We start from the raw sequence: 111,700 nt of genomic DNA, 5'->3' as shown, positions 1-111,700 counted from the left end.
AGGAACCGGGCAACCGGCGCGAGCGAGGGGACCGTGGCAATCGTGGACAAGAACATCGGCATGCGTACCGACGAGGTCGCCGAGGAGCGGGACCTGGTCGGCGTCTACCTGCACGAGATCTCCCGGACGCCGCTGCTCGACGCCGCCCGGGAGGTCGACCTCTCCAAGGCGATCGAGGCGGGCCTCTACGCCGAGCACCTGCTCGACGAAGACCGGATCCCCGAGGGCGTCGACCGGGAGGACCTGGAGCGGCTGGTCGTCGAGGGTGAGCGCGCGAAGGACCTGTTCATCCGCGCGAACCTGCGACTGGTCGTGTCCATCGCCCGGCGCTACGTGCGCTCCGGGATGCCCATGCTGGACCTGATCCAGGAGGGCAACACCGGCCTGGTCCGGGCGGTCGAGAAGTTCGACTACGAGCGGGGTTTCAAGTTCTCCACCTACGCGACCTGGTGGATCCGCCAGGCCATCAGCCGGGCGATCGCCCAGCAGGAGCGGACCGTACGGCTGCCCGTGCACCTGGTGGAGGACGTCAACCGGATGCGCAACGTGGCCCGGCAGCTCACCCGTGAGCTGGGCAGCGACCCGGAGCCGGAGCAGATCGCGACCGCCCTCGGCGTGACCGTCGAGCGGGTCAACGAGCTGGTCCGCTGGTCGCAGGACACCGTCTCGCTGGACACCCCGGTGGGCGACGACGGCGACACCAACCTCGGTGACCTGGTCGCCGACAGCGACGCGCCGTCGCCCGAGGAGATCGTGCTCACCGGCCTGGAGCGGCAGCGGATCGAGGGTCTGCTCAACCACCTCGACGACCGGTCCGCCGGCATCATGCGGGCCCGGTACGGCCTGGAGGACGGTCGCGAGCACTCGCTGACCGAGGTCGCGTCGCGGTTCTCGCTCTCCCGGGAGCGGATCCGCCAGCTGGAGATCCAGGCCCTCGGCCGGCTGCGTGAGCTGGCTCGCGCGGAGGGGCTGCAGGCGGCCTGACCTGGTAGTAATTGAGACAACGAACGGCCGGCGTCCGACAGGGGGACGCCGGCCGTTCGCCGTCCGCGTCGATCAGACCCGGCCGTAGCCGGCGATCGACATGATGTTCATACCGCGTTTGCTGACGTTGCGTCCGGCGCTGGGCGCGTCGATGATCTGGCCGTTGCCGACGTAGAGCGCGACGTGCCCGAGCCCGGAGTAGAACACCAGGTCACCCGGTTGCAGCTGGCTGCGGCTGATCCGCGTGGTGGCGTTCCACTGCCGTGCCGCGCTGTGCGGCAGCGACTTCCCGGCGGCCCGCCACGCGGCGAGCGTCAGACCGGAGCAGTCGTAGCTGCCCGGGCCGTCCTGGGCATAGCCGTAGGGCTTGCCGACCGCGCCGTAGGCGTACCGCACGGCCTTGCCGGCGTCGCCGGAGACGGCCGGGGGCTTGCCCGCCGAGCCGGCGTTGCCGGGCGCCTCGGTGGCCCGCCCGTACGCCCTGCGCCGCATCTCGTAGAGGTCGGCCAGGTCTCCCTCGATCCGCGTCTTCGCGGACTTGAGCTGCTTGGCCTGCGCCGCCTCCCGGGCGAGCGTGGCGTCCAGCCGGGTCTTCTGGTCGATCAGCCGCTGCTGGTCGGCGGTGAAGCTGGAGAGGGTGCGCTGGCGCTGGCGGGTGAGCTGGTCCAGTGTGCCCAGCCGCTCCGGCAGCGTGGCCTGGCCACCCGGGTCCAGCAGGGCCGCCGCGGTACGCATGCCGCCGGTCTTGTACGCCGTCGCCGCCAGCACGCCCACCTCGGCGCGGCTGCGCTCGGCCTGTTCCTGCAGCGGCCCGATCCGGGCCTCCAACGTGGCCGCCGTGGCCTTGTTGGCCTTGATGTCCTCGTTGAGCTTGTTGTAGGACTCGACGATTCGCTCCAGCTCAGTCGAGGACTTCTCGATCTGCTTCGTCAGCTCTGCGGGTGTGGGCTCGGCCCGGGCCACCTGCGCCGGGGCGAGCAGCGCGGCCGAGAGGCCGGCCACCGCGAGCGAGCGGAGCAGCATCCGTAAGGACGACAAGAGCGGAAAGCTCCTCTCCCACCGGTCGCCGGGCGCGTTCGCGACCCGGCGACACCGGCCCGGGGCCATCCGGGTGGATGGCTGTCGACCGGGCCGACCTGCACAACCTAACCCGTGATCGGAGTGGTCGGGAGTTCAAGCAGGGGCGAAAGTTGGCAAAGTGGCGGAAAGTGACGATGGTGCAGCATGGTGTGGCTCGCCCGATTGGTCGTTCTGGGCGGATGTCGTCAGCCACCGCCACGCAAAGTCATGACAAAGACTGAAATCGCTTCCTCTTTCCGGCGGGCCACCCGGGGCAGAACCGGCGGCCGATCGCCGAAAACCCGAGGTCAGGTGGCGGGCCCGCAACACAATGAAGCCCGGAACCGGGATTCCCGCACGGGATCCGCGTCCCCGGGAGGCCGCCGTGCAGACCGAACGCTCCGCCACCCAGCCGCCCCGACCCACCTCGCCCAAACTGCTCTACGCCCGCCCCGGCATCGTCGTCACCGCCGAGCGCTTCACCGTCGGCCGCAACAGCTGGCCGGTGGCCGAGATCACCCAGGTGCGGACCGATCGCGGCCCGCACGACCGGCTCGCGATCCGCGCCGTCGCCGTGTCCGCCGCGATGATCGCCGCGGTCGGGCTGCTGCTCGGCTTCACCGGCGGCCTGCACCGGCTCACCGCCGAGGCGTACCTCCTGCTCGGCGCGGTCGGGCTGGTGCCGCTGCTGCTCGTGCTGATCGGCGACCGCTGGCGGCCCCCGGCGCACGAGCTGTGGGGCCGGGTGCGGGGCACCGAGGTGCTGCTGTTCAGCAGCGACGACGAACGACAGTTCGGTCAGGTCAGCCGGGCGCTGCGCCGCGCCCGCGAGGCGGCGCGCATGGGCGGCTGGGCCGACCCGCCGGCGGCCGAGCCGTGGCGACCGGCGCGGTGAGCGGCGCTCAGCCCGCGACCGGCTCCGGGGTACGCGGCTGCTGCTCGGCAGCCACCCACTGGCTCACCCGCCGCTCGGCGTAGAACGAGACGAACGGCACGGTCCCGGCGAGCATCACCAGCAGCATCCGCTTCAGCGGCCAGTTCGCCCGGCGGGACAGGTCGAACGTGAGCGCCAGATAGAGCATGTACAGCCAGCCGTGCGCCACGCCGACCACGCCCACCACGCTCGGGTTGTCGAAGCCGTACTTCAGCGGCATGCCGATCAGGACCAGCACCACGAGCGCCACGCCCACGATCCAGGCGATCACGCGGTACCGGGTAAGGGCTCCGCCCACCGTCGTCCGTCCTTCCGCACCGGCCTCAGCCGGGATAGTCGCCGGGCCGGGCGCCCGGATTGGCGTTCAACCAGGATAGATAGCGGTTGTACGCGGCCAGCTCGGCGTCGTCCGCCCCGTCGGCCGGGGCGGACGGCGTCCGCACGACGCGCACCGGGCGGCGTACCGCCGGGGTGGTGACGACCGGCTCGGCGCCGGCAGCCGCCGACGGCGCCGGATCGGCCGTCGGCTGCGCGTCGCCCGGCGGCGTCGCCCGCAGCGTCTGGCGGACCTCCCGCCACCAGACGAAGATCACGAAACCGGCGAACACCGGCCACTCGATCGCGTAACCGAAGCTGATCGCGTTGCCCCCGGCGGCGCGGGTGACCTGCCACCAGCCCATCCCGAGGCAACCCGCCACCAGCACGACCATGGCCACGTGGCGGACGATCCACGCCGGTGTCCAGAGCCGTTCCATGCCCACGAGAGTACCGGGACTCCCCGGGCGTCTCCGACACGGCGTCGTAGTCCGGGCGGTGGTTTGGTGGCACGCCCGCTGGGCATCCGAACAGGTGCCAACCCGAACGAGACGAGGGGGCGACGATGACCGAATCGGTACGCCGGGACGCGAGCCCGGAACAGCGGGTCGCGGAGTGGGACGGCGATCACGCCCGCACCGTCGACGGCGAGCAGCTCGGGGTGGACCCGGTGGAGCTGGGCGACGAGGACCTGGTCCGGGAGATGCAGAGCCTGCACCGCACCCGGCTGGACACGCTGCGCCACGCCACCGACTCGGCGCTCGCCAACCACCTGCGGCGCACCGCCGAACTGGAGACGGAGTACCTGGCCCGGCACCCCGGCCGGGAGGTCGACCCGAGCCGGCTGCGGGACGCCTGATGGGCAGCCACGCCGAGCGCGGCATGTCCGCGCCCCCGGAGGTGGTGTTCAACACCGCCACTGATCCGGACCGCTCCTCGGCCTGGCTGCCCGAGCGGCTGCGCAACTCCGGCACCTGCCGGGTCGAGGTCGTCGACGCCGACGACATGCGCGCCCGGTGGAGCGCCGCGGACTGGTCCGCCGAGATCGACGTGGAACCGGCCGACGCGGGCGGCGCCCGGGTCCGGCTCGACCTGGCCGGCCCGGACCACGACCTGGCCGACGAGATCCTGGCCAACCTCGACCGCGAGGTGGCCGACAACCTGACCGCCGGCTGAGCCCGGGCGCACGACGAGCACGAGGAGGCCGGCTTGACCGGGAGTGGCCTGAAGCAGAAGGTGGCGCGCCTGCGCCAGGCGTACGCGCCGCACGAGCACCGGCCGCTGGAGGGCTACCTGAAGGCGATGGGCACGTACGCGGGCGTGACCGCCGCGCTCGTCGGCCTGGTCCGGGCGACCGGACGGCCGGTGCCCGAGCGGCCCACGCCGGCGGACGTGGTGCTGCTCTCGATCGCCACGCACAAGCTCAGCCGGCTGCTGTCCAAGGACGCGATCACCAGCCCGCTGCGGGCGCCGTTCACCCGCTACGACCACCCGATCGGCAGCGGCGAGGTGATGGAGCAGGTCCGCGACGAGGGCAGCCCCACCCGGCACGCGCTCGGCGAACTGGTCAGCTGCCCGTTCTGCCTGGCGGTCTGGGTCGCCACCGGGCTCACCGGCGGGCTGGTGCTGGCGCCCCGGCTGACCCGGCTGGTCGCCACCGCGCTGACCGCGGTGGCCGCCTCCGACTTCCTCCAGATGGGGTACGCGGTCGCCCAGCAGGCGGCCGAGGGCGGTCACCACGAGGCGTGAGGGATGCGGACACGAAAAGGGGGCCGGTGTGCGCCGGCCCCCTTTTCGCGCGTCTCCCACGGTCAGGTGGGGGTGGTGCCGTGGTCCTCGCCGGCCCAGCCGCGCGACGCCTCCGGCTCCCGCTCCTCCTCGTCCTCCCCGGTGACGATGTCCCGGTCCACAGCGGTGCGCTCGTGCTCGTTGGCGAAGTCCGGCTCCGGCAGCGTGTCGACGCCCTCCGGGGGCTGGCCGAGCGCCGCCAGGTGCTCGTGCTCGGGGTTGCGGTCGGTCATGTCGCGTCCTCTCGTCTTCCGGGTGCTCAGGCGACCGTGCCGCCCAGCAGATCGGCCGCCTCGTCCGCCGCGTACTCGCCCTGGGGGAGCGCGGCGATCCGGGTGAGCAGCTCCGCGGGGAGTTCGGCGGCCACCGCCCGGCGGTAGATGTCCGCCTGGGTGATCCGCTCCTGGCCGTGGTAGATGTCGTCGAGCAGGTCGTCGAGCGGCCGCGTGTCGGGCTGCTCGGTCACGGGCGCGTCATCGGTCACGCCGACCACCTACCCGGCGCCGAACCGGTCAAACTCGCCCCAACCCCGCTCAGGCCGGCGCCGGCAGCGTGGCCCGGCGGGCCCGGACGGCCTGGGCCAGGTGCTCCAGGACCTCGGCCGTGCTGTCCCATCCGATGCAGGCGTCGGTGACCGACTGGCCGTACGCCAGCTCCCGGGTCGGGTCCAGGTCCTGCCGGCCGGGCACCAGGAAGCTCTCCAGCATGATGCCGACGATCCCGCGCTGACCGGCGGCGAGCTGGGCCGCCACGTCGGCGGCGACCAGCGGCTGGTTGCGGTGGTCCTTGCCGCTGTTGGCGTGGCTGGCGTCGACCACCACCCGCTCCGGCAGGCCCGCAGCGCGCAGCAGCTCCAGCGCCCCGGCCACCGACTCCGCGTCGTAGTTCGGCCGGCCGCCCCCGCCGCGCAGCACCAGGTGCCCGTCCGCGTTGCCCCGGGTGTGCATGATCGCCGGGGTGCCGGAGACGTCGATGCCGGGGAAGACGTGCGGCACCCCGGCCGCCCGGATCGCGTCCACGGCGGTGGCGATGCTGCCGTCGGGGCGGTTCTTCATGCCGATCGGCATGGACAGCCCGGAGGCGAGCTGCCGGTGCACCTGGCTCTCCACCGTCCGCGCGCCGATCGCGCCCCAGGCCACCGTGTCCGCGATGTACTGCGGGGTGATCGGGTCGAGGAACTCGCAGCCCACCGGCAGGCCCAGCCGCAGCACGTCGAGCAGGAGCGCCCGCGCGGTACGCAGACCGGTGTTCACGTCGCCGGACCCGTCCAGCGCCGGGTCGTTGATCAGGCCCTTCCAGCCCACCGTCGAGCGCGGCTTCTCGAAGTAGACGCGCATCACCACGAGCAGGTCGTCGGCGACCCGGGCGGCGGCCTCGCGCAGCCGGCCCGCGTACTCCAGGGCGGCGGCCGGGTCGTGCACGGAGCAGGGGCCGACGACGACGAGCAGCCGGTCGTCGTCGCGGTCCAGCACCCGGCCGACGGCACGGCGGCCCGCCACGACGGCCTCGGCCAGCGGGGTCTCGAGCGGCAGGTGGTGGTGCAGCAGGGCCGGGGTGGTCAGCGGCACCACACGGTCGATGCGCTGGTCGATGACCCGATGGGCGTCCTGGGACGTGGTCACGGTGGGGATTCCTTCCGCCGACCGTGCCCCCGTGCCGGGTCCGGGGGATCGAGCCGGCTGCTCGCATACGAAAGGGCAGGGAAAAGAATCCCTGCCCGGCCGGCTCGAAGAGGTAAGTGACGTCAGCTCATGGTCGAGTCACCGGCTCCTCCAGCCGGCTGCCTAAACCATCGATACGACCGCGTCACATCAGCCAGCGTACCCGACGCGCGCCGGAAAGCCCGCTGTCGTTCCGAAGTGCGGAACACGGGGTATGTGATCGCCATGACCACCAGCCATGACCCCAGTGACCAGGAACGGATCGAGTCCCGGGCGCATCTGCTGCCGGAGGAGGCGGCGGCGGGCAGCGACGACGCCGAGGCGCAGGCCGACGCGATCCTCACCGAGTCCGACATCCGCGAGGCGGACCAGAACGCCGCCCCCAACACGGTGCTTGAGCACCGCACCTCCGAGCAGACCGTCACCCCCGTCGAGCCGCCCGACTGAGCGTCGCGCCCCGGGCCCGGCGGGAACCCCGGTAACTGTCGTCCCGCAACCGGGCCAGCGGGCCGGCCAGGCGCAACCCCGGCGGCACGTTGCCGATCGGATCGAAGGCGAGCGCGGCGTCCTCGGCGGCGCCGCGCTCGCCGTCGAGGCGTACCTCGCCGAACGGCCGCCACCGGCCTGCCGCCGAGGCCACCGCCAGCACCAGCCGGGGCTCGTCGGCGGCCACCGCCGCGCCCGCCTCGGCCAGGCCGCGACCCAGGTCGGGTGACTCCGGGTCGGCCAGCACGGCCAGGAACAGCCGTCGCCCGCCGGCCCGGAACGGCATGATCGACGTGTACGTCCCGGTGAAGCGCCGCCGGGGCAGCGGCAGGTTCCGCAGCACCGGCGCTGCGCCGCTGGAACTGAACAGCAGGTCCACCGGCGGCTCCGGGTCGCGGCGCAGCCGTACCGCCACGCCCAGCACGTCCGGCCAGGCGCCCGGCGTCGGCACGCCCTTGGAGAGGCGGATCGTGGCCGGCCACCGGCCCGGCAGGTCGAGCAGCGGCACCCCGGTCGGCGGTCCCGGCGTACCCCAGATCCGGACCTCGCCGCCGAACGTGCGCCCCGCCGGGTGCAGCAGGCGGGCGTGCCGGAGCCGGGCCAGCGCGGCGGCGGCGCGCTCGACGGCGGACGGTGAGGTGGCGGCCATGCCCGCACGGGTACCCCGGCGCGCACCGACGATGCTCCGGCGCGCGTGTCACCTTTCCGCCTCCGGGATCGGATAGCGTCGTCTCATGCCCGACAGCGGTTTCCCCTGGCCGATCGAGACGACCCGACTGGACAACGGCCTGCGTGTGGTGGTGAGCGAGGACCGCACCGCCCCGGCCGTGGCGGTCAACCTCTGGTACGACGTGGGCTCCCGCCACGAGCCGGCCGGACAGACCGGCTTCGCGCACCTCTTCGAGCACCTCATGTTCGAGGGTTCGGTGAACGTGGCGAAGACCGAGCACATGAAGCTGATCCAGGGCGCGGGCGGCTCGCTCAACGCGACCACCAACCCGGACCGCACCAACTACTTCGAGACCGTCCCGGCCGAGCACCTGGAGCTGGCGCTCTGGCTGGAGGCCGACCGGATGGGCGGGCTGGTGCCGGCGCTGACCCAGGAGACGCTGGACAACCAGCGCGACGTGGTGAAGAACGAACGGCGGCAGCGCTACGAGAACGTGCCGTACGGCGACGCCTGGCTGCGCCTGCTGCCGCTGCTCTACCCGCCGGGGCACCCGTACCACCACGCGACGATCGGGTCGATGGCCGACCTGAACGCCGCCGACCTGGCCACCTTCCAGGAGTTCCACAGCACCTACTACGCGCCGAACAACGCCGTCCTCACCGTGGTCGGCGACACCACCGCCGCCGAGGTGTTCGGGCTCGCCGACAAGTACTTCGGCGGCCTCGCCGCGCGCGCCGACATCCCGGCCGCGCCGGACGGCCGTACCGTGCCGGCCACCGGCCACCCGGCGGTGGAGACGGTCACCGCCGACGTGCCCGCCCCCCGCGTCTACGTCGCGCACCGCACCCACCCGTTCGGCACCCCGGGGTACGACGTGACCACGGTGCTGGCCACCGTGCTCGGCAGCGGCCGGGGCAGCCGCCTCTACCAGCGCCTGGCCGACGGCGAGCGGATCGCCCAGCCGGACCTCGTCGGCGCGTACGGGGTGGACCTGGCACACGCGCCCGCCCCGCTGATCGCCACCGCCACGGCCCGCCCCGGAGTGAGCGCCGAGCGGCTGCGCGACGGGCTGGCCGAGGTGGTCGACGAGCTGGCCACGGTGCCGGTGACCGCCGCCGAGCTGGACCGCGCCAAGGCGCTGCTGAGCACCATGTGGTGGCGGCAGATGTCCACTGTCGACGGGCGGGCCGACACGCTCGGCCGGTACGCCACCCAGTTCGGCGACCCGGCCCGCGCGGCCGACCGGCTGCCGGCCTGGCTCGCGGTGACCGCCGAGCAGATCGCCGAGCAGGCCGCCGAGCTGCTCGGCGCCGCCGACCGGGTGATCCTGACCTACCTGCCCGAGGAGAAGTGATGTCGCTGATCGCCACCCGTCCCGGCCCCGGCGCCGCCCGCGCCTACCGGTTCCCGCAGGTGGTCCGGCGGACGGCGGCCGGCGGCCAGGTGGTCGCCGCGCACCTGCCCGGGCAGAACCTCGCCGTCGCGTTGCTGCTTCTCGACGGCGGCGCGGGCCGGGAGCCGGTCGGCAAGGAAGGGCTCGGCGCGGTGCTGGCCAAGGCGCTGGAGGAGGGCACCGCGCAGCGGGACGCCACCGCGTACGCGCTGGCCATCGAGGCGCTCGGCACCGAGCTGTCGACCGGGCTGGACTGGGACTCGTTCCAGGTGAGCGTGCAGGTGCCGGTGGACCGGCTGACCGCCGCCGTGGAGCTGCTCGCCGAGGCGGTCCGTACGCCCCGGCTCGACCCGGCCGACGTGCGCCGGGTCCGTGACGACGAGGCGACGGCGCTGCGGATGGACTGGGCCAACCCGGGCCCGCGCGCCGACGCGGTGCTGCGGGCCGAGCTGTTCGGCGCGCAGCACCGGTGGGGCCGCCCGCTCTACGGCGACCCGGACAGCGTGGCCGCGCTGGAGGTGGACGACGTCACCGTCTTCCACTCCGAGTGGTTCATCCGCCCCGGCACCCTGATCGTCGCCGGTGACCTGGAGCGGATCGACCTGGACGCGCTCGCCGCGACGGCGTTCGCCGGCGCCGGCGGCGGCCCGGTGGAACGCGGCGGCCCGATCGACGTGCCGCTGACCGGGCAGCGCCGGATCATTCTGGTGGACCGGCCCGGCTCGGTGCAGTCCACGCTGCGGCTGGGCCACCCGTCCCCGCACCGCGCCCACCCGGACCACGTGCCGATGACGCTCGCCGGCACCGTGCTCGGCGGCGCGTTCACGTCCCGGCTCAACCACCTGATCCGCGAGGTACGCGGCTACACGTACGGGATCCGGGGCGACTTCGCCTCGTCCCGGCGGTTCGGGCGGTTCGCGGTCAGCTCCGGCGTGCAGACCGCGGTGACCGCCCCGGCGCTCGTCGAGTCGGTGGGCGAGATCTCGCGTACCCAGCTGACCGGGGTCACCGAGGACGAGCTGGAGGTGGCGCGCTCCTGGCGGGCCGGCCAGCTCTCGGTCGAGCTGCAGAGCCCGCGCGCGATCGCCGCGGCCCTGACCACGCTGGTCGTGCACGACCTGCCGGACGACTACCACGCGCGGCTGCGGGAGCAACTGCTCGCGGCGACCGTCGAGGACGTTTCCGCCGCCGCGGCGACCTACCTGCACCCCGAGTCGCTGACCATGGTGATCGAGGGGGACGCGGCGGTCATCCGGGACGAGCTGGTCGCCAGCGGTCTCGGCGAGGTGCTCGACCACACGTGACCGGACGGAGCGGCGGGCCTGTGATTCCCGTCGCCCCGCATCCGCGCGGTGGGAAACGTTTCCCACCCGCACCGCCCGGCTGGGTAGCCTCGCGGGCATGAGGATCGGCATTGTGGGAGCCACCGGTCAGGTCGGTGGCGTCATGCGGCAGGTGCTGGCGGAGCGCGAGTTCCCGGCGGAGCAGGTGCGCCTGTTCGCCTCGGCCCGGTCGGCCGGGCGCACGCTGCCCTGGCGCGACGGCGAGGTCACCGTCGAGGACGCGGCCACCGCGGACTACCGCGGCCTGGACATCGTGCTCTTCTCGGCGGGCAAGGCCACCTCGAAGGAGCTGGCTCCCCGGGTCGCCGAGGCCGGCGCCGTGGTGATCGACAACTCCTCGGCGTTCCGGATGGACCCGCAGGTGCCGCTGGTGGTCGCCGAGGTCAACCCGCACGCGATCGCCGACCGCCCGAAGGGCATCGTGGCGAACCCCAACTGCACCACGATGGCCGCCATGCCGGTGCTGCGTCCGCTGCACGACGAGGCCGGGCTGGTCAGCCTCGTCGTCGCCACCTACCAGGCGGTCTCCGGCGCCGGCCTGGCCGGCGTGGCGGAACTGGACGAGCAGGTCCGCAAGGTGGCCGGGGACGCCGCCGGGCTGGCCTTCGACGGCGGTGCGGTGGAGTTCCCGGCGCCGCGCTCGTTCGCCCGCCCGATCGCCTTCAACGTGCTCCCGCTCGCCGGCTCGATCGTCGACGACGGCTCGTTCGAGACCGACGAGGAGCAGAAGCTGCGCAACGAGAGCCGCAAGATCCTGGAGATCCCCGGGCTGAAGGTCTCCGGCACGTGTGTGCGCGTCCCGGTCTTCACCGGCCACTCGTTGCAGATCAACGCCCGGTTCGCCCGCCCGATCGACCCGGCCCGGGCCCGCGAGCTGCTCGACGGCGCGCCCGGCGTGGCGCTGCGCGACGTGCCCACGCCGCTGGAGGCGGCCGGCCAGGACCCGACGTACGTCGGCCGGATCCGGGCCGACGAGACCGTCGAGCACGGGCTCGCGCTGTTCTGCGCCAACGACAACCTGCGCAAGGGCGCGGCGCTGAACGCCGTGCAGCTCGCCGAACTGGTCGCCGCCGAGCGCTGACCCTGCGGGCGTCCGTGCCGGGCCACCCGGCACGGACATCCGCTCAGCGGGTATGCCCGCCGGGTCGCCGGCCGCCCCGCGCGCCGGCAGGGCGGAGGTGCCGATGACGGCCGAAGGGGACACCGAGGCCGCCGGGATGCGTTCGGACACGGGCCGGGCGATCGGGTTCAGCGACGCGGTCTTCGCCATCGTCATCACGCTGCTGGTCCTCGACCTGCGGGTGCCCGAGACGGCGCCGGGCGGAATGCTGCGCGCGCTGCTCGACCAGTGGCCGGTCTACCTCGCCTACGTCACGTCCTACCTGTACGTGGCGGTCAACTGGCTGAACCACAAGGGGACGTTCCACCGGGTCCGCTGCGCCGACCGGGGACTGCACTGGGCCAACCTCGGCGTGCTGTTCAGCGTGGCGCTGCTGCCGTTCGTCACCGCGCTCGTCTCCCGCGCCGTGGAGGAGGGCGACGTCTTCGACGAGCGGGTCGCGGTGTCCGCGTACGGGCTGGTCGGCGTGATCCTGTCGATCACCTGGCTGTGGCTCTACCACTACCTGAGCCGGCACCCGGAACTGCTGGAGCCGCACGTCCCCGCCCGTTTCTTCGAGGCCGAACGCGTCCGTGCGCTGCTCGGCGTCCTCGCGTACGCGATCGCCGGTCTGGTGGCCGTGTTCCTGAGCGTGCCGGTGGCGCTCGTGGTGCTCCTGCTGCTGCCGATCTTCTACGGGCTGTCCAGCAACGGCTTCTACGACCTGCGCCGGCGCCTGCGCCACCGGCGGTGACGCCCCGCGTTACCCCGCCTCGGGCGGCGGGTAGACCGCCGTGCCGACACCGAGAGGGGAGCACCATGACAACGGTCGGAGAGTTCATGACGACCCGGTTGGTGACGATGGACGGCAACGACACGCTCACCGCCGCGGCGCAGGAGATGCGCGACAGCGCCATCGGCGACGTGGTGGTGACCGACGGCGACAACGTGGTCGGTATCGTCACGGACCGGGACATCACGGTGCGGGGCGTGGCCGAGGACATGGATCCCACCTCCACCCGGCTCAACCAGATCACCAGCAAGGACGTGGTGACGGTGAGCCAGTACGACGACGCGGTGGCCGCCGCCGACCTGATGCGCACGTACGCGGTCCGCCGGCTCCCGGTGGTCGAGGACGGCCGGCTGATCGGCCTCATCTCCATGGGTGACCTGGCGGTCGAGCGGGAACCCCAGTCGGTGCTCGCGGACATCAGCGCCGACGACCCCAACAACTGACCTGACCGACGCGGTGACGCCGGCTCCCGGTTCGGGGGCCGGCGTTCCGCGTCACGCAGGCGACGCGGCGGTCACCCGGATCGGGCGAGGTTGACCGCGGAACGGGTGGGGACACCGCATCCCGGACGGAAGACCGCGGAACGCGGGAGGAGTCGCCCGGATGGTGGACATGGCCACAAGATTCTTCGAGGACCTGGACCGGCGGGGGTTCGAGCCCCTGTTGGTCAAGACATCCGGAACGCTGCGCTTCGACCTGCACGAGGGCCCGCACACCACGCACTGGCTGCTGGAGATAGAACGGGGCAACCTGCGGGTCCGGCAGGAGGACGGCGAGGCGGACACCGTGGTCGGCACCGAGCCGCGCCTCTTCGCCGAGCTGGTCGGCGGTGAGGAGAACGCCATCGCGGCGCTGCTGCGCGGCGACATGACTGTCGTCGGCGACCTCCGGCTGGTGTTGCAGGTCGAGCGGGTCTTCCCCGGTCCGCCGGACTCCCGGGGACCACGTCACACGTTCGGTGGGAGGGGCGCCTGATGCCCGGGCAGAACACCGTCCGCATCCTGGACGGCAACACGTTCGTGGTCAGCGAGGACAGCGGCGACATCGAGGCCACCCCGAACGAGCCGACGGGTCTCTTCTCGCTCGACACGCGCTACCTGTCGAAGTGGGTGCTCACCGTCAACGGCGAGCGGCTCAACGTCCTGTCCTACGACGACCTGCAGTACTACGAGGCCCGGTTCTTCCTGGTGCCCGGCATGGCCACGCACTACATCGACGCGAAGCTGTCGGTGATCCGGGAACGGGCGGTGGGCGGCAGCTTCCGGGAGACGCTGACCATCCTCAACCATGACGAGAAGGCGGTCGACCTGGAGGTCCGGATGGACGCCGGGTCCGACTTCGCCGACCTCTTCCAGATCAAGGACGAGATCCTGAACAAGAAGGGCGAGCTGTACGCCGAGGCCGAGTCGGACCGGCTGCGCCTGGGCTACCGGCGGGGCAACTTCCGGCGCGAGACCGTCGTCTCCGCCAACCAGCCGGCCCGCTACGACCAGCGCGGCTTCGCCTGGAGTCTGCGGCTGGAACCCAACGAGCAGTGGGACGCCGTCATCGACGTGCAGACGTTCGCCATCGGTCCCGGCGGCCGGGACCTGCGGATCGGGCTGCGCGCCCACGGCGTCGAGCGGCTCGCGCTCCAGCACGACCTGGAGGAGTGGATCAGCCGGGCCCCGAAACTGAACAGCGAGCACGAAGATCTCGCCGCGACCTACCGGCGGAGCCTGGTCGACCTCGCTGCGCTGCGCTTCTCGCCGCTGTCGCTCGGCGGGCAGACGCTGCCCGCGGCCGGCCTGCCCTGGTTCATGACCATGTTCGGCCGGGACAGCATCCTCACCTGCCTGCAGGTGCTGCCGTTCGCGCCGGAGATGTCGAAGACCACGCTGCGGATCCTCGCCGCGCTGCAGGGCACCCGGTTCGACGACTTCCGGGACGAGGACCCGGGCCGGATCCTGCACGAGATGCGCTACGGCGAGACCGCCGCGTTCGAGGAGCAGCCGCACTCGCCGTACTACGGCTCGGTGGACGCCACCCCGCTGTTCGTGGTGCTGCTCGACGAGTACGAGCGGTGGACCGGCGACGGGGCGCTGGTCAAGGAGCTGGAACTGGAGTGCCGGGCCGCGCTGAGGTGGATCGACAAGTACGCCGACCTGATCGGCAACGGCTACATCTGGTACGAGCGGCGCAACACCGACACCGGCCTGGAGAACCAGTGCTGGAAGGACTCGTGGGACTCCATCTCGTACGCCGACGGCACGCTGCCGCCGTTTCCCCGGGCCACCTGTGAGGTGCAGGGCTACGCGTACGACGCGAAGATGCGCGCGGCCCGGCTGGCCCGGGTGTTCTGGGGCGACCACACGTACGCCGACCAGCTCGAACGCGAGGCCGCGGAGCTGAAGCGGCGCTTCAACCAGGACTGGTGGGTCGCCGACCGCGGCTTCTACGCGCTCGCGCTGGACCCGGACGGGCGCCAGTGCGACGTGCTCAGCTCCAACATCGGCCACCTGCTGTGGAGCGGGATCGTGGACGAGGAACGGGCGTCGAGTGTCGCCGAGCACCTGGTGGGGCCCCGGCTCTGGTCCGGCTGGGGGGTGCGGACGCTGGCCGAGGGCGAGGTCCGCTACAACCCGATCGGCTACCACAACGGCACGATCTGGCCGTTCGACAACTCGTTCGTCGCCTGGGGCCTGCGCCGGTACGGCTTCAACGAGGAGGCGGCCACCGTGGCCAACGGCATCCTCGACGCGGCCGCCTACTTCGACGGCCGACTGCCCGAGGCATTCGGCGGCTACCAGCGGGAGCTGACGAAGTTCCCGGTGGAGTACCCGACCGCGTGCAGTCCGCAGGCGTGGTCCACCGGCGCGCCGCTGCTGCTGATCCGCACCATGCTGGGCCTTGAGCCGCACGAGGGGCACCTGGCGGTGGACCCGCGCCTGCCGATGGGCATGGGACGCATCGAGGTGCTGGACATCCCGGGCCGCTGGGGCCGGGTGGACGCGTTCGCCCGGGGCCGGCTCGACCTCGACGAGCTGGCCGAATGAGTCAGTGCCCGGGCGGACGCGCGGTGTGCGCCTCGTCCGGCGGCAGCAGGCAGAACTCGTTGCCCTCCGGGTCGGCCAGCACGGTCCAGCGCGGCAGCTCGCGTACCACTGTCGCGCCCGCCTCCAGCACGGCGGCCCGCTCCTCGGCGTCGCCGACCAGGTCGAGGTGGATCCGACCGGGCGCGGGCAGCTCGGCGGCGGGGCTGATCCACAGGTCCGGCCGCCGCCCGTGCGGGTCGCGCAGCAGCACCGCCTCGGCCGGGGCGAGCGTGCCCTCGGCGAGCTTCACCCGGTCCTCCTCGACCACCGGCAGCCCGGTGACCGCGCTCCAGAACGGCGCGAGCAGGTACGGGTCGCGGCAGTGGATGACGATCGCGGCGAGGTCGGGCATGCCTCGAACCTAGTCGCCCGCGACGGCGGGCAGGACGTTGTCCAGGAACGCGGCGGACACCGCCCCCGGTACGCGGGCCCGGTCTGCCGAGGGCAGTCGGCCCTACGGTCGCGTAACCTACCCGGGGTAAAGTTTCGCCATGTCGGAACTCGTGTACCCACCCGTGATCACCGCCGCGAAGACGATGTTCCGGCTTCTCGACCTGCGCCTCGACGTGTCCGGCAGCGAGCACGTGCCGCCCACCGGCGGCGCCGTGCTCGCATCCAACCACGTGAGCTACCTCGACTTCATCTTCTGCGGCTACGGCGCGCACCCGGCCAAGCGGCTGGTCCGCTTCATGGCCAAGGACAGCGTCTTCCGGCACCGCGTCTCCGGGCCGCTCATGCGCGGCATGAAGCACATCCCGGTCAACCGGGCCGCCGGCGCCGGCTCGTACGCCGCCGCGGTGAGCGCGCTGCGCCGCGGCGAGGTGGTCGGCGTCTTCCCGGAGGCGACGATCAGCCGCTCCTTCGTCGTCAAGGACCTCAAGAACGGCGCGGCCCGGATGTCGCAGGAAGCCGGCGTGCCGCTGCTGCCGGTCGCGCTCTGGGGCACCCAGCGCCTGTGGACCAAGGGCCGCCCGCGCACGCTCACCCGCCGGCACACGCCGATCACCATCATCGTCGGCGATCCGATGGACCCGGCCGCCTACCCGGACGCCACAGTCATGACCGCCGACCTGCGTACCCGGCTGTCGGCGCTCGTCGACCGGGCCCAGCGGGAGTACCCGGACCAGCCGTCCGGCCCGGACGACACCTGGTGGCAGCCGGCCCACCTGGGCGGCAGCGCGCCCACGCCGGAGGAGGCGGTCGAACTGGACCGGTCCGAGCGCCGCACCCGCAGCGCCTCCTGACCCCCGCGGTCCGCAGCTCGGCTCGGCTCGGCTCGGCTCGGTAGATCTTGGTACGAAAAGGCCCCCATGAGGGCCCTTTCGTACCAAGATCTACACAGATCTCATGACGTAGTACGTTCGTCTCATCTGGTGGTGTGCCCTCCAGGAGTGCGGTGCGCGCCCGGCCGAACTGAGCGAGTGGAGTCTCACGCAACGCCCCTCCGTTGCCGAGATCTTCGGCCGCCCACCACGCACATACGAGGAAAGGGCCGCCGAGAACGCTCACCTGTTCCGCCGACTGAGGACAGCCGCACCGCGCAAGGATGCACCTCCATGCCGCAGAGGATGCGCGCTCGGGGGAGGGTCAGCAGGCGGAACCGGGCTGGTCGCGGGCCGGGACGTCGGACAGCGCCCACGGCGACGCCTCGGCCACCGGCGGACGGTAGTAGTCGTCGCGGGACAGGAACTCCACCGGCAGCGAGCCCGGCAGCGTCACCGTGCCGAGCATCGGGCCGGGGGAGGCGGCGACCCGGGTGGCGAGCACGTCCCGCTCCGGCGGTGAGAGGTCGACCAGATCGGGGTTGGCCAGACGGTATCCGGCCACCGCGCGGCGGACCTGCCGGGCCAGCCCGGCGACCGGCCCGACCGGGCCGGTCAGTGCCAGCGCCGGCTGCCGGATGGTGCGCAGTGCGTCGCAGACCACGCGCAGCTCGGCTGTGCCGTCGCCGTGATCGACCAGTTCCAGCCGGGACGGCCACTGCCAGCGGATCTGACCGCTGACCAGGCGGGACAGCCGGACCGGGCGCCGGTGCCGGGCACCCGTCCGGCTGTCCCGCCCGGGGACCACTGACAACTCGGAACCGCTGCAGACGTACGCCAGCCGGCGGTCGGTCACGGTGATCGTCGCCGGCGCGGGCAGCGCCCAGCAGCGGACGTCCTCGGTGGGGCCCAGCAGGTGACCGGCGACCCGCAGCAACTGATGCCCGAGTATGCGCTCACCCGGCTCGGGCACCAGCGCGTAACGCCGGTCCAGCACGGGACGGGTGGGGTCGGCGTCGGCGTCGAACCGATGCGGTCCGACGAAGAAGGGTGCGGCGTCCTCCGGCACGGTACGACCTCCCGGTGACGGTTGGCGGTATCAGGAAGCCTGCCGGATTCGTAGGGTGATTGTCATGACACCTGTTAGGGGGTCGGCCGGTCGGCCGACGCCTGCGACCGGTAGATGCCGATATCTTCCGGTCGGACGAGTCCGTCCTCGATCGCGCGGGCGAGCAGGGCCGCCTTCGTGGCAGCCGGACGCCCCGCTCGGGTGTACTTGATCCGCGCTCGGTCGACGTACTGCTTCACTGTGTGCTCGCTGATCTGCATCCGGCGCGCCACCGACGCCTTCGACATCGACTGGAACCACAACAGCAGCGCCTCGCGCTCCTTGTCCGACAGGGCCGGACGATCCGGCCGGGCGTCGCCGACCATCGCGCCGGCCAGCGCGGGCGGCACGTACGGCCGGTCCTGCGCCGCCGCCAGCACGGTGCCCACACAGTGCTCGCGTCCCTCGTGCTTGGCCAGGAACGCCACCGCGCCCGCGTCCAGAGCGGCCAGCATGGTCGGCGGGTCGCTGTGCTCGGAGTAGACCACCACCCGGCGCCCGGCCGCGCTCAGCTCGGCCAGCTTGTCCAGCACCATCCGGCCGTGCAGGCGCAGGTCGAGCAGCACCACCTCGGCGTCGGGCGCAGCCCGTAGCACCTCGTCCGGGTCGTCGCCGGTGGCCACCACCCGCAACCGCGGCTCGCCGGCCAGCCAGGCCCGCACCCCGTCGATCACCACCGGATGGTCGTCCACGATCGCCACCCCGATCGGCCACCCGGCGTTCACGTCCGCCGCCAGCGGGTCTGCGTCCATCTGATCTCCCCGTCCCGCTCGTGCAGGTGTTCCACCGGTCCGCCCCCACCGGTCGTCGTCTCGTCCGGGCCGTCGTGGTCCGGTGTCACCAGGCTGACCACCACCTCGTCCGGTCCCGCGACCACTGTCAGCCGCGCCCAGCCCTCGGCCGCGGCGAGCCCTGCCGTGAGCGGGTCGGCCAGCCCGCGCCGGATCTCCACCGGCAGCTCCGGTGGCGTGCCGACCGCCACCAGGTCGATCGGCAGTCCGTTGCGTTCGGCCAGGTCGGCCGCCGCGCGCAGCTCGTGCAGCAGCGCGTCGGGCACGTCGTCGGACTCGGCGATGAGCCGGCGCAGCCGGGCCGCGGCCAGCACCGCCCGCCGCCGCACCGCCGGGTCGGCCGGGTCGGCGTCGCCCGCCGCCAGCTCGGCCAGCACCTCCTCGGCGGTGCCGCTGACCAGAGCGAGCCGTTCCTGGCGCTCGGTGCGGGCCCGCTCGGCCGCCTCCCGCTCCGCCGCCACGGCCAGCGCCGCCGCCGCGGTGGCGGCCCGGGCCCGGGCCTGCGCGGTGAGCGCCGCCGCGCCGACGAAGACCGCCACCGGCAGGGTGGAGGTGCCGTAAACGTACATCGTGGCCCGGCTCAGATCGGCCGACGCGGTCGCGCCGTACAGCACCACCGCGGTCACCGCGATCGCGCCGTGCGCGGCGAGCATGACCAGCAGCCAGCGCACCGGCCGCCGCCAGAGCGCCAGCAGGAAGAACCACGCCAGACCGCCCCACACCCAGTTGGCGGTGCTGAACAGGAAGCGCTCGCCGGCGCCCGCGACGACCGCCGCGTCGACCACCAGCAGCGCCGCGGCCAGGCTCCGGGCCGGGGGCAGTTCGCCGCGCAGCAGTAGTACGCCGGCCCAGACCCCGATCAGCGCGGTCACCAGCCAGCCCACCGCCACCACGGCGGGGAAGGCCATTCCCGGTCCCGCCCGCAACACGGCCGGCAGCGCGATCGCCAGGTGCCAGGCCGCCGCGATGACGATGGCGGCGATCCGCGCGCCCCCGTCGGAGGCGTCGGCCACCGCGTGCGCCTCCGGCGGTGCGGTGGCCGGTCCGGGGCGCGTCGCCACCCGCGGCCGGGGAAGGGGACGCAGCACGGAGTCGGCGGTCACCGCCGCACCCGACTCAGTCGGCATCGGACCACTCCAGCCGAATCCGGGTGCCCGCGCCAGGGGCGGAGGTCACCAGCGCGCGTCCACCCACAGTGGTCATCCGCCCGTGGATCGACTCGCGCAGCCCGTACCGGTGGGCCGGGACCGTGGCGGGGTCGAAGCCCGGACCGTCGTCGACCACCTCGACCACGACGGCGCCGCCCTCGCGGGCCAGGCGCAGCGACGCGGTCGCGCCGGGTGCGTGCCGCGCCACGTTCGCGAGCGCGGCGGCGGCGCTGTCGGCGAGCGCCGTGGCGACCTCCGCCGGCAGCCGGCAGGGCGCGAGCGTCGCGGTCACCGCCGGCCCGGGCGTTCCGGCGAGCACCTGGCGCAGCCGTTCGTCCAGGTCGGCCTCGCCGGCCGCGGTCGCGGACTGCGCGCCCGCCAGGGCGGTCAGGGTACGCAGATCGTGCGCGCACCGCTCGCGCAACGTCGCCGAGTCGGGTACCGCGCCGAGGCCGACCATGGTGAGCGTGCCCAGCACGGTGTCGTGCAGGTCGCGGTTCTGCCGCCGTTCGTCCTCGCGGGCGGCGCGCGCGACCACCGCCTCGTGGGACAGCCGCTGGTAGTCGGCGAACGCGGCGTCGGCGCGGGCGATCCGGCGGCGCATCACCGCTGTCATCACCGCCGCGCTTCCGGTCTGCACCAGCAGCGTCCCGGCGTGCGCCCGCGCCTCGACCGGGTTGCCGGCCAGCGTGGTGCCGGTGACGTACGCGGCGGTGACCAGCAGCCCGGCCGGCACCGACCAGCGGGCCGGCGCGGTGGCCTGCGTGTTGATCACCGTCGAGCTGGCCAGCACCGCGATCCAGCTCGCCTCGCCCGGCAGCACCTCCGGCGCGACCAGCCACGGGACGGCGAGCGCGGCGGCGGTGGTGAGCGCGACGTCGCCGGCCACCAGCGGCCCGTCGATGCCGTGCCGGAACGCCCGCCAGGCGTACCAGACCGACCAGACGGTGAGGACGACGACAGCGGGGATCAGCAGCGCCACCCGCACCGGCGGTGTCCGCACCGACAGCGCGACCACCGCGCCGACCAGACCGCAGGTGAGTCGCAGAAGCGCGGGAAGCGTCGTGAAGATCAGCGTGAACGCCTCAGCCGCCGGCCGGGCCTGGGTGGACCCGGGCAGAGACGTGGCGGCAGCGACCGGCATCGGGGGGATGTCCTTCCGGCAGCGACCCGGCCGGGTCCGCGCGGCATAGATTGACGCCGGAGAATAACACGGTTTGTGGGTACTGGTCACCCTTGGTGCTTGACGAGTTTCGCTCCGGCGTAAAGCAGCCGAGGCTCAGCGCCCGCCGAGAAGCGGAGCCGCGGCCTCCGATTTACGGTTGCCGGCGTCTCCTACCCTGCGGGGTATGGCATACCAGCCGGCCATGGTGCCGCCGAAGAAGTCCAAGCGAACCCTGTTCATCGTGCTCGGCGTGGTGCTGGCGATCTGTTGCTCCGGCGGTGTGCTCGGCGGCTTCTTCCTCTTCCGGGTCGTGCAGGAAGCCACCGGTCCGGCCCGGTCCACAGCGCAGACCTACGCCGAGGCGATCGTCGACCGCGACTACCCCGCCGCGTACCGGCAGCTCTGCACCCGCGTACGCGACCGGGTCAGCGAGGCGGACTTCACCCGGCAGCAGTCCTCCCAGCCGGAGTTCACCGGCTACGAGATCACCGGGCTCAACGTGTCGAACAACAACGGCCGGGTGAGCGGGTCGACGACCATCCGGTTCACCCCGGCGGTCGGGACCAACGTGACGCAGTCGTTCCCCATGGTCAAGGAGGACGGGGAGTGGCGGATCTGCGAGTGAGCCGGTGGCGCTCCTCCGCGCGCACCTGATCCACTTGTCGCATGGCCCCATCTCCCACCGCACCGGTTCCGCCGGCCGTCGAGGACCGGCTCGCCCGTGAACGCAACGTCTGGCTCTGCACGCTGCGCCGGGACGGCTCACCGCACATGACGCCGGTGTGGTTCGTGTACGCCGACGGCGTCTGGTGGATCGGCTGCGAGGGCCGCAGCGTCAAGGCCCGCAACGTGGCGGCCGACCCCCGCGTCTCGCTCGCCCTGGAGGACGGCGTCCACCCGGTCGTCGCGGAGGGCGTCGCCCGACTGCACCGTGCCGGCTTCCCGCCCGCGATCGTGGCGGCCTTCGCCGAGAAGTACGGCGGCTGGGACATCCGGCAGCCGGTCACACCGGACAGTGAACGGGTGCTGCTGGAGGTGCCCGTCCGGCGGTGGCTGCTCGCCGGCCGGGCACGCTAGTCCCCGGAGAACCCCCAGAAGTAGATCTCGCTCGGGACGCCCGCCTCGTCGTGCAGCACGGCGTACCGGCCGAACCAGCGCTGCTCGGCCAGCGGCGCGAGCGCCTCGACGTGCGCGCGGGTCGGCCTGGCGACGCCCACACGTGCGAGCGCTTCGGCCTCGGTCACCCGCTGGAACGTCCCGAAGCCGGGCTCCTCGCCGTCGGTCAGCACCCGCGACATGTCCAGGATGGAGTGGGTGCCGGACTCCTGTACCCGCTCGTCCGCCCACAGTTCCTCCTCGCTGCGGGGACGGTCCGGGAAGTCGGCGGCGGACGCACCGAACTCGCCCGGCGCCGCCCACCAGTAGTCGCCGGTCTCGAAGACCTGCCGGCGCAGTTCGTCAAGCGCGGCCTGGGCATCCGGCTGGTACGCCACGAAGTAGGTCCATCCCGATGCGCCCACGCTGCCTCCCGGTGATCCCGCTCGTCGATCGCCGTCGTGCGGCGGCGCACGCGATCATGCCCGACACCACCGACGAAACCGGCGGGTCGACGCGACCAGGATTCCTGTGCCACTCTCCGCCATGCGTCTGTCGTCGGACCTGCGCGGGCGATCGCGCCTACGGGTGCGAATCGGTGATCGCGATGACCTCGTCGAGGCGGTCCAGGGCGGCCCGGAGATCGTCGACCCTGGCCTGGATGCGCTCGCGCTCGGCGCGCAGCATGGCCCGCTGCCCGGGGTCGGTGTGCCCTGAGTCCCAGCACGGCAGGAGTTCGGCGATCCGGCTGCTGGTCAGGCCCGCCGCGTACATCTGCTGGATGAACCGGACCAGCGTGACCGTGTCCGGCCGGTAGAGGCGCTGGCCGGACGGGCTGCGCCTGGGGACGAGAAGGCCCTGCTCCTCGTAGTAGCGCACGGCCCGTACCGAGACACCGGCGCCGCGCGCCACCTCGCCGATGCGGATCAGCGGCTCGGGCATGTGGCTCCTCTCACCCCGGTTTCGACGATCAACACTTGCCTCTGACGTCAACGTCAGGTTTTAGCGTACCGGGCATGGACATCAACGACTCGGTAGCCCTCGTCACCGGCGCCAACCGCGGCCTGGGTCGCGCCTTCGCCCAGCGCCTGCTCGAACGCGGCGCCCGCAAGGTCTACGCGACCGCCCGCCGGCCGGAGACCGTCGACCTGCCCGGCGTCGAGGCGCTGCCGCTCGACATCACCAGCCCCGCATCCGTACGGGCCGTCGCCGCTGCCGCCCCGGACGTCACGCTGCTCGTCAACAACGCCGGCATCCAGACCGGAACCGACCTGGTGACCGGTTCGCTGGCTGCGGTACGACACGAGGTGGACACCAACGTGCTCGGCCACCTGGAGATGATCCGCGCGTTCGCGCCGGCCCTCGCCCGCAACGGCGGAGGCACGATCGTGAACGTGCTCTCCGCCATGTCGTGGTTCGGGACCAGGGGTGCCGGCGCGTACCACCTGACCAAGGCCGCCGCCTGGGCCATGACCAACGGCGTACGCCTGGAACTCGCCGACCAGGGCACGCTCGTGACGGCGGTGCACCTCGGCCTGGCCGACACCGACATGTCAGCCGGCTGGCCCGTCGACAAGATCGCGCCGTCCGATCTGGCCGACGCGGCGCTCGACGGCGTCGAGGCGGGCGCCGCCGAGGTTCTCGCCGACCAGTGGAGCCGGGACGTCAAGTCCCGGCTGACGCTGACGCCGGAGGAGTTCAACGCCGCGATGGACCGCGCCCTGGCGGCGCTGGCGGCCTGACCGGGCCTGGCGGTACGTGCCGGTCGTGGCCGCGTTCGCGGAGGCGCCACATCGCCGACCGGTTGCAGCGCCTTGACGGTGACCCGGAGGGTGTCGTGGCGCTTCCGATCACCCTGATGCAGGATGCAGCGGGTGACCTCGATCTATCGAACCGCTGCGGGCCGGGACAGGATCCGCCGGTGGTGCGAGGAACAGTTGACTGCATGGTGGTCGCCGCCGACCTTCCAGGCCAGCCAGGGCTGAGCTCCGACGAAGCGGGCACCGCCGGTGGCCGGCTCACGTGGTACGGCTCATGGCTGGGAGAGGTCATCGAGAAGACCACCGCCGGGCCGGTCGTGGTGCTCGGGCATTCGTTCGGCGGCGCTGTCACGCTCGCCGCGGATCATCCGCGGATTCGGGGAAAGGTCGCCGTGTCTCCAGGCGGGTTGTGCCGGCTCCGGATCACACCCCGTGTCCTGCTGGCGTTCCTGGCCTGGCTGGTGCGGCCACGAGCTGATTCGAGCCGTCGACTGCTACGCATCCTGTCTGCTCCCGGCCAGGAGCCCCGCGCCGAACTGGTGGAATGGATGACGCTGGTCGCCCGGCACGCCCGTCCGGTGAGTTCCGACGACCTCGTACCGGCGGCCGCTCACACGATGCCGGTCGTGGTCGCGAGCGGACACCACGACGTGTTCCTGCCCCCGGAACGACTGCGCGCAGGAGCACGACAGCGGATCCATGTGGACGCCGACATCGTTCCCGCCGCCGGCCATCTCGTCACCGACCAGCACCCCGACCTGATCGCCGCGCTGGTTGCCCGGCTGGAGGATCAGTGGCACTGAACAAGCGGGGCAGTCGGCCCATCGTCGTCGACAGCAACCGCTACTGCTGGCTCGTCCGCCGGAAGCCGACGTACAGCCAGGGTCTGACCTGGTCACCGTTGAGCTTCGCCGTTGAGCGGTCGGACCTGGCCGGCTGCGCCACCCTCGTCGTCCGACTCGCGTCACCGCGACCGGACAACTGGATGAATGCCGTGGCCTCTCCGGTGCTCCCTTCGCTGGTCGCAAGTGCCATCCGGCAAGGGCTTGAGCGGGGCTGGCAGCCCGAGCGCCCCGGCTCCCCGTTCATGATGGACCTTGGCGCTGACGAGCAGGGCTAGGGCCGGCTCGACGCTGGCGTCGCACCGTGCGAAGGCTGGAAACGCGGTTCTCCGAATGGCGTTTCGCTCCGTAGGATCTCCGGCGATCAAGGGGGATTAACGGTGGGCGATTTCCAGCAGTTCGTGACGGACGTGACTTCACGTCTGTCCACCATGTCCAAAGGTGAGTTGTACCTCGTCGGCGACGGCCTCGACCGGGACTCACTCTGGCTCACCTTCCTCGAATCCTTCCCCGCCGGCACCAATCCGCGGTTCCGTGAGCGATCCGAGTACGACTGCTCGACCTGCCGCGGTTTCATCAAGCACTTCGGCAACGTCGTCGAGATCAACGCCGGGCGCGTCCGTACCGTCTGGTCCGGGGTCTCGGCCTCCGACCCGGTCTTCTCCGTCGTCGCCGCCGCTCTGGACGAGTTCGTCCTCTCGCTGCCGTTGGCCACCGTCTTCCGGTCCACTCAGGAGCAGTACGGCACGAAGACCACCCGATCGCTGCGCGACGGCCAGGTCGAGGTGTGGCACCACCTGCACGGCCGGGTGGAGAAGCGGCATCGCACCGACGACGTCGGCGCGGCACAGAGCGACTTCAACGCCGCGGTGCAGGTCTTCCAGCGGGGCCTGGCCGAGCTGACCCCGCACGCTCTGGACACCGTCGTCGACCTCATCGACGACAACGCCCTCTACCGCGGCACGGAGCATCGTCGGGCGGTGACCGAGTTCCGGTCGCTGCAGAACCGGTGGACGAAGGCGACCGACGGACGGGCCTTCGTCTTCGCCAACGCCATGAACCCGGCGGCACGCTTGCGCAACACGGTGATCGGCACCCTCGTCCAGGCTCTCTCCGCGGGCGTCGACCTGGAGCAGGCGGTCCGGTCGTTCGAGACGAAGGTGGCGCCGCAGAACTACCAGCGCCCCACGGCGCTGATCACCCCGGCCATGGTCAAGGCTGCCATGAAGACCATCGACGAGTTGGGCATCGAGGAGTCGTTGCAGCGACGGTTCGCCCGGCTGTCCGATGTGTCGGTCAACAACGTGCTGTGGGTCGACAATGACACCCAGCCGCAGATGAAGGACGGCATCGAAGGGCTGCTCATGCAGGCGGCCACCACGACGTCGACAGGTGCGCGCCTTCGTGACGCGAAGCCGGAGGAGATCCCCGTGGTCTCCTTCCTGAAGGACATCCTGCCCGGCGCCAGCTCCATCGACCTGTGGGCCGCCAACACCCACGAGCCGCACTTCGTCAGTCTCACGACCGGCCGGCACCCGGCCGCTCCGCGGTTGTTCAGGTGGGACAACGACTTCGGCTGGTCGTACGGCGGCAACGTCGCCGACTCGATCCGGGAGAAGGTCAAGCGGGCCGGCGGCAACGTCACCGGCAAGCTGCGGGTGAGCCTGTCCTGGTTCAACCACGACGACCTCGACCTGCACGTGTTCGAGCCAAACGGCGACCACATCTGGTACCAGGAGAAGCGCGACAAGCTGGACGTCGACATGAACGCCAGCGGGCCGTTCTCCCGCGAGCCGGTGGAGAACGTCACCTGGACCGACCACGTCCCCGACGGTGAGTACCGGATCGAGGTGAACCAGTACCGCAAGCGGGACAGCGCCCAGGTCGGCTTCGTGATCGAGACCGAGAGCGACGGGAAGATCGAGCATTACCGCCACGAGCGCGCGGTCGGCCACAAGGAGACCGTCGAGGTCGGCCGGATGACGGTCACCGGCGGCGTGATCACCGCTTTCCGGTCGGGTAAGGACGTGCAGCGGGGCAGTGCGGGCAAGGAACTGTGGGGGATCACCACCGAACAGTTCGTACCGGTGTCCACGATCATGTACTCGCCGAACTACTTCGACGACAACGAGGTCGGCAACCGGCACTACTTCTTCATCCTGAAGGGGTGCGTGAACGACCAGCCGACGCGGGGGATCTACAACGAGTTCCTCCGCGCCGACCTGCAACCGCATCGCAAGGTGTTCGAGGTTCTCGGCGACCGCACCAAGTGCGAGCCCTCTCCGGATCAGCTCTCCGGCCTCGGCTTCAGCTCCACGATCCGCAACTCCGTGGTCGCCAAGGTGACCATGACCGGCGGCCGGCGCCGCCTCCTCAGCATCCAGTTCTGATCCCCTACCCAGAAAACGGAGAGAGGTCGTCGTGACCATTTTTGAGAAGGCCACGCGGGAGAAGTTCCGCTATCCGTCGGCCAAGGGACTGCTGACCACGGAGCAGCTGTGGGAGCTTCCGCTGACCGCCAAGTCCGGCTTCAGCCTCGACGACGTGGCCAAGGCGGTCAACGCCGAACTCAAGGCCGTCGACACCGAGTCGTTCGTGGCCACCGAGGCCAATCCGGCCAAGGCGACCCTGGAGACCAAGTTGGAGGTCGTCAAGCACGTCATCGCCGTCCGCCTCGCGGAGGACCAGGCGGCGAAGGCGGCGGCGGCCAAGAAGCTGGAGAAGGAGAAGCTGCTGGCCGTCCTGGGGCGGAAGCAGGACGCGGTCCTGGAGAACCTGACCGAGGCGGAGCTGCTGGCCCGGATCAACAACCTGTAGCCCGCTGACGATCTGGCCTGCGGTGGGGATGGTGCGCCCGGCAGGATTCGAACCTGCGGCCTTGGGATTAGAAGTCCCCTGCTCTATCCGCTGAGCTACGGGCGCGCGCCGACGGTCGTCGCGCCAAGAGGGTACCGCCGCTCCCCGTCCGCCCGGGGGTACGGGTCGGCGCGTCCGTTCCGCCCCTCAGCGTCCCATGCCGGGGCCCGGAACGGCACCACAGTTCCGGCGGGTCCCGCGTGGGCCGGGCGGAACGCGATCCGTACCCTCGTCGGATGCTGCTCGACCAGGAAACCGAGAACGAGATCGTCTTCGAGCTGTGTCAGCTCCTCGGACGGGCCATCCTGCCCGTCACCGGCTCGGACGGCCCGGGCACACCGCCCGGCGTCCTCGGCACCGCCTTCTTCTACAGCGAACTGGTCGGCGCCACAGACGACGGCGAGGTCGCGCACGAGTGGCTGCTCACCGCCGACGCGCTGACCGAGCGGGCGTACGGCGAGATCGGGTTGCGGCCCAGCGTCACGGACCCGGCCGAGGGGGCGGACGAGCCGATCGACCTGCCCGGCTTCGCCGACCACTGGCTGCACCTGCCGGAACTGGGGCTCGCCGCGATGCCGACCGGCGGTCTGCACGGCTGGGCCGACGACCGGGGCTGGCGCTGGCGTACCCAGCAGGTCACCGAGGCGGTGGCCGCGCCGGCCGACTCGGTCGCCCGGATCGGCGCGGCGCCCGCCTCGGCGTTCGTGCTGGCCCTGGGCGCGGGTGAGGACGGGTCGCGGCCGCTGGAAGCGGTGGTCGAGCGGGTCGCCCGGGACGGCGGCGAGGTGCGGGTCACCACGGAGCTGCCCGCCGGGTACGTGGGCGCGCCGGTGTTCGCGGTCGAGGCCGGACCGGACGGCGGGCCGGCGTTGCGCTGCCTGGGTGTGGTGCTGCCGCCGCAGGCAGGCGGGCACCCGATCGCCACGTTCGACCGGATCCGCGCCGCGCTCGCGGCGGTCGTCGCCGACTGAGCCGGCGGCGAGGCCGGCCCGGCCTCAGCCCTCGGCGGTCGCGTCGGCCGGCCGCCGAGGTGACGGCGGCGTCGTGGGCTCCGGTTCGGTCGGTCCGGCGCGGAGGAACCCCTCCGCCCACCGTCCGACCTCCGCGAAGACCTTCTCGCGTACGCCGGGACTGGACAGCGTGAGGTCGTGCAGCCCGCCGTCGAAGCGGGCCAGCGTGACGTGCCGGCCGAGGCGGGGCGCCCAGCGCACCATGTGCTCGACGTCGAGCACGGCGTCGGCGCCGGTGGCGCTGTCGTGCCACTTGGTGCCCCGGAAACTGCGCGTCGAACAGGCGAGCAGCACCGGCACCGGGATGTCCAGCCCGGCCCGCAGGCGACGCTGACCGGTACGGATCGCATTGAGCCAGCCGGCCCGGACCGGGAACCCGGCGAGCGGCTTCCAGGCCAGGTCGTACCGCCACTCGCCCCGGTGGTCGGCGTGCAGGCTCTCGCCGTACACGGTGCCCAGGCCGAACGGCAGGACACGCTGCGGCGCCTTGCGGCCCAGGCGGGAGACGGCGGCCGCGAGGGGTCGACGGACCATCCAGGGCGCGTTGATGTCGAAGAAGGGGCTGTTGAGCACGATGCCGTCGACCAGTCCGGCGTCGCGGCGGTCGTGCGCCCAGAGCGAGATGATCAGGCCGCCGGTCGAGTGGCCCATGGCGAGCAGGGTGTCGTGGCCCTCCTCGGCACGGATGATCTCCGCGGCGGCGTCCAGCTCGGGGAAGTAGTCGCTCAGGTCGCGGCAGAAGTTCGGAGTCTGGTGCGCCAGCAGGCTGCGGCCGTACTTGCGCAGGTCGAGCGCGTAGAAGTCCCAGCCGCGCTCGGCGAAGAAGTCGGCTACGTGGGTCTGGAAGAAGTAGTCGACGAACCCGTGCACGTAGAGCACGGCGCGACCGGTCGGGCGGTCGGCCCGCCGTCGCACCAGGGTCGCGACGACCGGCCCCTCGTCGTCGGTGCCCAGGTCGATCGTCCGCCGCTCGTAGGGGGTGCCCAGCACGTCCGGTTCCACGACCGCGACGGTACGCCGCCGCGCTACCCGGCGGTAGGGGTGCTGGGCTGTAAGGAGGGGGCCCTTGTTAACGCATCCGGTAGAGGAAGGGCCCCTTCTTAACAACGCCTCGGCGCGGGGACGGCCCGCCCGCCGGCACCGAGCGGGCGGGCCGTGCCGGGATTCAGACGGTTTCGGCGTCCTCGCGTGCGGCGTCCTGCAACGGGACGCCCTCGGGCTGGTCGACGGCGCGTAGGTGCTTGTTGTTGCGCGGCTCCTGCCGGGTCTTCGCGTCGTTGAGCTTGCGGCGCAGGTCGTCCCGGACGTCGTTGAGCGCGGCGTGCAGATCCTCCTCGGTCGAGGTGGTGACGATCTTCTGCCGGCCGGCGATCCAGCACTCCAGGGTCACCTTCTGACCCCGGGCCTCACGATCCTTGACGGACACCTCCAGCTCGGTGGCGTCGGCGTGGAAGCCGGCGAGCCGGGTGTCCAGGGTCGCGAACTGCTCGGCGATCCAGTTGCGGTCGCCCTGGGAGAACCCGGCGCCGACCCGCAGGCACTCGGCCACGGTCGCGGGGTTCGCCACGGCGCTCATCGCGCTGCCTCGCGGACGTCTCGGAGAAGCATCGGAGCTCCCTTTCTCTCGGTTGATCAAGTACTTACCCAACCGGCGTGATTCCGGAACGCCTGCTTGCCGGCTCCACTCGATCGTGCGTCGCCGCAGGTCAGGCGCGTAGGGCCGGTTGACCTAGCAGATCGGGACCTTGATCAGGGGGTTGTCCACAGGGCGGTCCGTCGTCCACAGGTACGGGCCGGACGGGTGGTCCGGGCGAGGCGGCAGGCCGACGCTTCCGGGGACAAGTCGATCCCTGGGAGGGGCGATGTTCGATACGTACGTCACGATCGTCGGCAATGTGCTGACCGCGCCGGAGTGGCGCCGGACCACCCAGAGCGGAACGCTGGTGGCCAACTTCAAGGTCGCCTCGACCGCCCGCCGGCTCGACCGCGACAGCGGCCGCTGGGTCGACGGCAACAGCCTTCGGGTACGCGTCAACTGCTGGCGCCGCCTGGCCGAGGGAGTCGCGTCCTCGGTGGCGGTCGGCGACCCGGTGATCGTCGCCGGCCGTCTCTACACCCGGGACTGGACCGACGAGTCCGGCACCCACCGCACGCTCTACGAACTGGAGGCGGTCGCGGTCGGGCACGACCTGTCCCGCGGCCGGGCCCGGTTCCTGCGTAACCAGCCCCGCGCGGCCACCAGCACGGTCGAGGACGCGGAGGCCGAGCAGCGGGTGCACGGCGAGACGACCGAGCCGGTGCCCGACGGGCAGGCCCCGGCCACCTTCGACGACCGGCCCTTCGACGACGACTTCCCGCCCTCGGAGTACGGCGGCGGCCGGGTCGGGCTCGTCGGCACCGTGGAGCGGGTGGGTGAGCCCGACCCGTTCGACGCCCGGTCCGTCGATGCCCGGTCCGTCGACGCCCGGCCCGGTGCGCGGCAGGCCGCCGGCTTCGAACCCGGTTCGGGTGGCCCGGCGGGGGAGGAGGACGAGCTGGGCGACGTGGCCGACGACGGGCCGGCCACGGCCGAGGACGACGAACTGGGCGAGGTCGCACCGCCGGAGGTCGGCGGACCGGGTGGTTCCGGGCCGGGTGAGGGCGAGCCGGGCGGCGCGAGCCCGGGCGGGACCGCGTCGGGGCGCCGGAGCAGGCGACGGACCCCGGTGCCCGCCTGACAGTCGTCCGACGGGGGCGCGGGGTGGTGACATCGGCGTCTCCACCCCGCGTACGACTAGGCTGGCCGGCCGGAGGTGGTGACGGGTGCGGCAGGCGACCGCCATGGCGAACGCGACCGGACTGGTGGCGGGCTACGCGCTCGACGCGCTGCTCGGTGACCCCCGCCGGTGGCATCCGGTGGCCGGCTTCGGCCGGGCGGCCGGCGCCCTGGAACAGCGGCTCTACCGTCCCGACCGGTCGGCCGGTGCCGCGTTCACGGCGCTCGCGGTCGGCGCGCCGGTCCTGCTCGGCGCCGCCGCCGCGCTGGCCACCCGCCGTCATCCAGTGGCCCGGGCCGCGCTGGTCGCCGCCGGCACCTGGACGGTGCTGGGTGGGCGCACGCTGCGGCACGAGTCCCGGGTGATGGCACGGGCGCTGGGCCGGGCCGACCTGCCCGCCGCCCGGGCCCGCCTCGGCAACCTCTGCGGGCGGGACCCGTCCGCCCTCGACGAGTCCGAACTCGCCCGCGCCACGGTCGAGTCGGTCGCCGAGAACACCTCGGACGCGGTGGTCGCCCCGCTGGTCTGGGGCGCGGTCGCGGGCCTGCCCGGTCTGCTCGGCTACCGGGCGGCAAACACGCTCGACGCGATGGTCGGTCACCGCTCGCCCCGGTACGCCCGCTTCGGCACCCCGGCGGCCCGGCTGGACGACGTGCTGAACCTGGTGCCGTCCCGGCTGACCGGGTTGCTCACGGTCGCGGTTGCGCCGGCGGCGCACGGGGACCGTGCCGTCGCCTGGCGGGTGTGGCGGCGGGACCGGGCCGACCACCCGAGCCCCAACGCCGGTCAGTGCGAGGCGGCGATGGCGGGCGCGCTCGGTGTCCGGCTCGGCGGGCGCAACGTCTACTTCGGCCGCGCCGAGACCCGGCCGTTCCTCGGTGACGGGCCCCGCCCCGAGGCGCGGCACCTGAAGCGGGCCGCCCGGATCTCCGGCGCGGTCGGCGCGGCCGCGCTCGGCCTGGCCGCGCTCTACCCGGTGACCGTCGGGCGCGTGGCCGGAGCCGCCGGACGGGCCGCGCTGGGCGTCCTCATGCGGGCAGCCCGCCGGGGGAGCGGGCGGTGAGCGGCGGGCTGCTGGTCGCCGGCACCACCTCCGACGCCGGCAAGAGCGTGCTCACCGCCGGTATCTGCCGCTGGCTGCGCCGCCGGGGCGTCCGGGTCGCGCCGTTCAAGGCGCAGAACATGTCGAACAACTCCGCTGTGGTGGTCGGGCCGGACGGGCGCGGCGGGGAGCTGGGCCGAGCCCAGGCCATGCAGGCCGCCGCCTGCGGGCTCGACGCCGACCTGCGGTTCAACCCGGTGCTGCTCAAGCCGGGCAGCGACCACGCCAGCCAGGTGGTGCTGCTCGGCGAGGCGGTCGACACGGTCACCGCCGGCAACTACCACGAGGTGCGGTCCCGGCTCGCCACCACCGCGTACGCGGCGCTGACCGAGCTGCGCGAGGAGTACGAGGTGGTGATCTGCGAGGGCGCGGGCAGCCCCGCCGAGATCAACCTGCGTGACGGCGACTACGTCAACATGGGGCTGGCGCGTGCGGCCGGGCTGCCGACGATCGTGGTCGGCGACATCGACCGGGGCGGCGTGTTCGCCTCGATGTTCGGCACCGTCGCCCTGCTCGACGCGGCCGACCAGGCGCTGGTCGCCGGGTTCGTGGTGAACAAGTTCCGGGGCGACCGGGGGCTGCTCCAGCCGGGGCTGGACATGCTGCGCCGGGTCACCGGCCGTCCCACGTACGGGGTGGTGCCCTGGGCGCTGGACCTGTGGCTGGACGCGGAGGACTCGCTCGCGTACGGGCGGGTGCTCGGCCGGCCGCCCGCGCCCCGGGGCACCGACTGGCTCGACGTGGCAGTGGTGCGGCTACCCCGGATCAGCAACGCCACCGACGTCGAGGCCCTCGCCACCGAGCCGGGTGTGCGGGTACGCCTCACCGTCGAACCGGCCGAACTGGCCGCCGCCGACCTGGTGGTGCTCCCCGGCACCAAGTCGACTGTCGCCGACCTGGCCTGGCTGCGGGAGACCGGCCTGGCCGACGCGGTACTGGCGCACGCCGCCGCCGGACGGCCGCTGCTCGGCATCTGCGGCGGCTTCCAGATGCTGGGCCGGGTGATCCACGACCCGGTGGAGAGCCGCCGGGGCACCGTGCCCGGCCTCGGGCTGCTGCCCGTCGAGATCACGTTCGAGCCGGTCAAGACGGTGCGCCGGGCCGAGGGCAGCGCCGCCGGGGACGTGCCGGTGAGCGGCTACGAGATCCACCACGGCCGGGTGTCGACGGCCGACCCGGGGCTCGCGCCGCTGTTGCGTCACACCGACGGCACCGGCGAGGGCGCGCGCCTCGGCAACGTGTACGGCACCCACTGGCACGGCACGTTCTCCTCCGACGAGTTCCGCCGCCGCTTCCTGACCGAGGTCGCGGCGGCGGCCGGGCGCACCGGCTTCAAGGTCGCGCCGGACACGTCCTTCGCGGCGGCCCGGGAGCGGACGCTGGACCTGCTCGGCGACCTGGTGGAGGAACACCTCGACACGGACGCGCTGTGGCGGCTGATCGAGTCCGGTCCGCCGCCGGGACTGCCGTTCGTGCCACCCGGCGCGCCGCCGGCACAGAGCGACGTCCGGCGGCCCGCCGTCGACCGCGCGGTTCAGTAGCGCACGTCGGCGGGGCGGTCGGACATCGGCAGCCCGGCCTCCCGCCAGCCCTGCACCCCGCCGATCATGTCGGTGGCCTGCCGCAGCCCCAGCGTCTGGAGGCTGGCGGCGGCCAGGCTGGAGCTGTACCCCTCCCGGCACACCACGACTATCTCGCGGTCGTACCCGGTGGCCTCGGGGATGCGCCAGGCGCTGGCCGGGTCGAGCCGCCACTCCAGCACGGTGCGGTCGATGACGATCGCGCCGGGCAGCTCACCCTCCTCGCGGCGCTGCGCCTCGGTACGCGTGTCGATCAGCAGCGCGCCGCCTCGGACCGCCTCGACGGTCTCGTGCGGAGTGAGCCGGCGGAGACCGGCGCGGGCCTGTTCCAGGAGGGCGTCGACGCCCGGACACATCACGTCATGGAGCACCCCCCGATGATGCCCAGCCGCCCACGTCACCGCTCGCCGAAACGGTCCGCCCGGGTCGCAGGTTCCAGCGGACGGGGGAACGTTAGCGTCGGTCGGGTGAACGTCGCCGTGATCGAGGCGTACGCCGGGTTGGCCCGCCGCGTGCTGGCCGGTCCGGCGCGGTTGGGGCGTACCCGGCTGGTGGCCGTCGACGGGCCCAGCGGCGCGGGCAAGAGCGTGTTCGCGACGCGCCTCGCGGACGCGCTCGCGGAGCGGGCGGGCGGCGTGCGCCCGCCGTTGGTGCACACCGACGACCTGCTCGACGGCTGGGACGACCAGCTCACGTTCTGGACCCGGCTGGAGGAGCAGGTGCTCGGCCCGGTGCGGGCCGGCCGGGCGGGCGGCTACCGCCGCTACAGCTGGGTGCGACGCCGGTTCCTGGACCGGGTGGTGCCGGTGCCGGCCGGTCCGGCGCTGATCGTCGAGGGGGTGAGCGCCGCCCGCGCCGCGGTACGCCCCGAGCTGACGCTGTCGGTGCTCGTCACCGCGCCGGCCGAGCTGCGGTTGCGCCGGGCGCTCGCCCGCGACGGTGAGCAGATCCTGCCGGAGTTGCGCCGCTGGCACGCGGGGGAGCGGGCGCACTTCACCGCCGACGGCACCGCGGCGGCGGTGGACCTGGTCGTCGACGGCGCCCCGGACCTGCCGCACGACGCGGACCGCTACTACGTCCGGGTGGGCGGCCGGCGATCAGGCTCGGCCGACGTGGCGGGGTAAGGCCAGCATACGATTCCGGTCATGACCACTCCGATCCTCTCCGAGTCCGAGGTGCGGGCCGCCGTCGAGCGGGAACTGCCCGGCGTCCGTGCCGACCTCGAGCGACTCGTCCGCATCCCGGGCATCGCCTTCGAGGGCTTCGACCACTCGCACGTGGAGCGTTCCGCCGAGGCGGTGGCGGAGCTGCTGCGCGGCTGCGGCCTCGACACGCGGATCGTCCGGTCCGGCGGCCAGCCCGCGGTGATCGGCACGAAGGCGGCCCCGCCCGGCGCGCCCACCGTGCTCATGTACGCGCACCACGACGTGCAGCCGGTCGGCGACCTGTCGCTGTGGGAGTCGGACCCGTTCGAGCCGGTGGAGCGTGACGGCCGCCTCTACGGCCGGGGCGCCGCCGACGACAAGGCCGGCATCATGGCGCACGTCGCCGCGCTGCGCGCGTTCGGCGACCGGCTCCCGGTCGGCGTGGTGCTGTTCATCGAGGGCGAGGAGGAGTACGGCTCGGACTCGCTGGAGCGGCTGCTCGCCGAGCACCGTGACGATCTGGCCTCCGACGTCATCGTGATCGCCGACTCCACCAACTGGGACGTCGGCGTGCCCGCGCTGACCACCTCGCTGCGCGGCATCGTCAACTGCTTCGTGGAGGTGCGCACGCTCGACCACGCGGTGCACAGCGGCATGTTCGGCGGCGCGGTGCCGGACGCGCTCACCGCGCTGGTGAAGCTGCTCGGCACGCTGCACGACGAGGCCGGTGACGTCGCGGTGGACGGACTGGTCGGCCGCGAGGGCGCCAGCGTCGACTACCCGGAGGACCGGTTCCGCGCCGAGGCCGGCCTGGTCGACGGCGCGGAACTGTTCGGCACCGGCCGGATCACCGACCGGCTCTGGACCAAGCCGGCGCTGGCGATCCTCGGCGTGGACGCGCCGGCCACCGGCGAGGCGCCGAACGCGCTGGTGCCGTCCGCGAAGGCGAAGCTGAGCGTACGGCTCGCGCCGGGCGATGACCCGAAGAAGGCGTACGCGGCGCTGACCGCGCACCTGGAGCGGCACGCGCCGTGGGGCGCGCAGGTGTCGGTGACGTTCGAGCACGACGGCGCGCCCTGCGTCATCGACGCCTCCGGGCCGATGTTCGACGCGGCGCGGTCGGCGTTCCGGGCGGCCTGGGACGGCACCGACCCGGTGGACATCGGGGTGGGCGGGTCGATCCCGTTCATCGCCACGTTCCAGGAGATGTTCCCGCAGGCCGCGATCCTGGTGACCGGGGTGGAGGACCCGCACGCGCGGGCCCACGGGCCGAACGAGAGCCTGCACCTGGGCGAGTTCGCGCGGGTGTGCCTGGCCGAGGCGCTGCTGCTGGCCCGGGTGGCGGAGGCCGGAAACCGCGGCTGAGGTGTCGAAACCGTAACTTCGGGGCCGATGTCGGAGTTTGTGGTGTGTCGGCGGGCGGGGTGTTATAGCCTTTCGAACATGCGTACGAACGACGAGATGGAGCGGCTTCAGGCCGCCGTCCGTGCTCTGGGGGACGTCGACGTCTCCGCGTGGTCCGAGGACACGCTCAACGAACAGATCGGCGAGCTCTCCGCCGCGCTGGTCACGCTCGACGCGCTGCTCACCCGGGTCGCCGAGGGCGTGCGCGGGCGCGGCCTGCGGATCGAGGAACCGGTCTCGGCCTGACCGGTTGCCGGTGACCCGGCCACCCGTGTGGTGTGCCGGGTCGCCGGATCGGCCCCGGTGTCGCAGGTGACTGGCAGGATATGGGCGTGCGTTTCGTGGAGCTGGCGGCCACCTCGGCCGCGGTCGGCGCCACCAGCGGCAGACGAGCCAAGGTGGAGCTGCTGGCCGCTGCGCTGCGCGGGCTGGAGCCGGGCGAGATCCCGGCCGGCGCCGGCTATCTCGCCGGTGAGCTGCGCCAGCGTCAGACCGGTGTCGGCTGGGCGGGCCTGCGTGACCTGCCGCCGCCGGCCGCCGAGCCGACGCTCACCGTCGCCGCCGTCGACGCGGCGATCGAGGAGATCTCCCGCGTCGCCGGCTCCGGTTCGCAGGCCCGGCGGCGGGATCTCGTCGGCCGTCTCTTCGCCGCCGCGACCGCCGACGAGCAGCGCCTGCTGACCGGCCTGTTCCGGGGCGAGCTGCGGCAGGGCGCGCAGGCCGGGCTGCTGACCGACGCGGTCGCGCGCGCCGCCGACGTACCGGTCGCGGCCGTCCGGCGTGCCCTGCTGCTCGCCGGTGACCTGCGCGCGGTGGCGGTCGCGGCGCTCACCGGCGGCGCCCCGGCGCTGGCCGGGTTCGGCCTCCAGGTGGGCCGCCCGCTCGCGCCGATGCTGGCGCAGAGCGCGCCTTCCGTCGACGAGGCGCTCACCGCCACCGGCGTGCCGGCGATGGTCGACGTGAAGCTCGACGGCATCCGCATCCAGGTGCACCGTTCCGGCTCGGACATCGCCGTGTTCACCCGCAGCCTGGACGAGATCACCGGCCGGCTGCCCCAGGTGGTGGCGGCCGTACGCGCGCTGCCCGCCCGCGAGCTGGTGCTCGACGGTGAGGCGATCGGGCTGGACGCGGCCGGCCGGCCGCTGCCGTTCCAGGAGACGTCCAGCCGGGCGGCCCGGCGCACCACGCCCAGCACCACCGGGCCGACGCAGGTCGCGCCCGCTGTGCTGGCCGCCGCCGAGCGCACCGGCGAGCCGGTGCTCACGCCGTACTTCTTCGACCTGCTGCACCTCGACGGCGCCGACCTGATCGACGCGCCCGGGCGGGAGCGGTGGGCGGCCCTGGCCCGCGCGGTCGACGCCTCGCTGCTCGTCGACCGGATCGAGGTGGACGACGCGGAGCAGGCGGCCACGGCGTTCGCCGCGGCGGTCGACGCCGGGCAGGAAGGCGTGGTCGTGAAGGACCCGGCCGCGCCCTACGACGCCGGCCGGCGCGGCTCGGCCTGGGTCAAGGTCAAGCCGCGGCACACGCTCGACCTGGTGGTGCTCGCGGTCGAGTGGGGCAGCGGCCGGCGCGAGGGATGGCTGTCGAACCTGCACCTCGGCGCCCGCGACCCGCGAACCGGCGAGTTCGTCATGCTCGGCAAGACCTTCAAGGGGCTCACCGACGAGATGCTGCGCTGGCAGACCGAGCGGTTCCTGTCGCTCGCAGTGGAGAAGGGCGACTGGGAGGTGCGGGTCCGGCCGGTGCAGGTGGTCGAGATCGCCTTCGACGGGGTGCAGACCAGTAGCCGCTACCCGGGTGGCATGGCCCTGCGCTTCGCCCGCGTGCTGCGTTACCGCCACGACAAGACGGCCGCCGAGGCGGACACGATCGACGCGGTCCGCGCCATCCACGCCGGCCGGCTCACCGGCTGACCGGTCCGGCTCAGGCGGAGGTGGGGGCGGCCGGCTCGGCGGCCCGGTCCACCGGCTCGCCCGGCTTGTCCAGTCCGGCGAGGCGCCGGGCCTCGCGGCGCGCCACCCAGCCGTAGCCGAACAGGCTCATCACCGCGAAGATCCACCACTGCCACACGTAGCCGAAGTTCTGCCAGTTGTTCGTGTGCCCGATCTGCACCGCCCGGAACGCCGGGTCGGCGGCCGGCGTCTGCCCGTCGAGCAGCACGTAGCCGCCGGTCACCGGATAGGGGAGCTGCTCGGCCAGGCGGGGGATGTCGATGCGCCGGGCCTCCAGCTTCCCGTCGCGCCGGCTGACCCCGCCCCCGCCGCTCTCGCTGGCGACCACCCGGCCGGTCACTGTCACCTCGCCGCCCGGCGCCGCCGGCACCTGCGGCTGGACCGTCGCGCCGGCCCCCGGGGCGGGCGGGATCCAGCCCCGGTCGACGAGCACCGCGCTGCCGTCGGCGAGCACCAGCGGGGTGAGCACCTCGAAGCCGACCGTCCGGTCGACGGTCCGGCCGCGGATCAGGATGGTGTTCGCGCTGTCGTACCGGCCGGTGGCGGTGACCCGGCTCCAGGTCAGCTCCTCGGCCGGAGCGGGACCGACGGCACCCGCGCCGCCGGTGGGCGCGGGCAGCGCGTCGCGCAGCGGCGCGGGCGTCATGGTGGCCCCGGCGTCGATCCGGTCGTTGATCGCCGTCCGGCCCCGGTAGCGGTCCAGCTGCCAGTTGCCCAGGAACACCATCACCGTCGCGGCGACGAGCGTCAGCGCGAGGTAGCCGAGCCAGCGCGGGGTCAGCAGGAACCGGTACACGTTGGCCAAGGCTACCCGTATGAGCGATGCCACTCGCCGTCGCCGGGCAGAAACGGCGGTACGCGCGGACGTCGCGGGCCGGGCCGGACGGGTATGGTCACGCGGGCGGAAACCACCCACATCAGGAGTCGATGATGACCGACGTGCCGCGCGTCGTGCTGAGTGCGCCCTCCTCGGGTCACGGCACCGGCGCCGTCTCTCTCGGCCTGCTGGCGGCCCTCGCCGACCGGGATCTCCCGGTGGCCGGCTTCAAGGTCGGGCCGGACCAGGTGGACGCGGCGTACCTCGGGCTCGCCGCCGGCCGTCCCGGGCGCACGCTCGATCCGAGGCTGGTCGGTCCGGAGCGGATCGTCCCGCTCTTCGCGCACGGCGCGGCCGGGACCGGGTTCGCCCTGGTCCAGGGGACGATGGGCCTCTACGACTCGGTCGCCGGGCGGCCGGAGAGCGAGTCCACGGCGGCGGTGGCCACGGCGCTGCGTAGCCCGGTGGTGCTCGTGGTGGACGTGGCCGCGATGGGCCAGTCGGTGGCCGCGCTGGTGCACGGCTTCCGGGCGTACGACGACGAGCTCTGGCTGGGCGGCGTGATCCTCAACCGGGTGGCCTCGCCCCGGCACGAGGCGCTGCTGCGCGAGGCGCTCGACGACGTCGGCGTGCCGGTCTACGGGGCGCTGCGCCGGCACGAGCTGCCGCCGGTGCTGCCCGCCCGCCGGTACGGCACCGGTCCCGTGGTGCGCGGCGACGCCGACGCCGAACGTGGCGTACGCCGGCTCGGGGAGGCGGTGGCCGCCACCGTCGACCTCGACCGGCTGCTGGTGCTGGCCCGGTCCGCCCCGGCGCTTACCGTTCAGGCGTGGTCGCCGGAGCCGGCCGACGCCCCGGCGGCGTCGGCGGAGCGCCCGGTGGTCGCGCTGGCCGGCGGCCCGGCCGGCGCCTACAGCCACCCGGAGGTCGCCGAGCTGCTGCGCGCCGCCGGCGCCGAGGTGGTCACGCTCGATCCGCTGCGCGACGAGGCGCTGCCCGCCGGGGCGCGGGCGCTCGTCGTCGGCGGCGGGTTGCCCGAGACGTACGCGGAGCAGCTCTCCGCCAACCGCCGCCTCTGCATCGCGGTGGCCGAGCTGGCCCGCTCGGGCCGTCCGGTGATCGCCGAGGGGGCCGGCCTGCTCTGGCTGGCCCGGGAGCTGGACGGCCTGCCGATGTGCGGCGTGCTCGACGCGGTCGGCACGGTCCGGGACGGCCTGGTGGTCGGCTACCGCACGGCCACGGCGGTCACGGACAGCGTGGTGGCCCCGGCCGGTACGACGGTGACCGGGCACAAGCAGCACGCGGCAGTGCTCACGCCGCGCGCCGGTGAGCGGCCGGCCTGGCGCTGGGAGGGCGGCAACCCGGAGGGCTTCGTCCGGCAGGCCGTGCACGCCTCGCAGCTCGTGCCGCACTGGGCCGCGCACCCGGACGTCGCGGCCCGGTTGGTGGCCGCCGCGCTGGCGCCCGTGCCGGCGCCCGCCTGACCGCAAGGTGACGGAAACGTCGATCAAGGAGCTCGCGTCGGCGGATCAGGCGATCCGGACGCAAACTCCTTGATCGACTACCCGGGCGCACCCCCGGGCGGATCGGGGCGGGTCAGCCGACTATCTGGTCCGAGGGTGGGGTGAACTGGCGGGTCGGCTGACCCTTCAGGGAATCCCGCAGGGTCTGCGCCACCGCGTTCACCGGGATCTGCGACTGCCCGTCACCCACCGCGTTGAACGGATTGTCCGGGTCGGCGATGAAACTCGCCGCCGCCAGCTCCGGCGTGTAGCCGACGAACCACGCCGACCGGGTGCTGTCCGTCGTACCCGTCTTGCCGGCGACCGGCCGGCCCACGGTGCCGCGGACGCTGTCGGCCGTCGACCAGCCGCCGCAGCTCCCCTTCGCCGGGGTGTCGCCGGTCGGGCAGCGCGCCGCGTCCGTGGCGGCCCGGGCCGCGTCCGCGTTCACCACCTGGCGGCACCGGGGCTTGGCGACCTCCCGCTGCACCCCGCCCGGCGTGCTGTACGTGGCCGGTGTGCCGTCCCGGTTCATGATCGCGTTGACCGGGATCGCCTCGCAGTAGCGCCCGTCGGCGGCGATGGCGGCGTACGCGTTCGCCATCTCCAGCGGGGTGGCGTCGGAGACGCCGAGCGTGAACGCGCCCCACTTCTTCGCCTTGCCCGGCGACGCCTGTTCCTTGTCCACGTCGGTACGCCAGCGCAGCCCCAGTTGCTCGGCCAGCCGCACCCCGGCGTCCGCGCCGATCTTCTCCTCCAGCTGGACGAAGTAGGTGTTCACCGACTTGCCGAACCCGGACCACATGGTCTGCCGCCCGGTCATCGCGCCGCTGGCGTTCGACGGGGCCCACCCGTCGTAGACGGCCGACTTGTACGTGTACGGCGAGTCGTACGCGGTGGACAGCGGCATCCCGGCGTTGAGCGCGGCGAGCATCGGGAACATCTTGAACGTCGAACCGGCCTGGTAGCCCGGGAGCGTCCCGCCGCCGAGCAGCGGCGCCACCGTGTTCGGGTAGTTCGCCTTGACCTTCGGTCCGGCCTCCGGGTTCGAGCTGTTCGGGTTCTCGGCCAGGTCCAGCGAGTAGTTCCGGTTCACCGCCATCGCCTTGATCCGCCCGGTGCCGGGCTCGGCGACCACGATGCCGTTGGCGAACGGGCTGCCGGTGTTGTCCTTGGCGCCCACGTTCTTCTCCGCCGCCGCCTGCGTCTTCGGATCGAGCGCGAGCACGATCCGGTAGCCGCCGCGGCGCAGCTTGTCCATCCGTTCCAGCCGGTTCTCGCCGAACGCGGGCTGGGCGCTCCACCAGTTCTTCAGGTAGTCGCAGTAGAAGCCCCAGCTGCGGTGCCCGCCGTCGATCGCGGCGCAGTCGTTCGGCGGGTCGGTCAGCTTCAGCTTGATCGGCTGGCCCTTGGCCGCCGCGGCGGCGTCGGGTGACAGGTAACCGAGGCGGGCCATGTTGTCCAGCACGTAGTTGCGCCGGCCGGTGGCCTCCTTCTGGTCGGAGGTGATCGGGTCGTACTCCGACGGCGACTTCACCAGCCCGGCCAGCGTGGCCGCCTCGACCGGGGTGAGCGTGGCCGGCGTCTTGGAGAAGAAGATCTGCGAGGCGGCGTAGATCCCGTACGCGCGGTGACCGAAGTAGGCCGAGTTGAGGTAGCGCTCCAGGATCTGTTCCTTGGTCAGGTGCTTCTCGATGTCCAGCGCCATGCGCATCTCCTTGACCTTGCGCAGGCTGGTCTGCTGGGTCGCCTCCTGGACCTCCTTGGGCGTGGTCGCGCTGTCCCGCAGCGCCATCCGCACGTACTGCATGGTGATCGTCGAGGCGCCCTGGGAGACGCCGCCGGATCGGGCGTTGGAGACGAAAGCTCGCGCCACGCCCTTCGGGTCGACGCCGTGGTGCTGGTAGAAGCGGTTGTCCTCGGCGGCGACGATCGCCTGCTGGATGTTCGGCGACATGTTCTCGATCTTGGTGTACTGCCGGTACTCCTCGTAGAACATCGTCAGCACCGTCTTGCCGTCCGGCGCGTAGACGTACGAGGTCTCGGCCGGCAGCGCGGTCTTGAGGATGCTCGTCTTCTGTTCGATCGCGTGCGCGGTGGCCTTGGCCCCGATGCCGGTGACGGCGACCAGCGGATACAGGGCGGCGGCGACCACGATGCCGGCGATCAGCCCGGCGCGGAGAAGAGGAACGAGACGGCCAGCGGAAGCAAGGGGACGACTGCTCACGGGGTCAAGCTATGACATTTCCGATTCGGAAATGAGAAGAACTCATAAACCGGCGGACCGTGACGCGACCCACGCCGGGATGCGCTGTCCCGGGCGGCGGCTACCCGGCAGGATCGCGGACATGCCCGCACCATCGACCGGGAGCGCCGCCGCGCTCGACGAGCCCGACCTGGGCCACCACGGGGACGCCGAGGCCACGCCCGGCCTGGTCGACCTGGCGGTCAACGTGCGCCGCGCCCCGATGCCGGACTGGCTGGCCGACCCGGTCACCGCCGCGCTGGGCGACCTGGCCGCGTACCCGGACCCGGCGCCGGCCCGCGCCGCCGTCGCTCACCGGCACGGGCGACCCCCGGAAGAGGTACTCCTCACCGCCGGCGCCGCCGAGGGTTTCGTCCTGATCGCCCGCGCGTTGTCCGGCGTCCGCCACCCCGTCGTGGTGCACCCCCAGTTCACCGAGCCGGAAGCCGCGCTGCGGGCCGCCGGGCACCGGGTGGACCGGGTGCTGCTCGACCCGGCCGACGGCTTCCGCCTGGACCCGGCGAGCGTCCCGGAAGACGCCGACCTGGTCATGATCGGCAACCCCACGAACCCGACCTCCGTGCTGCACCCGGTGGAGGCGATCGCCACGCTGGCCCGCCCCGGACGGGTGCTCGTGGTCGACGAGGCCTTCGCCGACACCACCACCGCGCCGGGCGTCGACGGCGAGCCCGAGTCCCTGGCCGCGCGTCGCGACCTGCCCGGCCTCGTGGTCGTGCGCAGCCTCACCAAGACCTGGGGCCTGGCCGGGCTGCGGATCGGCTACCTGCTCGGCGACCCCGCGCTGCTGGCCCGGTTCGCCGCCGCGCAGCCGCTCTGGGCGGTCTCCACCCCCGCGCTCGCCGCCGCCACCGCCTGCGCCGCGCCGGCCGCCGTCGCCGCCGAACGCGCCATCGCCGCCGAACTCGCCGCCGACCGCGACCACCTGGTGGCCGGCCTGTCCGGCCTGCCCGGGGTACGCGTGGCGGGCCGCCCCGCCGCCGCCTTCGTCCTGATCCACGTGGCCGGCGCCGCCGACGTGCGGGAGCGGCTGCGCGCGCACGGCTGGGCGGTACGCCGGGGCGACACGTTCCCCGGGCTCGGCCCGGACTGGCTCCGGATCGCCGTACGCGACAGGGGCACCACAGACGCGTTCATCGAGACGCTGGCACGGATCCTGGAGGCATGATGCTGGAGTCCACAGTCGCGGCGATCCGGCCGCTGGACGAGGCCGCCATGGCGGCGGCCCGCGAGTTGCAGGGGCGGCTGACCAAGCCCGCGGGCTCGCTCGGCGCCCTGGAGCCGCTCTCGGTACGCCTCGCCGGGCTGGCGGACGCCTGCCCGCCGCCGCTGCCCGAGCCGGCCGCGGTGGCGATCTTCGCCGGTGACCACGGCGTGCACGCCCAGGGCGTGACCCCGTGGCCGCAGGAGGTCACCGCCCAGATGATCGCCAACTTCCTGGCCGGCGGCGCCGTGGTGAACGCGTTCGCCCGCCAGGCCGGCGCCTCGGTCACGGTGGTGGACGTCGGCCTGGCCACCCCGATCCCCGGCGCCGAGTCCGCCGACCCGGCCGGGCCGCGTCTGGTGTCCGCGAACGTCCGCGCCGGCACCCGCGACATGACGGTCACCGCCGCGCTCACCCGGGACGAGGCCCGCACGGCCGTCGAGACCGGTATCCGGGTCGCGGGCGAGCTGATCGACGCCGGGGCGGGCATCCTGCTCACCGGCGACATGGGCATCGGCAACACCACCCCGTCCGCCACGCTCATCGCCGCGTTCTCCGGCGTCGACGCCGAGGCGGCCACCGGCCGGGGCACCGGGGTCGACGACGAGACGTACGCCCGCAAGGTGGCGGTGGTGCGGGCCGCGCTGGCCCGGCACGAGCCCGACCCGGCCGACCCGCTGGGCGTCCTCGCGGCGGTCGGCGGGCTGGAGCACGCCGCGCTGACCGGCCTGATCCTCGGCGCCGCCGCGCGCCGGGTCCCGGTGCTGCTCGACGGCGTGATCGCGGTGAGCGCCGCGGTCGCCGCCGCCGCGTTCGCGCCGGACGCGGTGGGCGCCATGGTGGCCGGGCACCGCAGCGCCGAGCCGGGCGCCACGGCGGCGCTGCGGCACCTCGGACTGGAGCCGCTGATCGACCTGGGGCTGCGGCTCGGCGAGGGCACCGGGGCGCTGCTCGCCCTGCCGGTGGTCACCGGCGCGGTCCGGGTACTGCACGAGGTGGCGACGTTCGACTCCGCCGGGGTGGCGGAGAAGTGACCGGACCGACGTCGCCCAGCCCGTACCCCCTGGGGTTGCGGCTGGACGGGCGGCGCGTGGTCGTCGTGGGCGGGGGAGCGGTCGCCACCCGGCGGGTGCCGGCGCTGCTCGACGCCGGCGCGGACGTCCTGCTGGTCTCGCCCGAACTGACGCCGGCGCTGCGTGCCCACGTCGACGCCGGGCGGCTGCACTGGGAGCCGCGCCGGTTCGCCCCCGGTGACCTGGACGGCGCGTGGCTGGTCCAGGTGGCGGTGGACGACCGGACCGCCGCCGCCGCGGTCAGCGCCGCCGCGGCCGAGCGGCGGATCTTCTGCGTACGCGCCGACGACCGGACGGCGGCGAGCGCGTGGACGCCGGCGGTGACCCGGCACGGCCCGGTGACGGTTGCGGTCCTCGGCGGCGGCGACCCCCGCCGCGCGATGGCAGTCCGCGACGCCGTCCGGGAGTTGCTCGGAAGGAAGGGCCCCCCGTTAACGCCTGCGGTAGAGGAAGGGACCCCTGTTAACACCGGCGGCCGCGTCGCGCTCGTCGGATCCGGTCCGGGCGACCCGGAGCTGATCACCGTGAAGGGATGGCGGCTGCTCACCGAGGCCGAGGTGGTCGTCGCCGACCGGCTCGTGCCCGGACTGCTCCTGGACGAGATGCGCCCCGACGTCGAGCTGGTCGACGCCTCCAAGATCCCGTACGGGCCGTCGCGCGCCCAGGAGGAGATCAACCGGATCCTGGTGGACCGGGCCCGGGCCGGCAAGGTCGTGGTACGGCTCAAGGGCGGCGACCCGTACGTCTTCGGCCGGGGCGGCGAGGAACTGCTGGCCTGCGCCGAGGCGGGCGTACCGGTGACTGTGGTACCCGGCGTGACCAGCGCGATCGCGGTGCCCGAGGTGGCCGGCGTGCCGGTGACGCACCGGGGAGTGGCGCACGAGTTCACAGTGGTCTCCGGGCACCTCGCGCCCGACGCGCCCGCGTCGCTGGTGCGTTGGGACGCCCTGGCCGGGCTGCGCGGCACGCTGGTGATCCTGATGGGGCTGAAGAACCTCGCCGCGATCAGCGCCACCCTGATCGCGCACGGCAAGCCGGCGGACACCCCGGCCGCGGTGATCCAGGAGGGCACCACGTCGGCCCAGCGCACGCTGCGCTCCACGCTCGGCGCGGTCGCCGCCGACGTCGAGGCCGCCGCCCTGCGCCCACCCGCGATCGTGGTGGTAGGCGACGTGGTGCACGCCCTGACCCCCGACTGACCCTCCGCCCTCGTACGGCGTTACTGCTTGAGCATGTTGTCCAGCAGCAGGGCGCAGCGGATCAGGCCCAGGTGGCTGTACGCCTGCGGGTGGTTGCCCAGCCCGCGCTCGGCCAGCGGGTCGTACTGCTCCGGCAGCAGCCCGGTCGGCCCGGCCGTGTCGACCATCTGGGTGAACAGCTCCTCCGCGTCGCTCCGGCGGCCGGTGCGCAGGTACGCCTCGATCAGCCACGACGTGCAGATGTGGAAGCCGCCCTCCCGGCCGGGCAGGCCGTCGTCCCAGTGGTACCGGTAGACGACCGGCCCGCTGCGCAGCTCCGCCTCGATCTTGAGCACGGTGGAGAGGAAGCGCGGGTCGTCACCGGCGAGCAGCCCGGAGATGCCGATCCACAGCGACGAGGCGTCCATCTCCTCGTAGCCGTAGGCGACGCTGTACGCCTCGGCCTCCGGGTGCCAGCCGTGCTCCAGCACGTTCGAGGCGATCCGGTCGCGCAGCTCGACCCACTCGGGCCGGTCCTCGCCGCCGTGCCGCCGTACGACGTGCAGCGCCCGGTCCACAGTCATCCAGAGCATGACCTTGGAGAAGACGTGGTGCCGCGGGGGGAGGCGGGCCTCCCAGATGCCGTGGTCGGGCTCGTGCCAGCGGCGGCGTACCGCCTCGACCATGTTCTCCAGCACCCGCCACTCGTCGTCCCGGATCGAGCCCCGGGCGTCGGCGACGGCCGCGATCAGGTCCGCGACCGGGCCGAACACGTCGAGCTGGAGCTGGTGGTTGGCGAGGTTGCCGACCCGTACCGGCCGGGAGCCGGCGTAGCCGGGCAGCGTGTCGATGACCGCCTCGGCGCCCAGCTCGAAGCCGTCCACCGTGTAGAGCGGGTGCAGCCGCTCCGGGTGCCCGCCGGTGCGCTCGACCACGCCGTCGATCCAGCGCAGCAGACCTTCGGCCTCCTCGGTGGAGCCGAGGTCGACCAGCGCGCGGGCGGTCATCGCGGCGTCCCGGAGCCAGCAGTAGCGGTAGTCCCAGTTGCGGACACCGCCCAGCTCCTCGGGCAGCGACGTGGTGGCCGCGGCGAGGATCGAGCCGGTGGGCTCGTGGCAGAGCCCGCGCAGCGTCAGCGCGCTGCGGGCGACCAGGTCCCGGGCGGTGGCGGGCAGCCGCAGCGAGGCCACCCAGTCCTTCCAGGGCTGCTCGGCGGCGGCCTGCCGTTCGTGCACCGGCAGCCGGTGCGGCTCCAGGCTCTGGGTGCCGAAGCGCAGCTCCAGCACCACCTGGCCGCCGGCCGCCGACAGGTCGACCACCGCCTTCGCGGTCTCGTACCCGGCGTCGTTGGTGACCTCCCACTCGACGCCGGGGGAGTGCAGCGCGACCGGCTCGTTGGAGCCGAGCACCAGCAGGCCGTCGTCGAGCGGCTGGAGCTGCACCGCGACCTGGCCGAACTCGGGCCTCGGCGCGAACTCGACGCGGGCCCGCCCGGTGCCGCTGAGCACCCGGACCAGTGTGGAGTCGCCGCTGACCACGGCCGGGTCGTCCGGCGTGGTCTGCCGTACCGGTAGGTCGAGCCAGTCGGTCACGGTCAGGCCGGACCAGCGGGTCTCGACGGTCATCGTGTTGCTGCGGTAGCGCTGGCCGAGCGGGATGCCGCCGCGCTCCGGGCCGACCGTGAAGTGCCCGGCCGGGCTGCCGCCGACCAGGTCGGCGAAGATCGCCGCCGAGTCCGGCTTCGGGTGACACAGCCAGGTGATCTTCGCTTCCGGCGTGACGAGCGCGACGGTACGGCCGTTGGCGAGCATCGAGTGCCGCTCGATCGGCACCGCCCGCTCGCCGAACAGCCAGTGCCGCCGCGTCTCCAGCAGCAGCCCCAGTGCGCGGGCCGCCTCGATCGGCTCGGACACCCGGTAGTCGGCGCGGGTCTCGCCGGGGCCGATCTTGATGCCGACGTCCGGCCCGGTCAGGTTGCCGAACGCGTTCTCGTCGGTGACGTCGTCGCCGATGAACAGCACCGCGCTGGCGGCGAGCTGGGTCCGGAGCTGGTCGATCGCGGTGCCCTTGTTGGTGACCACCACCGACAGCTCGATGACTTCCTTGCCCTGGGTGACCGTCACGCCGTCCCAGGTCGCCGGCCCGTTGCGGACCGCCTCTACGGCCCGGGCGGCGGTGTGCGGGTCGACGCCGCGGGTGTGCACGGCGACGCTGGCGGGCTTGCGTTCCAGGCGGATGCCCGGATGCTCGGCGGCGATCTCCCGCAGCGCCTCGCGGAGCCGGTGCCGGACCGCGATCAGCTCGGGGGTGAGGCGCTCGACGAAGCCGATGTCGAACTCCGAGCCGTGGCTGCCGACGAGGTGCACCTCGCTGGGCAGCCGGGAGAGCGTGGCCAGGTCGCGCAGCGCGCGGCCGGAGACCACCGCGACGCTGGTCTGCGGCAGCGAGGCCAGAGCGCGTACCGCGGCCACCGACTCCGGCAGCGGAACGGCCTTGCTCGGGTCCTCGACGATCGGCGCGAGCGTGCCGTCGTAGTCGCAGGCGACCAGAAGCTGCGGAACCCGGGCGATGCGGCCGATCGCGGCACGCAGTTCGGGATCCAGCACGCCGCCGTGTGCGGCGGCGAGGGCGGGCGAGGTCACGCAGCCTCCGTATCTCCGACGCCGAGCTCGCTGAGGAACGACTTGGCCCAGTGGCCCACGTCGTGGCTGCGCAGATGGCGTTGCATGACGCGCATCCGGCGGCGGGCTTCGGGCTTTTCGACATGCACGGCCCGCAGCAACGCGTCCTTCACCGCGTCCGGGTCGTGCGGATTACACAGGAACGCCTGGCGCAGCTCGGTGGCAGCGCCGGCGAACTCACTGAGCACGAGCGCGCCGCCCTGGTCGGCGCGCGATGCGACGTACTCCTTGGCCACCAGATTCATTCCGTCTCGCAGCGGGGTCACCATCATGACGTCGGCCGCGACGTACATCGCGGCCAGTTCGGAGCGACTGTACGACTGATGCAGATAATGCACTGCAGGCACGCCGACCCGGCCGAATTCACCATTGATCCGGCCAACCTCGCGTTCCACCTTCACCCGAAGTGCCTGGTAGTGCTCCACACGCTCGCGGCTGGGCGTGGCGACCTGCACCATAACCGCGTCCGGAACTGTCAACTTTCCGTCAGCGAGGAGTTCGCGGAAGGCCTTCAGGCGGAGTTCGATGCCCTTGGTGTAGTCGAGCCGGTCGACGCCCAGGATGATCGTCTTCGGGTTGCCCAGCTCCTCGCGGATCTGCTTGGCGCGGGCCTGGATCGCCGGGTCCTCGGCCAGCCGCTCCATCTCCTTGGTGTCGATCGAGATGGGGAACGCGCCCGCCTTCACCTGCCGGCCGTCGACCTGGATCATCTGGCCCTCGTAGCGCAGGCCGAGCAGGTGCCGGGCCAGCCGGACGAAGTTCTGCGCCGCCAGCCGCTGCTGGAAACCGACAAGGTCCGCGCCGAGCAGGCCGCGCAGGATCTCGGTGCGGAACGGCATCTGCATGAACAGCTCGATCGGCGGGAACGGGATGTGCAGGAAGAAGCCGATCCGCAGGTCCGGCCGCAGCTCGCGGAGCATCGCCGGCACCAGCTGGAGCTGGTAGTCCTGGACCCAGACCGTGGCGCCCTCGGCCGCCACGTCGGCCGCGGCCTCCGCGAACCGGGCGTTCACCAACCGGTACGCCTCGCGCCAGCGGCGCTTGTACGCGGGTGTCTCCACGGCGTCGTGGTAGAGCGGCCAGATCGTCGCGTTCGACTGGCCCTCGTAGTAGCGCTCCAGCTCCTCGGCGCTCAACGGCACCGGGTGCAGGCGGATGCCCTCCAGGTCGAACGGCTCGGGCGCGGCGCCGGTGCCGCCGGCCCACCCCACCCAGGTGCCCTGGTGCTCGGCGAGCACCGGGTGCAGCGCGGTCACCAGCCCGCCCGGGCTGCGCCGCCACTGCCGCCCCTCGGGTGTGCTCACCTCGTCGACCGGCAGGCGGTTGGCCACTACGACAAAGGAGCTACGGACGGTCACGATCGGCCACCTCCGGGTACTGACGGGTCCACCGCGATGAGCGTACTGAGCGTAGCTGCGGCCTCTGTTCCCCCGTGCCGGAGTTACCTACCCGTCCCAGAACCGCCGAACCCACCGCGTGATCTTGTCGACACCGGTGGCTCAGAGGTCGATGATCGGCCACTCCTTCGGCAGCACCTCACCGAGCAGCTCCCGCCGGTCCGTCACGATCGGCACGAGCGGATTGGCGGCGGCCTCCATGGCCAGCTGCGCGAGATCCATCCGCCCGGTCATCCGCCGCGACCAGCCTCCGAGGTAGGCGCACATGTCAGGTTCCACGGGGGTGATCTGCACCTGCGGCAGGGCGGCCAGCAGTTCCAGAAGCTCCCACTGCGGAGCCGTGGCCTGCTGATTTGCATGCGCCAGGCAGAGGGCGGGCACCAGCACGTCACGCGCGTAGTCGGCGGCCTCGGCGATCCTCGCACCGACGTCCTTGGCGCCCGAGGCATAGGCCAGCAGCGCGGCCGTGTCGAGCGCCAGGCCGAACTGCGTCACCGCCGCGCCTTCGCCCTGGCCGCAAGGACCTCCGACTGGAGCCGGCTGGCCCGCTCACGAAGCTCGGGCGTGATACTCGCGGTGAGCTGCTGCATCTCCGCGTGGGCCCGGGCCACGTCCTCGTCGGTGATCGTGACACCGGCGCGAGCGAGCAGCACCCGCGTCTGCTCGCCGGCCATCTGCCGACGCACGGCGCGCGCTACGAAGGCGGACACGTTCGGCTCCTTGGCCAGCCGCTCCGCGACGTCGTCCGGCAGGCTCACGGCGATCTTCTTGGTCATACGCCAAGGCTATTCAGTCATACCCGCGCCGGCAAGGAGGCGCGCCGCCGTACCCCTGGGGTGGGGTGATGTGGGCGTGGCGGTCCGTACCTGTCAGGATTGACGGCGGCGTGCGTGCGGCCGGCTCCCGGCCGGCGGCGGCGGGCGGAGATCGACGCCCGCGCCCCGCACCCGACAAGCCCGCGAACGCAACCGACGGAGGTAGCCCGCACCGTGGCCCAGTTCATCTACGTCCTGGACAAGGCGCGCAAGGCGCACGGCGACAAGGTCGTGCTCGACAACGTGACGCTGAACTTCCTGCCGGGTGTCAAGATCGGGGTGGTCGGTCCGAACGGCGCCGGTAAGTCCAGCCTCCTCAAAATCATGGCAGGGCTGGACCGGCCGAGCAACGGCGAGGCCCGGCTCATGCCCGGCTACTCCGTCGGCATGCTCGCGCAGGAGCCGCCGCTCAACGAGGAGAAGACGGTCCTCGGCAACGTCGAGGAGGCGGTCGCCGAGACCAAGGCCAAGCTGGAGCGGTTCAACGCCATCGCCGAGCAGATGGCCACCGACTACTCCGACGAGCTGATGGAGGAGATGGGCAAGCTCCAGGAGGAGCTGGACGCCGCCGACGCGTGGGACATCGACTCCAAGCTCGAACTCGCGATGGATGCGCTGCGCTGCCCGCCGCCGGACGCCGACGTCACCAAGCTCTCCGGTGGAGAGCGCCGCCGGGTCGCGCTGTGCAAGCTGCTGCTGGAGGCGCCGGACCTGCTGCTGCTCGACGAGCCCACCAACCACCTGGACGCGGAGAGCGTGCAGTGGCTGGAGCAGCACCTGGCCAAGTACGCCGGCACCGTCCTGGCGATCACCCACGACCGGTACTTCCTGGACAACGTGGCCAACTGGATCCTGGAGCTGGACCGCGGCCGGGCCTACCCGTACGAGGGCAACTACTCCACCTACCTGGAGAAGAAGGCCGCCCGGCTCTCCGTCGAGGGACGCCGCGACGCCAAGATGAAGAAGCGGCTGTCCGAGGAACTGGAGTGGGTTCGCTCGAACGCCAAGGCTCGGCAGACCAAGTCCAAGGCCCGCCTGGACCGCTACGACGAGATGGCCGCCGAGGCGGAGAAGACCCGGAAGCTGGACTTCGAGGAGATCCAGATCCCGCCGGGCCCGCGACTGGGCAACACGGTCATCGAGGCGCAGAACCTGACAAAGGCGTTCGGCGACCGGGTGCTGATCGACGACCTGTCGTTCTCGCTGCCCCGCAACGGCATCGTCGGCATCATCGGCCCGAACGGCGTCGGCAAGACCACGCTGTTCAAGACCATCGTCGGGCTGGAGCAGCCGACCAGCGGCTCGGTCCGGGTCGGCGAGACGGTCTCGCTGTCGTACGTCGACCAGAACCGGCAGGGCCTGGACGGCGACAAGACGGTCTGGGAGGTCGTCTCCGACGGGCTGGACCACCTCATGGTGGGCAAGGTCGAGATGCCGTCCCGGGCGTACATCGCGGCGTTCGGCTTCAAGGGGCCGGACCAGCAGAAGCCGACGAAGGTGCTCTCCGGCGGCGAGCGCAACCGGCTCAACCTGGCGCTGACGCTGAAGATCGGCGGCAACGTGATCCTGCTCGACGAGCCGACGAACGACCTGGACGTGGAGACGCTGTCCAGCCTGGAGAACGCGCTGCTGGAGTTCCCCGGCTGCGCCGTGGTCATCTCCCACGACCGGATGTTCCTGGACCGGGTCGCCACGCACATCCTGGCCTGGGAGGGCGACGACCAGAACCCGGCGAAGTGGTTCTGGTTCGAGGGCAACTTCGAGGCGTACGAGAAGAACAAGATCGACCGGCTCGGCGCCGAGGCGGCCCGGCCGCACCGGGTGACCTACCGCAAGCTCACCCGTGACTGACCGCTTCGTCTACCACTGCGCGTTGCGCTGGTCCGACCTGGACGCGTACGGCCACGTCAACAACGCCCGCTTCCTCACGCTCTACGAGGAGGCCCGGGTGGCGATGATGTTCGCCGGTGGCCGGGCGTGGGGAGTGGGCTCGTTCGCCGACGGGGTGGTCATCCGCCGGCACGAGGTCGACTATCTGCGCCCGGTCGACTACGCGCTCGGCCGGGCCAGCGCGGAGGCGGCCCCGACCGTGCGGATCGAGCTGTGGGTGGACCAGATCCGCAACGCCTCGTTCTCGGTCGCCTACGAGCTGTACGACGGCGACACGCTGGCCAGCACCGCCCGGTCGGTGCTGGTGCCGTTCGACCTCGCCGCCCAGCGGCCACGCCGGATCTCGCCGGACGAGCGCGCGTTCCTGCTCCGCTACGCGCCGGGGCTGAGCGGATGACGACCGGGCACGGGCTGACCGGGGTGGCCGACGCGGGGGCCTTCCTGGCCCGGCTGGTCCGGTTCGACCCGGCCACGGTGGTCCGCCTGCGGCCGGTGCCCGGCGCCGGGCGTACGGCGCTCTGGGCGCGGCTGCCCTGGGGGGTGCTCGTGGTCCGTACCGTGCCCGGCGCCGCCCCCGGTGACGTCACTGTGGCCGCGGGGGAGCTGCTGGCCGAACTCTCCGCCGGGGGCGCGGCGCTGCCGGTACGGCGGGACGACGGCTGGCGCTGGCAGCTCCCACCGGCTGCCAGCCGCGTGGTGGAGACGCTGCCCGGCGCGGAGTTGCGCCGGATCGCGGAGGCGGCGGCCGGGACGCTGCGCGAGGCGGCCACGCACGGGGTGGCCGGCCGCGCGGTGGGTCAGCGGGTGCTGCGGGACGCGCTGCTGGACCACGTCGCCGTGGTGGTGACGCCGGACGAGGACCCGCGCACGCCGGTGGAGGTGTCGCAGCGGCTGGTGCAGGGTCTGGTCCGGATGGGCTTCGCCGGTAGCGGCGAGGACGACGTTCAGGTGCGGGTCGCCGGCCGGTGGGCCGGGCTCGTCGGTCCGTTCGGGGCGGTGTGGTCGCGTACCGTCGCCGATCTTGCACTCAGGCCGATGCCGGGTCAGCCGAAAGTATGACCCATCATCGGCCTTCCGGTTTGGGGCGGCCGTTGGGGGGATGCCTCATGCCGCCTGTCCGGGTACCGTCCTTCCTCGGATCCAACGCACCGTAGGCGATTGGATCCGCTGGGGAGTGAGGTGCGCGAGCGATGCCGTGGTGGTCATGGCGCCCTGGTCCCGCCGCTGGCGGCGAACCGGAGACTCGAAGCGGAGTCACAGTGGATGACACCATCCGGGTGGGGCCACCTACCCCGCGCCAGCCGGGAGACGACGCGCCGGCACCCGAGCGCCCGGCCCTGGCGGACATGCCGGCCACTGTCGCCCCGGTCACCCTGAGCCGGGTCTGCGACGCGCTCGACCTGCTGGACGTGCGCTACCTGGCCGACGGCGGCGGCAACCTGCTGGCCATGTGGGAGCGGCACGCCGTGCTCGTCGCGCTGGAGGGCCCGGAGGACGAGATCCTGGTGATGCGGGCCCGCCCGCACGCCACCGTCCCGCCGGACTGGGCCGACCGGGCGTACCGGGTGGTCAACGAGTGGAACCACACCCGCCGCTTCTGCAAGGCGTACATCGGCGACCCGACCGAGCGCGGCCAGCTCCCGATCTACGCCGAACTCCAGGTCCCGCTCGGCGCCGGGGCCCACGACGCGCTGCTCGTCGAGATGCTCGACTGCGGCGCCGCGGTCGCCACCACGTTCGTCGACTGGCTGCACGACGAGGGCGCGCTGCTCTGAGAGCCGGGCGGCTCAGCCGGCCGCCGGGTCCTCCATCACGTTCACCATGAAGTAGGCGGCCCGCTCCAGGTAGTCCCAGAGCGCGCCGGCGAGCTGCGGCGGCAGGTCCAGCGCGTCCACCGCCCGGCGCATGTGCAGCAACCAGGCGTCGCGCTCCGCGGCGCCGATCCGGAATGGGGCGTGCCGTATCCGCAGCCGGGGGTGCCCGCGCTGCTCGGAGTAGGTGTGCGGCCCACCCCAGTACTGGATGAGGAAGAGGGTCAGCCGGTCCGCCGCCGGGCCCAGATCCTCCTCCGGGTACATCGGCCGCAGCAGCGGGTCCTCGGCGACGCCGGCGTAGAACTCGTCCACCAGCTTGCGGAAGGCCGGTTCACCGCCGATCGCCTCGAAGAGGGTCATCGACTCGCCTGGGGAAGTCACGCTTCCATCCTGCCAGGTGCGCCCCCGCGGTCGCGCCCGCCCGCGGGGCGGCGCGGATCACGTCACCGCGTGCCGGCGCCGGCCGTGCTCCCGGCCCCGGTCGCCCGCCGCCGGGCCACGCGCGGCGTGCGTGGGTGCGGCGGCGTCCGGGGCCGACTCGGCGCGGGCGGCCGCGATCGCCGCGTCGATGGTGCGCGGCCGAGGCCAGGCGAACGCCGCGACGAGCATCAGCAGCACGCCCGCCGCACTCCACGCGCCGACCACCGACGGGACGGAGAACCGCTCGGCGAGGGCGCCGGTGGCGAGCACCGCGGCGCCCTGGATGACCTGGGTGCCGGTGGCCATCACCCCGAACGCCCGGGCCCGGTAGCCGTCCGGCAGGGCCTGCACGAACAGCCCGTTGGCGACCGGCACCAGCCCGGCGACGGCGAAGCCGCACGCCGCGGCGAGCAACGCCACCACGGACGGGGCCGGGTCGAGGAGCGCGGGCACGAGCACCGCCGGCGCGATCACCATCAGCGGCCGCATCAGCGCCAACCGGCGCGCCGGGGCGATCAGCCGCCCGATGATCACCCCGCCGAGGACGTATCCGACCGGACCGGCGGCCATGATGACCGCCTGGGCGGTGCCGGCGTCCATCGTGCCGTCGGTGCGCTCGGCGGCCCAGCCGGCGGCCAGCCCTTCGGGGACGATCGAGAACAGCATCGCGCTGAACACCAGCATCGCGATGGCCCGCAGCACCGGCCGTTCGAAGACGATGCGGAAGCCCTGGCCGGTCTCCCGCAGCAGGTGGCTGCGGTGCTTCGCGGTCATCGTCGACGGCCGGTCGCGTACGCCGACGCGGACCAGCAGGGCCGACAGGGCGAAGGTCGCCGCGTTGACGAGCAGCGCGGCGTTCGGGTTCAGCGCGGCGATGGTCGCGCCGATCAGGTAGCCGACGACCTGGGCGGCCTGGGACGCGCTGGTGAACGCGGACAGGCCCACCACCAGCCGGTCGCCGGTGAGGATCTGCGGCATCACCGCCGAGCGCGCCGCCTGGCTCGGCGGATTCGCGAGCGTGGCCAGGAAGATCAGCGCGAGGACCGACCAGGCCGGCATGAACGGCATGGCGACGAGCACCATCAGCGCCATCCGGATCAGGTCGCAGATCACCATGACCCGGCGGTAGCGGTGCCGCTCGGCGAGCGCGGAGAGCAACGGGCCACCGAGCAGCCAGGGCAGATAGCTGACCGCGAACGCGGCGGCGGAGAGCGCGACCGATTCGGTCTCGCGCAGCACGAGCACGGTGACCGCGGCCTTGGCGAGATAGTCGCCGACCCAGGAGAGGATGTTGGCGGCGAAGAGCGCCCGGAACTCCGGCTGACCGAACACGTCGCGGAAGGTGGCCGGGCCCTCCTGGGCGGGTCGCTCGTCGGACACCGTCGCCTCCATCGTTCCTGGTCGACCACTTGTGATGGCCCGACCGGGAACCGTCGTCAGATCAACCGATCAGCGAGGACACGAGCACGCTCCCCGGTGGAGCGTGTTCACCGGATTCTGCCCGATCGTCTGACAACTGGCTAGGGTGAACGGATTGATCGTCGCATCTCCGACTGAACCGAACGGACGATACCCGAGGGGCCGCGCGGAGCGCGACCCCCGGAAAATAGTCCGGCTTGTCCGGCGACTCAGGTGGGTCCGCTGGTCCCCGTGCCCTCGGCCGTGGGCGTCGCCGGCGTCTGGGGCGGCAGCCCGGGGAAGAGCCGGGCCGCCGCGATCTGCGCGGTGATCCCGGAGTTCTCCAGCGCCTCGGCGAGGCGGCGGCGCAGCTCCCGGCCCACCGCGAACTGCCCGTCCGCGGTGGTCTTGACGACGGTACGGATCACCGTGCCGTCCACGGTGATCTGCTCGACGCCGAGGACCTCCGGCGCCTCGACGATCTTCGGCGCCAGCTCCGGGTCCAGCGCCACCGACGCCGCCGCGGTACGCAGCACCGCCGTGGCCTCCTCGGTGCCGGCGAAGCCGATCGGCAGGTCGACCACGACCAGGGCCCAGCCCTGACTCTTGTTGCCGACGCGGACGATCTCCCCGTTGCGGATGTACCAGAGCACCCCGCGGCCGTCACGGACCGTGGTCACCCGCAGGCCCACCGCCTCCACCACGCCCGTCGCCTCGCCGAGGTCGACCGTGTCACCGACGCCGTACTGGTCCTCGATCAACATGAACAGGCCGGCGATCAGGTCCTTGACCAGGCTCTGCGCGCCGAAACCGAGCGCCACGCCGGCGATGCCCGCGCTGGCCAGCAGCGGGGCCAGGTCGAAGCTGAACTCCTTGAGCACCATCAGCAACGCGATGCCGAACACGAACGCGGTGACCATGCTGCGCAGCACCGACCCGATCGCCTCGGCCCGCTGCCGCCGCCGCTCCGGCACGAACTGGTCCGGGTCGGGCGTGGCGCTGGGAATCCGTTCCCGCAGCGGGCGGAGCATGGTCGGCACCGCGCCGTCGGTGGTGGTCCGCACCAGCCGGTTGATGGTCCGGTGCAGCGCCCAGCGGGCGGCCACCGCGAGCAGCAGGATCAGCGCCACCCGCAGCGGCTTGAACAGGATCCAGTAGCTGCTCTCGGCGAACCAGGCGGAGTCGGTGACCCGGTACACCCACTCGCAGGAGCTGCTGCCCTGGCAGTCCGGCCGCCGGTCGGAGACGGCGGACAGCAGGGCGGAGATCAGGTCGGAGAGATTCACAGTGCTTTCGTACCGCACCCGCGTCGCCCGTCCGGCGCGGACCCACCGCCGGCCGGGCAACCCGCCCTGCTTCCTGCTCCGTTGTACCGGGGGGCGGCAAAAAACGCCCCGGCCCGCACGGGGGCCCCGCGACTGGCCGTCCAGCGCGCAGCTGGGCGGAGCAAGGGGAAAAGCGACATGACGGAGGAACTCTTAGGCGCGCGCCGATCCTGGTCCCGTCGTCAGGTGCTGACGGTGGTGGCGGCGGCCGGCGCCGCGCCGCTGGTGGCGACCGGGGCGGCGAAACTGTCTGCCGAATCGCCGGTCAAGTTCCGCAGCGACCCGTTCGAGATCCGCGATCTGCCGCAGGGGCAGCGGCCCTACTACAGCGGGGTGCGGCTGCCGCTCGTCGACACGGGCACGCACGACGAGCACGGCGTACGCATGGCGCTGCTCACCGGGAAGCTCTACGACCATCCGGTGGCCCAGGCCCAGTACGGCATCAACCTGCTGGAGAGTCACCGGGTCACCGGCGATCAGGTGTACCTCAAGCGGGCGATGGCGCAGGCGCAGCGCCTGATCGACAGGCGGGTCGTGCGGCGGGACGCCTGGTTCTACCCGTACCGGTTCCGGCACGCCATGCACCGCGGCACCGACGTCTACGAGACGCCGTGGTACTCGATGATGGCCCAGGGACAGGCGATGAGCCTCTTCGTCCGGCTGGCGCAGATCGTCGGCGAGCGCACCCACTGGCGGCAGGCGGCCGACTCGACGTTCGCGTCCTACCTGCTCCCACCGGTGGGCGGCCTGCCGTGGGGGGTGTACGTCAAGGACGGGCTGCTCTGGCTTGAGGAGTACGCCCACCCGACGCGGGTGCGCGGCGACCAGACCTACAACGGGCACGTCTTCTCGGCCTTCGGGCTCTGGGACTACTGGAGCCTGAGCCGCGACGCCCGGGCCCGCCAGATGCTCCAGGGCGCGATCACCACCGCCCGGGACGCCCACCACCTCGTCCGCACCCGCCAGTGGCGGAGCCGGTACTGCCTCACCCACCGCAAGGACGCGGGCATGTACCACTCGACGCACATCATCCAGCACGCCGTGCTGCACGCGATCACCGGCGACCCGACCTTCGCCGGGATCATGGACCTGTTCTACTCCGACCACCCCACCTACGGGGTGTCCGGAACGATCCGGCTCGCCCCCGGGGACCACGTCGGCTACAAGTTCGACGCGTCCGGCACGGTCCTGGACCGCAAGCGGATCTCCCTGACCAGGCCGACCGAGGCGGCCTCCACGGAACGGCACAAGGTGATGCGGCAGACCGGCATCTGGTACGACATCAGCGAGGGGAGCCTGAGCGGCTACCTGGTCCAGGAGATCCCCGGCCGGTCGTACCAGATCGGGAGAGCGGCGCCGATCGGCTACCGCATCCCGCGCTCGGCGGTGGTCGTCGCCGCGCCCGGCAGGGCGTACTCCCTGGACGACGCCGGGAAGGTGACGGCGGTGACCGCCGGCCTCGCCGTCGGTGACACCGTGACAGTGGATCTGCGCGCCGCCATCGACGGCGTCCAGCACTACCGCCTGGCCGCCGGCCCGCACGAGGGCCAGTGGGTCCGGCTGGGCACCCTGCGTAGCGTCGGCACGGCGTAGCGCGAGCGCGCCGGACCGCCCCGGTGCGGGTGATCCGGCGGGCCGCTTGCAGATTCGTGCGTGCAATCGAGGGCGCGATCAGGGACTATTGGCGCAACGGACGTCGGTGATCCGGCCGGCGTCGGAATTCGTTCCGCGCTGTTCGCGGGCGGTTCCGGCGCGCAGACGGCGGGAGCGGCTGGACCGGGAGGGTGAGCGCGATGCCTGACATACGACCCACGGCGGGCTCCGGTGCGCTCGTTCTCAACGCCACCTACGAACCCCTGTGCGTCGTGTCGGTGCGTCGTGCCGCGATCCTCGTGCTCTCCGCCAAGGCGATCTGCGTCGCCGACGGTGAGGGCATCCTGCACAGCGCGCGCAACGCGTTACCGGTGCCCTCTGTGGTACGCCTGACCCGCTACGTCCGGGTGCCCTACCGCACCCACGTCGGGCTGTCCCGGCGGGCCGTGTTCGCCCGCGACGGGTGGCGGTGCGCGTACTGCCGGGGGCCGGCGGAGACCATCGACCACGTGTTCCCGCGCAGCCGGGGTGGCCGGCACGCCTGGGAGAACGTGGTCGCCGCGTGCGCGCGGTGCAACCACACCAAAGGCGACAAGACGCCGGCCGAGCTGGGCTGGCGGCTGCACCACCTGCCGGCCGCCCCGAAAGGGGCGGCCTGGCGGGTTCTCGGGCACCGCGCGCCCGACCCGCGCTGGGCGGACTGGCTCGACCTGCGCGAGCCCGAGTCCGAGGCGGCCTGACCGGAGCGCTCAGCGCGCCTTGACCAGCGAGGCGTAGACGACCAGGTTGTCCGCGTACCCGGTCTCGCCGCCCACCCAGCGCCCACCGCAGGTGATCAGCCGCAGGTTGGGCCGGCTGAAGTCGCCGTAGACGTCCTCCACCGGCAGTTTCTCCTTGCCGTACCGCTCGATCGAGGTCACCTCGAACACCGCCACCGAGCGGTCCTCGCGGGTCACCTCGATCCGGTCGCCGTCGTCGAGGTTCTTCAGCCCGTGGAAGACGGCCGGCCCGGTGGTGGTGTCGACGTGCCCGACGAGCACCGCCGGGCCGTACTGGCCGGGGGTGGGGCCCTGGTCGTACCAGCCGACCTCGCCGGCCCGGTCCACGTCCGGCACGTCGATGCTGCCGTCCGGCGCGATTCCGACGCGGTGCACCGGCGCGCGCAGGTCGAGCTTGCCGATGCTCAGGTCGGTCGGCGGGCTGGCCGGCAGCACCGGGAACTTCTTCGGCGGCGGGCGCAGGCCGGCGACGATCCGGTCCGGCAGCACGCTGACCCCGGTCACCCGTTCCAGCCCGAGCATGGCCACGATCAGCGCCATCACGCTCGCCACCACGAGCACCGGGACACCCGGGTTGCGGCTCGGGGCGTACCGGCGGGTGGTGGCCGGTGCGGCGCGGGCCGGGACCGGCCGCGGGTCGGCGGTGGTGACGCTGGCCGTGAAGGCGTGCCCGGCGACATGGGCGAACCGGCGCGCGGCCCGGGACGTCAGCCGCAGCGCGGCCCGGAGCCGTTTCGCGCGCTCCGGCGGCCGGCGGCCGGCGGCGCGACGGCGGGTGCGGTCCGCCGCCGGGCCGGCGCGGTCCCGGCGGCGCGATTTGCGGGCCATGTCGGCGCCTCGTCAGACGCGGTTACCGGTCTTGCGGCGGGCGCTCACACCGGCCACCACTGCCACCGCCACCAGCCCGCCGACCAGCAGCAGCGAGCCGGTGCCCCGGCCGCCTGCGGCGCCCCCACCGCCGGTCGCCGGTCCCTTGCTCGGCTGCGCCATGTTCAGCACGGTGAGCATGGTCGAGGCGGTGTTGCCGTTGGAGCAGTCCAGGTTCACCGGGTAGTCGCCGGGCGCCTTGTTGCCGGGCACGGTGACCGAGCCGGTGAGGAAGCCGTTGTCGGGCCGCAGCGTCACCCGCCCGAAGGCGTCCGAGGTGACCTGGGCCTGACGGTTGTTGCTGTTGTCGCAGCCGGCCCGCAGGCTCACCCGGGAACCGGCCTGGACGCTGTTCGGCGTCACCTCGATGAACACGCTCTCGCCGGCCCGCGCCGGTGGCGCGGTCGCCAGGACGAACGTCGCGACCAGGCCGAACAGGCCCAGTACGGACGACAGCACGCGGTGTGACAGGAGCCCTCGCATGGTTCCCCCCTCCCGGCGCGACGGTGCGCCGGACCCACTGACGGGCAGCGGCGGCTGCTTTCCCGGCGGGCGGGGGAAGCTAACGAGGCGCCTTCACCACGGGATGCCAGGCCAGCGGCGTGGAGAGCACCATCGTGCTGGACGGCTGGCCGTACGGGGCGAGCCGGTCGATGACCTCCTCGAACTCGCCCATGTTGGTGGCGGCGACCTTGAGCATGCTGCAGGCGTCCCCGGTGATCCGGTGGATCTCCATGATCTCCGGCCAGCCGGAGACCTCGGGGTCGTTGAGGATGCAGCGCGCGCCGTAGCAGGACATCCGGATCAGGGCGAGCACCGTGCGTCCGGCCCGGGTGAGGTCGACGTGGGCGTGGTAGCCGGTGATCACGCCGGACTCCTCCAGCCGCCGCACCCGTTCGGCCACCGCGGGCGGGGACAGGTGGACCCGGCGGGACAACTCGCTGTACGAGAGCCGGGCGTCGGCCTGGAGCTCACGCAGCAACGCCCAGTCCATGTCGTCCACGCGGGGACCTTCCTTCCGTAAAGGGAGCGACGCGAGATGGTTTCGGTTCGCGAGGTGAGACCACCATACCGCCGTTGAACAGGCATTCCATTCGGCCGCCCACCAGCGGGATCATGACGTCTACCCCGCGCACGGACGGAGAACGACTGTGGAACAGACGACGGCGGTGCGCCCGGTAACCCCCCAGGAACGGGCGGCTCGGGCGGCACGCAACGGCGGCGAGCCGACGCTGGAATTCGCCGAGCGCGTGCCGTACGACGCCTACGTACGGGCCAGCACCCTGCACCGGCTCCAGGAGCCGCTCAGCGACGACCCGGGCGAGATGTCCTTCCTGATGGTCAGCCAGATCATGGAGCTGTACTTCGGGCTGACCTGCCACGAGCTGCGGCACGCCAAGCGTGAGCTGCGCGAGGACCGGATCTGGGAGGCGCTGGCCCCGCTGCGCCGGGCCGCCCTGCACCTGGAGGGCCTCAACGCGGCCTGGCACGGCCTGCGCTGGATGAGCCCGGCCGACTTCAACCGCTTCCGCGACCGGCTCGGCGAGGGCTCCGGCTTCCAGTCCGCGATGTACCGGCAGCTGGAGTTCCTGCTCGGCCTGCGCGACCGGGCGCTGATCCGCCCGTTCCGCCGGCAGACCGACGTGTACGACGAGCTGACCGCCGCGCTGGCCACGCCGAGCCTCTGGGACGAGGTGGTGGCGCTGCTGGCCCGCAAGGGCTTCGACGTGCCGGCCGAGCTGCTGTCCCGGGACGTCAACGCCGAGCACGAGGCGCACCCGGCGATCGAGGCGGCCTGGGTCCGGATCTACGGCGACAGCGGCCCGGACAACCACCTGCGCCTGCTCGGCGACGCGCTGACCGAGATCGCCGAGGAGTTCGGCGACTGGCGCTGGAACCACGTCAAGGCCGTGCAGCGCACCATGGGCGCCAAGGTCGGCTCCGGCGGTTCCGCCGGACTGGCATGGTTGCAGCGCAGCATGGCCCGGGTGGTCTTCCCGGAGCTGTGGTCGGCCCGCACCGCGATGTGACGAGAGAGAACAGCATGCACACCCCCGAGAACGAAGCCCTCCGCCGCGACGCCGACGACCCCGGTCACCGGCACCTGTTCCACATCCCGCCGGCTGACGGCGGTCGCTACCCGGACACCGCGTACCTGGCCGGCAACTCGCTCGGCCTGCAGCCCCGCGCCACCCGGGACGAGCTCCTCGCCGACCTCGACGCCTGGCAGCGCCTGGGCGTGGAGGGGCACCTGGAGTCGGAGCGGCCCTGGCTGCCGTACCACGAGCTGCTGACCGCGCCGGCCGCCCGCCTGGTCGGCGCGCTGCCCGCGGAGACGGTGGTGATGAACTCCCTCACCGTCAACCTGCACCTGCTGATGGTGAGCTTCTACCGGCCGGCCGGCGAGCGCACCCGCATCGTGATCGAGGACAGCGCGTTCCCGTCGGACAGCTACGCGGTGCGCAGCCAGGCCCGCTTCCACGGCCTGGACCCGGACACCACCGTCGTACGCCTCAAGCCGCGCCCCGGCTCCGACACGCTGGGCACCGAGGACGTGCTGGACTTCCTGGCCCGCGAGGGCCACACGGTGGCGCTGCTGATGCTCGGCGGCGTGAACTACCTGACCGGCGAGCTGATGGACATCCCCGCCATCACCGCCGCCGGGCGGGCCGCGGGCGCGGTGGTCGGCTGGGACCTGGCGCACGCCGCCGGCAACGTGCCGCTGGCGCTGCACGACTGGGACGTCGACTTCGCGGCCTGGTGCTCCTACAAGTACCTCAACTCCGGCCCGGGCGCGCTGGGCGGCGTCTTCGTCCACGAGCGGCACCTCGGCGACCCGTCGATCCAGCGCTTCGAGGGCTGGTGGAGCACCGAGGCGGCCACCCGGTTCGAGATGACCCCGGTGTCCCGGCCGCCGGCCACCGTCGAGGCGTGGCAGATCTCCAACCCGCCGATCTTCGCGATGGGCCCGGTGCGTACCTCGCTGGAGCTGTTCGACTCCGTCGGCATGCCGGCGCTGCGCGAGCGCAGCCTGCGGCTCACCGCCTGGCTGGAGCAGCTGCTCGACGAGGTCACGCCGGGCCGCCCGCTGAGCGTGGTCACCCCGCGCGACCCGGCCCGGCGCGGTTGCCAGCTCTCGGTGCGGATCGGGGTGGGCAGCGCGAACGAGCTGACCAAGCGGCTGCGGCACGAGCACGGCGTCGTCGCCGACGCCCGGGAGCCGGACATCGTCCGGTTCGCCCCGGTGCCGCTCTACTCGACGTACCACGACTGCTGGCGGGTCGCCGAGGCCCTGGCGGCAACTGTTGAGAAGGAGGGGTCATGACGGAGCGCGACGAGATCGCTGTCGTCGGCGCCGGGCTGGCCGGCTGCCTGCTGGCCTGCTACCTGGCCCGGCGCGGCTACCCGGTGGCCCTCTACGAGCGGCGGCCCGACCCGCGTACCGGCACCGTCGAGCGGGGCCGCTCGATCAACCTGGCGCTGTCCGAGCGCGGCCTGGACGCGCTGCGCCGCATCGGCCTGGAGGACGAGGTGATGGCGGACGCGCTGCCGATGCGCGGCCGCATGATCCACCCGGTCGAGGGCGAGCCGGAGTTCCAGTCCTACAGCGGCACCGGCGACCTGGCGATCAACTCGATCAGCCGGGGCGCGCTGAACAACGCGCTGCTCGACGCCGCCGCCGCGCTGCCGAACGTGCGCGTCGCGTTCGACCACCGGCTGGTCGGCCTCGACCCGCTCGGCGGCGAGATGACGTTCGAGACCCCGCAGGGCAAGGTCACCGCCACCGCCTCGGTCATCCTCGGCGCCGACGGCGCCGGCTCCGCGGTGCGCGGGCAACTGCTCGCGTACGGGGGCCTGACCGAGAGCCTCGACTTCCTCGACTACGGCTACAAGGAGCTGACCATCCCGCCGCTGGGCGGGGAGTTCGCGCTCGACCCGGGCGCGCTGCACATCTGGCCGCGCGGCACCTCGATGATGATCGCGCTGCCGAACCCGGACCGCTCCTTCACCTGCACGCTGTTCTGGCCGACCCACGGCACGCGCAGCTTCGCGTCGCTGAGCAGCCCGGCCGCGATCGAGCGGTTCTTCGCCACCCACTACCCGGACCTGGTCCCGCTGGCCCCGAACCTGGTCGACGACTACCAGCACAACCCGATCGGCCTGCTCGGCACGGTGCGCTGCACGCCGTGGCAGGTGGCCGGGAAGGTCGGCCTGATCGGCGACGCCGCGCACGCCATCGTGCCGTTCTACGGACAGGGCGCGAACTGCGCGTTCGAGGACGTGGTCGAGCTGGACCGCTGCCTCGACGAGTGCGACGACGAGTGGGCCGCCGCGCTGCCGTTGTTCCAGCACCGCCGCCAGGACAACGCGGAGGCGATCGCCCGGATGGCGCTGGCGAACTTCGTGGAGATGCGGGACAAGGTCGCCTCGCCGGTGTTCCGGACCCGCAAGCAGGTCGAGCACGCGCTGGAGCGCGCGCTGCCCGGCCGCTACGTCTCCCAGTACGAGCTGGTCTCGTTCTCGACCACCCCGTACGCGCAGGTGCGCCGCCGGGTGCGCGCGCAGTACGCGGTCGTCGGCGCGGTGGCGGCCGGCGCGGTGGCGCTGCTCGCCGGTGGGGTCCGCGCGGCGCTGGGGCGGCGGCGATGACGCTCTGGGATCCCCGGCTGATGGCCGGGCACGCGCCGGACGGCCCCGGCCTGCTGCGCAACTTCGTCGGCGGCGCGTTCGTCGACGCCGGCTCCCGGTTCACCAAGCGCAGCCCGGTCACCGGCGAGCCGGTGTTCGAGGTGGTCGAGGCGTCGCAGTCCACGGTGGACGACGCGGTGGCCGCGGCCCGGGCGGCGCTGCGCGGCCCGTGGGGCCGGATGGGGGAGCGGGAACGCGCCGAGGTGCTGCGCCGGGTCGCCGACGAGCTGGAGCGGCGCTTCGACGACCTGGTTGCCGCCGAGGTGGCGGACACCGGCAAGGCCATCTCGCAGGCCCGGACGCTCGACATCCCGCGCGGCGCGGCCAACTTCCGCGCGTTCGCCGAGATCGTCGCGACCGCGCCCACCGAGTCGTTCACCACTGTCACCCCGACCGGTGGCCGGGCGCTGAACTACGCGGTCCGCAAGCCGGTCGGCGTGGTCGCGGTGATCGTGCCGTGGAACCTGCCGCTGCTGCTGCTCACCTGGAAGGTCGCGCCGGCCCTGGCCTGCGGCAACGCCGTGGTGGTCAAGCCCAGCGAGGAGACCCCGGCCTCGGCCACGCTGCTGGCCGAGGTGATGGCCGCGGCGGGCGTGCCGGACGGCGTGTTCAACCTGGTGCACGGCTTCGGCCCGGGCTCGGCCGGCGAGCACCTGACCCGCCACCCGGGTGTGGACGCGATCACGTTCACCGGCGAGTCGGCCACCGGCAGCGCGATCATGCGCGCCGCCGCCGACGGGGTGAAGGCGGTCAGCTTCGAGCTTGGCGGCAAGAACGCCGGCCTGGTGTTCGCCGACGCCGACCTGGACGCGGCGGTGGCCGGCTCGGTGCGGTCCAGTTTCACAAACGGCGGCCAGGTGTGCCTGTGTACCGAGCGCATCTACGTGCAGCGGCCGGTGTTCGAGGAGTTCACCGCGCGGCTGGCCAAGCGTGCCGACGGGCTGGCGTACGGCTGGCCGGACGACGAGGCGACGGCGAACATGCCGCTGATCTCGCACGGGCACCGGGACAAGGTGCTCGGCCACTACGCGCTGGCGCGCACCGAGGGCGCCGAGGTCCGCGCGGGCGGCGGCACGCCGCGCTTCGGCGACGGCCGCGACGGCGGGGCGTACGTGCAGCCGACAGTGCTCACCGGCCTCGGCGCGGACGCCCGCACCAACCAGGAGGAGATCTTCGGCCCGGTGGTGCACGTCGCGCCGTTCGACGACGAGGACGAGGCGTTCGCGCTGGCCAACGGTACCGACTACGGCCTGGCCGCGACGGTGTGGACGCGGGACGTGGGCCGGGCGCACCGGGCCGGCGCCCGGCTCGACGCCGGCATCGTCTGGGTGAACACCTGGTTCCTGCGCGACCTGCGCACCCCGTTCGGCGGGGTGAAGGCGTCGGGTGTCGGCCGCGAGGGCGGCGTGCACTCGCTCGACTTCTATTCCGAACTGACAAACGTCTGTGTGGATCTGTCATGAGCGCGCGTGGTGGGCAGAATGGCCGGAATCCCCAGCGACGTAAGCGAGGAACCGCCATGACCGTGGACATCGAGGCCGCCAACCGGGAACTCGCGGTGGCCCGGCAGGAGGGCAAACCCTGCCCGCCGCTGCGCGGCCGGCTGCTGCCCGAGGGCGACGTCGAGGCCGCGTACCAGGTGCAGCAGGTCTACACCCGGCAACGGCTGGGCAAGGGGCACCGCCGCGTCGGCGCGAAGATCGGCCTGACGTCGCGGACCGTGCAGGAGAGCTTCGGCGTCTTCCAGCCCGACTTCGGGGTGCTCTTCGACGACATGGCCGTCGGCGACGGCGTCGAGGTGCCGATCGACCGGCTGCTCCAGCCGCGGGTGGAGGCGGAGATCGCCTTCGTGCTCGGCGCGGACCTGCCGGACGAGCGGGTCACCACTGTCGACCTGATCCGGGCGGTGGACCACGTGCTGCCGGCCATCGAGATCGTCGACTCGCGGGTCGCCGACTGGGACATCTCCATCGTGGACACGGTGGCGGACAACGCCTCCAGCGGGCTGTTCGTGCTCGGCACCGCGCCCCGGCGGCTCGCCGACGTGGACCTGCGGTTGTGCGGCATGGTGCTGGAGCACGCCGGTGAGCCGGTCTCGGTCGGCGCGGGCGCGGCCTGCCTCGGCAACCCGCTGCACGCGCTGCAGTGGCTGGCCGCGACCATGGCCCGGGCGGGCGACCCGCTCAAGGCCGGTGACGTGGTGCTCTCCGGCGCGCTCGGCCCGATGGTGCCGGTCACGCCCGGCGCCGCGTACGAGGCGCGCATCTCCGGGCTCGGCTCGGTGCGTACCTGTTTCTCGCGGGAGGGAAGCTCATGAGCGGCGTCGGAGTGGCGGTGCTCGGGTCGGGCAACATCGGCACCGACCTGATGATCAAGGTGCTGCGGCTCAGTGAGAGCCTGCGCATGGTGGCGATGGCCGGCATCGACCCGGCCTCGGACGGTCTGGCCCGGGCCCGCCGGCTCGGCGTGACCACCACCGCCGAGGGCGTCGACGGCCTGGTCGCGCTGCCCGAGTTCGCCGACGTCCAGCTCGTCTTCGACGCCACCTCGGCCGGCGCGCACAAGCGGCACGACGAGGTGCTGCGGGCGCACGGCCGCACCGTCGTCGACCTGACCCCGGCCGCGATCGGCCCGTACGTGGTGCCGCCGGTGAACCTCGACGAGCACCTGGCCGAGCCCAACGTCAACATGGTGACCTGCGGCGGGCAGGCGACGGTGCCGATCGTGCACGCGGTCGGCCGGGTCACCCCGGTCGCGTACGGCGAGATCGTCGCCTCGATCGCCTCGAAGTCGGCCGGTCCGGGCACCCGGGCCAACATCGACGAGTTCACCGAGACCACCGCCCGGGCGATCGAGGTGGTCGGCGGCGCCGAGCGCGGCAAGGCCATCATCGTGCTGAACCCGGCCGACCCGCCGCTGCTGATGCGCGACACGGTCTACTGCCTGTGCCCGGACGCCGGCGCCGACCGGGTGAAGATCGCCGCCTCGGTGGCCGACATGGTCAAGGCCGTGCAGGAGTACGTGCCCGGCTACCGGCTCAAGCAGGACGTGCAGTTCGACGCCGTCGACACGTACGCGCCGGTGCTCGGCCGGCACTTCACCGGCCTGCAGGTGTCGGTGTTCCTGGAGGTCTCCGGCGCCGGGCACTACCTGCCCGCGTACGCCGGGAACCTCGACATCATGACGTCGGCCGCGCTGCGCACCGCGGAGCGGCTGGTGGCGCTGCGTTCCCCGGAGGGGGCACCCCGATGACCGACCTCTACATCCAGGACGTGACGCTGCGCGACGGCATGCACGCCATCGGGCACCGCTACACGGTCGACCAGGTGCGTACCATCGCCGCCGCGCTCGACGCGGCCGGTGTGGCCGCGGTCGAGGTGGCGCACGGCGACGGCCTGGCCGGTTCCAGCGTCAACTACGGGCACGGCGCCGCCGCCGACGCGGACTGGATCGCCGCTGCCGCCGAGGTGCTGACCACCGCGCGGCTGACCACGCTGCTGCTGCCCGGCATCGGCACCATCGCCGACCTGAAGGCGGCGAAGGCGCTCGGCGTGACGAGCGTCCGGATCGCCACGCACTGCACCGAGGCGGACATCTCCGCCCAGCACATCGCCTGGGCCCGCGAGAACGACATGGACGTCTCCGGGTTCCTGATGATGTCGCACCTCAACGACCCGGCCGGGCTGGCCGCGCAGGCCAAGCTGATGGAGTCGTACGGCGCGCACTGCGTCTATGTCACCGACTCCGGCGGGCGGCTGCTGATGTCGGACGTGGCGCAGCGCGTCGACGCGTACCGGCAGGTGCTGGAACCGGAGACGCAGATCGGCATCCACGCGCACCACAACCTGTCCCTGGGTGTGGCGAACAGCGTGCTGGCGGTCGAGCACGGCCGGATCCTCGGCGACGGCCCGCTGGGTTCGCCGTCCGGGCGGACCGTCCGGGTGGACGCGTCGCTGGCCGGCATGGGCGCGGGCGCGGGCAACGCGCCGCTGGAGGTCTTCGTCGCGGTCGCCGAGCTGCACGGCTGGAAGCACGGCTGCGACGTGTTCGCGCTGATGGACGCCGCCGACGACCTCGTCCGCCCGTTGCAGGACCGGCCGGTCCAGGTGGACCGGGAGACGCTCTCCCTGGGGTACGCGGGCGTCTACTCCAGCTTCCTGCGGCACGCCGAGCGTGCCTCGGCCAAGTACGGCGTGGACGTCCGCTCGATCCTGGTCGAGCTGGGCCGCCGCCGGATGGTCGGCGGCCAGGAGGACATGATCGTGGACGTGGCACTGGACCTGGCGAGCAAGGAGACCTCATGATCGGGCCGGACATCGCCGGCATCGCGGAGAAGCTGGGCGCGGCGGCCGACACCGCCACCGCGATCCCGCAGCTCGCCGCCGAGACCGGCCTCGACGTCGACGCCGCGTACGCGGTGCAGACCGCGCTGGTGAAGCGCCGCCTCGACCGGGGCGAGCGGCTGGTTGGCCTGAAGATGGGCCTCACCAGCAAGGCGAAGATGGCGCAGGTCGGCGTGGACGAGGTGATCTGGGGCCGGCTGACCGACGTGATGCGGGTGCCCGACGGCGGCGCCGTCGACGTCGGTGACTTCATCCACCCGCGCGTCGAGCCGGAGGTGGCGTTCCTGCTGGACCGGCTGCCCGACCCGGGCGAACCGGTCGGCTCGTTCACCCGGGCGGTACGCGCTGTCGCCCCGGCGATCGAGCTGATCGACTCCCGGTACGCGAACTTCACCTTCTCCCTGCCGGACGTGGTCGCCGACAACACCTCGGCCGCCGCGTTCGTGGTCGGGCCGTGGGCGCCGGTGCCGGACGGGCTGGACAACCTCGGCGTGCTGCTGGAGATCGACGGGCGGGTGGCGCAGGTCGGCTCGACCGCGGCCATCCTCGGCGACCCGCGCCGCGCGCTGGACGAGGGCCTGCGGCTGGCCGGCCGGCACGGCGTCCGGCTGCGCAAGGGCTGGGTGTTCCTGGCCGGCGCGGCCACCGCTGCGGTGCCGCTGCGCCCCGGGGCGCACGTCCGCGCCACAGTGGAGAAGCTGGGTTCCGCCTCCCTGAAGGCTCTCCCATGACCGCCCGCGTGGTGGCCGGGAAGGCCGTGCCGCGGGGCGCGTTCCCGCACGTCAAGGTGGCTGGCGGATTCGTCTACGTGTCCGGTACGTCGTCGCGCCGGCCGGACAACACGTTCGCCGGGGTGTCGGTGGACGATCTCGGCACCACCGACCTGGACATCCGGGAGCAGACCCGGGCCGTGATCGAGAACATCCGGGACCTGCTGCGCTCGGTCGGCGCCGACCTCGGCGACCTGGTGCAGGTCACCAGCTACCTGGTCAACATGAACGACTTCGGTGGCTACAACCAGGTGTGGGCCGAGTTCTTCGACGCCACCGGCCCGACCCGGACCACTGTGGCCGTGCACCAGCTTCCGCACCCGCATCTGCTGATCGAGATGCAGGCCGTCGCCCTTCTTCCGTCGGGAGGTTCCCATGAGTGAGATCGCCGAGCCGTTCAGCTTCTCCGGCTGGATCGGCGACAACCAGCACCTGCTCAAGCCCCCGGTGGGCAACAAGGAGATGCTGCCCGGCAGCGACGACTTCATCGTCATGGTGGTGGGCGGCCCGAACCAGCGCACGGACTTCCACGTCGACCCGTACGAGGAGTTCTTCTACCAGGTCAAGGGCAACATGCACGTCAACCTGATGCTGCCCGAGGGGCCGCGTACGGTGCACGTGCGCGAGGGCCAGATGTGGATGCTGCCGCGCAACACCCCGCACTCGCCGCAGCGTCCCGAGGCCGGCTCGATCGGCATGGTGATCGAGCGGGTCCGCGAGGAGGGCACGCTGGAGAAGTTCCAGTGGTACTGCGCCGAGTGCCACCACAAGGTGCACGAGGTGGAGTTGCAGGTCCGCGACATCGCCGCCGACCTGCCCCCGGTCTTCGCCGCGTTCTACGCCGACGAGAAGGCCCGCACCTGCGACAACTGCGGCGCGCTGCACCCGGGCAAGGGCTGACGCCGGTGTCGATGCCGGTCGTGGACGTGCACACGCACGTCGTACCGAAGGGGTGGCCGGACCTCGCCGCGGCGTGCGGCGGGTCCGGCTGGCCCTGGCTGCGGGTGGACTCCGAGCGCGCCGCCATGATCATGGTGGGGGAGACGGAGTTCCGCCCGATCGGCGCGCAGTGCTGGGACGCGCCGACCCGGCTCGCCGACATGGCCGCCGACGGCGTGGACGTGCAGGTCGTCTCGCCCACCCCGGTCTTCTTCAGCTACGACCGCCCGGCCGATCAGGCGGTCAAGGTGGCCCGGATCTTCAACGACCTCACGCTGGAGGTCACCGCGGCCGGCGGCGACCGGCTGGTGCCGTTCTGCCAGGTGCCGTTGCAGGACGCGGACGCGGCCTGCGCCGAGCTGGACCGCTGCCTGGCGGCCGGGCACGCCGGGGTGGAGATCGGCAACCACGTCGGCGACCGGGACCTGGACGACGCGGGCATCGTGCAGTTCCTCACCCACTGCGCCGAGGTCGGCGCGCCGGTCTTCGTGCACCCGTGGGACATGCCCGGCGGCCCCCGCCTGGACCGGTGGATGGCCCGGTGGCTGACCGGGATGCCGGCCGAGACGCACCTGTCGGTGCTGGCGCTGATCCTCGGCGGCGTGTTCGACCGGGTGCCGGAGACGCTGCGGATCTGCTTCGCGCACGGTGGCGGCAGCTTCCCGTTCTGGCTGGGCCGCGCCGACAACGCCTGGCACCGCCGCGGCGACCTGGTACGCGGCGCGTCGAGCGCGCCGCCCAGCTCGTACGTGGACCGGTTCCACGTCGACTCGGTGGTCTTCGAGCCGGCCGCGCTGCGGCTGCTCGTGGACACCATGGGCGCCGAGCGGGTGCTGCTCGGCAGCGACTACCCGTACCCGCTGGGGGAGCGGCCGGTGGGCCAGGTGGTGCACCGGGCGGACTTCCTCACCGACGATCAGCGGGCCGCGCTGCTCGGCGGCAACGCGCTGCGGTTCCTCGGCCGCTGAGACCGGCGCGGGTGCGTCCGTCGTCGCCCTAGAGTCGACGGACGCACCCGGCGCTGCTCAGGACCCGCCGGACGTGTCGCCCGGCCTCCCGGCCGCCGGACCGGCAGGATGGACGGCATGGCCGAGCCGCACGACCTGACCGCGCTGGAACAGGCCGCCGCGATCCGCCGGGGCGAGCTGTCCAGCCTGGAACTGGTCGAGCACCACCTGCGCCGGGTCGAGGCGCTCGGCGACACCGTCGGCGCGTTCGTCACCGTCACCGCCGAACACGCGCGGGCGGCGGCCCGGGCGGCCGACGCGGTCCCGGCGGCGGACCGGCATCCCCTGCACGGCGTGCCGACCGCGATCAAGGACCTGACCCTCACCGCCGGGGTACGCACCACCTTCGGCTCGGCCGCCTTCGCCGACTTCGTCCCGCCGGTCGACGCCGACGTGGTCCGCCTCATGACCGACGCCGGCCTAATCAGCGTCGGCAAGACCACCACCTCCGAGCTGGGCTGCTCGCTGTACTCCGAGGGGCTGGTGGCGCCGCCGGCCCGCAACCCGTGGGACCTCGCGGGCACAGCGGGCGGGTCCAGCGGCGGGGCGGCCGCAGCGGTGGCCGCCGGACTGGTGCCGGTGGCCCAGGGCTCCGACGGCGGCGGCTCGCTGCGCATCCCGGCCGCGCTCTGCGGCCTGATCGGCTACAAACCCAGCCGGGGCATGGTCTCCGGCGGGCCACTCGGCTTCGGTGGCTTCGGGCTGCCGGTGAACGGGCCGATCGGCCGCACCGTCGCCGACGTGGCCGCGCTGCTCGACGTGCTGGCGCGACCCGTGCCCGGCGAGCCGTACCTGCCGCCGGCCGCGCCCGCCGGCGGCTACCTCGGCGTCGCCCGCTCCGCCCGCGCCACCGGCCCCGGCCGGCTGCGCGTCGGCCGCTTCACCACGCCGATGCTCGCCGACGAGCCGGTCCACCCCGACTGCGTCGACGCCGTCGACCGGGCCGCCGCGCTGCTCACCGACGCCGGGCACGAGGTGGTCGACGTCCCCGCGCCGCTCGGCCCCGAGGCGTGGCCGCTGTTCGAGACCCTCTGGTACGCGCTGGCGGTCACACCGGTCCCGCCCGACCGGGAAGGCGAGCTGCTGCCGCTGACCCGATACCTGCGGGAGCGCGGCGCGGCCCTCGGCGTCCCCACGCTGATGGCCGCGCTCGGCGAGCTGCAGGCGCAGGTACGCCTCGGCGTACGCCGTACCGCCGGTTGTGACCTGCTGCTCTGCCCGACGCTCGCGGCCCCGCGGATGCCGGTCGGCGCGCTCGCCGCCCTCGAACCGGCAGAGGATTTCGACAGGCAGCGGCGCTTCTCGCCGTACTGCGCGGTCTTCAACGTCACCGGCGATCCGTCCGTTTCCCTGCCGGTCGGACGCACCCCCGACGGCCTGCCGGTCGGGGTGCTGCTCACCGGCCGGTACGGCGACGACGCGACATTGGTCGCCACTGCCGCGCAGCTTGAGCACTCGAGTGGCGGATGGGATCAGCACCCCGCAATCTGGCTGGCCACCGACTCCGCTAACGTGAACATCACAAGTGAGGTGCGGCGCGGCCGGTCCTGACCGGTCACCCGACCCGAATCATTCCTGGTCTCTCTTTCCGCCTGGGGGCGTTGGGATTGTCTGTTACCGAGACGTTGGTGGTCTTCGTCGGCATCCCGGCCGCCGCGGTGCTGCTGATCGCCGGCCTGGCGGCCGTCGGGGGCAGCCGTGGCAACGGTGGCGGCGCCAAGCGCTACCGGCCGGGCCGGCCCTTCGACTTCACTCCGGTCTGGTTCCTGAGCCGTCCGGAGCAGCTGGCCGACTCGGCCGGCACGGCGCTGTCCGCCGGAGCGCAGGCGCCGGCGTTGACCAGCCGCAAGCAGGAGCAGGCCGGCCGGGAGGCGCCGGCCGGTGGAACCGGAGGCGCAAGTGACCGTTGGTGAAGCGCGGCCCACGACGGGGACGGACACTCCGCCCGACGTGCTGGACGGACCGTTCTCGACCCGTCAGCTGCTCCGCATCGACGAGGCGCTGCGCCTCGCCGACCAGGGCACCGGCCTGGTCTTCTCGGTCTACGTCGGCGGGCTGGACGAGCCGATCCGGGAGCACGCCGAGCGGCTGCACCGCCAGCTCGCCGAGCCCGACCGCTCGGTGCTGATCGCGGTGTCGCCCAACCAGCGGCAGCTGGAGGTCGTCACCGGCCGGTACGCGCGCAAGCGCATCCCGGACACGTACGCGAAGCTGGCCGCGCTCTCCATGGTGGCCGCCTTCGGTGGCGGCGACCTGGCCGGCGGCATCATCCAGGGCCTCGACCAGCTCGCCAGCCACGCCGGCAAGGGCTGACCCGCCCCGCACACGACGAAGCCCGGCCCGCGCACCGCGCGGGCCGGGCTTTCTCGTCGTCTCAGCGGGGCCAGGCAGAAGGATCCAGGCGCATGGGCCACGGCTCGTCGAGCTGGGCGGCGTCATCCGGCCCGACCGTACCCATCAGGTTGTAGTGGACACCCTTGACCAGTTGGTAGCGGTAGATCACCGGGCCGAAGTCGCCTCGCTCCACCCGCCAGTAGTGCGGGATGCCGGCCTCGGCATAGAGCGGAGGCTTGATCAGCCGGTCATACCGGCGGCTGCTGGGTGACTCGATCTCGACGACGAGCGCGACATCCGAGGGGTGCGTCCACAAGCCGTCCGGGGGAGCGCTCGGCCTCAGCACGGAGATGTCCGGAATGAGATTGGCGACAGGTGCCCGGAGTCCGGCCTCCCGAATGACCCACCAACCGGTCGGCGCAGTGGCCTGGAGCGCCGATCGGATCTCGTCGGCCAGAAGTTGGTGCCCGTACCCGGGGGGTGGGGTCACGTGCAGGCTCCCGTCGATGATCTCGTAGCGGCTTCCGTCCTCGGGGAGGTCGGACAGGTCCTGCTCCTGCCACGGCCGCTCCGGCGGGCGCCACTCGTGGGTCGGTTGTGCCATCACGTCCACCTCCTCCGCACACGATAACGGCCGGGGGTCGGCGCGGGCTCCCACCCACGCCGGCCCCCGGCCGCCGCGCCCCTGCTTTCAGGCGCTGCGGGCGTCCCGCTCGCGGGCCCTCAGCGCGCGGACCACACCGTCGCGACCCTCCGCCACCAGCCGTCGCAGCGACGCCGGCCGCCCGTCCTGGGCCAGCCACGCGTCGGTGGCCGCGACCGTGTCCTCCTCGACCAGGTGCGCCGGGTAGGCGAGCTGGACGAACTCCTGCGCCGGCTCGCTGTCACGCTGCGCCCACACCTGGTCCACCGTGGCGAAGTACCGCTCCCGGTACGGCGCGGTCAGCTCGACCTGCGCCGCGTGGGTGAAGCCCTGCAGCAGCGCCCGGTTGCGCCAGTTGGGCAGCGCGTCCGGGCCGGTGAGCAGCGCCCACACCGCCGCCTTGTTCTCCTCGGTCGGCACCAGCGCGTACGCGTACGCGGCCTCCCGCTCGCCGCTGGCGGTACGGTCGGCGGCCAGTTCCGCGTCCACGTCGGCGGCACCGGCCGCGCCGTTGGCCACGAGCGACTGCAGCACGGTCCAGCGCAGCTCGGTGTCGACGGTCAGCCCCTCCGGCACCCCGTTGCCGTCCAGCCAGCCGCGCAGCGTCGCCAGGTCCTCGCCGGAGCGGGCCGACGAGGCGTACGCGCGGGCCCAGGCGAGCTGGAAACCGCTGCCCGGCTCGGCGGCGGCCAGCGCGGTCCGGGCGGTACGGGCCAGGTCCGCCCAGCCGGTCGGCGCCCACTCCGGGTCGGCGTAGAAGGTGAGCGCGGTGTTCGCCTGCCGCAGCGTGGCCGTGACCAGGTTGATGTCCGTCTCGGCGGTCAGCCCGGCCAGCACCAGCGCCACGTAGTCGCGGGCCGACAGCTCGGCATCACGGGTCATGTCCCAGGCGGCCGTCCAGCACAGCGCCCGGGCCAGCGACGAGTCGAAGCCGGCGATGTGCTGCACCACGGTGGCCATCGACCGCTCGTCCAGCCGCAGCTTGGCGTACGTGAGGTCCTCGTCGTTGAGCAGCAGCACGTCCGCGGCGGGCTTGCCGTGCAGCTCGGACAGCTCGGTCAGCTCGCCGGTCACGTCCGTCTCGATCAGCTCCCGGCGCACCAGCCGGCCGTCGGTCAGGTCGTACAGGCCCACGCCGATGCGGTGCGTACGCAGCGTCGGGTAGCCCGACGGCGCCTCCTGCCGGACCACCACCCGCTCGTACGTGCCGTCGGCGCCGATGGTCACCTCCGGGCGCAACGTGTTGACCTGCGCGGTCTCCAGCCACTGGGCGGCGAACTTGCGCAGCTCCCGGCCCGAGGCCGTCTCCAGCTCGGACAGCAGGTCGTCGAAGGTGGCGTTGCCCCACGCGTACTTGCCGAAGTAGGCGCGCAGGCCGGCCAGGAACGGCTCCTCGCCCACGTACGCGACGAGCTGCTTGAGCACGCTCGCGCCCTTGGCGTACGTGATGCCGTCGAAGTTGACCTCGACCGCCTCCAGGTCCGGCATCTCGCAGTAGACCGGGTGGGTGGAGGAGAGCTGGTCCTGCCGGTAACCCCAGTTCTTGCGGATCGACAGGAACGTGGTCCAGGCGTCGGTGAAGCGGGTGGCGTGCGTGTTGCACCAGTGGCTGGCCCACTCGGCGAACGACTCGTTCAGCCACAGGTCGTTCCACCAGCGCATGGTGACCAGGTCGCCGAACCACATGTGCGCCAGCTCGTGCAGGATCGTGTTGGCGCGCTGCTCGTACTCGAAGTCGGTGACCTGCGAGCGGAAGATGTAGTGCGACTCGGCGTGCGTGACGCAGCCGAAGTTCTCCATCGCGCCGGCGTTGAAGTCCGGCACCCAGAGCTGGTCGTACTTGGGCAGCGGGTAACGCACGCCGAACTTCTCCTGGAAGAAGTCGAAGCCCTGCGTGGTGATCAGGTGCAGGTCGTCGGCGTCCATGTGCGGGGCCATGCTGGCCCGGCAGAAGTAGCCCATGTCGATGCCGTCGTGGCTGCGGCGCACCTCGTGGTACGGCCCGGCGCAGAGCGCGGTGATGTAGGTGCTCATCCGCTCCGAGAGCGCGAAGTGCACGGTCTTCAGCCCCTCACCGGCCGCCTCCTCGCGGGCCACCGGCATGTTCGACACGACCCGCCAGTGGTCCGGCACCGTGGCGTGCCAGGTGTAGACGCTCTTCAGGTCGGGCTGGTCGAAGCAGGCGTAGACCTTCTGCGCGTCGGCGGTCTCGAACTGGCTGTACAGGTAGGTCTCGCCGTCCACCGGGTCGACGGTGCGGTGCAGGCCCTGCCCGCTGTTCGAGTAGCCGAAGTCGGCGTCGACCACGAGCACGTTCTCGGCGGCCAGGCCGGTCAGCGTGAGGCCCTTCTCGGCGGACCAGCCGGACAGGTCGACCGGCTCGCCGTTGAGCGTGGCGGAACGCACCGACTCGGCGGCCGCCTCGATGAAGGTGGTGGCCCCCGGCTCGGCGCAGCGGAACCGGACCTCGGTCACCGAGCGGAAGGTGCGACCGGTGGGCTGCACCGCGGTCGACAGGTCAAGGCTGATGTCGTACCCGGTCACCTCGAGCAGGCGGGCCCGCTCGGTCGCCTCGACCTGGGTCAGGTTGCGCACTCCCGGCACTGTTCGTCTCCATCCCACTCGTCTCGCCGCGCCCCGCGGCACCGGTCTTTCCCGGCCCGCTCGTGACGGCCCGCTGAGAACCGAGTCTTCCATGCACGGACCGCTCCCGGTGGTCGAGGTCACGCTCTCATTCCGGTACCGGTCGATACGGCTGTGGGTGGAGGATCGGGAGTGACCGCGCCGGATCCCCGGCGCGACATTGTCGTGAAGGGATGACACCGTGACCGAACGTGTCACCGCGGACATGTGGTTCGACCCGCTGTGCCCGTGGGCCTGGATCACCTCCCGCTGGCTGCTCGAGGTCGAGCAGGTCCGGGACGTGGACATCCGGTTCCATGTGATGAGCCTGTCCGTGCTCAACGAGGGCCGGGACCTGCCGGAGGAGTACCAGGACCTGATGGTCAAGGGCTGGGGTCCGGTGCGGGTGTGCATCGCCGTCGAGCAGGCGCACGGCGCCGAGACGCTGGCGAAGCTCTACACCGCGATGGGCACCCGGATCCACCTCGGCAAGGAGGAACTGGGCCGCGACATGCTGGTCGGCGCGCTCACCGACGTCGGTCTGGACCCGGCGCTCGCCGACGCCGCCGAGTCCACCCAGTACGACGACGCGCTGCGGGCCAGCCACGAGGCGGGTATGCGGCCGGTCGGCACCGAGGTGGGCACGCCCGTGATCCACGCGCCGGGCCCGGACGGCGGGCAGGTCGCCTTCTTCGGCCCGGTGATCACCCCGGCGCCCAAGGGCGAGGCGGCCGGCCGGCTCTGGGACGGTGTGCTGCTGGTCTCCGCCACCCCCGGGTTCTACGAGCTCAAGCGCACCCGCGAGCAGGGCCCCATCTTCGACTGAGGGGTAAGGAAGGGCCCCTTCTTAACGCCTCCGGCAGCGGAAGGGCCCCTTGTTAACACCCGCAGCGCGCCCCGAGCCCCGCACCCGCCCGTCACCGGGCCGGTGCGGGGCTCGTTTCACCGGATGTCCCAGCCGACGGCCCACGCGGGGCCGCACCACGGCAGCTCCTGGAGGCGTTCCCATGGCTAAGCACCGCCGCATGTCCGACGACGCGCCGCAGCCGGCGACCGAGGACTCCGGTGCGACGTACTGGTCGGTGACCGAGAGCGACTGGCCGGCCGGCCCGGCCGAGGTGGCCGACCTGCTGGCCCCGCCGATCGTGGTCGGCGTGGCCCGGGTGGTGGCCACGTCGCGGATGACGCCGCCGGCCGAGACCGTCCGGCCCGGGCGGGCGCCGTCTCGTACCGGCGCCGCCGCGGGCGCGACGACGGTACGCCTCAACGCCGGCTCCCGCCCCGCCGCCCCGGCTCGCCGTCCGGTTCCGGGCCGGCACCGTAACCCCACCGCCTGAGCCGCCCTCCCGGTGTTAAGAAGGGGCCCTTCCTCTACCGGAGGCGTTAACAGGGGGCCCTTCCTTTCACCTGGTGGTAAGGGGGTGAGTCCGGCGGCGGGGGCGATCGGGGCCCGGGTAGCGTCAGCGGACATGACGGTCGTGCATCCGATCAACCGGGCCTGGATCACCACTGGCGGCACCGGCGCGCAGAACTACGACGAGTTCGCCGACGACGCGGAGATCACCTCCATCGTCGAGGCGAATCCGCACAGCGCGCTGGGCATCGAGATGCCCCACCGGGCGCCGGGCAGCCTCGGGAAGTCGTTCCTCGACGCGCTGCCGGACGCGGTGGCGCGCCTGGCCGAGGCGAAGGCGGACGGCAGCTACACGCCGGCCGAGCAGGTGGTGGTGCTCTACCGGATCAGCGCGCCGGGCGAGGAGAGCGCGTACGGGCTGTGGGCGATGGTCGACACCGACCAGATCTCCACCCGCGCCGACGAGCCGGGCCTGGTGATCCGCAACGAGGACGTGTTCATCGCCAAGGTGCGCGAGCGCGTCGCCCTGGCCGAGGCGCTCGGTCACCTGCTCTCGCCCGTACTCCTGCTCCAGACCGGTAGGGGCGACGAGCTGCACGCCGCGCTCGCGGCGGCGACCGAGGCGGCCGGGGCCCCCGCCGCGACCGACGTCGACCAGTCCGGTCGCACGCACGCCATCTGGCTGCTCGGCCCGGGTGCCACGCAGGACGAGCTGACCGCGCTCGCCGGCGGCGGGGAGCTGGTGGTCGCGGACGGCAACCACCGCAGCCTGGCCGCGCAGACCGGCGGGTTCCCGCGCTTCCTCGCGGTGGTCACCACGCCCGCGTCGGTCGCGATCCAGCCCTACAACCGGCTGGTCAGCGAGCTGACCACCACGCCGGAGGAGCTGCTCGACCGGCTGCGCGCGGCGGGCGCGGAGATCACCCCGGTGGACGGGCCGGTGGACGTGCCGGCCACCGGCGGCGTCGTGCGCCTCTACCTCGGCGGCCGGGGGTACGCGGTGACGCTGCCGCACGTCGGCGCGGGCCGGCTGGAGAACCTCGACCACGCGCTCGTCGAGCGCCTGCTGCTGCGCGACGCGCTGGGCCTCGACCCGGGCGACAAGCGGATCACGTACGTGGGCGGCGACTATCCGGCGAGCTGGCTCGTCGGTGAGGTCGACGCCGGCCGGGCCGAGCTGGCGGTGCTCGTCGCGCCGGTGACCGTCGACGACTTCGTCGCGGTGAACCTGGCCCGGGAGAAGATGCCCCGCAAGAGCACCTGGTTCACCCCGAAGGCGCGGGCCGGCCTGGTCGTGGCCGAGCTGCCGCACTGACCGTGTGACGTACCGCCTCCGGGTCGCCGCCGGTTCGCCGGCCCGGAGGCGGGCCTGTCAGACTGCGCGGTATGCGCGTCTACCTGGGATCCGACCACGCCGGTTTCGAGTTGAAGGTGCACCTCGCCAACCACCTGGCCAAGCAGGGCTACGAGGTGGTGGACGTGGGTCCGCACGCCTTCGACCCGGACGACGACTACCCGGCGTTCTGCCTGCACACCGGCGACCGGGTGGTCGGTGACCCGGGCAGCCTCGGCGTGGTCATCGGCGGCTCCGGCAACGGCGAGCAGATCGCCGCGAACAAGGTCGCCGGCGTCCGGGCGGCGCTGGCCTGGAACGTGGAGACCGCCCAGCTGGCCCGCGAGCACAACGACGCCAACGTCGTCGCGATCGGCGCCCGGCAGCACACGCTGGACGAGGCGACCGCGCTGGTCGAGGCGTTCCTGACCACGCCGTTCTCCGGCAACCCCCGGCACAGCCGGCGCATCGAGCAGGTGGCCGCCTACGAGCAGAGCCGCAAGCTGCCCGAGCTGCCCGCCTGACCGGACGCCGCCGGGCTCACCGCCCGTTGCGGGGCAGCTCCTCGCGGGGCACCCAGTTGCGCCGGATCAGCACCACCCGCTCCTCCGCCGCGGCGAGATCGTCGTCGGTGGGGCGGGCGGCGTCCCGTGCCCGCAGCGCGGCGGTGACGCTCACCTGCGACGAGCCGGAGCCGACCAGCCCGCGCAGCCCGCGCTCGCCCTCCTCGGCGGTCGGGGCGGCGCGGCGTCCGCGCGGCTCCGGCTCGCCCGGCCGGCCGCCGCGCGGGGCCCGGGGCGTCACGTCGTCGTGTACGGGGGCGGTGCTGGCCGTGGTGCCGTCGGCGCTGTCGGCCGGGGCGCCGGCCTCGCCGTGATGCCGTAGCCGTCGTCGCCGTCGCTCCGCCTCACCCATCCCCCGACCGTACCGCCCCCGACCCACCCGCGCCCGGGGTCGCGCGATCATGAAGTTGGCCGGGACGAACCGGACGGTTCACGCCGCCAACTTCATGATCGACGGGGAAAACGGGCGGGGCGGGCGGTCAGAAGACCTCCATGGGGGAGGGGGCGCGGTACCAGGTGAAGGCGGGCGTCAGCGCGGTCAGCGTGTCCGGGAGCAACTCCCGGACGCGGCCGGCGGCGGCCAGCGCGTACGGGTTCGCGCCGCCGAGGTACAGCTCACCGAGCGCGCGTACGTCACACGCCAGCCCGGCCGGTGCGGTGGTGGGCGTGCACTCCGCCCCGTCCGGGCCGCCGACCAGCCGCCAGCGGCCGGTGTTCTCCTTCAGCAGCTCGTCGGTGACCTCGATCACCACGTCCACGTCAGCGGCGTAGCGCCGGGCGGCGAGCGCGGCCGGCACGTCCACCACCCGCACCCAGAGCGCGTCGGCGAGATGCGGGGAGAGCTGGCGGGGTTCGTCCACCAGCCGCAGCAGCGGCTCGTCCAGGGCCGCGATCGGGAACGACAGCCGCCGGGTCAGGTCGACCGAGAGCAGCAGCCGCCACAACGCCGTGTACGCCTCCGGCGTCAGCGCCACCACCTCGCCGACCTGCGTCTCGGCCTGCGGGCCGGTGGCCGTCGAGCTGTCCTTCGTCCGGTAGAGCGCATATCCGTCGAGCCCGCCGGGGCCCTCGTGCAGCAGCACCCGGCGTTCGGTGGCGCCGCCCCGGTGCGCCTTCAGGTCCGCCAGCAGGTACGACCACCAGCGCTCGTCGCGGCGGGACCAGCCGGGGCGGTCGGCGCGCGCCTGCTCGTACAGCCGGGCCAGCTCGTCCCGGCGCGCCTCCGGACGGTCCAGACGCAGCCTGCCCTCGGCGGGCGCCGGGGCGGGCAGGCGCAGCCCCGTGGTGTCCACGGACAGCATGTACCGCGGTGCCGCCGACCCGTAGCCGAAGCGGGGATAGATGCGGCCCTCGCTGGCCCAGAGCACCGCGATCGGTTCCCGGCCGGCGTCGCGGACGTCCCGCAGCTGGCGGTGCATCAGCGCGGTGAGCAGGCCGCGCCGCCGGTGCGTCGGCGCGACAGCGACCATCGTCACGTGCGCGGCCGGCACGTTCGCGCCGGGTACGGCCAGTTCGCGGCTGAACGCGGCGGCGTTTGCCACGACCGTCCCGCCGTCGCGGACCAGTAACGACCGGTCCGGCTCGAAGATCGGGCGTTCGAGCGCCTGCACGTCGGGGTCCAGATCGCCGTGGAAGGCCAGCGCCAGCAGCGCCGCGATGTCGTCGAAGTCCTCAGCCCGGGATACCAGCACGTCAGTCACGGCACGTGTGTATCGCACCGCGATGGGGGTCGGCACCCTATTTGCGGGCTGGCTACCCTCGAAAGCGAGGCCGGGATCGGCCGAGGGGGAGGACGAGGATGGCGGACCAGACACAGCCGTGGGCCGAGCGCACCGTGGAGGTGCCGCCCCAGCCGGGGGTGGTGCCCCCGCAGCGGGACGCGTTCCAGCGCGGGGTGGCGGCGGTCGGTCAGCCGCGCACGCGGCGTACGCCCCGCACCGAGCAGTTCCCCACCGTCGAGCAGCACGGCGACTGGGCCGGTGAGCCGGCGCCGCGCCGGCCGATGAGCTGGCATCTCGCCCAGGCCCGCAAGGGCGGGGAGCTGAGCGCCGCCGGGGCCCTGTTCGCGTTCGTCTGCTGGGGCATCTGGGCGATCTCCGGGCGGGGCAACCTGATCGCGCCGCTGCTCACGTTCGTGCTCAGCCTGCTCACCGCGGTCGGCCTGTTCGCGCTGGCCCGGCTGCTGGGCCGGCTGATCCTGGAACGGCAGTTCGGCCGGGTGCGCCGCAGCGCCAAGGGTGCTCACCTGGTCACCGCGTTGTTCCTGGTCGGCGTGGGGGTGGCGTACCTGCAGCAGACCGAGTGGGTGGTCTCCGCCTGGAACTGGGTGACCGGCGTCTAGGTGACTGTCGTCCGTCCGGCCCGCGCCGGACGGACGACAGGGGCGTCGGCGTCAGAAGGTGGTCGGTGCGCCGGCCGTCTTGCAGGCGGCGTTGATGTCCTTGCTGGCCTTCTCCATGGCGGGGTTGTCGGCGGCGGTGCCCGGGTCGGCGGCTGAGCCCGCCTTGCCGGCTTCCGCGGCGAACTCCTTCAGGGCGGTGGCCGCCTTGCCGTCGCCGGCGGTCCCGGCGAGCTGGGTCACCCGGTCACCGAGCTCGGTCAGGATCGCGCCGGTCTGCTTCGTCAGGTCGCCGCCCGACTGCACGGCGGTCATGAGCTTCGCCCGCATGTCCTTGTTGATCTTCTCTGCGGCGGTGCAGAGTTCCTTGTCGCTCACGGCGGCCGCCGACGGCGAGGGGGCAGCCGACGAGGGGGTGGCGGAGGCCGAGGTGGCCGCCGGCCCGGCCGTGGTCGAGGGCTTCTCGTCGCCGCACGCGGCGAGCCCCAGCACGGCACAGGTCAGGAGGATCGGCAAGATCCGATTGGTTTTCACGCCTGCGCACGCTAGTCGACAGCCGTCGTCGATCAAACTCGGTTTGCCCCGGGATGCGCGGGCGGGCGGCATTCGCGCCGCCCGCCCGCGTGCCCGGCCGCGGTACGCCGCGACACCGGTCGTCTCTCCACCAGGACCGTGCTGGGTTACCCCGCCCCACGGGCTTCATCCGTCGCCCGTTGGGCTGAGCGGCCACCGCCCACCGCCGTGAGCGGCCGTTCAGCGAGCCGGGCCGTGCTTCCGGCGCACCGGACCCGTCCGGCCGTCGTGCCGGCGGTGCGCCGCGGCGCAGCATGACGGTATGGGCGCGTATCGATCAGCGTACGAGCGGAGCATCGCCGACCCGGCCGGTTTCTGGCGGGACGCGGCGGCCGACATCGACTGGGTCATCCCGCCGGAGCACATCCTCGACGAGGAGGCGGCGCCGCTGTACCGCTGGTTCCCCGACGGGGTGCTGAACACCTGTCACAACGCGCTGGACCGGCACGTCACCGCCGGGCGTGGCGACCAGCCCGCGTTGATCCACGACAGCCCGGTGACCGGCACGGTCCGCACGCTCACCTACGCCGAACTGCTCGCCGAGACCGCCCGGTTCGCCGGTGCGCTGCGCCGGCTCGGCGTCGGCCGGGGCGACCGGGTGCTGCTCTACCTGGCGATGGTCCCGGAGGCGGTGATCGCCATGCTGGCCTGCGCCCGGATCGGCGCGGTGCACTCGGTGGTATTCGGCGGCTTCGCCGCGCACGAGCTGGCCGTCCGGATCGACGACGCGCGGCCGAAGGTGGTGGTGGCGACCTCCTGCGGCATCGAGGCCGACCGGGTGGTGCCGTACCACCCGATCCTGGCCGCCGCGCTGGACGAGGCCGGGCACGCGCCGGAGCGCTGCGTGGTGGTGCAGCGCCCGCAGGAACCGGCTCCGCTGGTGCCGGGCCGCGACCTGACCTGGGCCGAGGTGATGGCGGACGCGGAACCGGCGCCGTGCGAGCCGGTGGCCGCCACGGACCCGCTCTACGTCCTCTACACCTCCGGCACCACCGGCCGGCCCAAGGGCGTGGTGCGGGACAACGGCGGGCACGCGGTGGCGTTGCGCTGGTCGATGCGCAACGTCTACGGCATCGAGCCGGGCGAGGTCTTCTGGGCCGCCTCCGACGTGGGCTGGGTGGTCGGCCACTCCTACATCGTGTACGCGCCGCTGCTCACCGGCGCGACCACCGTGCTCTACGAGGGCAAGCCGGTCGGCACCCCCGACGCCGGGGCCTTCTGGCGGGTCGCCGCCGAGCACCGGGTGGCGGCCCTGTTCACCGCGCCCACCGCGATCCGGGCGATCCGCCGCCAGGACCCGGACGGCGCGTACATCGACCGGTACGACCTGAGCGCGCTGCGTACCCTCTTCCTCGCCGGTGAGCGGCTGGACCCGGACACCTGGGCCTGGGCGGGGCAGCGGCTCGGCGTACCCGTGGTCGACAACTGGTGGCAGACGGAGACCGGCTGGCCGGTGGCGGCCAACCCGCGCGGCCTGGAGCCGCTGCCGATCAAGCCGGGGTCGCCGACGGTGCCGGTGCCCGGCTACGACGTGCGCGTGGTCGACGGCGCGGGCCGGGACGTGCCGCCCGGCACGGACGGCTCGATCGTGATCCGGCTGCCGCTGCCGCCCGGCTGCCTGCCCACGCTCTGGGGTGACGACGAGCGGTTCGTCCGCTCCTACCTGTCGACGTTCCCCGGTCACTACCTGACCGGTGACGGCGGCCGGTTCGACGAGGACGGCTACCTGTACGTGATGGGCCGCACCGACGACGTCATAAACGTGGCCGGGCACCGCCTGTCCACCGGCGCGATGGAGGAGGTCCTGGCGACGCACCCGGCGGTGGCCGAGTGCGCGGTGATCGGCGTGGCCGACGCGCTGAAGGGGCAGGTGCCCAGCGGGTACGTGGTGCTCAAGGCCGGCGCCGACGTGGACCCGGACGCGCTCGCCGCCGAACTGGTCGCGCTGGTCCGGCAGCGGATCGGCCCGGTGGCCGCGTTCCGCCGGGTGACTGTGGTGCCGGCGCTGCCCAAGACCCGTTCCGGGAAGATCCTGCGGCGCACCATGCGGGGCCTGGTCGAGGGGCGCGACGAGCCGGTCCCGGCGACCATCGACGACCCGGGCGCGCTCACCGTCTTCCGCGACCTCGGCGCCGCGGACCGGGACGGGCAGGGCTGACGCGGTCCCCGGCCGGACTTCCACCGGCCGGGGACCGCCTGCCCTCAGCGCCGGACCGGGTTGCTCGCCGCGTAGTCGCGGGCGACGCGGACCAGCTCCACCAGGCCGCCGGCGTACTCCTGCGCCTCGCCGTGCGCCTCGTCGAACGGCGGCTGGAAGCCGACGCCCTCCCACTGGCCGGTGGCCTCGTTCCACCTGTCGTTGCCGACCTCGAAGTCCCAGGCGAAGATGCCCAGCTCGTAGTAGAGCTGGTCGGCCGAGTTGCCGGCCGCCGAGTAGAGCACGTCGGCGACCGGGCCGGTCTGCGACGGCCAGGTGACGGTGCCGCGCTCGGCCGCGATGGCCCCGACGATGCGCCGGGCGCTGGCCAGGAACAGCGTCGACTCGTCGATCGACGGGCGCGGCAGCGTCACCCGCCCGTCGGCCTTGTACGCCCCGGGCGGCCACATGAAGTAACCGCCGTACGAGTGCACGTTCATCGCGAACTTGATGTTCGGGTGCGCCTTGGCCAGGTCGATCACGTTGCGGCTCTCCGGCTCGGACAGCTCCGCCGTGCCCGCGTAGTTGCCGGCCAGGCAGTTCGTGCTCGCGCCCACGTACCCGTCGAACAGGGATCCGACCGTGTAGTTCCGGTTGACGTCGACGCCCCACATGTTCCGGTACTTCGGGTCCCGCGCTTCACCGGCGCAGTGGTTGACCAGGTTCTTGCGCTGGAAGTTGTAGTCGTGGAACGAGTAGTTCGCGCCGTCCGGGTTGACCGTCGGGATGACGAACACGTCCACCTGCTCCAGCAGCTTGCGGGTCGCCGCGTCGGTGCGGGCGTTGGCGAGCAGCCGCTCGGCGAACTCCAGCGTGACGAGCGGGGTGGCCCACTCGCGGGCGTGCTCCTGCGAGTACGCCAGCACGCCGATCCGGGAGCCGTCACGGTGCTTGCCGATGCGCAGTGCCTGCACGGTCCACGGCCGGGCCGGCACCTCGGTGCCCTGCAACCCGTCGTCGAGGCGTACCGGCCCGGTGACCGGCATCGGCAGCCCGGCCGAGCCCTCCTCCACAGTGGCCCGGAAGCGGGCGCCGCGCGGCGCGTTGATCAGGGCGGCGACGTCGTCGGTGGTGCTCGTCACCTTGCCCGCCCGGTCGGTGGCCAGCGAAATCGTGAGCACCCGGTCCCGGTAGCGCATGCTCAGCGGCCGGCTCGGCCGGCCCGGGTCGACGGTGCGTACCTGCACGCCGTTCATGCCCTGGTCGCCGAAGCGGACCGACTCCACCACCACGGCGGCGGCCGCCGGGTCACCCAGGTAGGCGGCGGCGTTGCGGCGGTAGCCCTGCGTCTTGTTCGGCAGGTCGATCACGTCGACCAGGTCGCGGTACTGGCGGCCGAGCCGGGCGATGCGCGCCTTGATGTCGACCGGCGTCAGGTACGCGTCGATGAAGTCCTTCTGGTAGCCGGCCGGCTGCGGCGGCGGGGAGGCGTTCGGCCAGAGCGACGGCGTGACCGGCCGGCTCGTCCCGCCCAGGCTGGACGTGGCGGTGAACTGCACGGGCCGGCCGGGCGCCGGCTGCGGCAGCGCGTAGTGGTACTGGTATTCGCCCGAGTCCTCGAAGCGGTACAGCGGGAACGAGCCGGTGGCGCCGTCGGCGGTACGCCAGGTGACGGTGATCTCCACGTCGGGGTCGTCGCTGGCGGTGGTGGCAACCTGCGCCTGGACGAACGTCCGCCCGCCGGTGGTCCACCAGTACGCCTGGAGGAACTGGAGCGTGTCGACAGCGGCGGCGCCGCTCGCGCGCAGCCCGGTGCGGGTGCGCTCCTGGGCGGCGCGGCGGCTCTCGGCGATCCGCCGGGTGCCGTCGTCGGCCCGCTGTACGACCTGCAGGGCGGTCGCGCCCTGCCGGGTGAGGTCGGCGAGCTGCCGGCCGGTGAGGACCAGGTCGGCGATCAGCTTGCCGTCCCGCGAGCGGGGACGGTTGGCCAGGTCCGCGCCGCCGGCGACCAGGCGGTCGAGCTGGGCCCGGTCGGCGAGCTGCACGCGGACCAGCGCGGTCTCGGTGGGGGCGAGGGTGAGCGCGGGGGCGGCCGGCGCGGCGGCGCCGGGGCCGGGATGGGACAGGACAGCGGCGATCAGGATGCTGGTGGTGGCGAGTGCGGTCCACCGTCGTCGGACGAACACGGGGCCTCCTGACGAACGTCGATCTCTCTGCCGTTCACACCAGCCGAGGCATCGATCGCTGTCAAGCTCACTTCCGGTCAGCCGGCGAACCGGTACAACCGGAACTCCTTCTCCGCGCCGCACACCAGCATCTCGGTGTTCCACGAGCAGGACTCGCTGCGGATCTGCTTGAGCTGCCCCATCTCGACCGGCTTGCCGTCCACCGCCGTCCCGGCGAGGACCCGGTCGTCCTCGTACGCGCTCGGCGCCTCGGAGAAGATCAGCAGGTTGCCGGCGTCCAGCCGGACCGCGAACCCGTCCCGGTCCCGCATCACCTTCGCCGTGCCGTCCGGCGCGAACAGCGTCACCGCGTCCGGCGAGCCCTGCACGGCCAGCACGTGCTCACCGACCGGCACCAGCGACTCGGCGCCCGGCGCCGGCCACTGCCGGTTGCCCTCACCCTCGGTCGCCGCCACCACCCGGGTGCCGTCGGCGCCGCCGGCGGGCGTCTCCAGCAGACACACGCGACGTTCCCCGCAGGTGACCAGATCCTTCACCCGGCCGCCCTGCTCCGGCGCCTCGTACAGCACGCCGGGCGTGCCGAGGCTGCCCAGGTCGTAGGAGAGCAGCCGCAGGCCACGGTCGTCCTCCGCCACGTACAGCCGGTCGTCGCGGGCGGCCATCGGGTCGTCGAGGCCGGCCACGTTGCCCCGGTCCTTGAGGACCTTTCCGCTGCGCAGGTCCAGGACCCGGACCGAGCGGTCCGCGCCGACCTGCACCAGCCGGTCCGCCTTCCCCGCCCACGGGGCGAGCGGCGAGCCCTCGGCGTCACCGGGCCCGTCCAGCGCCGCGCCGGTGCCGACCGGCAGCACCTTCGTACGGGCGTCGCCGTACTCGGTGCGCGGGTTGCGCCGCTCCCACCGCTGCCGGCCGTCGTCCAACCGCAGCCCGACCAGGCGCTCGCCGGCCCGGTCCACCCGGACCACCGTGTCGGCCCCGAAGAACAGCGCGTCGTCGCGGCCCACGTCCGTCTGCCAGCGCTGCTCGCCGGAATCGCCGTCGAGCACCGCGAGCACGCGCGGAGTGCCGCTGCCGGTGGCGTCGCCAAGGACGAGCAGCCCGTCGGGCAGCGCCCGGATCCCCGCCCACCGCTGCGTGGCCGCGTCGGTCCGCTTCTCCCAGACCGTCCTGCCGGTGGCCGCCTCGACGGCCGTCACGTGGAGGTGGTCGTCGGGCAGCGAACGGGCCAGGTAGGCGCGCTCCCCGAGCGTCGCGGTGAACATCTGGCCCGGCCGCGTGTCACCGGCGGCCACCGTCCTCACCAGCTCGGCGGTGTGGAAGTCCAGCGCCGGGTGCCGGTCCCGGAACACCCAGAGCAGCACCGACGCCGCCACGGCGACGACCACGAGACCCGCGCCGAGCGCGAACCACCGGCCGCGCCGGGGCCGGCCGCCGCCGGGCCGGACACCGCCCGGAGCGGGGGAGAAAGGCGCCCCGGGTACGCCGGGACCGGGCCCCGCCGGCGGCCATCCACCGCCGGGCGGTGGCATCCCGGGTACGCCGGGTCCGGCGTGGTGCGCGGCGGGCGCTGCCCCCGGCGGCACGAAACCGGGGACGCCCGGAGTGCCGTCGTACCTCGGGTGCGGGACCGGACCTCCGGCGAGCGGCGTGCCGTCGTACCTGGTGGCGGGGGTCTGCGGGACGGGCCCATCGGCGACCAGCGTGCCGTGAGGTCCGGCGGAGGCCGCGTCCGTACCGCCGAGCGGCGCGGTCGGGTTCGTCCTGGTCGCACCGGCGGGGACCGTGGCGGCGCTCGCCGTGCCGGCGTCGGTCCCGCCCGGCGCGGGCCCTGTCGGTTCGGGCTGCGTGGGCGCGGGCTGGGCGGACGCCAGCTGGACCGGCGCGGCCGGGCGCCCGGACCGGCGGGGCAGCGGCAGGTCGGTGAGCGCGCCCTCGGCGACTGGCATCTCCGGCTGCTCCAGCACCGTCGGCGCGATGCCCAGCTCGGCGTGCAGCAGCCGGGCCACCAGCGGCACCCGGGTCGACCCGCCGACCAGGAACAGGCCGCTGAGCTGCTCCGGTCGCAGCCCGGCGGCGGCGGTCACCTCCCGGGTCTCCGTCACCGCCCGGGCCAGCAGCGGCGCGGCGAGGCGTTCGAAGTCCTCCCGGGGCAGCGGCACCGCCGCCTCCACCCCCGGTACGGCCACCGGCGCCACCATGGCCCGGGACAGCATCTCCTTCGCGCCGCGCACGTTGTCCCAGAGCTGCTGGCGGTCCCGCCGCTCGGCGGTCGTCGTCGCCTCGGTCAGCCGGGCCCACGCACGCGGGTGGGCCGGGCCGACCAGCTCGCCGAGCCGCCCGAGCAGGGCCGCGTCCAGGTCCAGGCCGCCGAGGTCGGGAATGCCGCCGGTGGCGACCAGTTGGAAGCCGGAGTCGCCCCACGGGTCGGCGCCCTCGTTGCGCAGCACCGCCACGTCGAGCGTGCCGCCGCCGAAGTCGAACACCGCCACCGAACCGCCCACCGGCACCGGCCGGCGCAGCACCTGCGTGAAGTAGCGCGCCGCGGCCACCGGCTCGCGCAGCAGGCGGGTGCCGGGCGCGATCGGCCCGGCCAGCGTGTGCTCGGCCGCGGCCGGCCAGCCGGCGAGTTCCAGCGCGTCGTGCAGCACCTGACGGCGGGCCGGCGTCCAGGCCGCCGGGTGGGTGACCACCGCCGGGGGCAGCATCCCGACCGCCGCCACCGCCGCGTCCGCGACCGCGCGCAGCGTCGCGGCCAGCAGCTCCGCCGGCCGGTACGCCCGCCCACCCAGCTCGACGGTCTCCTCGTCGACCCGGCGCTTCGGGTTCGGCTCGTAGCCGGCCGGGTCGGCCTGCGCCAGGCGCTGCGCGTCCCGCCCGACGTGCAGGTGACCGTCCGCGTCGGCGTACACGCCGGACGGCAGGATCGGATGGCCGTCGACGAGCACCGGCCGGGTCCGCCCGTCCGGCCAGCGCAGCACCGCCACGGTGTTCGAGGTCCCGAGGTCCACGCCGAGGGCGAAACCGTCCTGCTGGCCTGCCATCCGCGGCTACCTCCACCACCCGACGAGGATGTCCGGCCCGCATCGTACGCAGGCCACGCCGCCTCGCCGTTCACCCGGCCCGGGGGAATGGACTGGCCCGTCCGGCCCTGCGCCGCATACCGTCGCCGTCATGAGGGTGATCTCCGTCAACGTGGGCCGACCGCAACCGAACCCGTGGAAGGGCATCAGGGCCACCGGCATCGACAAGCGGCCCGTGGACGGCCGGGTCGCCGTCACCGCGCCCGGACCGAAGGGCACCGGCGATGTCGGGCTGGCCGGCGACCGGGTCTACGACGTGGCCCACCACGGCGGCACCGACCAGGCGGTCTACGCGTACGCGCGGGAGGACCTCGACCACTGGGAGGCCGAGCTGGGCCGCCCGCTCGCCGACGGCAGCTTCGGCGAGAACCTGACCACCAGCGGGCTGGACGTCAACGGCGCGCTGATCGGCGAGCGGTGGCGGATCGGCCCGGACCTGGTGCTGGAGGTCACCTGCCCGCGCATCCCCTGCGGGACGTTCCAGGGGTGGCTGGGCGAACGCGGCTGGATCAAGCGGTTCACCGAGGAGGTACGGCCCGGGGCGTACCTGCGGGTGGTCACGCCGGGCAGCGTCGGGGCCGGCGACCCGGTCGAGGTCGTGCACCGGCCCGGCCACGACGTGACGGTGGCGCTGGTGTTCCGGGCCACGACGCTGGAGACGGAGCTGCTGCCCCGGCTGCTGGTGGCCGACGCGCTGCCCGAGGAGGACATGGCACGGATCCGCCGCCGCCTGTCCTGACCGGCGGTCAGGGCTGTCCGCGTCCGGTCCGCCGCCTGGCCGCCACCACCAGCCCGGCGGCGGCGAGCGCCGCCACCGTCGCGCCGCCGACGATCCACCAGGCAGGCGGTCCCGCGGCCCGCGTCCGCTCAGCCGTGGCGACGGACGGCGTGGTGGCCGCCGCCGGGCTCGACAGCTCGCGGATTCCGGCGCACACGCCGGTGGCGCCACCATACGAGTTCACCCGGTACCGGGTGCCGAGGCGGAAGGCGTAGCCGCAGGCGGCCTCGCCGGGCGAGACGCGCAGCGTGAGGCTGTTCCCGACCTGGGCGCCGCCCTTCTCGACGGACTCGACGGTGAGCCGGATCGCCCTGTCGGTCACCTGCGAGACGGTGCCGACGACGGTGCTGTCGGCGTTGGCGTCCTGTTCGGTGGTGGACCCGACGCACGAGCACGCCCACGCGGGTTTCGGGGGTGACATGACGACGACGAGGCCGAGAGCTGCCAGGGCGACGACAAGCAGGGCACGAAGTCTCATGGCCGCTTCGACGTCGTCCGATCCCCGCCGGTTCCGCGCCGCTTGACGTCAACCGGACTTCAGGTCGGACGCTTGCCGACGTGCTGAACTCCGTACTCGACGAGGCGTACGAGCGCGTACGCCACACCGGTCCCGAGCGCGACGGGTGGCTGTCCAACCACGTGCCGATGGCGGCGGAGGCGCTGGTGCGCCACGGCCACGGGCGGGCGGTGCACCGCTGGATCGACGCGTACGCCGACCGGCTGGAGGAACGCCCGCGCGGCATCCGGCGTATCGCACCCGCGGAGTGGCGCGACCCGCTCGGCGACCCGGTGCGTACCGGCGACTGGCTCGACCTCTTCGACCGAGAGCTGGCCGGCGAGCCGTGGCGCGACGTGCTGGCCCGCTGGTGGCCGCGCCTGCTGCCGGGCATCGCCGCCGGGGCCACCCACGGCGTCATCCGGGACGGCCACGCCGTACGAGCCCTGATCGACGCCGAGACCGGACCGCGGGTCACCGAACTCGGCCACGGGCTCGCCTACTGGGCCGCCCGCTGGCAGCCACTCGCGCCGCCAGGCGCCGGGCCGTACCCGGTGACAGACGCGCGGTCCGCGCTCGACGCGGTGCCCCGCGTACCCGATCAGCGGTTCGGCATCCGGTCCCGCCTGGCGCAACTGGCCGACCTGACCCGGTGGCCGGCGGTGGCGGCGGCGGTGCCCGGCGACGCGGCCGACGACGCGCCCACCCGGCTCGCGGCGGTCGTTGACGCCGCCGTGCTCCGGCACGGCACCCACGGGTACGCCGCCCGGTCATGCTCGTGCACGCGGCGACCGCGCCGAACGCCGTGCTCCGTGCCCTGCCGGCCGTGCCGCCGCCGCTGTGGCAGCCGAGTCTGGCCGCCGCCTGGGCGGCGACCGCCGCCGTCACCGCCGCCTACGCCCCGGTCGAGGCTCGTGCCCTCCCACCGGCCGCCGGGCCGGAACTCGGCGAGGCCATGGCGCGTGCGCTGGACACCGGGGACGCGCACGCGATCAAATTCATCGACACCCTGAGCGATGCGTACGCCCGCAGCGGTGACCCGGTCCTGCGCGCCGTCGCCGCCCGATCCGTCGAGCAGATCGCCGCCGACTGACCACCAGGAGAGCCGATGACCCCCGACGACGAAGCGTTCCTGCGCCGCGCCGTGGAACTCGCCGACCGGGCCGGCGCGTCCGGCGAGCGGCCGTTCGCGTCGCTGCTGGTCGGCGCGGACGGCACCGTCCTGATCGAGGACCACAACACGGTGGTCTCCGAACGGGACGTCACCGCGCACCCGGAGCTGAAGCTGGCCCGCTGGGCCGCCCGGCAGCTCGCCCCCGAGGCGGCGGTCGCCACCACCATGTACACCAGCTGCCAGCCCTGCCCGATGTGCACCGTGGCGATCAACGCATCAGGCCTCGGCCGGGTCGTGTACGCGCTGTCCACCGAGCAGTTCGAGCAGGTCAAACCGGCCACCCCGGCACCGCGCCCGGTGCGGTACGACGGACCGGCGCTGTTCGACGAGGCGCGCCGGCCGATCGAGGACCACTACTAGGCCATCGGCGCCGATCGGGTGGAGATGGCGGCTCGCCGAGCCGGTGTGGCCCATCTGACCGGGGGCTCGCTCCGGCGCTGCTGACCAAGGTCGACGCGACTGAGCTGCTTCACAGCCAGGCGTTCGGAACGGGCACGAGATGGCGGGAGACCCGCCGGCCGTACGGCTGGCCCGTCACCGTCGCCTGAGGACGCGGGCGGGTGGCAGGCACCCCGTACGGTCGGCGGGGTGTTGTTCGAGCCGGTGTCCGCGGAGTTCTCGTTCCTCGACGACGGGAACGAGCTGGTCGGCGACTTCGTCCGGCCGCCCTGGCCGGGGCCGTACCCGGCGGTGGTCTTCGTCGAGGGTTCCGGTCCCGGTGGCCGCGACCAGGGGTCGTGGCAGACGAGGCTGGCCGCAGCCGGCTTCGCGAGCCTCGCCTACGACAAGCCCGGTTCCGGAGCGTCAACGGGTGACTGGACCCGTCAGACCATGACCGACCGCGCCGACGAGACCGTGGCAGCGGTCCGGGCCGTGCGGAGCCGCGCGGACGTGCTGTCCGGCGCGGTCGCGCTGATCGGCGGCAGCCAAGGCGGCTGGGTGGCTCACCTCGCGGCGGCCGCTGACGACGGGATCGCGGCGGTGGTGACGGTGTCGGGTCCGGGCGTGAGCGTACGGGTCCAGGAGGAGTACCGGCTCCGCCACCAACTCGCGGCGGAGGGCTTCAGCGACACGGACATCCAGCAGGCGCTTCTCCTGCTACGCGACCAGATCCGGCGGGTCCGGTCGGGCGACGACCCGGCACGCGTGCACGCCGCGCAGGCGCACTGGCACGGCGCCCCCTGGTATCCGATGCTCGCCGGGACGACACCCGAGTCCATCGCGTTCATCGCGGGCATCGCGGACTACGACCCCGCCCCGGCACTGGCGGCCCTGCGCTGCCCGCTGCTGGCGATCTTCGGCGCGGACGACCTGCTCGTGCCGGTGGAGGCGAGCGTCCGCGCGATCAGCAGCGCCCTCGACGACGCGGGCCACGCCGACCACACGACTGTGGTCTTCCCCGGCGCCGACCACAGCATCCGCGTCTACACGGGCGACGGACCCGCGCAGGTGAAGGAGGGTCGCTACACCCCTGCCGAGCGGGCGCCGGGCTTCGACGAACTCGTCGTCACCTGGCTGCGGCGCCGCCTGCCGGCGACCGACCTGGGGTACGCGGCGCGCTGATCGCGGCATGGGCGGGTGCTCACGCGGGGAACCACCTCCACTGCCCCTCGGAGACGACCTCGACGGCGCTCAGCCCGACCCAGACGGTGTCCCGCAGCGACGGCATGAGGTCCGCCAGCCCGGACTGCCGCATCCGGTGGACCCAGTGCTCCTCGCCGATGCTCGGTAGTGCTGACAGTTCGAGTACGCCCAGCGGCCTCCTGCGCGTAGCGGTCATGACGCTCTGCCCGGTGTCCGGAGATCGGTGCGCAGGAATGCTGACCGGACGCGGTAACGAAACCCGTCGCTGTCGACCGAGGGCTGCGGATGGTCGCAAGATCCACCCCACGGAAGCGAAAGGCCCAGGTGCCGCAATCATGCGGTCTGCCTGGGCCTTCGTGGGTGGAGCGGGCGACGGGAATCGAACCCGCACCGTCAGTTTGGAAGGTGCCTTCTATCGCTCTAACGAGTCGCTTGATCGTGGTGTTAAGCAGCCGTGGTGGCGGCAGGCCACGCCCATCAGCGCGTGTTGCTGGTACCCGATGTCGCGCTGCTGGCCGGTGTTGACCGCTGCGTCGGGCACGGATCGGGCACGCAAGCCCATCGGCCTGCTGCCCACAGTACTGCCGCAAGTGGCTTGGGAAGGGTTCAGCGGCAAGCTGCGAGCCCTTGAGCATCCGTGCCGGTTCCGGATTTTGTGATCGGGCCGGACCGCTCGCCAGGTGAGCTGACTCGTCGGGATGCGCTGCCCGTCTGACGCCCAACTGCACCGAGTGACGTCCATCGCCATTACTGGCCGTCAATAGACGGCGTCCCACGGCCTACTAACGCGGGAGAGGTCGGATTCCTCGCTCATGACCTATTGACCTTATGCATTTCAGCGTATGTCCACTCTCGGTGAACTACCCCAGCCATCATAAGGCGGATCAGTAGGCGGCCTTTGTCGGATAACCTAATTGCTCCACGACTCTTGTCCTCGTTAAACGAAGTAAATACATAAATTCCCGAATCAACTAACGCTTGCACTGCCAAGTCCGGCATTCTGACGAGCGTCCCAGAATCAAGCCTCCGAGGGCTTTTGGAAGAATGAAAAACTCGGTTTAGGAACTCGACAATGTGTATTGCGGGCATTTTCGATAGGACCTCCAGAGCTGTCGTGGCATCAGCTTCGCTGACGGGCTTGCGCGCCCAACCTGGAAGGAAATCTGACTCCGGCCGCGCGCTCGGCGCCATCATAAACTTCCGCAGTCGGCCTTCAACCCGCTCAGCGATCAGCTCGGGATCCAAGCTGGCTCCGTCGGCAGAATCGGGCGAATCGGCCGCAGCGTCAGTCACCTCTTCCACGACGCTCGCGGTGGCACTTCTGAGAGCGGCGGAGAGCACCTTGTTAAACTGCTCGGACTGGTTGGAAAGTAGGGCCTGAGCCGTGGACCTAACCTCGGCCAACGCGGATTGTGTCTCCGAATTTGTTCGTTCCACCTGCGTTAGTTGCTGAGCGCTCCCTTGAGCCTGTGCAAGAGAGACAACGAGCTGGGCCGCAAAGGCGAGCACTGCGAGAGCAAGCGCAATGGTAGACAGGGTGTCGACGTTATTCACACTCACAACGACTGCAAGCGTGCCGAGGCATGTAATCAAGGCCACCGCCAGGCTTAGCGTCAGCCATGACCAAGGCACAACGGGGCCACGAGAAGTCTTCGCTTCATGGTTGTCCAGCACGGCGTACATTAAATCACTTGATCTCCACCCCTCAATGACTTGATCCATCTCGTGCCATCTCGTCTGCCGTCGACCCGCCCTCCGGGGAGCGGGCCGCCGCCCGGCCCGCCTCGTCAAGACGGCCTTGACGCACGGTCGGACGCTGGCGGACCGGGCGGTGGTCTGCTCGGCTCGCCCGGGTCGTCGGCAGGCGGGATGGCCCGCGCAACCACCCACGGGCCGCAACCCGCCGACGGGGTTGCAACCATCTCGGAGCCCGAGCGCCCCCGCCGGAGGCGCAGTAACCGCAACCCCGCGATCGCCGCCAGCTCGCCGACGTGGGCTGTGTGCTCCCTCTACGCAGCGCGGGCTCGTGACCGCGCGGACCCGGCCGGCTGCCGGTCCGCCACTACCCGGTCGACCGTCTGTCGTTCTGCGGCGGCCTCTTGGGCTTCTCGCTTCCGCGCCAGCCGCCGGGCGTGTTGCGTGGCCGGAGTCGGAGCGCCAGCGCAGCGACGGACGCGCGCCCAGGCGGCGGCGCGTGCGGCCCGTTCAGGGCCGCCTTGAAGACGTACAGAAAGTTCTCACCGATTCGCCGGGCAGTCGGCCGGATCGGGTGCGAAAGCGCTGCTCAGGCTGCGTAGACGGCGGTGGCGTCGTCGCTGCGCTTGTTGCGTGCCCACTTCATGCAGGACGGGTCGGCACCTTCGATGGCGCGTACTCGGCGGATCAGCTCGGTCGGGCCGTTCTGCTCCAGGACATCGAGGACGTCGGGCCAGTCCAGGAGCCCAAACAGGGCGACCAGTCGGGCGGCTCCGTCGGTGAGCACCGCGACCCGCCGCACCTTGTCGAGTGGGATCTCTCCGGTGATGGCGTGCTGAGCGGCGAACGGGTCTGCGGCTGCTACCCAGTAGCCGCCGGGTTGGTTGCGAGCGGCCAGCTCGGCGTGCTTCATCCGCAGTAGCGCTGCCTGCTTCTCGGCTGACCCGAACGGGTGCCGGTCGGCTTCTTCGCGTTCGGCTCTGGCGGTCTTGTCCACCCGGTCGTCGGTGATGACCTGGATGCCGTCTGCGGTGTCGATGAGGACTGTGACGTCACCGAGCACGAGGTATTCCAGCGCCGTGTCTCTGAGTCTCAGCATCGCCGTGGCCGCCGACGGGGTGCCAGGGTGGCTCAGGTCGCAGGTGTCGCGGTGCTGGTCTGCGGTGAACCGGATGCCGTACATGAGCGCGTTCGCCAGCGCGGAGTCACGGTCGGCGGCCAGTCCGGCGAGGGCGGAACCGAGCTTGGCGGCGTACCAGGCGATGCCATGGACGCAGCCGGTGCCGGTGCGAGCGGTAGCGCCGTCGAGGACCACGATCAGGCTTTCGCTCGCCATGGCCCAATCCTCGTTGGGCGAGGTCGGGTTGCCAGCCTCAGTGGCGGTTGCGACGCGCATCAGGCCACGCCCTCGCTGCGGTAGATCGGCGTCAGCGCCTCAACCTTCTTGATCGTGCGCTTAGCGGCGTCGTAGGTGCATGACACCAGCAGCGAGAACCGCCGGTTCTTGACCTCGCGGTACAGCTCGTCGAGGTGGTCTTCGAGGTACTGCGCGACACCGAGGGTGCCCATGGCGTGGATACCGGCGAGATACAGGAACGTTCCTCGTCCGTCCGGGCGGGGTAGCCGGCCGATGTACCCGTAGTCGATCGGCTTGCCGCTGTCCGACGGGGAGCGGAACTCCTCGCCCGTCTGGTGGTTCACCAGGTACAGACCCGCGTCATCCTTGCCGAAGCCCAGCTTGGCGTCAGAGGCGAGCACCTGGCCGACGAAAGGCAGGATGCGAGGGCTGCCGACGACGACGAGGTTGGTGCGGTTGAGGTCGACCATGCCCGGCGGCGGGACCACCTCGTACTCGGTCTTCAAGCCGAGTCCTCGGGCGAGGTTGGACAGCTTCTCGTACGCGGCGAGCATTTCCGCCGAGACAACCGCGTACGGGTCCTTCTTGCCTGCCTCGAACTTGCCGCCGACGGCAACGGTCAGCGCACCCGTGCCCAACATCGCTCGTTCTGGCCTAGGGCCGGACGACAGGAGCTGGCCTACCCGGGCGCGGGTCATCCCGATCACCTGAGCGATCTGCGCCTGGGTCATGCCCTGAGACACCATGTCGTCAAGTGCCTCGCGGCGTAGCCGGGACAGCTCGTTGACGGCCGCCTGGTGCTCATCGATGAGGTCACTGGCCTTACGTGCCCGTTCTCCCGGGTCTTCGATCTCGGCCAAGCCCTGCGGCGCGATCTCCACGGCCTCCCCCTGAAGGTGCGCTAGACGTCCAACGCACCATATCGCAGAACAGGGCTTGACCCCAGCAAGGGGGCTTGCGTAACCTCAGCACACATCGACGTGCAACCCCCCTTTACAAGGGATATGGGGAGCGCAACGAAAAGGCCCCGACGGGATTGCGGCCCGTCGAGGCCAGGTGCATCGGCCCTCTGCGAAAGGAATCACGATGCCTGTCCAGCCTACCGTTCACCCTGCTGTCTGCGCCTCGGGTCATTCTCCGGCGTTGTCTGATGCTCGCCTGCTGTCTGCGTTGGCGACGCTTCGGGACACGCTGGCCCCTGGAAAGGCGCTGAACCTGCCCGCAGTCCTCGATCGGGCTGCTCTGCTGGCCTGCCTGTCCGTGCTCACCACGAACCCAACCACTGTCCCGGCACCGGACACCTCTGCCCGACCGCCGCGTCACAACTTCGCCGGCTACTGCATCATGTGCGGCCACCAGGGCTGCCAGTCCTCGGAGTGCATCTCCGACTTCACCCAGACCGTTTGGGGCGTCTGCGACCAGTGCCACGGCTACGGGGCTGACCCCGCCTCATCTCTCCCTTGTTCCTGCTGGGGCGGTCTTACCCAGGTCGAGGCGGAGACGCTGGCGGTGGCCCGATGACGGCCACGTCGATCCGCCACCCTGTGACGGCGTTCGACACGCCGACTGGTGCTCACTCGCACCTGTCCCTCGCTGACCTTCGGCCCACCACCCTGCGCACCGTTACCAGTCCCTGCAACGAACGGCTCCGCGAGACTCTGCTCTCGCTCAACGAGTCGCCGGCTGACTTCGCCGCCAAGCTCGGTGTGGATCCGAAGACCGTCGAACGGTGGATCCTTAACGCCAATCGTCACCCGCACCCGCGTACCGCCTACCAGGCCGCGCGGCTGCTCGACGTGGATGTCACCTACCTGTGGCCCACCATCCACGGCAACCGCACCAGCAAGATCGCTGGCACCGACGAACTCACCGCCTGCTGGCCCGGCCGGGCCACCGTCCCGCACGACCTGTGGCCCCGCCTGTTCGCTGAGGCCAACCGACAGGTCGTCATCATGGGCGACTTCGGGCTACCCGACCTCATCCCCAACCTGCCCCGTCTCCTGGTCGCCAAGGCCACCCGGGGCGTTCAAGTGCGGGTCATCGTCAGCGACCCGCACACCGCCACCAACCCCATCGACACGGCCCGCGCCATCGCGGCCGAGGCCACCTACCTGCCGCTGGTCGACCAGGGCGTCACGGTCGCCCGCTACCCCGGCCACCTGTCCACCACGATCCTGCGGGCCGATGACGACCTGATCGTGCGTACCGGCATCGACGGCTGCCCCGCCGCCTTCGCCCCGGTCATCCACCTGCGAGCCCTGCCGAACGGGCCGCTGTCCCGGCTGTACCTGACCAGCCTCGACACCATCACCGAAACCGCCATCCCCGTCACCACGACCATGCGGGCGGTGGCCTAATGACCACCATCCCCGCCCCTGCCGGCTACCGCTGGCGTCAACCCCGGCTTGCCCGGGGTTGGGAACCTGTCCAGCTCATCGGCCGCATGAAGATCCTCGCCGCCCGTGACGGGATCGAGCTGCCGAAGACCTACCAACTCGTCCGCGACATCTACCTGTGGGAACACCACCGGGCCGACCTGCCCGCTGCTGTGGCGTCCCTGCTCGGCCGGATCTTCGACGGACCCAACCCGTTCGCCACCGGCCACATCACCCACCTCCCGATGAAGGCGGCCCGCACCCGTGGCCGCTGACCTGATCGCCGTTGTCCCGGACCAGGCACACCCGTCTGGTCCGGGGCTCCGGCCCACCCCCGCCACCGTCGGCTCGGCGGGCTCGTTCACCGGCCGCGACGAGTCCGCCTTCCACCGGGCCACCACCCCCGACTACTTCGGCTGGCTCGACCACGTGAAAGCCGCCGCGGGCTGCTCCCACCCGATCCGCCTGGCCGGTGAGGTCGCCACCATCGACCGGACCACCGGCCAACTCCTCGCCTCCACCGCCACGGCCGACCTGCCGGACGGGGAGATCTACAAGCCGTGCGGCAACCGCCGCCACGCGGTCTGCCCGTCCTGCGCCCGCACCTACCAACGCGACGCCTACCAACTCCTGCGCGCCGGGCTCACGGGCGGCAAAGGCATCCCGGCAACAGTCGCCGGACATCCGGCGGTGTTCTCGACGTTCACCGCGCCGTCGTTCGGCACCGTGCACACCCGGGTCGTGAAGCGCCACACCTGCGCCGGCCGCCGCCGCTGCGACTGCCGCGCCGAACCCTGCCACCCCCGCCGCGCCACCGACCCCACCGCCCGACCCTGCCAGCACGGGCAGCAGACGGTCTGCTGGGCACGTCACGAGGCAGACGATGCCCGGCTGGGACAGCCGTTGTGCCTGGACTGCTACGACTACGACGCCCAGGTGGTGTGGAACCATGCCGCGCCGGAGTTGTGGCGCCGCACGACCATCGCCGTCACCCGCCACCTCAACGGCCGCGCCCGGCAACTCGGCCTCCCGCCGGTCGTTCAGGTCACCGCCAGCGGCACGGTCCGCCGCGTGGCACCGGTGAAACCATCGTTCGGGAAGGTCGCGGAAATGCAACGCCGCGCCGTCGTGCACTACCACGCCATCGTCCGCCTCGACGGCGTCACCGGCGACCCGGACACCATCGTCGCCCCGGTCGGCCTCGGCGTTGACGACCTGGTCGCAGCGATCGAACACGCTGCCGCCACCGTCGCCTTCACCACCCGCCCCCACCCCAACCGGCCCGAAGGCTGGCACATCACCTGGGGCGACCCCGGCAAAGGCATCGACGTGCGCGCAATCACCGCCGACGGTGAGATCACCGACGGCAAAGCAGCCGGTTACCTCGCCAAGTACGCCACCAAGAGCACCGAGGCCACCGGGCACGTCTCCCGACGCCTTGACGGCGAGGTCATCGACCTCTACGCGAATGAGCATGGCACCCATCCGGAACGGCTTGTTGACGCCTGCTGGACCCTCGGCGGCCACGGCGACTGGCAGCAGCTCCGACGGTGGGCGCACATGCTCGGCTTCGGCGGCCACTTCCTCACCAAGAGCCGCCGTTACTCGGTCACCTTCCGCATCCTGCGCGACGCCCGCACCATCTGGCGACGCACCGAAACCGGCCACGAACACGCCGACCAACCCGACGACCAAGAGACAACGCTGATCGTCGGCCTGCTCACCTACGCCGGTTCCGGCTGGCGCACCACCGGAGACGCCCTCCTGGCCAACACCGCCGCCGCCATGGCCAGAGAGCGACACGAGATCGCACGAGAGGAGATCACCGCTGCCGCCTGAAACTGCACGACCCTGACCGCCATCACGAAAGGAGTACCGCGCTGAACGAACCCCGCAACGTCGACATGCTCACCGTCGAACAAGCCGCCCAGCGCCTCGGCACCGGAGTCCGCTTCGTACGCCGCATCGTCGCTGAACGCCGCATCCGCTTCTACAAAGTCGGCAAGTACGTCCGGTTCCACCCCGACGACCTCACCGACTACATCCGTCAAGGCCGCATTGACGCCATCCGGCCCGTCCTGCACTACCGGAAGGGAGAACACGTCTATGGCTAGCAAGCGCCGCTTCGGCCGTATCCGCAAACTCCCGTCCGGCCGGTACCAGGCCCGCTACCCCGGCCCGGACGGCATCGACCGGCCAGCACCACACACCTTCGCCCGTAAGACCGACGCCGACCGGTGGCTCACCGCTGTGGAAGCCGACATTCTCAAGGGAACCTGGCATGACCCGAACCGGGGGCGCGTCGAGCTGGGGGAGTATGTGACCACCTGGATCGACCATCGGCCGAACCTGCGGCCACGGACTGTCGACCTCTATCGGTGGCTCTCGCGTAAGTACATCGAACCGACCCTGAGCGCGGTTCTGCTCAGTGACCTCACGCCTGGCCGGGTCCGGGCCTGGTACGCCGAACTTGTCGCGGCTGGCGCAACCGCCACTATGACCGCCAAGGCGTACCGACTGCTGCACGCGGTGCTTTCCACCGCCGTTGACGATGAGCTGATTCGCCGCAACCCTTGCCGTATCAAGGGAGCGGGCGAGCACCACACGCCCGAGCGTCCCGTGGCGACCATCGCCCAGGTCCTCGACATCGCCAGCCGGGTACCCGCACGCTTCCGTGCCTTGGTGCTGCTGGCCGCCTTCACGAGCCTCCGCTACGGCGAACTCGCGGCGCTACGCCGCAGTGACCTCGACCCGCGCTGCCAGACCGTTACGGTCCGCGCGACCCTGGTCGAGATGTCTGATGGACGCATGATCTTCGGCCCGCCCAAGTCGGCTGCTGGCCGTCGTGCCGTCACCATCCCGGCGGCTATCCGCCCGGACCTTCGGCGTCACCTGCGTGACTTCACCGCCGACGACGCTGACGCCCTGGTCTTCACCGGCGCGAAGGGCGCTGCCTTGCGCCGCTCCAACTTCCAGAAGGCGGCCAGCTGGTCCGCCTCGGTGGCTGCCGCCGGTCTGCCCGGCTTCCACTTTCACGATCTGCGCCACACCGGCAACACCCTCGCCGCTGGCACTGGTGCCAGCCTGGCTGACCTGATGGCGCGCATGGGACACGGCTCGACCCGGGCCGCGATGATCTACCAGCACGCGACGGCCGAGCGCGACAAGTCCATCGCGGGAGCGCTCAGCGCCAGCATCGCCAAGGAACGTGATCGGGCACGTAGCGGGCACGTCCGCAAGGGCAAGGGATAAGTATGGATGCGGCCCAGGTCGGAATTTGCCTCTGACCTGGGCCACCATCGCTGAGCGGGCGACGGGAATCGAACCCGCACCGTCAGTTTGGAAGACTGAAGCTCTGCCATTGAGCTACGCCCGCGAGCACCCCACCACAGCAGGGCGCGCCGACAGCGTACCCAATCCGGGTTGGCGCCGCGAAGCGCATACCCCGCGCTCGCCGCGGACCGTCAAGATCCACACCACCTCGGCGAGGTGGCGCCTTCCCGGGCCCTCGGACCCAGCCACTTCCCCGAACTGGCGGCGCGGCGGCGGCCCGGCGGCGGCCCGCCGACCGCCGCGCCGCGCCCCGGTCACCCGCGCGGGGGACCGGACGGCATACACTCTTCGTCGCCACGGGGTGTGGCGCAGCTTGGTAGCGCACTCGCTTTGGGAGCGAGGGGCCGTGGGTTCAAATCCCGCCACCCCGACTGTCGTTCGCGACCGGATCGTCCCGGGAACCGCCGGTTTTTTCCGCGCGGTGCCCGGGCCCTGCCGATGCCGTCGGCCGGCTCGCCTACACTCGATGCGCGCAATCACGCCCCAGAATCAACACCCAGATCCGTCAAGGAGTACGCCTGTGAAGAGCACCGTCGAGACTCTGAGCCCGACGCGCGTGCGGCTCGCCATCGAGGTGCCGTTCGTCGAGCTCGAGCCGAGCCTCAAGAAGGCGTACCGGGAGATCGGCCAGCAGGTCCAGGTTCCCGGCTTCCGCCGGGGCAAGGTTCCCAGCGCGGTGATCGACCAGCGGGTGGGCCGGGGGACCGTCCTCAACGAGGCGATCCAGGAGGCCATCCCGCAGAACATCCTCGCCGCGGTCCGGGAGCACGACCTGAAGACGCTGGGCCGTCCCGAGGTCGACATCACGGAGTTCAACGACGGCGACTCGCTCAACTTCACCGCCGAGGTGGACGTCCGGCCGGAGATCACCCTGCCGGACCCGGCCACCATCGAGGTGACCGTCGACGAGATCGAGATCGCCGACAGCGAGATCGACGAGCAGATCAACAGCCTGCGCGAGCGCTTCGCCACGCTGAAGACCGTCGAGCGGGCCGCCCAGGAGGGCGACTTCGTGCAGATCGACCTGAACGCCACGGTCGACGGCGAGGAGGTCCCGGGCGGTTCGGCGAGCAACATCTCGCACGAGGTGGGCAGCAAGCAGCTCCTGCCGGGTCTGGACGAGGCGCTGGTCGGCCTGGCCGCCGGCGACAGCACCACCTTCACCACGCAGCTCGTCGGTGGCGACTACGCCGGCCGCGACGCCGACGTGGCGGTGACCGTCCGCACGGTCAAGGAGAAGGAGCTCCCCGAGCTCAACGACGACTTCGCGCAGATGGCCAGCGAGTTCGACACCATCGACGAGCTGCGCGGCGACCTGCGGGAGCGGATCACCCGGGGCAAGCAGGTCGAGCAGATCTACGCCGCGCGCGACAAGGCCCTGGAGCAGATGGTGGCCGCCGCCGAGGTGCCGGCGCCCGAGGGCGTCGTCAAGGAGGAGGTCGAGAGCCGCAAGGCCGCGATGGTCGACCAGCTCGAGCGCATCGGCGCCTCCCTGGAGGAGTACCTCGCGGCGGAGGAGAAGACCGAGGAGCAGATCGACGCCGAGCTGACCGAGGCGGCGACCGACGGCGTCAAGATCCAGCTCCTGCTGGACACGCTGGCCGACGCCGAGGACGTGCAGGTCTCCGACGACGAGTTCGGTCACGAGATCGTGCACCGGGCGCAGCGCGCCGGCATGGCCCCGCAGCAGTACTACGACCAGCTGGTCCGCTCCGGCGCCGCCGCGGCCGTCTTCGGCGACGTCCGCCGGGGCAAGGCGCTCGCCGCGGTGATGGAGAAGATCAAGATCAAGGACTCGGCGGGCAACGAGGTCTCCCTCGACGCGCTGCGGGCCCAGAACGAGGCCGAGCACGACCACCAGCACTGACCGTCGGGGGTGTCGGCCGCCGTCCCGCGCTGTGCGCCGGGAGGCGGCCGAAACCCTTTCCGGGGTACGCCGTGCGGGTGACTGCGCTGAGAGCGAACAGTGCCCCGACCGGGAGTACGCCTCCCGGCTGAGCGGTTAGTGTCGGGTAGGACGGTACGGAGAGCGAAGGGCTGCCATGACCGACATGCACATCCCCAAGAAGTCGCTCCGGGTGAACGAGGCCCGCGGTGGCGACTCCATTGGCAACCTCGACGACTCGGTCTACAACCGGTTGCTCAAGGAACGGATCATCTTCCTGGGCAGCGAGGTGAACGACCAGGTGGCCAACCGCATCTGCGCGCAGCTCCTGCTGCTCGCCGCGGAGGACCCGGACCGCGACATCTTCCTCTGGATCAACTCGCCGGGTGGCTCGGTCTACTCCGGCATGGCGATCTACGACACCATGCAGTACATCGACAACGACGTCTCGACAGTGGCGATGGGCATGGCGGCCTCGATGGGCCAGCTGCTGCTCTGCGCCGGCACCAAGGGCAAGCGCTACGCCCTGCCGCACGCGCGGATCATGATGCACCAGCCGTCGGGTGGCCTCGGCGGCACCGCGTCGGACATCGCGATCCAGGCCGAGCAGATGCTCTACACCAAGCGGATGTTCCAGGAGCGGGTCGCGTTCCACACCGGCCAGTCCCAGGAGCAGATCGAGGCCGACTCGGACCGCGACCGTTGGTTCACCGCCCAGGAGGCCATGGACTACGGCTTCATCGACAAGGTGATCATCGGGGCCGCGCAGGTTCCGGATGGCGCCGGGACCCTGAGCTGAGCGAGGAGCTGACGATGACCGACCTGAGCCTGCCGCCCCAGTTCGCGGCCGTGCACAACCGCTACGTCCTGCCGTCGTTCGTCGAGCGCACGTCGTACGGGATGAAGGAGTCCAACCCGTACAACAAGCTCTTCGAGGACCGGATCATCTTCCTCGGCGTGCAGGTGGACGACGCGTCGGCCAACGACGTGATGGCCCAGCTGCTGACGCTGGAGGGCACCGACCCGGACCGCGACATCATCATGTACATCAACTCGCCCGGTGGCTCCTTCACCGCCATGACGGCGATCTACGACACCATGCAGTACGTCCGCCCGGACATCCAGACCGTCTGCCTCGGGCAGGCGGCGAGCGCGGCGGCGGTGCTGCTCTCCGCGGGCACCCCGGGTAAGCGGATGGCGCTGCCCAACTCCCGGATCATCATCCACCAGCCGGCCACCGAGGGCGGCTACGGCCAGGGCTCGGACATCGAGATCCAGGCGCGGGAGATCCTGCGGATGCGGACGCAGCTGGAGGACATGCTGTCCCGGCACTGCAACCGCCCGATCGAGCAGGTTCGCAAGGACATCGACCGTGACAAGATCATGACGGCCGAGGAGTCCAAGGAGTACGGGCTGGTCGACACGATCCTGACCAGCCGCAAGAAGGGTCTGCTGGCGTCGCACGCCGCGGGCTGAGCCACGTGTGGTCGGAGGTCGGCCGGGGTATCGTTCCCGGTCGACCTCTGACACACCGGTTTTGGGGGTCGGAGAAAACCCGGCCACCGGGTAACGTCGGGTCTGTACCGCTCCGCCGGTCGGATCGGTGGAGCCGACAGCATGGTGGAACGACAGGACGGACGGGCGCTCCGGCGCTCGCAGGTCAGGGCCGGCGTTCCGGCCGATGAGTGCAGGGAGAACGTAGGTGGCACGGATCGGTGACGGCGGCGACCTACTGAAATGCTCGTTCTGCGGCAAGTCGCAGAAGCAGGTCAAGAAGCTCATCGCGGGCCCTGGCGTCTACATCTGCGACGAGTGCATCGATCTCTGCAACGAGATCATCGAAGAGGAGCTGGCCGAGTCCGGCGAGGTGAAGTGGGAAGAGCTTCCCAAGCCGATGGAGATCTGCCAGTTCCTCGACAACTACGTGGTGGGTCAGGAGCAGGCCAAGAAGGCGCTCGCCGTCGCGGTCTACAACCACTACAAGCGGATCCAGGCCGAGGCCGCCGGCGCCCCGGGCTCCGGCACCGACGGCGTAGAGCTGGCCAAGTCCAACATCCTGCTGCTCGGCCCGACCGGCTGCGGCAAGACCCACCTGGCGCAGACGCTCGCCCGGATGCTCAACGTCCCGTTCGCCATCGCGGACGCCACAGCGCTCACCGAGGCGGGCTACGTCGGCGAGGACGTCGAGAACATCCTGCTGAAGCTGATCCAGGCCGCCGACTACGACATCAAGCGCGCCGAGACGGGCATCATCTACATCGACGAGGTCGACAAGATCGCCCGCAAGTCGGAGAACCCCTCGATCACCCGTGACGTCTCCGGCGAGGGCGTGCAGCAGGCGCTGCTGAAGATGCTCGAAGGCACTGTCGCCAACGTGCCGCCGCAGGGCGGGCGCAAGCACCCGCACCAGGAGTTCATCCAGATCGACACCACCAACGTGCTGTTCATCTGCGGTGGCGCGTTCGCCGGGCTCGACCAGATCATCGAGGCCCGCACCGGCTCCGGCGGCACCGGCTTCGGCGCCCGGCTCCGGTCGGTGTCCGAGCGGTCGACCGACGACATCTTCAGCCAGGTCATGCCGGAGGACATGCTGAAGTTCGGGCTGATCCCCGAGTTCATCGGCCGGCTTCCGGTGATCACCAACGTGCGCAGCCTCGACCGCACCGCGCTGGTGCGGATCCTGACCGAGCCGCGCAACGCGCTGGTCCGGCAGTACCAGCGCCTGTTCGAGCTGGACGGCGTCGAGCTGGAGTTCGAGCAGCCCGCGCTGGAGGCCATCGCCGATCAGGCCATGCTCCGCGGCACCGGCGCCCGCGGCCTGCGGGCGATCATGGAAGAGGTGCTCCTCTCCGTGATGTACGAGGTGCCGAGCAACCCCGACGCGGCCCGGGTGCTGATCACCCGCGAGGTCGTGCTGGAGAACGTCAACCCGACGATCGTGCCCCGCGAGTTCACCGGCCGGCGCCGGCGGGACCGCGAGGAGAAGTCGGCCTGACCGCCGTCGCGACCGCGCCCGGGTCAGCTCGGGCGCGGTCCGCGTGAACGGGTCCGCCGGTCCCACTCGCCCGACGGGGTGACCACCACCATCATCAGGCGCACCGGCTCGTCGCCGGCTGTCCGGTAGCCGTGCTCCCGGTCGGCGTGGAACTCGACCGTCTCGCCGGCGCGTACCTCGTGGTCGACGCCGTCGACGGTGACCGTCGCGGTGCCGTCGAGCACGTGCAGGATCTCCCGGGTGCCGTGGGCGTGGTCGGGGGAGCGCAACGTCTCTCCGGGTTCCATCCGCCAGTCCCACAGCTCGACCAGGTCGGGTTCGCCGAGCCCACTGAGCAGACGCGCCAGGCCGCCGTGCGGGCCGCGCCACAGCACCGGCGCGTCATCGGCAGCGCTGACCCGTACCGTGCTCTCCTCGGCCGGCTCCAGCAGCCGGGCGATGCTGACGCCGAACGCGTCGGCGACCCGGCAGAGCGTGCCGATGCTCGGGTTGGTGCGGGCACCCTCGATCTGCACGAGCATGCCCTTGCTGACGCCGGACCGGCCGGCCAGTTCCTCGAAGGACCAGCCGCGGGCGGCTCGCAACTCATGTACCTGCCGGGCGACCGCTGAGGTCACCGCGCCGACCCGTCCGCTTGCGTCGGTCATCACACTGTCCTTCACGGTCACTATTATGGTACGACTGCGGGGTGCTCCCCATTGTCCTCGCCGCCGTCTCGGCGCTCGCCTTCGGCACGGCCGACTTCTCCGGCGGCAAGGCGTCCCGATGGGCCGACCCCATCGCTGTCACCGTCGTGTCGCAGATGCTCAGCCTTCCGCTGCTGGTCGTGCTCGTACTCGTCGTGCCCGGCACCCCGAGCGCCCTCGACCTGGGCTGGGGGCTGCTGGCCGGGGTGGCGGGCGCGGGCGGCGTCATGCTGCTCTACCGCGCGCTGGCCACCGGCGTCATGGCCGTCGTCGCGCCGGTCACCGCGATCACGGCGGCGATCGTGCCGATCGTCGCCGGCCTGGTCCTCGCCCATTCCCCGGGCGCCGTGGCGCTGGGCGGCGCCGGGCTCGCCGTGGTCGCCATCGGGCTGGTCAGCCTGGGGGAGCGCGGCGCCGCACGCCGCGTCTCCGGCCGCGTCCTGGCCATGGCACTCGCCGCGGGACTGCTCTTCGGCGTCTTCTTCGCGCTGCTCGGCCAGGCCGACGAGAGCGCCGGCATGTGGCCGGTTCTGGCGGTACGCGTCAGCTCCGTCGCGTTCGGCCTCGCGCTCGCCGCGCGTACCGGCACTCGCCTGCGCCTCGGGCGGCGTGTGCTCGGCTGGGCCGCGGCCGCCGGCCTGCTCGACTCGGCAGCGAACGCGCTCTTCCTCGCCGCCGCCGGACGCGGCCACCTGAGCGTGGTGGCCGCCGTCGCCTCGCTCTACCCGGCGAGCACCGTCCTGCTCGCGCTCGCCGTCGACCGGGAACGGCTCCGGCCGGTGCAACTGGCCGGACTCGGGTTCGCCGCCGCCGCGCTCGTGCTGTCCAGCGTCTGAG

Annotated in this window: 114 protein-coding genes, 3 tRNA genes and 1 pseudogene (1 of these 118 running past the window's edge); 74 read left to right on the top strand and 44 right to left on the bottom strand. The window is 72.6% G+C overall.

Going from position 1 to position 111,700, the window contains the following annotated elements:
- A protein-coding gene (locus PVK74_RS15410) for a sigma-70 family RNA polymerase sigma factor (protein ID WP_043330973.1) crosses the window boundary here: on the top strand, window positions 1-984 show its 3' portion. It extends 6 nt beyond the left edge of the window; only the last 984 of its 990 coding nucleotides appear in the window; its start codon lies off the left edge, out of view; the stop codon is at window positions 982-984.
- 72 nt (window positions 985-1,056) lie between these two features.
- Here PVK74_RS15410 and PVK74_RS15405 read toward each other — a convergent pair whose 3' ends face one another.
- Window positions 1,057-2,022, bottom strand: a complete 966-nt coding sequence (locus PVK74_RS15405) for a C40 family peptidase (protein WP_043328816.1) — start codon at window positions 2,020-2,022, stop codon at window positions 1,057-1,059.
- Window positions 2,023-2,428: 406 nt separating this feature from the next.
- On the opposite strand from PVK74_RS15405, the gene PVK74_RS15400 reads away from it, so the two are divergent.
- Window positions 2,429-2,938: a DUF6232 family protein gene (locus tag PVK74_RS15400; protein WP_043328818.1), complete on the top strand. Its 510-nt coding sequence runs from the start codon at window positions 2,429-2,431 to the stop codon at window positions 2,936-2,938.
- A 7-nt stretch (window positions 2,939-2,945) separates the two neighbouring features.
- On the opposite strand, the gene PVK74_RS15395 is transcribed toward PVK74_RS15400, so the two are convergent.
- Window positions 2,946-3,275, bottom strand: coding sequence for a DUF3817 domain-containing protein (locus PVK74_RS15395; protein ID WP_043328820.1), 330 nt, complete (start codon window positions 3,273-3,275; stop codon window positions 2,946-2,948).
- A 25-nt stretch (window positions 3,276-3,300) separates the two neighbouring features.
- The gene (locus PVK74_RS15390; RefSeq protein ID WP_043330974.1) at window positions 3,301-3,732 is read right to left on the bottom strand and encodes a hypothetical protein; all 432 of its coding nucleotides are present in this window, start codon (window positions 3,730-3,732) and stop codon (window positions 3,301-3,303) included.
- Between the two features lie 125 nt (window positions 3,733-3,857).
- Here PVK74_RS15390 and PVK74_RS15385 point away from each other — a divergent pair, with 125 nt between their 5' ends.
- From PVK74_RS15385 to PVK74_RS15375, 3 genes are read left to right on the top strand one after another with little or no spacing between them, the layout of a single operon-like run.
- Entirely contained in the window at window positions 3,858-4,151 is a 294-nt protein-coding gene (locus PVK74_RS15385) for a DUF6158 family protein (RefSeq protein WP_030502251.1), read from the top strand.
- On the top strand, window positions 4,151-4,468 hold the full coding sequence (locus tag PVK74_RS15380; protein ID WP_064447778.1) for an SRPBCC family protein: 318 nt from the start codon (window positions 4,151-4,153) through the stop codon (window positions 4,466-4,468). The genes PVK74_RS15385 and PVK74_RS15380 overlap by 1 nt, the downstream gene beginning before the upstream one ends.
- Before the next feature lie 33 nt (window positions 4,469-4,501).
- A complete protein-coding gene (locus tag PVK74_RS15375; RefSeq protein WP_030502249.1) occupies window positions 4,502-5,041 on the top strand; it encodes a DUF1360 domain-containing protein in 540 nt (179 codons plus the stop codon).
- 62 nt (window positions 5,042-5,103) lie between these two features.
- Here PVK74_RS15375 and PVK74_RS15370 read toward each other — a convergent pair whose 3' ends face one another.
- Genes PVK74_RS15370 through PVK74_RS15360 form a run of 3 tightly spaced genes read right to left on the bottom strand, consistent with a single transcriptional unit; the run spans window position 5,104 to window position 6,711 of the window.
- A complete protein-coding gene (locus tag PVK74_RS15370; RefSeq protein ID WP_043328824.1) occupies window positions 5,104-5,313 on the bottom strand; it encodes a hypothetical protein in 210 nt (69 codons plus the stop codon).
- Window positions 5,314-5,339: 26 nt separating this feature from the next.
- Entirely contained in the window at window positions 5,340-5,573 is a 234-nt protein-coding gene (locus PVK74_RS15365; RefSeq protein WP_018786980.1) for a hypothetical protein, read from the bottom strand.
- A 40-nt stretch (window positions 5,574-5,613) separates the two neighbouring features.
- Complete coding sequence (locus tag PVK74_RS15360) at window positions 5,614-6,711, bottom strand: 3-deoxy-7-phosphoheptulonate synthase (RefSeq protein ID WP_069087276.1); 1,098 nt, start codon at window positions 6,709-6,711, stop codon at window positions 5,614-5,616.
- Window positions 6,712-6,966: 255 nt separating this feature from the next.
- Here PVK74_RS15360 and PVK74_RS15355 point away from each other — a divergent pair, with 255 nt between their 5' ends.
- Window positions 6,967-7,188, top strand: coding sequence for a hypothetical protein (locus tag PVK74_RS15355; protein WP_274476665.1), 222 nt, complete (start codon window positions 6,967-6,969; stop codon window positions 7,186-7,188).
- On the opposite strand, the gene PVK74_RS15350 is transcribed toward PVK74_RS15355, so the two are convergent.
- Window positions 7,163-7,876, bottom strand: coding sequence for a phosphodiesterase (locus tag PVK74_RS15350; protein WP_113974654.1), 714 nt, complete (start codon window positions 7,874-7,876; stop codon window positions 7,163-7,165). The genes PVK74_RS15355 and PVK74_RS15350 overlap by 26 nt on opposite strands.
- Window positions 7,877-7,961: 85 nt before the next feature.
- Between PVK74_RS15350 and PVK74_RS15345 the strand changes: the two genes are divergently transcribed.
- From PVK74_RS15345 to PVK74_RS15315, 7 genes are all read left to right on the top strand, one after another.
- A complete protein-coding gene (locus PVK74_RS15345) occupies window positions 7,962-9,251 on the top strand; it encodes a M16 family metallopeptidase (RefSeq protein WP_274476664.1) in 1,290 nt (429 codons plus the stop codon).
- Complete coding sequence (locus PVK74_RS15340) at window positions 9,251-10,594, top strand: M16 family metallopeptidase (protein ID WP_069087278.1); 1,344 nt, start codon at window positions 9,251-9,253, stop codon at window positions 10,592-10,594. Before PVK74_RS15345 ends, PVK74_RS15340 begins: the two co-directional genes overlap by 1 nt.
- A 97-nt stretch (window positions 10,595-10,691) precedes the next feature.
- Window positions 10,692-11,714 carry an aspartate-semialdehyde dehydrogenase gene (locus tag PVK74_RS15335; protein ID WP_274476663.1) on the top strand — a complete coding sequence of 341 codons (1,023 nt, stop codon included), beginning with the start codon at window positions 10,692-10,694 and terminating at the stop codon, window positions 11,712-11,714.
- A 103-nt stretch (window positions 11,715-11,817) separates the two neighbouring features.
- A complete protein-coding gene (locus PVK74_RS15330; protein WP_084789688.1) occupies window positions 11,818-12,486 on the top strand; it encodes a TMEM175 family protein in 669 nt (222 codons plus the stop codon).
- 65 nt (window positions 12,487-12,551) lie between these two features.
- Window positions 12,552-12,968 (top strand): CBS domain-containing protein, encoded by a 417-nt coding sequence (locus PVK74_RS15325; protein ID WP_043328834.1) that lies wholly within the window; start codon window positions 12,552-12,554, stop codon window positions 12,966-12,968.
- A 160-nt stretch (window positions 12,969-13,128) separates the two neighbouring features.
- Window positions 13,129-13,500 (top strand): SCP2 sterol-binding domain-containing protein, encoded by a 372-nt coding sequence (locus PVK74_RS15320; RefSeq protein ID WP_043328836.1) that lies wholly within the window; start codon window positions 13,129-13,131, stop codon window positions 13,498-13,500.
- Window positions 13,500-15,560, top strand: a complete 2,061-nt coding sequence (locus tag PVK74_RS15315; protein WP_043328837.1) for an amylo-alpha-1,6-glucosidase — start codon at window positions 13,500-13,502, stop codon at window positions 15,558-15,560. Before PVK74_RS15320 ends, PVK74_RS15315 begins: the two co-directional genes overlap by 1 nt.
- A 1-nt stretch (window position 15,561) precedes the next feature.
- On the opposite strand, the gene PVK74_RS15310 is transcribed toward PVK74_RS15315, so the two are convergent.
- On the bottom strand, window positions 15,562-15,951 hold the full coding sequence (locus PVK74_RS15310) for a VOC family protein (protein ID WP_043328838.1): 390 nt from the start codon (window positions 15,949-15,951) through the stop codon (window positions 15,562-15,564).
- A gap of 139 nt (window positions 15,952-16,090) precedes the next feature.
- On the opposite strand from PVK74_RS15310, the gene PVK74_RS15305 reads away from it, so the two are divergent.
- Window positions 16,091-16,843, top strand: coding sequence for a lysophospholipid acyltransferase family protein (locus tag PVK74_RS15305; RefSeq protein ID WP_030502236.1), 753 nt, complete (start codon window positions 16,091-16,093; stop codon window positions 16,841-16,843).
- Between the two features lie 343 nt (window positions 16,844-17,186).
- On the opposite strand, the gene PVK74_RS15300 is transcribed toward PVK74_RS15305, so the two are convergent.
- From PVK74_RS15300 to PVK74_RS15285, 4 genes are all read right to left on the bottom strand, one after another.
- Window positions 17,187-17,930, bottom strand: a complete 744-nt coding sequence (locus PVK74_RS15300) for a hypothetical protein (protein ID WP_043328843.1) — start codon at window positions 17,928-17,930, stop codon at window positions 17,187-17,189.
- Between the two features lie 74 nt (window positions 17,931-18,004).
- Entirely contained in the window at window positions 18,005-18,721 is a 717-nt protein-coding gene (locus PVK74_RS15295; protein ID WP_043328844.1) for a response regulator transcription factor, read from the bottom strand.
- Complete coding sequence (locus PVK74_RS15290) at window positions 18,691-19,887, bottom strand: hypothetical protein (protein ID WP_113974656.1); 1,197 nt, start codon at window positions 19,885-19,887, stop codon at window positions 18,691-18,693. The genes PVK74_RS15295 and PVK74_RS15290 overlap by 31 nt, the downstream gene beginning before the upstream one ends.
- Window positions 19,877-21,052: an ATP-binding protein gene (locus PVK74_RS15285; RefSeq protein WP_274476661.1), complete on the bottom strand. Its 1,176-nt coding sequence runs from the start codon at window positions 21,050-21,052 to the stop codon at window positions 19,877-19,879. The genes PVK74_RS15290 and PVK74_RS15285 overlap by 11 nt, the downstream gene beginning before the upstream one ends.
- Window positions 21,053-21,257: 205 nt before the next feature.
- Between PVK74_RS15285 and PVK74_RS15280 the strand changes: the two genes are divergently transcribed.
- Window positions 21,258-21,698, top strand: a complete 441-nt coding sequence (locus PVK74_RS15280) for an Rv0361 family membrane protein (protein WP_043328848.1) — start codon at window positions 21,258-21,260, stop codon at window positions 21,696-21,698.
- Between the two features lie 41 nt (window positions 21,699-21,739).
- A complete protein-coding gene (locus tag PVK74_RS15275; RefSeq protein WP_064448672.1) occupies window positions 21,740-22,150 on the top strand; it encodes a TIGR03618 family F420-dependent PPOX class oxidoreductase in 411 nt (136 codons plus the stop codon).
- Here the strand turns inward: PVK74_RS15275 and PVK74_RS15270 are convergent.
- Both PVK74_RS15270 and PVK74_RS15265 read right to left on the bottom strand, forming a co-directional pair.
- Window positions 22,147-22,593 (bottom strand): hypothetical protein, encoded by a 447-nt coding sequence (locus PVK74_RS15270; protein WP_043328852.1) that lies wholly within the window; start codon window positions 22,591-22,593, stop codon window positions 22,147-22,149. The genes PVK74_RS15275 and PVK74_RS15270 overlap by 4 nt on opposite strands.
- 157 nt (window positions 22,594-22,750) lie before the next feature.
- Window positions 22,751-23,110, bottom strand: a complete 360-nt coding sequence (locus PVK74_RS15265) for a MerR family transcriptional regulator (RefSeq protein ID WP_274476660.1) — start codon at window positions 23,108-23,110, stop codon at window positions 22,751-22,753.
- Window positions 23,111-23,184: 74 nt separating this feature from the next.
- Between PVK74_RS15265 and PVK74_RS15260 the strand changes: the two genes are divergently transcribed.
- The 5 genes from PVK74_RS15260 to PVK74_RS15240 all read left to right on the top strand — a co-directional run bounded on the left by PVK74_RS15260 (window position 23,185) and on the right by PVK74_RS15240 (window position 27,587).
- Window positions 23,185-23,910 (top strand): SDR family oxidoreductase, encoded by a 726-nt coding sequence (locus PVK74_RS15260; protein WP_274476659.1) that lies wholly within the window; start codon window positions 23,185-23,187, stop codon window positions 23,908-23,910.
- A 95-nt stretch (window positions 23,911-24,005) separates the two neighbouring features.
- A complete protein-coding gene (locus PVK74_RS15255) occupies window positions 24,006-24,731 on the top strand; it encodes an alpha/beta fold hydrolase (RefSeq protein ID WP_166457044.1) in 726 nt (241 codons plus the stop codon).
- Window positions 24,722-25,048 (top strand): hypothetical protein, encoded by a 327-nt coding sequence (locus PVK74_RS15250; RefSeq protein WP_274476658.1) that lies wholly within the window; start codon window positions 24,722-24,724, stop codon window positions 25,046-25,048. The genes PVK74_RS15255 and PVK74_RS15250 overlap by 10 nt, the downstream gene beginning before the upstream one ends.
- Window positions 25,049-25,150: 102 nt before the next feature.
- The gene (locus PVK74_RS15245) at window positions 25,151-27,160 is read left to right on the top strand and encodes a hypothetical protein (RefSeq protein WP_274476657.1); all 2,010 of its coding nucleotides are present in this window, start codon (window positions 25,151-25,153) and stop codon (window positions 27,158-27,160) included.
- 31 nt (window positions 27,161-27,191) lie between these two features.
- Entirely contained in the window at window positions 27,192-27,587 is a 396-nt protein-coding gene (locus PVK74_RS15240; protein ID WP_043328857.1) for a hypothetical protein, read from the top strand.
- A 29-nt stretch (window positions 27,588-27,616) separates the two neighbouring features.
- On the opposite strand, the gene PVK74_RS15235 is transcribed toward PVK74_RS15240, so the two are convergent.
- Window positions 27,617-27,692 (bottom strand) — tRNA-Arg (locus PVK74_RS15235).
- A gap of 170 nt (window positions 27,693-27,862) precedes the next feature.
- Here PVK74_RS15235 and PVK74_RS15230 point away from each other — a divergent pair.
- The gene (locus PVK74_RS15230) at window positions 27,863-28,597 is read left to right on the top strand and encodes a hypothetical protein (RefSeq protein ID WP_274476656.1); all 735 of its coding nucleotides are present in this window, start codon (window positions 27,863-27,865) and stop codon (window positions 28,595-28,597) included.
- Window positions 28,598-28,621: 24 nt separating this feature from the next.
- Here PVK74_RS15230 and PVK74_RS15225 read toward each other — a convergent pair whose 3' ends face one another.
- Window positions 28,622-29,638 carry an alpha/beta hydrolase gene (locus PVK74_RS15225; protein ID WP_210870768.1) on the bottom strand — a complete coding sequence of 339 codons (1,017 nt, stop codon included), beginning with the start codon at window positions 29,636-29,638 and terminating at the stop codon, window positions 28,622-28,624.
- A 163-nt stretch (window positions 29,639-29,801) separates the two neighbouring features.
- Complete coding sequence (locus PVK74_RS15220; protein WP_043328869.1) at window positions 29,802-30,212, bottom strand: HPF/RaiA family ribosome-associated protein; 411 nt, start codon at window positions 30,210-30,212, stop codon at window positions 29,802-29,804.
- 286 nt (window positions 30,213-30,498) lie between these two features.
- On the opposite strand from PVK74_RS15220, the gene ssb reads away from it, so the two are divergent.
- The 3 genes from ssb (at window position 30,499) to PVK74_RS15205 (ending at window position 34,035) form a co-directional block, all read left to right on the top strand.
- A complete protein-coding gene (gene ssb / locus PVK74_RS15215) occupies window positions 30,499-31,353 on the top strand; it encodes a single-stranded DNA-binding protein (protein ID WP_274476655.1) in 855 nt (284 codons plus the stop codon).
- Between the two features lie 85 nt (window positions 31,354-31,438).
- Complete coding sequence (locus PVK74_RS15210; protein ID WP_069087287.1) at window positions 31,439-32,455, top strand: cobalamin biosynthesis protein; 1,017 nt, start codon at window positions 31,439-31,441, stop codon at window positions 32,453-32,455.
- Window positions 32,452-34,035, top strand: a complete 1,584-nt coding sequence (locus PVK74_RS15205) for a cobyric acid synthase (RefSeq protein WP_210870774.1) — start codon at window positions 32,452-32,454, stop codon at window positions 34,033-34,035. The genes PVK74_RS15210 and PVK74_RS15205 overlap by 4 nt, the downstream gene beginning before the upstream one ends.
- On the opposite strand, the gene PVK74_RS15200 is transcribed toward PVK74_RS15205, so the two are convergent.
- A complete protein-coding gene (locus PVK74_RS15200; protein ID WP_013288093.1) occupies window positions 34,029-34,430 on the bottom strand; it encodes a rhodanese-like domain-containing protein in 402 nt (133 codons plus the stop codon). The genes PVK74_RS15205 and PVK74_RS15200 overlap by 7 nt on opposite strands.
- Before the next feature lie 111 nt (window positions 34,431-34,541).
- On the opposite strand from PVK74_RS15200, the gene PVK74_RS15195 reads away from it, so the two are divergent.
- The 4 genes from PVK74_RS15195 (at window position 34,542) to PVK74_RS15180 (ending at window position 38,539) form a co-directional block, all read left to right on the top strand.
- Window positions 34,542-35,198 carry a uridine kinase family protein gene (locus PVK74_RS15195; RefSeq protein WP_274476654.1) on the top strand — a complete coding sequence of 219 codons (657 nt, stop codon included), beginning with the start codon at window positions 34,542-34,544 and terminating at the stop codon, window positions 35,196-35,198.
- A gap of 21 nt (window positions 35,199-35,219) precedes the next feature.
- Complete coding sequence (locus PVK74_RS15190; RefSeq protein ID WP_064448658.1) at window positions 35,220-36,584, top strand: dipeptidase; 1,365 nt, start codon at window positions 35,220-35,222, stop codon at window positions 36,582-36,584.
- Window positions 36,585-36,662: 78 nt separating this feature from the next.
- Entirely contained in the window at window positions 36,663-36,869 is a 207-nt protein-coding gene (locus tag PVK74_RS15185) for a hypothetical protein (RefSeq protein ID WP_030273275.1), read from the top strand.
- Window positions 36,870-36,955: 86 nt separating this feature from the next.
- Window positions 36,956-38,539 (top strand): ATP-dependent DNA ligase, encoded by a 1,584-nt coding sequence (locus tag PVK74_RS15180; protein WP_069087320.1) that lies wholly within the window; start codon window positions 36,956-36,958, stop codon window positions 38,537-38,539.
- Window positions 38,540-38,549: 10 nt separating this feature from the next.
- Here PVK74_RS15180 and PVK74_RS15175 read toward each other — a convergent pair whose 3' ends face one another.
- Window positions 38,550-39,374, bottom strand: coding sequence for an SURF1 family cytochrome oxidase biogenesis protein (locus PVK74_RS15175; RefSeq protein ID WP_274476650.1), 825 nt, complete (start codon window positions 39,372-39,374; stop codon window positions 38,550-38,552).
- A 134-nt stretch (window positions 39,375-39,508) separates the two neighbouring features.
- On the opposite strand from PVK74_RS15175, the gene PVK74_RS15170 reads away from it, so the two are divergent.
- Window positions 39,509-40,879 carry a cobyrinic acid a,c-diamide synthase CobB gene (locus PVK74_RS15170; protein ID WP_064448657.1) on the top strand — a complete coding sequence of 457 codons (1,371 nt, stop codon included), beginning with the start codon at window positions 39,509-39,511 and terminating at the stop codon, window positions 40,877-40,879.
- 112 nt (window positions 40,880-40,991) lie between these two features.
- Here the strand turns inward: PVK74_RS15170 and PVK74_RS15165 are convergent, their stop codons facing one another.
- The gene (locus PVK74_RS15165; RefSeq protein WP_064448656.1) at window positions 40,992-43,124 is read right to left on the bottom strand and encodes a transglycosylase domain-containing protein; all 2,133 of its coding nucleotides are present in this window, start codon (window positions 43,122-43,124) and stop codon (window positions 40,992-40,994) included.
- Between the two features lie 121 nt (window positions 43,125-43,245).
- On the opposite strand from PVK74_RS15165, the gene cobC reads away from it, so the two are divergent.
- The 3 genes from cobC to cobA are packed head-to-tail and all read left to right on the top strand — an operon-like array spanning window position 43,246 to window position 46,636.
- Window positions 43,246-44,328, top strand: a complete 1,083-nt coding sequence (cobC, locus tag PVK74_RS15160) for an Rv2231c family histidinol phosphate aminotransferase CobC (RefSeq protein ID WP_274476648.1) — start codon at window positions 43,246-43,248, stop codon at window positions 44,326-44,328.
- Window positions 44,328-45,398, top strand: coding sequence for a nicotinate-nucleotide--dimethylbenzimidazole phosphoribosyltransferase (gene cobT / locus PVK74_RS15155; protein ID WP_274479283.1), 1,071 nt, complete (start codon window positions 44,328-44,330; stop codon window positions 45,396-45,398). Before cobC ends, cobT begins: the two co-directional genes overlap by 1 nt.
- The gene (cobA, locus tag PVK74_RS15150) at window positions 45,395-46,636 is read left to right on the top strand and encodes a uroporphyrinogen-III C-methyltransferase (RefSeq protein WP_274476647.1); all 1,242 of its coding nucleotides are present in this window, start codon (window positions 45,395-45,397) and stop codon (window positions 46,634-46,636) included. Before cobT ends, cobA begins: the two co-directional genes overlap by 4 nt.
- A gap of 20 nt (window positions 46,637-46,656) precedes the next feature.
- On the opposite strand, the gene otsB is transcribed toward cobA, so the two are convergent.
- The 4 genes from otsB to PVK74_RS15130 all read right to left on the bottom strand — a co-directional run bounded on the left by otsB (window position 46,657) and on the right by PVK74_RS15130 (window position 51,469).
- Entirely contained in the window at window positions 46,657-49,257 is a 2,601-nt protein-coding gene (gene otsB / locus PVK74_RS15145) for a trehalose-phosphatase (RefSeq protein WP_043328885.1), read from the bottom strand.
- Window positions 49,254-50,654: an alpha,alpha-trehalose-phosphate synthase (UDP-forming) gene (locus PVK74_RS15140; RefSeq protein ID WP_043328887.1), complete on the bottom strand. Its 1,401-nt coding sequence runs from the start codon at window positions 50,652-50,654 to the stop codon at window positions 49,254-49,256. Before PVK74_RS15140 ends, otsB begins: the two co-directional genes overlap by 4 nt.
- Window positions 50,655-50,795: 141 nt before the next feature.
- A complete protein-coding gene (locus PVK74_RS15135; protein ID WP_187693234.1) occupies window positions 50,796-51,188 on the bottom strand; it encodes a hypothetical protein in 393 nt (130 codons plus the stop codon).
- The gene (locus PVK74_RS15130; RefSeq protein WP_043328891.1) at window positions 51,185-51,469 is read right to left on the bottom strand and encodes a hypothetical protein; all 285 of its coding nucleotides are present in this window, start codon (window positions 51,467-51,469) and stop codon (window positions 51,185-51,187) included. The genes PVK74_RS15135 and PVK74_RS15130 overlap by 4 nt, the downstream gene beginning before the upstream one ends.
- Before the next feature lie 213 nt (window positions 51,470-51,682).
- On the opposite strand from PVK74_RS15130, the gene ettA reads away from it, so the two are divergent.
- The 4 genes from ettA (at window position 51,683) to PVK74_RS15110 (ending at window position 55,173) form a co-directional block, all read left to right on the top strand.
- Complete coding sequence (gene ettA / locus PVK74_RS15125; protein ID WP_043328893.1) at window positions 51,683-53,359, top strand: energy-dependent translational throttle protein EttA; 1,677 nt, start codon at window positions 51,683-51,685, stop codon at window positions 53,357-53,359.
- Window positions 53,352-53,795, top strand: coding sequence for an acyl-CoA thioesterase (locus tag PVK74_RS15120; RefSeq protein ID WP_043328894.1), 444 nt, complete (start codon window positions 53,352-53,354; stop codon window positions 53,793-53,795). Before ettA ends, PVK74_RS15120 begins: the two co-directional genes overlap by 8 nt.
- Complete coding sequence (locus PVK74_RS15115; RefSeq protein WP_274476642.1) at window positions 53,792-54,457, top strand: DUF8185 domain-containing protein; 666 nt, start codon at window positions 53,792-53,794, stop codon at window positions 54,455-54,457. The genes PVK74_RS15120 and PVK74_RS15115 overlap by 4 nt, the downstream gene beginning before the upstream one ends.
- Before the next feature lie 131 nt (window positions 54,458-54,588).
- Entirely contained in the window at window positions 54,589-55,173 is a 585-nt protein-coding gene (locus tag PVK74_RS15110) for a type III secretion system chaperone family protein (RefSeq protein ID WP_043328898.1), read from the top strand.
- Window positions 55,174-55,185: 12 nt separating this feature from the next.
- On the opposite strand, the gene PVK74_RS15105 is transcribed toward PVK74_RS15110, so the two are convergent.
- The 3 genes from PVK74_RS15105 to PVK74_RS15095 all read right to left on the bottom strand — a co-directional run bounded on the left by PVK74_RS15105 (window position 55,186) and on the right by PVK74_RS15095 (window position 58,316).
- On the bottom strand, window positions 55,186-55,572 hold the full coding sequence (locus PVK74_RS15105; RefSeq protein WP_274479282.1) for a globin: 387 nt from the start codon (window positions 55,570-55,572) through the stop codon (window positions 55,186-55,188).
- Window positions 55,573-55,650: 78 nt separating this feature from the next.
- Window positions 55,651-57,024 (bottom strand): MFS transporter, encoded by a 1,374-nt coding sequence (locus PVK74_RS15100; RefSeq protein ID WP_064448651.1) that lies wholly within the window; start codon window positions 57,022-57,024, stop codon window positions 55,651-55,653.
- A 236-nt stretch (window positions 57,025-57,260) separates the two neighbouring features.
- Window positions 57,261-58,316, bottom strand: coding sequence for a mechanosensitive ion channel family protein (locus tag PVK74_RS15095; RefSeq protein WP_223201338.1), 1,056 nt, complete (start codon window positions 58,314-58,316; stop codon window positions 57,261-57,263).
- 177 nt (window positions 58,317-58,493) lie between these two features.
- On the opposite strand from PVK74_RS15095, the gene PVK74_RS15090 reads away from it, so the two are divergent.
- Window positions 58,494-59,948 carry a D-glucuronyl C5-epimerase family protein gene (locus tag PVK74_RS15090; protein ID WP_274476639.1) on the top strand — a complete coding sequence of 485 codons (1,455 nt, stop codon included), beginning with the start codon at window positions 58,494-58,496 and terminating at the stop codon, window positions 59,946-59,948.
- A gap of 200 nt (window positions 59,949-60,148) precedes the next feature.
- Window positions 60,149-60,688, top strand: a complete 540-nt coding sequence (locus PVK74_RS15085; protein WP_030502198.1) for an HNH endonuclease — start codon at window positions 60,149-60,151, stop codon at window positions 60,686-60,688.
- 9 nt (window positions 60,689-60,697) lie between these two features.
- Here the strand turns inward: PVK74_RS15085 and PVK74_RS15080 are convergent, their stop codons facing one another.
- The 3 genes from PVK74_RS15080 to PVK74_RS15070 form a co-directional block, all read right to left on the bottom strand.
- Window positions 60,698-61,555, bottom strand: coding sequence for a class F sortase (locus tag PVK74_RS15080; RefSeq protein ID WP_043328904.1), 858 nt, complete (start codon window positions 61,553-61,555; stop codon window positions 60,698-60,700).
- Between the two features lie 12 nt (window positions 61,556-61,567).
- Window positions 61,568-62,077: a hypothetical protein gene (locus tag PVK74_RS15075; RefSeq protein ID WP_043328906.1), complete on the bottom strand. Its 510-nt coding sequence runs from the start codon at window positions 62,075-62,077 to the stop codon at window positions 61,568-61,570.
- 79 nt (window positions 62,078-62,156) lie between these two features.
- Window positions 62,157-62,597, bottom strand: coding sequence for an Lrp/AsnC family transcriptional regulator (locus tag PVK74_RS15070; protein WP_210898582.1), 441 nt, complete (start codon window positions 62,595-62,597; stop codon window positions 62,157-62,159).
- A 148-nt stretch (window positions 62,598-62,745) separates the two neighbouring features.
- On the opposite strand from PVK74_RS15070, the gene PVK74_RS15065 reads away from it, so the two are divergent.
- The 14 genes from PVK74_RS15065 (at window position 62,746) to PVK74_RS15000 (ending at window position 75,655) form a co-directional block, all read left to right on the top strand.
- On the top strand, window positions 62,746-63,624 hold the full coding sequence (locus PVK74_RS15065) for a tryptophan 2,3-dioxygenase (RefSeq protein WP_113974811.1): 879 nt from the start codon (window positions 62,746-62,748) through the stop codon (window positions 63,622-63,624).
- A gap of 14 nt (window positions 63,625-63,638) precedes the next feature.
- Window positions 63,639-64,919, top strand: a complete 1,281-nt coding sequence (gene kynU / locus PVK74_RS15060) for a kynureninase (protein ID WP_274476638.1) — start codon at window positions 63,639-63,641, stop codon at window positions 64,917-64,919.
- Window positions 64,916-66,244, top strand: a complete 1,329-nt coding sequence (locus tag PVK74_RS15055; RefSeq protein WP_064448649.1) for an FAD-dependent oxidoreductase — start codon at window positions 64,916-64,918, stop codon at window positions 66,242-66,244. Before kynU ends, PVK74_RS15055 begins: the two co-directional genes overlap by 4 nt.
- A 20-nt stretch (window positions 66,245-66,264) precedes the next feature.
- A complete protein-coding gene (locus PVK74_RS15050) occupies window positions 66,265-67,746 on the top strand; it encodes a 2-hydroxymuconic semialdehyde dehydrogenase (protein WP_274479281.1) in 1,482 nt (493 codons plus the stop codon).
- 56 nt (window positions 67,747-67,802) lie between these two features.
- Window positions 67,803-68,600: a 2-keto-4-pentenoate hydratase gene (locus PVK74_RS15045; RefSeq protein ID WP_069087296.1), complete on the top strand. Its 798-nt coding sequence runs from the start codon at window positions 67,803-67,805 to the stop codon at window positions 68,598-68,600.
- Window positions 68,597-69,535 carry an acetaldehyde dehydrogenase (acetylating) gene (locus PVK74_RS15040; protein ID WP_209962954.1) on the top strand — a complete coding sequence of 313 codons (939 nt, stop codon included), beginning with the start codon at window positions 68,597-68,599 and terminating at the stop codon, window positions 69,533-69,535. The genes PVK74_RS15045 and PVK74_RS15040 overlap by 4 nt, the downstream gene beginning before the upstream one ends.
- On the top strand, window positions 69,532-70,587 hold the full coding sequence (gene dmpG, locus PVK74_RS15035) for a 4-hydroxy-2-oxovalerate aldolase (RefSeq protein WP_166457057.1): 1,056 nt from the start codon (window positions 69,532-69,534) through the stop codon (window positions 70,585-70,587). Before PVK74_RS15040 ends, dmpG begins: the two co-directional genes overlap by 4 nt.
- Complete coding sequence (locus tag PVK74_RS15030) at window positions 70,584-71,357, top strand: 2-keto-4-pentenoate hydratase (protein ID WP_274476637.1); 774 nt, start codon at window positions 70,584-70,586, stop codon at window positions 71,355-71,357. Before dmpG ends, PVK74_RS15030 begins: the two co-directional genes overlap by 4 nt.
- Window positions 71,354-71,779 (top strand): RidA family protein, encoded by a 426-nt coding sequence (locus PVK74_RS15025; protein WP_043328920.1) that lies wholly within the window; start codon window positions 71,354-71,356, stop codon window positions 71,777-71,779. The genes PVK74_RS15030 and PVK74_RS15025 overlap by 4 nt, the downstream gene beginning before the upstream one ends.
- A complete protein-coding gene (locus PVK74_RS15020) occupies window positions 71,772-72,296 on the top strand; it encodes a 3-hydroxyanthranilate 3,4-dioxygenase (RefSeq protein WP_030502185.1) in 525 nt (174 codons plus the stop codon). Before PVK74_RS15025 ends, PVK74_RS15020 begins: the two co-directional genes overlap by 8 nt.
- 5 nt (window positions 72,297-72,301) lie before the next feature.
- A complete protein-coding gene (locus PVK74_RS15015; protein WP_176722732.1) occupies window positions 72,302-73,303 on the top strand; it encodes an amidohydrolase family protein in 1,002 nt (333 codons plus the stop codon).
- 117 nt (window positions 73,304-73,420) lie between these two features.
- Complete coding sequence (locus PVK74_RS15010; protein ID WP_274476636.1) at window positions 73,421-74,893, top strand: amidase; 1,473 nt, start codon at window positions 73,421-73,423, stop codon at window positions 74,891-74,893.
- A gap of 56 nt (window positions 74,894-74,949) precedes the next feature.
- Window positions 74,950-75,255, top strand: coding sequence for an aa3-type cytochrome oxidase subunit CtaJ (ctaJ, locus tag PVK74_RS15005; protein WP_431881862.1), 306 nt, complete (start codon window positions 74,950-74,952; stop codon window positions 75,253-75,255).
- The gene (locus PVK74_RS15000) at window positions 75,242-75,655 is read left to right on the top strand and encodes a DUF5130 family protein (protein WP_030502180.1); all 414 of its coding nucleotides are present in this window, start codon (window positions 75,242-75,244) and stop codon (window positions 75,653-75,655) included. Before ctaJ ends, PVK74_RS15000 begins: the two co-directional genes overlap by 14 nt.
- Window positions 75,656-75,716: 61 nt before the next feature.
- Here the strand turns inward: PVK74_RS15000 and PVK74_RS14995 are convergent, their stop codons facing one another.
- Both PVK74_RS14995 and pepN read right to left on the bottom strand, forming a co-directional pair.
- A complete protein-coding gene (locus tag PVK74_RS14995) occupies window positions 75,717-76,280 on the bottom strand; it encodes a Uma2 family endonuclease (protein WP_043330997.1) in 564 nt (187 codons plus the stop codon).
- Between the two features lie 87 nt (window positions 76,281-76,367).
- On the bottom strand, window positions 76,368-78,914 hold the full coding sequence (pepN, locus tag PVK74_RS14990; protein ID WP_064448643.1) for an aminopeptidase N: 2,547 nt from the start codon (window positions 78,912-78,914) through the stop codon (window positions 76,368-76,370).
- Between the two features lie 229 nt (window positions 78,915-79,143).
- Between pepN and PVK74_RS14985 the strand changes: the two genes are divergently transcribed.
- From PVK74_RS14985 to PVK74_RS14970, 4 genes are all read left to right on the top strand, one after another.
- Window positions 79,144-79,767 carry a mycothiol-dependent nitroreductase Rv2466c family protein gene (locus PVK74_RS14985; RefSeq protein WP_043328926.1) on the top strand — a complete coding sequence of 208 codons (624 nt, stop codon included), beginning with the start codon at window positions 79,144-79,146 and terminating at the stop codon, window positions 79,765-79,767.
- A gap of 181 nt (window positions 79,768-79,948) precedes the next feature.
- Window positions 79,949-80,278 carry a hypothetical protein gene (locus PVK74_RS14980; protein ID WP_069087302.1) on the top strand — a complete coding sequence of 110 codons (330 nt, stop codon included), beginning with the start codon at window positions 79,949-79,951 and terminating at the stop codon, window positions 80,276-80,278.
- A gap of 132 nt (window positions 80,279-80,410) precedes the next feature.
- Window positions 80,411-81,610 carry a DUF1015 family protein gene (locus PVK74_RS14975; RefSeq protein WP_069087303.1) on the top strand — a complete coding sequence of 400 codons (1,200 nt, stop codon included), beginning with the start codon at window positions 80,411-80,413 and terminating at the stop codon, window positions 81,608-81,610.
- Between the two features lie 71 nt (window positions 81,611-81,681).
- Window positions 81,682-82,152 (top strand): ribose-5-phosphate isomerase, encoded by a 471-nt coding sequence (locus PVK74_RS14970; RefSeq protein WP_043328932.1) that lies wholly within the window; start codon window positions 81,682-81,684, stop codon window positions 82,150-82,152.
- A gap of 16 nt (window positions 82,153-82,168) precedes the next feature.
- Here the strand turns inward: PVK74_RS14970 and PVK74_RS14965 are convergent, their stop codons facing one another.
- Together PVK74_RS14965 and PVK74_RS14960 are read right to left on the bottom strand one after the other, a co-directional pair.
- Window positions 82,169-82,543, bottom strand: coding sequence for a hypothetical protein (locus PVK74_RS14965; RefSeq protein WP_043328934.1), 375 nt, complete (start codon window positions 82,541-82,543; stop codon window positions 82,169-82,171).
- Between the two features lie 127 nt (window positions 82,544-82,670).
- Window positions 82,671-83,891: a GNAT family N-acetyltransferase gene (locus tag PVK74_RS14960; protein ID WP_274476633.1), complete on the bottom strand. Its 1,221-nt coding sequence runs from the start codon at window positions 83,889-83,891 to the stop codon at window positions 82,671-82,673.
- A 98-nt stretch (window positions 83,892-83,989) separates the two neighbouring features.
- On the opposite strand from PVK74_RS14960, the gene PVK74_RS14955 reads away from it, so the two are divergent.
- Complete coding sequence (locus tag PVK74_RS14955; protein WP_069087304.1) at window positions 83,990-84,532, top strand: hypothetical protein; 543 nt, start codon at window positions 83,990-83,992, stop codon at window positions 84,530-84,532.
- A gap of 51 nt (window positions 84,533-84,583) precedes the next feature.
- Here the strand turns inward: PVK74_RS14955 and PVK74_RS14950 are convergent, their stop codons facing one another.
- Window positions 84,584-85,099: a hypothetical protein gene (locus PVK74_RS14950; RefSeq protein ID WP_233607717.1), complete on the bottom strand. Its 516-nt coding sequence runs from the start codon at window positions 85,097-85,099 to the stop codon at window positions 84,584-84,586.
- 265 nt (window positions 85,100-85,364) lie between these two features.
- Between PVK74_RS14950 and PVK74_RS14945 the strand changes: the two genes are divergently transcribed.
- Window positions 85,365-87,260 carry a propionyl-CoA synthetase gene (locus PVK74_RS14945; RefSeq protein ID WP_274476631.1) on the top strand — a complete coding sequence of 632 codons (1,896 nt, stop codon included), beginning with the start codon at window positions 85,365-85,367 and terminating at the stop codon, window positions 87,258-87,260.
- Window positions 87,261-87,304: 44 nt separating this feature from the next.
- On the opposite strand, the gene PVK74_RS14940 is transcribed toward PVK74_RS14945, so the two are convergent.
- Both PVK74_RS14940 and PVK74_RS14935 read right to left on the bottom strand, forming a co-directional pair.
- Entirely contained in the window at window positions 87,305-89,425 is a 2,121-nt protein-coding gene (locus tag PVK74_RS14940) for a M14 family zinc carboxypeptidase (RefSeq protein ID WP_209962945.1), read from the bottom strand.
- 77 nt (window positions 89,426-89,502) lie between these two features.
- Complete coding sequence (locus PVK74_RS14935; RefSeq protein ID WP_274476630.1) at window positions 89,503-92,466, bottom strand: Hsp70 family protein; 2,964 nt, start codon at window positions 92,464-92,466, stop codon at window positions 89,503-89,505.
- Window positions 92,467-92,596: 130 nt separating this feature from the next.
- On the opposite strand from PVK74_RS14935, the gene PVK74_RS14930 reads away from it, so the two are divergent.
- Entirely contained in the window at window positions 92,597-93,244 is a 648-nt protein-coding gene (locus PVK74_RS14930) for an MOSC domain-containing protein (RefSeq protein WP_274476628.1), read from the top strand.
- 7 nt (window positions 93,245-93,251) lie between these two features.
- On the opposite strand, the gene PVK74_RS14925 is transcribed toward PVK74_RS14930, so the two are convergent.
- Window positions 93,252-93,761 (bottom strand): hypothetical protein, encoded by a 510-nt coding sequence (locus tag PVK74_RS14925; RefSeq protein ID WP_113974824.1) that lies wholly within the window; start codon window positions 93,759-93,761, stop codon window positions 93,252-93,254.
- A gap of 80 nt (window positions 93,762-93,841) precedes the next feature.
- Here PVK74_RS14925 and PVK74_RS31140 point away from each other — a divergent pair.
- The 3 genes and pseudogenes from PVK74_RS31140 (at window position 93,842) to PVK74_RS14905 (ending at window position 96,516) form a co-directional block, all read left to right on the top strand.
- A pseudogene (locus tag PVK74_RS31140) lies at window positions 93,842-94,872 on the top strand (questin oxidase family protein).
- A 15-nt stretch (window positions 94,873-94,887) separates the two neighbouring features.
- Window positions 94,888-95,313 carry a nucleoside deaminase gene (locus PVK74_RS14910; protein ID WP_043328949.1) on the top strand — a complete coding sequence of 142 codons (426 nt, stop codon included), beginning with the start codon at window positions 94,888-94,890 and terminating at the stop codon, window positions 95,311-95,313.
- A gap of 228 nt (window positions 95,314-95,541) precedes the next feature.
- Window positions 95,542-96,516: an alpha/beta hydrolase family protein gene (locus PVK74_RS14905; protein WP_274476626.1), complete on the top strand. Its 975-nt coding sequence runs from the start codon at window positions 95,542-95,544 to the stop codon at window positions 96,514-96,516.
- Window positions 96,517-96,535: 19 nt separating this feature from the next.
- Here the strand turns inward: PVK74_RS14905 and PVK74_RS14900 are convergent, their stop codons facing one another.
- The 4 genes from PVK74_RS14900 to PVK74_RS14885 all read right to left on the bottom strand — a co-directional run bounded on the left by PVK74_RS14900 (window position 96,536) and on the right by PVK74_RS14885 (window position 100,470).
- Window positions 96,536-96,733, bottom strand: coding sequence for a hypothetical protein (locus tag PVK74_RS14900; protein ID WP_309228046.1), 198 nt, complete (start codon window positions 96,731-96,733; stop codon window positions 96,536-96,538).
- A 614-nt stretch (window positions 96,734-97,347) separates the two neighbouring features.
- Window positions 97,348-98,259, bottom strand: coding sequence for a hypothetical protein (locus tag PVK74_RS14895; protein ID WP_274476625.1), 912 nt, complete (start codon window positions 98,257-98,259; stop codon window positions 97,348-97,350).
- Window positions 98,260-98,821: 562 nt separating this feature from the next.
- Window positions 98,822-99,628 carry a protein phosphatase 2C domain-containing protein gene (locus PVK74_RS14890; protein ID WP_274476624.1) on the bottom strand — a complete coding sequence of 269 codons (807 nt, stop codon included), beginning with the start codon at window positions 99,626-99,628 and terminating at the stop codon, window positions 98,822-98,824.
- The gene (locus PVK74_RS14885) at window positions 99,628-100,470 is read right to left on the bottom strand and encodes a sigma-70 RNA polymerase sigma factor region 4 domain-containing protein (RefSeq protein WP_225319686.1); all 843 of its coding nucleotides are present in this window, start codon (window positions 100,468-100,470) and stop codon (window positions 99,628-99,630) included. Before PVK74_RS14885 ends, PVK74_RS14890 begins: the two co-directional genes overlap by 1 nt.
- Before the next feature lie 636 nt (window positions 100,471-101,106).
- Between PVK74_RS14885 and PVK74_RS14880 the strand changes: the two genes are divergently transcribed.
- From PVK74_RS14880 to PVK74_RS14860, 5 genes are all read left to right on the top strand, one after another.
- Window positions 101,107-101,946 carry a helix-turn-helix domain-containing protein gene (locus PVK74_RS14880; protein WP_274476623.1) on the top strand — a complete coding sequence of 280 codons (840 nt, stop codon included), beginning with the start codon at window positions 101,107-101,109 and terminating at the stop codon, window positions 101,944-101,946.
- 86 nt (window positions 101,947-102,032) lie between these two features.
- Window positions 102,033-102,239, top strand: a complete 207-nt coding sequence (locus PVK74_RS14875) for a hypothetical protein (protein ID WP_274476622.1) — start codon at window positions 102,033-102,035, stop codon at window positions 102,237-102,239.
- Window positions 102,229-103,803 carry a replication initiator gene (locus tag PVK74_RS14870; protein WP_274476621.1) on the top strand — a complete coding sequence of 525 codons (1,575 nt, stop codon included), beginning with the start codon at window positions 102,229-102,231 and terminating at the stop codon, window positions 103,801-103,803. Before PVK74_RS14875 ends, PVK74_RS14870 begins: the two co-directional genes overlap by 11 nt.
- Window positions 103,804-103,868: 65 nt before the next feature.
- The gene (locus PVK74_RS14865) at window positions 103,869-104,078 is read left to right on the top strand and encodes an excisionase family DNA-binding protein (protein WP_260039593.1); all 210 of its coding nucleotides are present in this window, start codon (window positions 103,869-103,871) and stop codon (window positions 104,076-104,078) included.
- Window positions 104,071-105,216 carry a site-specific integrase gene (locus PVK74_RS14860; protein ID WP_274476620.1) on the top strand — a complete coding sequence of 382 codons (1,146 nt, stop codon included), beginning with the start codon at window positions 104,071-104,073 and terminating at the stop codon, window positions 105,214-105,216. Before PVK74_RS14865 ends, PVK74_RS14860 begins: the two co-directional genes overlap by 8 nt.
- Before the next feature lie 53 nt (window positions 105,217-105,269).
- Here the strand turns inward: PVK74_RS14860 and PVK74_RS14855 are convergent.
- Window positions 105,270-105,340: transfer RNA gene (locus PVK74_RS14855), tRNA-Gly, on the bottom strand.
- Window positions 105,341-105,594: 254 nt separating this feature from the next.
- Here PVK74_RS14855 and PVK74_RS14850 point away from each other — a divergent pair.
- The 5 genes from PVK74_RS14850 (at window position 105,595) to clpX (ending at window position 110,177) form a co-directional block, all read left to right on the top strand.
- Window positions 105,595-105,668, top strand: a tRNA-Pro gene (locus PVK74_RS14850).
- 149 nt (window positions 105,669-105,817) lie between these two features.
- Window positions 105,818-107,164 carry a trigger factor gene (gene tig / locus PVK74_RS14845; RefSeq protein ID WP_043328957.1) on the top strand — a complete coding sequence of 449 codons (1,347 nt, stop codon included), beginning with the start codon at window positions 105,818-105,820 and terminating at the stop codon, window positions 107,162-107,164.
- A 175-nt stretch (window positions 107,165-107,339) separates the two neighbouring features.
- Window positions 107,340-107,981, top strand: coding sequence for an ATP-dependent Clp protease proteolytic subunit (locus PVK74_RS14840; protein WP_018786886.1), 642 nt, complete (start codon window positions 107,340-107,342; stop codon window positions 107,979-107,981).
- A gap of 14 nt (window positions 107,982-107,995) precedes the next feature.
- Complete coding sequence (locus PVK74_RS14835) at window positions 107,996-108,658, top strand: ATP-dependent Clp protease proteolytic subunit (RefSeq protein WP_013288034.1); 663 nt, start codon at window positions 107,996-107,998, stop codon at window positions 108,656-108,658.
- 226 nt (window positions 108,659-108,884) lie between these two features.
- Window positions 108,885-110,177 (top strand): ATP-dependent Clp protease ATP-binding subunit ClpX, encoded by a 1,293-nt coding sequence (clpX, locus tag PVK74_RS14830; RefSeq protein WP_018786885.1) that lies wholly within the window; start codon window positions 108,885-108,887, stop codon window positions 110,175-110,177.
- A 23-nt stretch (window positions 110,178-110,200) separates the two neighbouring features.
- Here clpX and PVK74_RS14825 read toward each other — a convergent pair whose 3' ends face one another.
- On the bottom strand, window positions 110,201-110,824 hold the full coding sequence (locus PVK74_RS14825; protein WP_064448675.1) for a helix-turn-helix domain-containing protein: 624 nt from the start codon (window positions 110,822-110,824) through the stop codon (window positions 110,201-110,203).
- Between the two features lie 41 nt (window positions 110,825-110,865).
- On the opposite strand from PVK74_RS14825, the gene PVK74_RS14820 reads away from it, so the two are divergent.
- Window positions 110,866-111,699: an EamA family transporter gene (locus PVK74_RS14820; RefSeq protein WP_187694009.1), complete on the top strand. Its 834-nt coding sequence runs from the start codon at window positions 110,866-110,868 to the stop codon at window positions 111,697-111,699.
- Window position 111,700 lies beyond the last annotated feature (1 nt).

The organism is Micromonospora chalcea, assembly GCF_028768405.1.
Lineage (GTDB): Bacteria > Actinomycetota > Actinomycetes > Mycobacteriales > Micromonosporaceae > Micromonospora > Micromonospora chalcea.
Note: the sequence above shows the minus strand (reverse complement) of the source record. Positions and strands in the feature narration are given on the sequence as shown.

Coding starts and splice junctions, on each gene's coding strand:
- PVK74_RS15370 (WP_043328824.1), bottom strand. CDS start 5,313: ATGACCGACCGCAACCCCGAGCACGAGCACCTGGCGGCGCTCGGCCAG.
- PVK74_RS14895 (WP_274476625.1), bottom strand. CDS start 98,259: ATGGATCAAGTCATTGAGGGGTGGAGATCAAGTGATTTAATGTACGCC.
- PVK74_RS15385 (WP_030502251.1), top strand. CDS start 3,858: ATGACCGAATCGGTACGCCGGGACGCGAGCCCGGAACAGCGGGTCGCG.
- PVK74_RS15100 (WP_064448651.1), bottom strand. CDS start 57,024: ATGGAGGCGACGGTGTCCGACGAGCGACCCGCCCAGGAGGGCCCGGCC.
- PVK74_RS14930 (WP_274476628.1), top strand. CDS start 92,597: ATGAGGGTGATCTCCGTCAACGTGGGCCGACCGCAACCGAACCCGTGG.
- PVK74_RS15305 (WP_030502236.1), top strand. CDS start 16,091: ATGTCGGAACTCGTGTACCCACCCGTGATCACCGCCGCGAAGACGATG.
- PVK74_RS14865 (WP_260039593.1), top strand. CDS start 103,869: ATGCTCACCGTCGAACAAGCCGCCCAGCGCCTCGGCACCGGAGTCCGC.
- PVK74_RS15185 (WP_030273275.1), top strand. CDS start 36,663: ATGCGTACGAACGACGAGATGGAGCGGCTTCAGGCCGCCGTCCGTGCT.
- PVK74_RS15030 (WP_274476637.1), top strand. CDS start 70,584: ATGATCGGGCCGGACATCGCCGGCATCGCGGAGAAGCTGGGCGCGGCG.
- PVK74_RS14860 (WP_274476620.1), top strand. CDS start 104,071: ATGGCTAGCAAGCGCCGCTTCGGCCGTATCCGCAAACTCCCGTCCGGC.
- PVK74_RS15345 (WP_274476664.1), top strand. CDS start 7,962: ATGCCCGACAGCGGTTTCCCCTGGCCGATCGAGACGACCCGACTGGAC.
- PVK74_RS14980 (WP_069087302.1), top strand. CDS start 79,949: ATGGCTAAGCACCGCCGCATGTCCGACGACGCGCCGCAGCCGGCGACC.
- ssb (WP_274476655.1), top strand. CDS start 30,499: ATGTTCGATACGTACGTCACGATCGTCGGCAATGTGCTGACCGCGCCG.
- PVK74_RS14900 (WP_309228046.1), bottom strand. CDS start 96,733: ATGACCGCTACGCGCAGGAGGCCGCTGGGCGTACTCGAACTGTCAGCA.
- PVK74_RS15010 (WP_274476636.1), top strand. CDS start 73,421: ATGGCCGAGCCGCACGACCTGACCGCGCTGGAACAGGCCGCCGCGATC.
- PVK74_RS15025 (WP_043328920.1), top strand. CDS start 71,354: ATGACCGCCCGCGTGGTGGCCGGGAAGGCCGTGCCGCGGGGCGCGTTC.
- PVK74_RS15350 (WP_113974654.1), bottom strand. CDS start 7,876: ATGGCCGCCACCTCACCGTCCGCCGTCGAGCGCGCCGCCGCCGCGCTG.
- PVK74_RS15285 (WP_274476661.1), bottom strand. CDS start 21,052: ATGCCGGTCGCTGCCGCCACGTCTCTGCCCGGGTCCACCCAGGCCCGG.
- PVK74_RS15265 (WP_274476660.1), bottom strand. CDS start 23,110: ATGCCCGAGCCGCTGATCCGCATCGGCGAGGTGGCGCGCGGCGCCGGT.
- PVK74_RS14925 (WP_113974824.1), bottom strand. CDS start 93,761: ATGAGACTTCGTGCCCTGCTTGTCGTCGCCCTGGCAGCTCTCGGCCTC.
- PVK74_RS15230 (WP_274476656.1), top strand. CDS start 27,863: ATGCTGCTCGACCAGGAAACCGAGAACGAGATCGTCTTCGAGCTGTGT.
- PVK74_RS15315 (WP_043328837.1), top strand. CDS start 13,500: ATGCCCGGGCAGAACACCGTCCGCATCCTGGACGGCAACACGTTCGTG.
- PVK74_RS15310 (WP_043328838.1), bottom strand. CDS start 15,951: ATGCCCGACCTCGCCGCGATCGTCATCCACTGCCGCGACCCGTACCTG.
- PVK74_RS15090 (WP_274476639.1), top strand. CDS start 58,494: ATGACGGAGGAACTCTTAGGCGCGCGCCGATCCTGGTCCCGTCGTCAG.
- PVK74_RS15075 (WP_043328906.1), bottom strand. CDS start 62,077: ATGCGAGGGCTCCTGTCACACCGCGTGCTGTCGTCCGTACTGGGCCTG.
- PVK74_RS15355 (WP_274476665.1), top strand. CDS start 6,967: ATGACCACCAGCCATGACCCCAGTGACCAGGAACGGATCGAGTCCCGG.
- PVK74_RS15290 (WP_113974656.1), bottom strand. CDS start 19,887: ATGCCGACTGAGTCGGGTGCGGCGGTGACCGCCGACTCCGTGCTGCGT.
- PVK74_RS15320 (WP_043328836.1), top strand. CDS start 13,129: ATGGTGGACATGGCCACAAGATTCTTCGAGGACCTGGACCGGCGGGGG.
- dmpG (WP_166457057.1), top strand. CDS start 69,532: ATGACCGACCTCTACATCCAGGACGTGACGCTGCGCGACGGCATGCAC.
- PVK74_RS15055 (WP_064448649.1), top strand. CDS start 64,916: ATGACGGAGCGCGACGAGATCGCTGTCGTCGGCGCCGGGCTGGCCGGC.
- PVK74_RS15295 (WP_043328844.1), bottom strand. CDS start 18,721: ATGGACGCAGACCCGCTGGCGGCGGACGTGAACGCCGGGTGGCCGATC.
- PVK74_RS15045 (WP_069087296.1), top strand. CDS start 67,803: ATGACCGTGGACATCGAGGCCGCCAACCGGGAACTCGCGGTGGCCCGG.
- PVK74_RS15105 (WP_274479282.1), bottom strand. CDS start 55,572: ATGACCCTCTTCGAGGCGATCGGCGGTGAACCGGCCTTCCGCAAGCTG.
- PVK74_RS15260 (WP_274476659.1), top strand. CDS start 23,185: ATGGACATCAACGACTCGGTAGCCCTCGTCACCGGCGCCAACCGCGGC.
- kynU (WP_274476638.1), top strand. CDS start 63,639: ATGCACACCCCCGAGAACGAAGCCCTCCGCCGCGACGCCGACGACCCC.
- PVK74_RS14825 (WP_064448675.1), bottom strand. CDS start 110,824: ATGACCGACGCAAGCGGACGGGTCGGCGCGGTGACCTCAGCGGTCGCC.
- PVK74_RS14840 (WP_018786886.1), top strand. CDS start 107,340: ATGACCGACATGCACATCCCCAAGAAGTCGCTCCGGGTGAACGAGGCC.
- PVK74_RS15085 (WP_030502198.1), top strand. CDS start 60,149: ATGCCTGACATACGACCCACGGCGGGCTCCGGTGCGCTCGTTCTCAAC.
- PVK74_RS14955 (WP_069087304.1), top strand. CDS start 83,990: ATGGCGGACCAGACACAGCCGTGGGCCGAGCGCACCGTGGAGGTGCCG.
- PVK74_RS15130 (WP_043328891.1), bottom strand. CDS start 51,469: ATGACCAAGAAGATCGCCGTGAGCCTGCCGGACGACGTCGCGGAGCGG.
- cobC (WP_274476648.1), top strand. CDS start 43,246: ATGCCCGCACCATCGACCGGGAGCGCCGCCGCGCTCGACGAGCCCGAC.
- PVK74_RS14995 (WP_043330997.1), bottom strand. CDS start 76,280: ATGGCACAACCGACCCACGAGTGGCGCCCGCCGGAGCGGCCGTGGCAG.
- PVK74_RS15335 (WP_274476663.1), top strand. CDS start 10,692: ATGAGGATCGGCATTGTGGGAGCCACCGGTCAGGTCGGTGGCGTCATG.
- PVK74_RS14890 (WP_274476624.1), bottom strand. CDS start 99,628: ATGCGCGTCGCAACCGCCACTGAGGCTGGCAACCCGACCTCGCCCAAC.
- PVK74_RS15200 (WP_013288093.1), bottom strand. CDS start 34,430: ATGTGTCCGGGCGTCGACGCCCTCCTGGAACAGGCCCGCGCCGGTCTC.
- PVK74_RS15050 (WP_274479281.1), top strand. CDS start 66,265: ATGGCCGGGCACGCGCCGGACGGCCCCGGCCTGCTGCGCAACTTCGTC.
- PVK74_RS15390 (WP_043330974.1), bottom strand. CDS start 3,732: ATGGAACGGCTCTGGACACCGGCGTGGATCGTCCGCCACGTGGCCATG.
- PVK74_RS14880 (WP_274476623.1), top strand. CDS start 101,107: ATGACGGCCACGTCGATCCGCCACCCTGTGACGGCGTTCGACACGCCG.
- cobT (WP_274479283.1), top strand. CDS start 44,328: ATGCTGGAGTCCACAGTCGCGGCGATCCGGCCGCTGGACGAGGCCGCC.
- PVK74_RS14935 (WP_274476630.1), bottom strand. CDS start 92,466: ATGGCAGGCCAGCAGGACGGTTTCGCCCTCGGCGTGGACCTCGGGACC.
- PVK74_RS14975 (WP_069087303.1), top strand. CDS start 80,411: ATGACGGTCGTGCATCCGATCAACCGGGCCTGGATCACCACTGGCGGC.
- PVK74_RS15115 (WP_274476642.1), top strand. CDS start 53,792: ATGACGACCGGGCACGGGCTGACCGGGGTGGCCGACGCGGGGGCCTTC.
- PVK74_RS15020 (WP_030502185.1), top strand. CDS start 71,772: ATGAGTGAGATCGCCGAGCCGTTCAGCTTCTCCGGCTGGATCGGCGAC.
- PVK74_RS15110 (WP_043328898.1), top strand. CDS start 54,589: ATGCCGTGGTGGTCATGGCGCCCTGGTCCCGCCGCTGGCGGCGAACCG.
- PVK74_RS14965 (WP_043328934.1), bottom strand. CDS start 82,543: ATGGGTGAGGCGGAGCGACGGCGACGACGGCTACGGCATCACGGCGAG.
- PVK74_RS14835 (WP_013288034.1), top strand. CDS start 107,996: ATGACCGACCTGAGCCTGCCGCCCCAGTTCGCGGCCGTGCACAACCGC.
- PVK74_RS14875 (WP_274476622.1), top strand. CDS start 102,033: ATGAAGATCCTCGCCGCCCGTGACGGGATCGAGCTGCCGAAGACCTAC.
- PVK74_RS15220 (WP_043328869.1), bottom strand. CDS start 30,212: ATGAGCGCCGTGGCGAACCCCGCGACCGTGGCCGAGTGCCTGCGGGTC.
- PVK74_RS15280 (WP_043328848.1), top strand. CDS start 21,258: ATGGCATACCAGCCGGCCATGGTGCCGCCGAAGAAGTCCAAGCGAACC.
- PVK74_RS15330 (WP_084789688.1), top strand. CDS start 11,818: ATGACGGCCGAAGGGGACACCGAGGCCGCCGGGATGCGTTCGGACACG.
- PVK74_RS15340 (WP_069087278.1), top strand. CDS start 9,251: ATGTCGCTGATCGCCACCCGTCCCGGCCCCGGCGCCGCCCGCGCCTAC.
- PVK74_RS15275 (WP_064448672.1), top strand. CDS start 21,740: ATGGCCCCATCTCCCACCGCACCGGTTCCGCCGGCCGTCGAGGACCGG.
- PVK74_RS14970 (WP_043328932.1), top strand. CDS start 81,682: ATGCGCGTCTACCTGGGATCCGACCACGCCGGTTTCGAGTTGAAGGTG.
- PVK74_RS15325 (WP_043328834.1), top strand. CDS start 12,552: ATGACAACGGTCGGAGAGTTCATGACGACCCGGTTGGTGACGATGGAC.
- PVK74_RS14910 (WP_043328949.1), top strand. CDS start 94,888: ATGACCCCCGACGACGAAGCGTTCCTGCGCCGCGCCGTGGAACTCGCC.
- PVK74_RS15380 (WP_064447778.1), top strand. CDS start 4,151: ATGGGCAGCCACGCCGAGCGCGGCATGTCCGCGCCCCCGGAGGTGGTG.
- PVK74_RS15170 (WP_064448657.1), top strand. CDS start 39,509: ATGACCGACGTGCCGCGCGTCGTGCTGAGTGCGCCCTCCTCGGGTCAC.
- PVK74_RS15190 (WP_064448658.1), top strand. CDS start 35,220: ATGACCACTCCGATCCTCTCCGAGTCCGAGGTGCGGGCCGCCGTCGAG.
- PVK74_RS15040 (WP_209962954.1), top strand. CDS start 68,597: ATGAGCGGCGTCGGAGTGGCGGTGCTCGGGTCGGGCAACATCGGCACC.
- PVK74_RS14945 (WP_274476631.1), top strand. CDS start 85,365: ATGGGCGCGTATCGATCAGCGTACGAGCGGAGCATCGCCGACCCGGCC.
- PVK74_RS15080 (WP_043328904.1), bottom strand. CDS start 61,555: ATGGCCCGCAAATCGCGCCGCCGGGACCGCGCCGGCCCGGCGGCGGAC.